Below are 115,343 nucleotides of genomic sequence, written 5' to 3' on the forward strand. Positions count from 1 at the left end.
GCGCTGGTGCGGGCGATGCTGGAGGTCGAGGTCGCCTGGGCGCGCGTGCTCGGGTCGGAGCTGGACCTGGGCGACTGGGTGCCCTCGCTCGACCCCGTCGAGGTCGAGGCGGCGGGCAACCCGGTGCTGCCGCTCGTGTCCGCGTTGCGCGCCAAGGTCTCCGAACCCGTCCACACCGGACTGACCAGTCAGGACGTGCTCGACACCGCGCTGGTGCTGCTGGCACGCGGTGCGGTGGAACGGGTGTCGGTGGACCTCGAACGGGTCGCGGGCGCGCTCGCCCGGCTCGCCGACGAGCACCGGTCCAGCGTGATGGCGGGGCGGACGCTGACCCAGCACGCGGTGCCGATCACGTTCGGGCTCAAGGCCGCGCGGTGGCTCGTCGGCGTGCTCGACGCGCTGGACGAGCTGGAGTTCGTCGCGCGGAACCTGCCGGTGCAGTGCGGGGGCGCGGCCGGAACGCTGTCGCGCGTCGAGAACCCGGTCGAGTCGGCGTCGGCGCTGGCCCGTCACCTGCGACTGGTGTGGCCGGGCCTGCCGTGGCACACCTACCGCGCACCGATCACCCGGCTCGGCGACGCGGTGGTGCGCGCGTGCGACGCGCTCGGTGTGCTGGCCGCGGACGTGCTGACGCTGGGACGGCCGGAGATCGGCGAGGTCGCCGAGGGGTTCGTGGCCGGGCGGGGCGGGTCGTCCACCATGCCGCACAAGCGGAACCCGGTGCTGTCGGTGCTCGTCAACAGCGCGGCCCTGCGGGCTCCCGGGCTGGGCGCGCAGTTGCACCTGTGCGCGGCGCGGGCGGTCGACGAGCGGCCGGACGGAGCCTGGCACGCGGAGTGGCCCGCCCTGCGGGCGTTGCTGGAGCTCGCGGTCGTGGCGGCGTCGCAGGCGGCCGAACTGGTGGAGGGGCTCGAGGTGCACGCGGATGTGATGGAGCGCCGGGCCCGCGAGGCCGCCTCGGACCTGCTGGCGGAGCGCGGCGGCGGTGACGACCCCGGCTCGTACCTCGGTGCGGCCGAGGTGTTCGTGGACGAGGCGCTGAAGCGGTGGGAGTGGCGCGATGACCGAGGCGTTTGAGGAGAAGCGGTGTCCTACGACGACGGCATGAAGGTCCGGCGTGAGGTGCTCGGCGACGCGCATGTCGACAGGGCGCGGCCGGACGCGTTCACGCAGGACTTCCAGGAGCTCATCACGAAGTACGCGTGGGGTGAGATCTGGACGCGGCCCGGGCTCGACCGGCGGACGCGCAGCGCGATCACGCTCACGGCGTTGATCGCGCTGGGGCACTGGGACGAGCTGAAGCTCCACGTCGCGGCGGCCGTGCGCAACGGACTGAGTCAGGACGAGATCGCCGAGGTGCTCCTGCAGAGCGCGATCTACTGCGGGGTTCCCGCGGCCAACCACGCGTTCTCGGTGGCGCGGCAGGTGTTGCAGGAGGGCTTGTGAACGCTTTCGCTGGAGGGACTCCCATGACGCGCACCCAGGTCGGCATCGTCGGCGCGGGCCCGGCCGGGCTGATGCTCTCGCACCTGTTGTCGCTCAACGGCATCGACAGCGTCGTCGTCGACAACAGGACGCGGCGGGAGATCGAGACCACGGTCCGCGCCGGCATCCTCGAGGCCGACAGCGCCAGACTGCTCGTCGACACCGGCGTGTCGGACCGCGTGCTGCGCGACGGCCACCCGCACGAGGGCATCGACCTGCGCTTCGGCGGAGAGAGCCACCGCGTCGACTTCCGCGCGCTGGTCGGCGAGTCGGTGTGGCTCTACCCGCAGACCGACGTGTTCGTGGACCTGGCGAACGCCCGCGAACGCGACGGCGGCGACGTCCGGTTCGGCGTCAGCGACACGTCCGTGGACGTCAACGCGCCCGCGATCCGGTTCGTGGACAGCGACGGCGTCCGGCAGGAGGTGCGCTGCGACCTGCTCGTCGGCGCGGACGGCTCCCGCTCGATCTGCCGCGCCGAAGTCCCGGAGGCCCTCCGCATGCACAGCTACCGCGAGTACCCGTTCGCCTGGTTCGGCATCATCACCGAGGCCGCGCGCAGCGCCCCCGAACTGGTCTACGCGCACTCGCCGCGCGGCTTCGCCCTGATCAGCCAGCGCACTGAGACCCACCAGCGCATGTACTTCCAGTGCGCGCCCGAGACGAACGCCGACCAGTGGACCGACGACCGCATCTGGGAGGAGCTCCAGTCGCGCGTGGCCGGCCCCGACGGCTTCACCCTGAACGAGGGCCCGATCACCGAGAAGACCGTCCTGCGCTTCCGCTCGTTCGTCGCGGAACCCATGCGCCACGGCAAGTTGCTGCTGGCGGGCGACGCCGCCCACACCGTTCCCCCGACCGGCGCGAAGGGCCTCAACCTCGCGTTGCAGGACGTCCGGGTGCTCGCCGAGGTCATCGAACGCGCGTTGGTCAAGAACGACGACGACGCGTTGGACGAGTACGGCCCCCGCGCGCTGGACCGGGTGTGGAAGGCGCAGCACTTCTCGTACTGGATGACCACGATGCTGCACGCCCTGCCGGCCGCGACGGACTTCGACGTCCGGCGGCAGCTCGGGGAGCTGCGGTCGGTGGTGGGGTCGGAGGCGGGGTCGCGGTTCCTGGCGGAGGGGTACACGGGCTGCTGGCCCGCCTAGAGGAGCTCGACCTCACCCCCGCGGTGGCCGGGCGGCACCACCGCGAGCACGTCCGCCAGCGCCGCGCCCCACAGCGACCCCGGCCGGTCGTGTCCCACCGGCGCGACCAGCCCGCCCGACCTCGTGACCGGCACCAAGCGCGTGTCCGTCCGGTGAGCGCCGACGTCCCCGAGCCAGGCCGTCACCGGTGGGCGTGCGGTGTGCCCGCCGAGGGTGTCGAGCAGCGGCCGGAGCAACGTCAGCACGGCGGCGTACGCGGCGAACGGGTTGCCGGGCAGTCCCACCACGCACCGGCCGTCGGGCAGGACGGCCAGCAGCATCGGGTGGCCGGGGCGGCAGGCGACGCCGCCGACCAGCACCTCGGCTCCCAGCTCCGCCAGCACGTGCCGCAGGTGGTCGGCGCGGCCCACCGACGTGGCACCGCACGTGACGAGAACGTCCGCCGCGTCGAACGCCAGTGCGTCGGCCAGCGCGGACGGGTCGTCGCGCAGGTGGGTGGTGCCGAGCAGCTCGGCCCCGCTGAGCAGGCCGGGGAGCATCGGGCCGATGGCGTCACGGACCCTGCCGGGGTGCGGCAGGCCGGAGTGGAGCAGCTCGTCGCCGGTGACGATCACGGCGACCCGCGGGCGGCGGTGGGTCAGGAGCGTGTCGTGGCCGGCCGCTGCGGCGAGTCCCAGGACGGCGGGGGAGACGCGAGAGCCGGCGGGGACGAGCTCGTCGCCAGCCGACCAGTCCTCGCCGCGGCGGCGGATGTGCTTGCCGGGCAGGGCGTTCGCGGTGAGTCGACCGCCGGTCGGTGAACAGGCCTCGACGGGAACCACCGCTGTTGATCCTCGAGGCACCGGCGCCCCGGTGCCCACCCCGAACGCCTTCCCGTCACCCAGCACCACCCCGGGCACCGGGTCCCCGGCCGCCACCCGCCCCACCACCGTCCACGGCCCGGCCCCGGCCACCGCGTACCCGTCCATCGCCGACAGATCACAGGTCGGCTGCGCCACCAGAGCCCGTACACCACCCGCCAAGGCGAGGCCCAGCGCGTCCGGCAGCACCACCTCCACCGCGTCCAGCGGCTTGGCCGCGTTCCGCGCTGTCTGGCGGGCCAGCTTCCAGGGCATGTTCATCGGCGCTCCCGTGGTATAGCCTACCGAATACTGTATGCAATCCTCGGGACGGGGTGAAGGGCATGCCAGTCGCGACTTACGTACGTGATCACGCCGGCAGGCTCTACCGGGTGGGGGAGACCGACGTCGAGGCGTCGGGGCGTTCGCGTCGCACGGTGCTGTGGGCCGCTTGGGCCGCGATGCTCGCGGCCGGCATCGGGCAGTACGGGTTCGGGGCGCTGATCCCGCAGTTGCAGGACCGGTGGAGCGTGCCGGAGCTGTTCTGGGCGCTGGCGTTGTGGACGGTGTGCCAGGCGGGCACGGCGTTCCCGGCGGCGTGGCTGAGAAGCCAGAACCGGCTGACGTCCGCCGGTGCGATGTGGATCGGGGCGGTGCTGTGCGGTGCCGGGCTCGTCACGCTCGGGCAGGACCAGCTCGTCGGGTACGCGGTCCTCGGCGGCGTCGGCGCGGGCCTGGTCTACGCGACGTGCCTCGGCGTGGTCGTGCGCTGGTACCCGGAACGCGTGATGCGCAAGGTGGCGTTCGTCAGCGGCGCGTTCGCGTACGGGTCGGTGCCGTTCGTGCTGGCGGCCGGCTTCCTCTTCGGCGGCGGGTTCCTCGCCTGGGCCGGGATCGCGATCGCCGTCGTCATCGCCGCGGCGGGCTCGGTGCTGAAGGATCCGCCCGAGCACTGGTGGCCGCCGCACATCCCGCCGCGCGAGTGGGCGCTCGACCGGGCTCGGGTGCCGAACCGGTCCGCGCTCAAGGAGTTCCGGACGTACGAGGCCATGCGGTGCGGCACGTTCTGGTGGCTGTACGGCGGTGTGGCGTTCGCGGCGGCGGTGTCGCTCTACGACCTGGCGTACCTGCCGCTCTTCGTCGGGGACGAGGTGCTCGGCGTCGTCGCGCTCGCCACGCTGGCCGCGGCGACGGGCACCGGGCGCGTGCTGGTCGGGTGGATCTCCGACCGGGTCGGCCGGCGCAAGGCGCTGGTCTGGACGCTGGCGACCGGTGGGCTGGCGCAGTTCGTGCTGCTGCACTCCGGCACCGTGCCCGGGCTGCTCGCCGGTGCCGCGCTCGCGGGTCTCGGCACCGGCTGCTGCTACTCGCTGCTGGTCGGCGTCACGAGGGAGTACTTCGGCGAGACGAACGGCGCGCAGAACTTCGGCGTCCTCTACACGGCCAAGGCCGCGGGCGCCCTGCTGGCGGCCGTGGTCCTCGCGTCGCAAGGGCCGTCGTTCGCGTTCACCGCGGCGGGCGTGCTCGGGCTGGCGGGCGCCGTGCTCACGAGGCACCTGTCCCAGCCGGGAAGGCCCCGGCTGTGAGCCGCGTGCCCCGGCTCACGGCAGGGTGGCACCAGACGCCCGCGGACGGCTGCTGCCTGATGGAACTGACCTCCGTGCTCGCGGGCGAGGTGTGGTCGGACCGGCCGGCCTGCGTGCACCCGCTGCTGGCGTGCGTGGCGCGGTGCGTCAACGACCAGTCCACAGAGGAGGGTCGCAGGCGGCTGCTCCCGTTCGCCACCAGGGTGATCGGAACCACGAGTGCGCCCGCGGAACGGCTGGTCGAGCACTGCGCGAACAGGGCCGGGATCGTCGCGCCGCGGTGGTGGCCGCGGAACTGGGTCGTGGCGAGGGCCGTCAGGACGATGTCCGGGGACGAGGTGTTGCGGCGCCTGCTCGACGAGTGCGTCGCGATCTGCAGGGAGGCATGCCGTGGGACGGGTGACGAGCAGGCGGCGCGTGGTGCGGCTGGTGGACGACGCGGTCACCGCGCGACCGGACACGCTGGCGGTCGAGGAACCGCTGGAGATCCGCGTGCGCGGCAAGTCCCTCGTCGTCACCATGCGCACGCCGGGTGACGACTTCGACCTCGCCGCGGGTTTCCTCGTCAGCGAGGGCGTGGTGCGCTCGCCGTCGGACATCACGTCCATCCGCTACTGCGCGGGCGCAACAGCCGATGGGAGCAACACCTACAACGTGCTCGACGTCGGCCTCGCGGACGGGGTCGCGCCGCCGGACCCGTCGATCGAGCGCAACTTCTACACCACCTCGTCCTGCGGCCTGTGCGGCAAGGCGAGTCTGGACGCCGTGCGCACCGTCGCGACCTGGCAGGTGGCGAACGACCCGCTCCGCGTCGACCCGAAGCTGATCACCGAGTTCCCGACGAAACTCCGTGCCGCGCAACGGGTCTTCGACCGCACCGGCGGCCTGCACGCCGCCGGCCTGTTCGACGGGCGGGGCAACCTGCTGTGCCTGCGCGAGGACGTCGGCCGGCACAACGCGGTCGACAAGGTCGTCGGCTGGGCCACCCGCGGTGGCCGGCTGCCGCTCACCGGCACCGTGCTGCAGGTGAGCGGGCGAGCGTCGTTCGAGCTGGTGCAGAAGGCGGTCATGGCGGGGATCCCGGTGCTCACGGCCGTGTCCGCGCCGTCGTCGCTGGCCGCCGACCTGGCGGAGGAGATGGGCGTGACGCTCGTCGGGTTCCTCAGGGGCACCTCGATGAACGTCTACACCGGCGGCCACCGCCTGGGGCTCGCGGCCGCCGCCCGCTAGTGGATGACCAGGCCGCCGACCGGGACCGCAGCGACATGCCCGGTCGGCGGCCTCCCCGCCGCGAGCGCGAGACCGACGTCGACCAGTGCCGCCCGGCGCAGGCCCGCGACGTCGGTGAGCAGTGTCCACACCGGATCGGAGGTCGCCCCGTTCGGCTCCGGCCGCGGCTCCCCGGTGATCCGCACCTGGTAGAAGACGCCGATGTTCTGGTGCGATCCCTTCTCGGGCATGTGGCGTTCGGCCGCCGGGATGAACCGGGAGTCCACGCCCAGCAGGTGCTCCACGACAGCGGCGCACCCGGTCTCCTCCGCCACCTCCCGGACCACCGCGTCGAACGGGTCCTCGCCGTGTTCCACCGCGCCGCCGGGCAACGACCAGTGGCCCTCGTCGAACGCTGACGCACAACGAACCAGCAACACGCGGTCGTTCTCGATGGCCACCGCGTAGGCCCCCAGGCGGAAGGTCGTCATGCCGGCACGTTAGCCCGTAAGGGGTCCTCCGCGAGGATGATGCCGCACGGCGGACGCGATCTTGAACGCGCCGACCTAGTGTTCTGCCCATGTTGACTGTCAGGGGGATCAGCCGGAGCTTCGGCGATCACAAGGTGCTCGACGAGGTGAGCTTCGACGTCCGGCCCGGCCGCATGACGGGCTTCCTGGGCGCCAACGGGTCGGGCAAGACCACGACCATGCGGATCGTCTTGGGGGTGCTCGCCGCGCACGGGGGCACGGTGAGCTGGAAGGGGACCGAGGTCGGGCCGGACAACCGGCCCGACTTCGGGTACATGCCGGAGGAGCGTGGCCTCTACCCGAAGATGAAGGTCCGCGACCAGATCACGTGGCTGGCGCGGTTGCACGGCGTCGACCGGGAGACCGCGCGGCGCAACACCGACGAGCTCCTGGAGGACCTGGAGCTGACCGGCCGGGCGGGGGACCGGCTGGAGGAGCTGTCGCTCGGCAACCAGCAGCGCGTGCAGATCGCGGCCGCGCTGGTGCACGAACCGGACGTGCTGATCCTCGACGAGCCGTTCTCCGGCCTCGACCCGCTCGCCGTCGAGACCGTGCTGGACGTGCTGCGCAAGCGCGCCGCCGCCGGGGTGCCGGTGCTGTTCTCGAGCCACCAGCTGGCGATCGTCGAACGGCTCTGCGACGACGTCGTGATCATCTCGAAGGGACGGATCGCGGCGAACGGGTCGCGCGAGGAGTTGCGCGCCAAGCACGCGGGCGACCGGTACGAGATCGTCGTCGAGCAGGACGCGGGCTGGGTCCGCGACGTGCCCGGCGTGACGATCCTGGAGCTCGACGGCCCGCGCGCCGTGTTCGAGGCGGCACCCCAGCAGGTGCTCAGGGCGGCGCTGGACCGCGGCGAGGTCCGCTCGTTCACGCCCGTCGTGCCCACGCTGGACGAGATCTTCAAGGAAGTGATCTGACATGGCCCGCGCGTCCTTCAGCCAGGCGACGTGGCTCGTCGCCGAACGCGAGATGAAGACCCTGGTCGGCACCAAGGGTTTCTGGATCGGCTTCCTCTTCACGATCGCCGGGTTGTTCGCGCTCACCGTGCTGCCGACGGTGTTCGGCGGCGACGACCCCGAGGTCGCCGTGGTCGGCTCGGCCTCGCAGGTCGTGCAGGGCAAGGCGCTCGACGTCCGCGAGGTCGGCAGCGTGCAGGAGGCCGCCGACCTGGTCAGGGCCGACGAGGTCGAGGCGGCGATCGTGCCGGACGGCGCCGGGATCAAGGTCCTCGCGCTCAACTCCCCGCCCAACTCCGTGATCCGCGAGCTCGTCGAGTCGCCGCCCGTGGAGCTGCTGGAGGGCTCGGTGGTGACGTCCGGGCAGCGGTCCGTCACGGTGATCGTGTTCGGGCTGGTGTTCCTCATGTTCGGCATGGGCGGCGCGGCCATCGCGCAGAGCACCGTGACCGAGAAGCAGACGCGGATCGTGGAGATCCTCGTGTCGACGGTGCCGGTGCGGGCACTGCTCGCGGGCAAGATCCTCGGGCACACGATCCTCACGCTCGGCCAGGTCGTGGTGCTGGCGCTCGTGGCGCCGATCGCGCTGCGGGTGGCGGGGCTCGGTGAGCTGCTGGGGGTGGTGGCGCCCGCGCTCGGCTGGTTCGTGCCGTTCCTGATGCTCGGGTTCGTGCTGATCTCGTCGCTGTGGGCGGTGGCCGGCGCGCTGGTCAGCCGCCAGGAGGACCTCGGCTCGACGATGGGCCTGGTCATGCTCGCGGTGATGGGCCCCTACTTCGGCGTGCAGTTCTTCTACGAGAACCCCGTCGTGCTCAAGTGGATGTCGTTCGTGCCGTTCACGGCGGGCGTCGCGATGCCCGTGCGGTTGTTCGCCGAGCAGGCCGCGGCGTGGGAGGCCCTGCTGTCGATGGGCATCCTCGCGGCCACCGTCGTGGTGATCCTGCTGGTCGCCTCGCGGCTCTACACCGGCTCGCTGCTGCAGACCGGTGCGCGGGTGAAGCTGTCGAAGGCCTGGGCACCGGCAGAATAGGCCCCATGATCGCTGATCCGATTCGCCTCGCCGTCGTCGGCCTGGGAGCCATGGGCACCCGGATGCTGGCGGCGGCGCGGTCCCATCCCGGCTACACCGTGGTCGCGGGTGTCGACGTCGCACCCCGCACGCTCGACGTCCCGGTCGTCACCTCGCTCGACGACGTGCTGTCCGATGTGGACGCCGTGTACGTCTCGACGCCACCCGCGTCGCACGCCGAGCTCGTGCTGAAGGCGTTCGCCGCCGGCAAGGCGGTGTTCTGCGAGAAGCCGCTGGCCGTCGACCTCGCCGAGGCCCGCGCACTGGCCGAGGCCGCCGAGGGCCGCCCGAACGCCGTCAACTTCGCGCTGTCGGACATGGTGGCGACGCTGGAGATCGAGCGCCTGCTGCCGTCGCTCGGCGAGGTGCGGGGCGTCGAGGTCCGGCTGCAGTTCCCGCGCTGGCCCAGGGCGTTCCAGGCGGACGCGACCTGGCTGTCCCGGTCCGAGCAGGGCGGGTTCGTGCGCGAGGTGCTGTCGCACTTCGTCTACCTGACCGACCGGGTGCTCGGGCCGCTCACCGTCGAGTCGGTGTCGGCGGACTTCCCCTCGCCCGGTGCCGCCGAGGTCGCGGCACGCGGTGTGCTGCGGGGCGGTGGCGTGCCGGTGCACGTGTCCGCGTTCTCCGGGCTGGCCGGGCCGGAGGTCTACGAGTGGACCGCCTGGGGCACCGAGCGGTCGCTGCGCCTCGACCAGTGGGCGCTGCTGTCCACTTCGGACGGCGGACCGTGGGAGCGGGTGCCGCTCGAGCAGACCGGGTCGGACTACTCGAGGCTCACGCTGTTCGCGGAAGCGGTCAGGGGCGGGCACCCGCGTGACCTCGCGGACTTCGCGAGCGGCCTGCGGGTGGCCGAGGTGGTCGAGGCGTTCCTGCGGTGATCCGCCCGCACGGATCCGGCGAGGCGCCGGATCCGTGCGGGTCGGTCCTCAGCCGAGCACCTCGCGCAGCCTGGCCGCGAACTCCTCCGGCTTGCCCGCGTACCCGAACTCGCCGCCCATGAACCCGCCGTGGTGGCTGGGGAACACCACCGCGTCCTGACCGAGCAACTGCGCCGTGTGGACGGCCGTGCGCGCGGTGAACGCGTCCCCGGTCTCCTCGCCCACGGCGATCACGATCCGGGCGGGCGCGGCGACGAGGTCCTGCACCCGCGGGTAGTAGTCGGTGATGGCGAGCGAGGCGGTGCCGAGCAACGGGTCGTCGCGCTTGCCGTCGTCCTCGGCGGGCATGCCGAACTGCGCCGGGTCCGGCAGCGGCTGCGCGAAGTACTCGTCGGTGAACTCGCCCTGGTGCGAGCTCATCTGGATGAACGCCGCCATGCCCGCGCCCTGGCCCTTGGCCTGGTAGGCCTCCATGAACGCGTCGCGCGCCCGGCGGGCGGCGGCCGCGTCGGGCAGCACGTCGATGATCGGCGGCTCGTGCGCGACGAGCGTGAGGACGTCGCCGGGGTAGGCCGCCACGAGCTCCAAGGCCGTGACCGCGCCACCACTGGACGCGAACAGGTCCACCGGTCCGCCGACGGCCTGGATCACCGCGTGCACGTCGGCGGCCTGGGTCTCCGGTGTGTTGTCGGTGCGGCCGTCCGACCGTGTGCTTCTGCCTATGCCGCGCGGATCGTAGGTGATCACCTTGCGGTCGGGGAACTGCGCGCGCAGGGCCGTGAAGCCGCTGGCGTCCATGGGCTGGCCGATCATCATCAACGGGCGGCCCTCGCCGCTCACGTCGTAGGCGATGGCGGCCTGATCGGTGTTCAGAACGTGGGATTTCATGGGTTTCTCCCCAGTCGGGTCGGGTCTGAGCAGCCTAGTCACAAACGTGAACCGCGGCGGCCCGACAAACCGGTCGACCTGCGTGTTCCTCGCTGATATCAAGGCCTGCATGACGCGAACAGCAGTGGTGACCGGCGGCGGCACGGGCATCGGCAAGGCGGTGGCGGCGCGGCTCGCCGGACAGGGTCTGGACGTGGTGATCACGGGGCGCCGGGAGGACGTCCTGAAGGCGGCGGCGCAGGAGATCGGCGCGCGGGCGGTGGCGTTCGACGCGACCGATCCGGAGGCGGTGCAGGCCGCGCTGAGCGACCTGCCGTCGCAGGTGGACGTCCTGGTGAACAACGCGGGCGGCAACGTCGCCCGGCGGCGTCCGGCGCCGGAGAGCCTCGCGGACGTGCGGGACCTCTGGGTCGCGAGCTACGAGACCAACGTCGTCAGCGCGGTGCTGGTGACGACGGCGCTGGAGCCGCGCCTGGCCGACAACGCCCGCGTGGTGACGCTCGGGTCGATCGCGGGCCGGCGGGGGTCCGGTTCCTACGGCGCGGCCAAGGCCGCGGTCGAGGCGTGGACGGCGGACCTGGCGTTCGCGCTGGGAGGCAGGGGCATCACGGTCAACGTGGTGTCGCCGGGCGTCACCGACGACACGGAGTTCTTCGGCGGCACGCTGAGCGAGGAGAGGCGCAAGGTGCTCGTCGGCACCACGGCGAACGGCCGGTCCGGCACCCCCGCGGACGTCGCCGCGACCATCGCGTTCCTGACGTCCCCGGAGGCGGGGCACATCACCGCGCAGGTCATCGGCGTGAACGGCGGAGCCGGCCTCGGACGCTGAACGCGACCACCGCCACCAGCACGACCACGAGCGCGATCCACGAGAACTCCGCGAGGTAGCGCTCGGCGGCCTCTCCGACGAAGTAGACGGCCGCCGTCGTGCCGCCGGCCCACGCGATGCCGCCCGCCGCGTTGGCCAGCAGGAACTTCCCGTAGTGCATGCCCATCGTGGCCGCGAGCGGACCGGACAGGATCCGCAGCAACGCCACGAACCGGCCGAAGAAGACCGCCCAGGCACCGTACTTCTCGAACACCGCCCGGGCACGCCCGACCTTGTCCTCGCTGAAGTGGCGGGGGAACCTCTCACCGGCCCACCCGAAGATCCGCGGCCCGAACCGCTTGCCGAGCGCGTACCCGATGCTGTCGCCGATGATCGCTCCGGCGGACGCCGCGACGCCGACCCACAGCGGCGAGACGCCGTCGTGGTGCGAGGCCATGAGCGCCGCCGCGACGAGCACGACCTCGCCCGGCAGCGGGATGCCCATGCTCTCGACGCCGACCACCAGGCCTACGACCACGTAGACCAGGAGCGGTGGAACGGTGTGGAGCCACTCGGTCAGCACACCGGTGATCTTCCTCCAGACGGACGTGGTCGGCCACACGTCGCCCGGCGGCGGGCCGGGGGCGGTGGGCCGGTCGGCGGTCCGGGAGGGCGAGCCGTGGGGCGAGTTGGTGGCGGGCCGGTGGCGGGCCGGTGGGTGGGCTGGTGGGCGATCTGGACGAGATCCGTCCACCGGCCTGCGGCACCACCGGCACTCCAGCCCGCCGGCACTCCAGCCCACGGCCCGCCGGCCTCCGGCACACCAGCGGCTGGCCCACGGCTGGCCTGCCCACGGCCCGCCGACCTCCGGGGCGCCAGCGGCCTGCCCACGGCCGGCCCACGGGCCGCCTGCTTAGGGCCCACCTGCCGACCAGCCCGCCGACCTCCGGCACACCAGAGGCCTGCCCACGGCCCGTCGGCCCACCGGCCTACGGGTCCGCAGGCCCCGCCGGCCCACCGGCTCACCCACCCACCCACCGGCCCGCAGGCCCGCCCGCCGAGACCGTCGGCCACCGGCGCGGCGGCCCTAGCCAGTCAGGATCGCGCGGGCCAGCGCCGCGGTCTCCGACGGCGTCCTGCCGACCCTGATCCCGACCGCCTCCATGGCCTGCTTCTTGGCCTCCGCCGTCCCCGACGACCCCGAGACGATGGCGCCCGCGTGCCCCATCGTCCTGCCCTCGGGCGCGGTGAAGCCGGCGACGTACCCGACGACCGGCTTGGACACGTTGTCCCGCACGAACTCCGCCGCCCGTTCCTCCGCGTCGCCGCCGATCTCGCCGATCATCACGATCAGCTCGGTCTCCGAGTCCGCCTCGAACGCGGCGATCGCGTCGATGTGCGTGGTGCCGACGATCGGGTCGCCGCCGATGCCGACGCACGTGGTGAAGCCGAAGTCCTTGAGTTCGTGCATCAGCTGGTACGTCAGCGTTCCCGACTTCGACACCAGCCCGATCGACCCCGGCTTGGTGATGTCCGCCGGGATGATCCCGGCGTTGGACTTGCCGGGGCTGATGATGCCGGGGCAGTTCGGTCCGATGATCCGGGTCGAACTGCCGGATGCGTGGGCCCAGAACCGCGCCGTGTCGTGGACCGGGACGCCTTCCGTGATCACGACGGCCAGGCCGATCGACGCGTCGATCGCCTCGATCACCGCGTCACCGGTGAAAGCGGGCGGGACGAAGAGGACCGACGTGTTCGCGCCGGTCGCCTCCACCGCCTCCGCGACGGTGCCGAACACCGGCAGCGTCACGTCGTCGAAGTCCACGGAGGTGCCGGCCTTGCGCGCGTTCACGCCGCCGACGACCTGGGTGCCGGACGCGAGCATCCGGCGGGTGTGCTTGACGCCCTCCGACCCGGTCATGCCCTGCACGACCACGCGGCTGTGCTCGTCGAGGAAGATGGCCATCAGGACTCCTTGCCGGCGAGGGCGGCGGCACGGCCCGCCGCGTCGTCCATCGTGTGCGCCACGGTGATCAGCGGGTGTCGTGCCTCGTCGAGGATGCGGTGGCCCGCCTCGGCGCTGTTGCCGTCGAGCCGGACGACCAGGGGCTTGTCGGCGCGGTCGCCCAGGATTCCCAGGGCCTGCACGATTCCGTTGGCCACCGCGTCACACGCGGTGATGCCGCCGAAGACGTTCACGAACACGCTGCGGACCGACGGGTCCGAGAGGATGACGTCGAGGCCGTCGGCCATCACCTGGGCCGAGGCGCCGCCGCCGATGTCGAGGAAGTTCGCGGGTGCCGCACCGGCGAGCGCCACGACGTCCAATGTGGACATCACCAGGCCTGCGCCGTTGCCGATGACGCCGACGGTGCCGTCGAGTTTGACGTAGTTCAGCCCCTTCTCGGCGGCCCGCACCTCCAGCGGGTCACCCGAGGCGCCGTCCGGTGGTCGAGCGTGCCGGAAGGCAGCGTTGTCGTCCAGGGTCACCTTGCCGTCCAGCGCGACGATCCGGCCGTCTGCGGTGCGCGCCAACGGGTTCACTTCGACCAGTGTCGCGTCCTCGGAGACGAACACCTTCCACAACGCGGAAGCGACCTCGTTCACCTCGGCGGCGATCTCGGGTGGGAACACCGCAGCTGCGTCGAAGGACGAAGCGGGCATCCGGGTGATGGAGTCCGCCATCTCCTCGATCTCCATGCCGCCGGTGGCCGAGGCCATGCCGATGAACGTCCTGTTGGCACGGTCGAGCAGGAACGACAGGTAGTACTCCTCGGCGATCTCGCTCGCCTCGGTGACCAGGACCTTCCGCACGGTGTGGCCCTTGATGTCCATGCCCAGAACCGCTGCGGCGGAAGCGAAAGCTTCGTCGGGTGACGAAGCGAGCTTGATGCCGCCGGCCTTGCCGCGCCCGCCGGTCTTCACCTGGGCCTTCACGACGACAGTGCCGCCGAGCCTGGCGGCGGCCTCGCGCGCGGACTCAGGAGTGTCCGCCACGAAACCGCGCGGAACGGGCACCCCGTGGCGCTCGAAGAGGTCCCGCGCCTCGTGTTCGAAAAGATCCACCGTCTACGTCCTCTCGCCGAAAACTTGCGGCCATCTATGGACATCCGGTTGGTAGCGGAGTAACGATATGCCTACCTCATACGGTATGCAATCTACAGTCGAAGCGCCAAAGGGGAGCTGATCGCCGATGACGAGTTCCGCGGAGCCGGAGTCGATTCCTGAGACCATCTCTGGTGGCCACCTGGTGGCGAAGGCGCTCAAGGCCGAGGGCGTCGACACCATCTTCACGCTGTGCGGCGGGCACATCATCGACATCTACGACGGCTGCGTGGACGAGGGCATCGCCGTCATCGACGTCCGGCACGAGCAGGTCGCGGCGCACGCGGCCGACGGGTACGCCCGCATCACCGGCAGGCCCGGCTGCGCCGTCGTCACGGCGGGTCCCGGCACCACCGACGCCGTCACCGGTGTCGCCAACGCGTTCCGCGCGGAGAGCCCGATGCTGCTCATCGGCGGCCAGGGTGCGCTGAGCCAGCACAAGATGGGCTCACTGCAGGACCTCCCGCACGTCGACATGATGACGCCGATCACGAAGTTCGCGGCGAACGTCCCGCACACCGCCCGCATCGCGGACATGGTGTCGATGGCGTTCCGCGAGGCGAACGCCGGCGCGCCCGGCCCGTCGTTCCTCGAGATCCCGCGCGACGTCCTCGACGCCAAGGTGCCCGTGTCCCAGGCACGAGTACCGGAGGCGGGCCACTACCGCGCCTCCACGCGCGCCCTCGGCGACCCGGCGGACGTCGAGAAGCTCGCCGACCTGCTGGTGAACGCCAAGAAGCCCGCGATCCTGCTGGGCAGCCAGGTCTGGACGACGCGGGCCACGGACTCGGCGATCGAGCTCGTCCGCACGCTCAACATCCCCGCCTACATGAACGGCGCGGGCCGCGGCACCCTCCCGCCCGGCGACCCCCACCACTTCCAGCTCTCGCGCCGCTACGCCTTCGACAACGCCGACGTCATCGTGATCGTCGGAACCCCGTTCGACTTCCGGATGGGCTACGGCCGCAGGCTCTCCGCGAACGCGACCGTCGTGCAGATCGACCTCGACTACCGCACCGTCGGCAAGAACCGCGACGTCGACCTCGGCATCGTCGGTGACGCCGACCTGGTCCTGTCCGCCGTCACGCAGGCCGCGTCGGGCCGCGAGGACAACGGCGCCATGGGCCGCAAGGTGTGGCTGGAGGAGCTGCAGGCGGTCGAGGAGAAGGCCCGGCAGAAGCGCCTGGAGCACCTGCGCTCCGAGGACATGCCGATCCACCCGTACCGGCTGGTCAGCGAGATCAACGACTTCCTCACCGAGGACTCCATCTACATCGGCGACGGCGGCGACGTCGTCACGTTCTCCGGCCAGGTCGTGCAGCCCAAGTCACCCGGCCACTGGATGGACCCCGGTCCACTCGGGACGCTCGGCGTCGGCATCCCGTTCGTGCTCGCGGCGAAACTCGCGAGGCCGGACAAGGAGGTCGTGGCCCTGTTCGGCGACGGCGCCTTCAGCCTCACCGGCTGGGACTTCGAGACGCTCGTGCGCTACGACCTGCCGTTCGTCGGCATCGTCGGCAACAACTCGTCGATGAACCAGATCCGCTACGGCCAGGCGGCCAAGTACGGGCTGGAGCGCGAACGCGTCGGCAACACGCTGGGCGACGTGAAGTACGACCAGTTCGCCAAGATGCTCGGCGGTTACGGCGAGGAGGTGCGCGACCCGAAGGACATCGGGCCGGCGCTGCGGCGCGCCCGCGAGTCCGGCAAGCCCTCGCTGATCAACGTGTGGATCGACCCCGACGTGTACGCGCCCGGAACCATGAACCAGACGATGTACAAGTAGGTGAGATGACATGGCCAAAGCGTTGGAGGGCGTCAAGGTCCTCGACATGACGCACGTGCAGTCCGGACCGTCGTCGACCCAGCTGCTCGCCTGGCTGGGCGCGGACGTCATCAAGCTGGAGACGCCCGGCAAGGGCGACATCACGCGCGGCCAGCTGCGCGATCTGCCCGATGTGGACAGTCTCTACTTCACGATGCTCAACTGCAACAAGCGGAGCATCACCCTCAACATGAAGGCCCCTGAAGGCAAAGAGGTCTTCGAGAAGCTCATCGCCGACGTCGACGTCCTCGTCGAGAACTTCGGCCCCGGCGTCGTCGAGCGCTTCGGCTACCCGTGGGAGAAGCTGCACGAGCTGAACCCGCGCCTGGTCTACGCGTCCATCAAGGGCTTCGGCCCCGGCCGCTACGCCGACTTCAAGGCGTACGAGGTGATCGCGCAGGCGATGGGCGGCTCGATGAGCACCACCGGGTTCGAGGACGGCCCGCCGCTCGCCACGGGCGCGCAGATCGGCGACTCGGGCACCGGCATCCACCTGGTGGCCGCGATCCTGGCCGCGCTGTACCAACGGACGAACACCGGGCGCGGGCAGCGCGTCCAGGTGGCGATGCAGGACGCCGTCCTGAACCTGTGCCGGGTGAAGCTGCGCGACCAGCAACGCCTCACCCGCGGGCCGCTGGGGGAGTACCCGAACGAGCAGTTCGGGGACGAGGTTCCCCGTTCCGGCAACGCATCCGGTGGTGGCCAGCCCGGCTGGGCGGTGCGCTGTGCCCCCGGCGGCCCCAACGACTACATCTACGTGATCATCCAGCCCGTCGGCTGGGCCCCGCTGACCGAGCTGATCGGCAGGCCGGAGCTCGCCGAGGACCCGGCCTGGGCCACGCCCGAGGTCCGGCTCTCCAAGCTGGACAAGGCGTTCGCGCTGATCGAGGAGTGGACGGAGAAGCACACCAAGTGGGAGGTGATGGACAAGCTCAACGCCCACAACATCCCGTGCGGACCCATCCTGTCCACCAAGGAGATCATCGAGGACGAGACGCTGGCGCAGCTGGGCACCGTGGTCGAGGTCGAGCACCCCGAGCGCGGCACGTTCAAGACGGTCGGCAACCCCCTGAAGCTCTCCGACTCGGTGGTCGAGGTGCAACGGCCGCCGCTGCTCGGTGAGCACAACGACGAGGTTCTCGGAGCTCTCGGCTACAGCGCGGACCGCCTGGCCGGGCTGCGCGCCGCCGGCGTCATCTAATCCTTTAGGGAGAAGAAACCCATGCCGGACAACGGCTACGACCGCGCCGCGGTCGAGAACGTGCTCGCGAAGGTGCGCGCCGAGGGGCGGTCGTCGCTCACCGCGCCGGAGGGCAAGAGGGTCTGCGACGCCTACGGGATCGCGACCCCGGCCGAGGCGCTGGCGAAGTCGTCGGAGGGCGCGGTCGCGTTCGCCGAGGAGATCGGCTACCCGGTCGTGCTCAAGATCGTCTCACCGGACATCCTGCACAAGACCGAGGCCGGTGGGGTCCTGGTTGGCCTCAGGAACGCCTCCGAGGTCGCCGAGGGCTACCGCACGATCATCCACAACGCGAAGAACCACAAGGCGGACGCCGAGATCACCGGCGTCCAGGTCCAGCAGCAGCTGCCGACCGACATCGACGTCCACGAGGTCATCGTGGGCGCCACCACCGACGAGACGTTCGGCAAGATCGTCGCGTTCGGCCTCGGTGGCGTGCTGGTCGAGGTGCTCAAGGACGTCACGTTCCGGCTGGCGCCGACCAGCGCGAACGAGGCGCTCTCGATGGTCGAAGGCATCGCGGCGGCCGAGATCCTCAAGGGCGTCCGCGGTGCGCAGGGTGTCGACGCGGGCAAGCTCGCCGACCTGATCCACCGCGTGTCGGACCTCGTCACGGACTTCCCGCAGCTCGCCGAGGTCGACCTCAACCCCGTGCTGGCGACGCCACAGGGGGCCACCGCGGTGGACGTCCGCATACTCGTGGACGAGGACGCGGCCGAGGAACCGGCCCGGTTCACGCAGGACGAGATCCTCGCCTCGATGAACCGGATCATGAAGCCGTCCGCCGTCGCCGTGATCGGTGCCTCGAACGAAGAGGGCAAGATCGGCAACTCGGTGATGAAGAACCTCGTGGGCGGCGGCTTCCAGGGCGAGATCTACCCGATCAACCCCAAGGCGGACGAGATCCTCGACCGCAAGGCGTTCGCCAGCATCGCCGACGTCCCGGGAGACGTCGACGTGGCCGTGTTCGCCATCCCCGCCAAGTTCGTGCCGGCGGCGCTGGAAGAGGTCGGCAAGAAGGGCGTCGGCGGCGCGATCATGATCCCGTCCGGCTTCGGCGAGACGGGCAACGTCGAGCTGCAGAACGAGATCGTGGCGATCGCGCGCAAGCACGGCGTCCGCATCCTCGGCCCGAACATCTACGGCTACTACTACACGCCCGAGAACCTGAGTGCGACGTTCTGCACGCCGTACGACGTCAAGGGTGGAGTCGCGCTCACGTCGCAAAGCGGCGGAATCGGCATGGCGATCCTCGGGTTCAGCCGGTCCGCGGGCATGGGTGTCTCGTCCATCGTCGGTGTGGGCAACAAGGCCGACATCGACGAGGACGACCTGCTGACGTTCTTCGAGTCCGACCCGAACACCCAGCTCGTCGCGATGCACCTGGAGGACCTGAAGGACGGCCGTTCCTTCGCGGAGACGGCGAAACGGGTCTCGGTGAAGAAACCGGTCGTGGTGCTCAAGGCGGGACGAACGGACCAGGGCGCCAAGGCCGCGAGCTCGCACACCGGCGCGCTCGCGGGCAACGACCGGGTCTACGACGACATCCTGAGGCAGAGCGGTGTGATCCGCGCTCCCGGCCTGAACGACCTGCTGGAGTACGCGCGCGGAATCCCGTTGCTGGCCACGCCGAAGGGCGAGAACGTCGTCATCATCACCGGTGCCGGCGGTTCGGGAGTGCTGCTCTCGGACGCCTGCGTGGACAACGGGTTGACGCTCATGAGCATCCCGGACGACCTGGACGCGGCGTTCCGGAAGTTCATCCCGCCCTTCGGCGCGGCGGGCAACCCGGTCGACATCACCGGCGGGGAACCGCCCTCGACGTACCGGAACACCATCGCGCTCGGTCTCGCCGACGAACGCATCCACTCGCTGATCCTGGGCTACTGGCACACCATCGTCACGCCACCGATGGTGTTCGCGGAGCTCGTGGTCGACGTCGTGGAGGAGTACCGGGCGAACGGAATCCACAAACCGGTCGTCGCCTCCCTTGCGGGCGACGTGCAGGTCGAGGAAGCGAGCGAGTACCTGTACCGGCACGGAGTGGTTGCATATCCGTACACAACGGAGAAGCCTGTCGCAGTACTGGGTGCCAAGTACCGGTGGGCCCGTGCCGCCGGGTTGCTGTAGCTGAGTCGCAGGCGGTTTCCGTGCACAGTCAACGGAAACCGCCCAGCGGCGTGCAAGGAGAAGGATGGCCCGTCCGCGACCATGACACGCCCACGGTCGCGAACCCGCCAGGGAGGTCAACGAAGACAGCCGGTCCTCTGGAGGTTGTTAACCGTGGATGATCCAAATCTGGCAGCCCGGACGGAAACCAGTTCGCCTCCTGAGAAGGAGCGCGTCTGGCCCGCGGGCAGGCTGGAAGCGATGCCCATCAGGAAACTCCCCGACGCACCACCGTCGATCCACCTGCTCGGTCCCACGGTGTTCCTGGTGGCTCTCGGCGTGGGCATGGGCGAGTCGTACATGTGGCCCCGCCTGGTCCTGGTCTTCGGGCCGGACATCAGGTGGCTCTTCCTCATCGGCGTGACGTTGCAGGCCGTCGTCATGCTCGAGATGGCGCGGTACGCGATGGCGACGGGGGAGAGCATCTTCTTCGGCGCCGCACGCGTGTTCAAACCGATCATGTGGTTCTTCTTCGTCGTGGCGGTCCTCGTCTACATCTGGCCGGGGCACCTCTCGGCCGGGGCGGCGGCACTGGAGAAGATCACCGGCATACCCTGGACGGTGTCGGCCTGCGTGGGCCTGATCCTGGTCGGGGTGCTGTTCAGCCTGGCCAAGGTCATCTACAACCTGCTCGAGAACCTGCTGTCCATCCTCATCGGACTGCTCGTCGTCAGCACCGCGGTGGTGGCGGCGATGGTCGGCACGTGGGGCGACCTGACCAGCACGGTGACCGGCATGTTCCAGTTCGGGTACTTCCCGGCGCAGGCGATGTCGCCGGAGTGGTTCCCGATCATCGTCGGCTCGATCGCGTTCGCCGGCCCGTCCGGCATGCAGCAGATGTGGTACACGCTGCACCTGCGCGACAGCGGCGCCGGCATGGGCGCGCACATCCCCAAGGTCCGCGGGCTGCGGCACGCGGGCGAAGAGGAGAAGATGCCCAGCCGGGGCTTCATGTTCGACACCGACGACAAGGCGGAGCTCGCGAAGTGGAAGGGCTGGCGGCGCTGGGTCACGTTCGACGCGCTGCTCCTCTTCTGGGGCATCACGATGCTCGTCACGGTCTCCTTCACGGTCCTCGCGCAGTCGGCCAGCCGCACGAGCCCGGACGTCAAGGCGCTCATCGAGTCCGGTGAACGCGAGGCCGCCCTGAACGCCATGTCGGACGCGTTCGCGTCGGCCGGCGGTCCGGTGCTCGGCGGGGTGTTCCTCGGGTTCATCGCGCTGATCGGCCTCAACGCCACGCTGGGCCTGTTCGACTCGTTCTCCCGCGGTCAGGCGGACATGACGTACCACTTCGTGCCCGGCGCGAAGAGGTTCCGCATGTCGCACCTCTACGCGGGATTCCTCTGGGGTGTCATCACCTTCGGCATCCTGATCCTGCTCTTCGGACCCGCCGACGGGCCGGGCGCGATCCTCGACGTGCTCGCGTTCCTGTCGACCTTCGCCATGGGCGCCTACTGCGTGGTGCTCCTGCTGGTGAACAACCGGATGCTGCCCGAACCCATCCGCCCCAAGCTGGTCACGAACCTGATCATCGGCTTCGGCGCGGTGTTCTACCTGGGCATGCTGTTCTTCAGCCTCTTCAAGTTCGGCGTGGTGGTGGGCTGATGACGCCGATCCGCGACGGACTGCGCAAGGAGGCCGTGCCCGGCGCGTTCGTCGGGCTGGCCGCGGGGCTCATCGCGGGAGGGCTGGCCGCGCTCGTCGGCCAGCCGCTCGGGTGGGCACTGGTCACGACCGTGGCGCTCGGCCTGCCGCTGGGCGCGTTCGGTGGTGTCTTCAGCCTGCTCGTGGCGGCGGGCCGGCTGCCCGCCGGGCGGTTCGCCCCGGTGGCCCTGTTCTGGCTCGTGGCGTTCCCACTGGCCAGGCTGGTCCACGAGATCACCCTGGGCCTCGCGCTCACCGGTCAGTTCCGGGTGCCCGCGGACCTCGCGGGATTCCTCGCCTACCAAGGGATCGTGAGCCTCGGCTGGGCCATCGGTTTCCTGTGGCTGCACGAACGCATCGCGCTGCGGCTGCGCGTGCGGGCCACCGCCTCCCGCTGACCTCCCCTTCCGCCGAAGGAGCCAAGGATGCTGGATCTACCCGTCTGGGTGTGGGTCGCGACGATGGGCGGGATCGCCGCCGTCATCGCCTTCGACTTCTACCTGGTCGTCCGCAAACCGCACGAGCCGTCGTTCCGCGAATCCCTGAGCTGGGTGCTGTTCTACGTCGGCCTGGCCGTCCTGTTCGGACTCGGCGTCACGGTGTTCGCCGGGCCCTCGCACGGCGGTGAGTTCTTCGCCGGCTGGATCACCGAGTACTCGCTGAGCGTCGACAACCTGTTCGTGTTCGTGATCATCATGGCCAGGTTCGCGGTGCCGCGCGAGTACCGGCAGAAGGTGCTCATCGTCGGCATCGTCCTCGCCCTGTTGCTGCGAGCGGTGTTCATCGCCGCCGGAGCGCAGGCGATCGCCAGGTTCGACTGGCTGTTCTACTTCTTCGGCGCCTTCCTCATCTTCACCGCGTGGAAGCTGCTGAAGCAGGACGAGACCGAGGAGGCCGACGTCCCGGAGAACGCCGCACTCCGTGCGGTGAAGAGGTTCCTGCCGGCGACGAACGTCTACCACGGTGCCTCGTTGACCGCGCGCGTCGGCGGCAAGCGGGTCGTGACGCCGATGCTGATCGTCATGGTCGCCGTCGGCACCACCGACCTGTTGTTCGCCGTCGACTCGATCCCGGCGATCTTCGGGCTCACCAAGGAGCCGTACCTGGTGCTGACCGCCAACGCGTTCGCGTTGATGGGCCTGCGCCAGCTCTTCTTCCTGGTGGGCGGTCTCCTCGACCGCCTGGTGCACCTGAGCAAGGGCCTCGCGGTGGTGCTCGCCTTCATCGGGTTCAAGCTCATCTTCGAGGCGATGCACCACCACGGTGTCCCGTGGGCTCCGGAGATCCCGATCGTGGTGTCCCTCGGGGTCATCGTCGCGACGCTCGCCGTCACGACGGTCTGGAGCCTGCACACCTCCAGGCGGGCCGCCGAGTCCGCGCTGGAGGACGCCGAGAGTGCGCGCAGGAGCGGAGAAGACGCTCCGGTGAAGGACTCTCAGCCGTGAATCGTGTGGCCTTCGGCGTCCCTGCCCTCGAACCCGGGGCGGAGCGTCCTGGCCACGGCCGCCTGGGCCTCGGCGTCCTTGCGCTGTTCCGTCAGCGCGGTGGACAGCCCGAGGCCCAGCGCGCGGCCGTCTGCGGAGAAACCCTCACGCGGCTGGGTCAGCGAGCGCGCGAAGTCCTTGAAGCGGGACATGGCTTTCCTTCTCTCAACCTCGATGGTGGCTCCCGACGCGCGCAGCGGCCACGCAGGCGCTGCGGCGCGGGAAGGCCAGGGCTGCGGCCGGGGTCGTCTCCACCGGCTACCCACTTCTCGGGTGCCCAGCGGGAGTCCTCTGAAGGGTCCTCGTCGACCCCGTCCCTGACGCGATTCAGCATACTGCGTTTTGTATGCAATCCGTCGCCATCGTGTCGCGGATCACCCGTAAGGTGCCAAATGACCGGATTGGGTGATCTGAGGGTGAGGGATCAGTCGCTCTCGGTGGAGCTTTCGGGCGTCTTGCGGTCGTGGTACGTCTGGCGGGTCTGCTCGGCGTGGTCGTGCATGACCTCGCCGGCCCGCTCGACGTCGCCGTCGGCGATGGCCGCGACCAGTTCGGCGTGCTCGTTCCACGAGTCGCGGCTGCGCGGGCGCGCGATCGGGGTGTAGTACCAGCGCACCCGCCGGTCGACCAGGCCGATCATCTCGGACAGGACCTTGTTGCGGCCGATCGCCGCGACGGCCGCGTGCAGGTCGGCGTTCGCCTTGACCAGGCGGTCGACGTTCGCGGACGCGAGGGCCTCCTCGCCGGCCTTCTGCAGCTTCCTGAGAAGCTTCACGTCGGCGGGGGTGGCGTGTTCCGCCGCGAGCTTGGCGGAGTAGGTCTCCAGCACGCTGCGCACGGCGAGCAGCTGGTCGGCCTCCTCCTCGGTCGGGGTGTGCACGAAGGCGCCCTGGGCGGGCCGCAGGTCGACCCAGCCGTCGGTCTGCAGGCGCTGCAACGCCTCGCGCACCGGCTGCCTGCTCACGCCGAGGTACTCGGCCAGCTCGGCCTCGACCAGGTGCTGGCCGGGGGCGAGGGTGCGGTTGACGATGAGCTCGAGCAAGGCGTCGTAGACGGCCTGTCGCAGCGGAGCGGGGCGTTCGACCCGGCGGGTCGCCGCGGCGCTGAGCGAGCCGCGGGGCGCCCGGCGGCCACTGGGTAAAGAGGTCATGTCCGGCAGAATACAGCTTTTAGTATGCAAAAAGCACTTCTACCTCACTGGGCGTGTTGTCCGTATACTGTATGCAATCTTGCCAGGGAACGTGGCAGAGCGGGGCGAGCTATGAAGATCGCTGTTCTCGGAGCCGGAGCGATCGGTGCCTACGTCGGTGCGGCGTTGCATCGTGCGGGCGTGGAAGTACATCTGATCGCGCGCGGGGCCCATCTCGCGGCCATGCGCGAGCACGGCGTGCGGGTGCTGAGCCCTCGGGGTGACTTCACCGCGCGTCCACACGTGACCTCCGATCCCGCCGAGGTGGGAGAGGTCGACTACGTCTTCCTCGGCCTGAAGGCGTACTCGTACGCGACGTCGGCGGACCTGCTGGCGCCGCTGATGGGGCCGGACACCGCCGTCATCGCGGCGCAGAACGGGATCCCGTGGTGGTACTTCCACGGCATGACGGGACATCCCCTCGAAGGACAGCGGATCGAGGCCGTGGACCCCGGCGGGTCCGTCACCGCCGTGCTGCCCGTGGAACGGGCCGTCGGCTGCGTCGTCTACTGCTCGACCGAGATCGAGTCGCCCGGCGTGATCCGGCACCTGGAGGGCACGCGGTTCTCCATCGGCGAACCCGATCGCAGCATCTCGGCGCGGTGCGTGGCGCTGAGCGAGGCGATGATCGCGGGCGGGTTGAAGTGCCCGGTGGAGAAGGACGTCCGCGAGGACATCTGGATCAAGCTCATGGGCAACGTGGCGTTCAACCCGCTGAGCGCGCTGACCCGCGCGACGATGGCGGAGATCTGCGACCACGACGACAGCCGCGACCTCGTCGCCCAGATGATGGCGGAGACCCTGACCATCGCGCGGGCGGCGGGGTGCGATCCCCGGATCTCCATCGACAAGCGCATCGACGGCGCCCGCCGCGTCGGGCACCACAAGACGTCGATGCTGCAGGACCTGGAGGCCGGCAAGAGGCTGGAGATCGACGCGATCATCGGCGCTGTGGTGGAGATCGCCGAGTTGACGCGGGTGCCGGCGCCGACGTTGCGGCACGTCTACGCGGCGATCGACCTGCTCTCGCGCACGTCGCTGGTGTCCTGAGCCGCTGTGGCGGGAGGTGTCCCGCAACGGTGAACGGGGCCGGCGATCCCCCCGCCGACCCCGTTCACCCCCCAGATCAGCTGCCGGTGGCCTTACCGGCGCCCCACAGCTGGGCCGGTCCCCACGGCTTCTGGATCTCGAAGTGGTGTGGATGGGCCACGGTGAGGCTCGTCCAGCAGTACTTGCGGGGCACATCGAGCTTGAAGTTCACCGTGGGCCCCTTCTTGCCGTCGATGCCGTCCTCGTCCCACATGAGCACCTTGAGGTTCTTGCTCTTCCAGCTGGGGTCGTCGCTCTTGATGCCCCACAGCTCCACGCAGGCCTTGCCGGCGTTCCCCCTGCCCGGCGGCTTGAATTGGCGCGAGTCCAGCGTGCAGCACATCTGGAAGTCGAAGTCGAACGGCAAGGTCGAGATCGCCTGGCCCGACACGGTGTCGGCCGGCGCCAGCGCTTCCGTGCTCGTGATCGGCACGGCCTCGACCACTGTCTCCGAGGTGTCCGCCGCCCCTGCGGAACCGGCGAAGAGCGTGGTGAACAACAGTGCGGCCGTACTGACGGCGGCAAGCGTCCTTCTCAGCATGGATTCCCCCTCCATTTGCCCCAGTTCATGGGGTGCCAAGAGAAGTAAACTGAGATGTCCAGCAGCTGTCAACTGGCGTGTAGACGAAAGCTCCATTCCCTGCACCTCAGTTCATGAGACGATCGCTAGCATGTCGCCATGGCAGAGGACGAGGGGATGCTTGCGGCGCGGGTCGACCACCTGTTCCGCACCGTGCGTGCTGACGACGGCGGTGAGTACACCTTCGAGGAGGTCGCCGAGGCGATCAGGGCCAAGGGCGGTCCGACGATCTCCGCCACCTACCTGTGGCAGCTGCGCAAGGGCGTGCGGGACAACCCGACGAAGCGTCACGTCGAGGCGTTGGCGAGCTTCTTCGGCGTGCCGCCCGCGTACTTCTTCGACGCCGATGAGGCGGCGCGCATCGACGCGGAGCTCACGTTGCTCAACGCGCTGAGGGACGCGCCCGTGCGTCAGCTCGCCCTGCGGGCCAGGGGACTGTCCGACAAGAGCCTCGCCACCATCGCCGACATGGTCGAGCGGGTGAGAGAGCTCGAAGGCCTGCCCCGGGAGGACGGCTCGAGGTGAGCGCCCGGAGGCTGCGCAGGCTCCTGCGCGGCCTGGACGTCCCGGTCCCGTTCGACGTGAGGTCGTTCGCGGACCGCATCGCCGAACGCCGAGGCCGTCCGATCCACCTCGTGCCCGTCGCCGGGCTCACCGGTGTCTGCGGTCTCTGGATCGCCACCGACGCCGCGGACATGATCTTCTTCGAGGAGGAGACCGCGCCGTTCCACCAGGAGCACATCGTGCTGCACGAGCTGGGCCACGTGCTGTGCGACCACTACCCGGCGTCGGCGACCCTCGCCGAGTTGGCGGAGCTGCTGCTGCCCAGCCTCGATCCCGCGCTCGTCCGGCGCGTGCTCGGCCGTGCCGGGTACTCCACGGAGGAGGAACGCGAAGCGGAGATGCTCGCGACCCTGATCCGCCAGCGCGTGCACACCGGAACCACGCTGGCCGACCGCCTCCGCGCCGCGTTCGACGGCTTCCATGGGTGAGCTCCTGCTGCGGTACTCGCCGCCCGCCGTCGCGTGGCTGATGGTGTTCAGCTGGCGCGACGGCCAGGACGCGATCCGGCGGCTGTTCCTCGGGCTCGCCGTGTCGCTGACGGTTCTCACCCCGGCCGGTCAGGTTGCGGTGGGGCACCTGACCGGGGCGAGCACCCTGGCCCGATTGCTCGGACACGCGGGAATGGTGCTCGTCGCGTGGTCGGCGCACGACCTCCTCGCTCACCTCAACGGCTTGCGGCGCAGCCGGTGGAGCACGTGGTGGACGGCGGGGATGTTCGGGGTGATGTGCCTGTTCTTCGCGCTGGAACCGAGCCTGCTTCCGCAGGCGCGGTGGGTCTTCGAGTACTGGGTGGCGTATCTGCTCACGCTCGCGCCCGCGTTCGGCAACGTGATCCGGCTCGGCTTGCGCTACTCCCGCACGACGTCCGACCGGACGCTGCGGCTCGGGCTGCGCCTGATCGTGACCGGCGCGGCGATGGCACTGGTGTACCTGGTGAACAGGGTCGTGCGCATCGCGTCGAGCCGCTTCGAGTTCGACTACCTGCTGGGGTGGAGCTTCTGGATGAGCGCGGTGCTGCCCAACGCCGCCCACGTCGTCGTCCTCGCCGGTGCCGCCGTCCCCGCCGTGGCGGCCTGGCTTCGGCGGTACCGGCAGTACTCCCGGCTCGAACCGCTCTGGACGGCGTTGGCCGACGCGGATCCCCGGATCGCGCTCAACCCGCACGTCGGCTGGTGGAACATGCGGATGCGCCTGTACCGGCGCGTGATCGAGATCCGCGACGGCCTGCTCGACCTCCAGCCGTGCCGCGACGCCGACGTCGCGGACGCCGCGCGGAGCAGGGCGGCGAGCCCGGCAGAGGTCGAGGCCGCGGTGGTCGCCGCCGCCATCAGGGCGCGGGGCGCGGCGCCCGCCAGGGTGGAGCCCGGTGCGGGAGCACCGGACCTGGACGCCGACACCGCGTTCCTGTGCGAGGTGTCGGACGCGTTCGCACTGCTCGACGATCGCCGCGTACCGCGCGGCCTCAGGCGTTGAGGAACTCCAGCGCCTGCTCGACGAACAGCTCGTGGTGCTGGAACAACGCGCCGTGCCCGGCGTCCGGGTAGATGCTCAACTGGGCGTTCGGCAGGTACCGCACGAGGTTGAACGAGCTGATCGTCGGGGTCATGACGTCGTTGTCCCCGTTGACGACCAGCACCGGCTGGCGGACGCTCGCGAGGCCCTCAGGCGAGCTCCTCGGCTCCCAGTTCGCCAGCGCCGTCGCCTGAGCGCCGACGGTCTCGTCGCTGACTTCGACGTCACGGTCCTGAGTCCGCTCGCTCAACCGCGCGAGGAACGCGTCGTCGGCGTGCTGGCTCGTGGCGGTGGGGGAGAAGAACAGCACGTGCTTCGGGTGCTTGCCCTCGGCGGCCGACCGCTGGAGCGCGTTCTGCAGCAACGCCAGCGCGTTGGCCGGTCCCTCGTCGCCGGCGGGTGAGGTGCCTGCGAGGATCATCCGCCGCACCAGGGCGGGCTCCCGCTGGGCGAGGACCTGGGCGATCATGCCGCCCATCGACACGCCGAGCAGGTCGACCTCGTCAAAGCCCAGCGCGCGCACGAACGCGGCGAGGTCCTCCGCCATCACCTCCACGGTGCCCGGGGTGGTGCCGCCCGAGCCGCCCACGCCGCGCAGGTCGACCAGGACGACGCGGTGCCGTTCGGCCAGGCCGTCGACCACGGCGGGGTCCCAGTCGTCGAGCGCCGCCGTGAAGTGGTGCAGCAACACCAGCGGGACCCCTCCGGTGAGGCCGACCTCGCGGTAGGCGAACGGGGTGCCGTCGACGTCCGACGGTGCGCGTGACAGCGGTGTTTGCAGACGTGGTTCCCTCGCGAATGCATACGATAACGATCGCTATGTAACGATCGTTATCGTATGATCATGGACCCAGCGGAAGTCAAGTCGGGAGTTCGGCGTGCGGTACGCGAAGGACCACAAGGAGCAGGCCAGGGCCGCGATCCTGGCCGCCGCGGCACGCCGGATGAAGGAGAAGGGCTTCCACGGCGTCGGCGTGGACGGCCTCGCCGCCGCGGCCGGGGTCACCTCCGGTGCGATCTACTCCCACTTCGGGAGCAAGGAAGCCGTTCTGGAGCAGGTGATCCGCGAGCAGGTCGGCGCGGAGTTCGGGATCCTCGACGGCGTCGAGGCGGGGGAGCGGCGGCGCCTGCTCGTCGAGTTCCTCTACTCCTACCTGGGCGACGAGCACGTCGGGGCCGTCGCCGACGGGTGCGTGATGCCGGCGCTGACCGCGGACGTCGCCAGGGCGGGCGAGCCGGTTCGCGCGGTCTACCAGCTGCGGATCTCCCGGCTGGTGGCGCTGCTCGCCCCTGCCATGCCAGGGGGCTCCGACGAGCGGAAACGCCGGGCGTGGGCCGTCGTCGCCGCCATCGTCGGAGCGGTCACGATCGCGCGGGCGCTGCCGGACGCGGCGCACAACCAGGCCGTCCGCGAGGCCACTCTCCGCTCGGTGGAAGTGATCATCACGCAGCCCTGACCCGCTGGGGCGATCTCGGGCCAATGCGCAACAGAACCGCATCTGGGGCTAGCGCATACCGAAGATTGCATACAGTATGGACAACAGGAGGTGCAGACCATGAGCAGGCGGAGGAAGACCGAGCCCTACGTGCGGCTGACCCAGCCGCTGGTCCGCGACGCCGGAGTCCTGCGGCCGGCGAGCTGGGACGAGGCGCTGGACAAGGCCGCGGAGGGCTTCCGCAGGAACGTGGCCGCCGGGGGGCCGGACGCGTTCGGCATGTTCTCCTGTGCGCGGGCCACCAACGAGATGAACTACATGGCCCAGAAGTTCACCAGGGCCGTGATCGGGACGAACAACGTCGACAGCTGCAACCGCACGTGTCATGCGCCGAGCGTGGCCGGGCTGGCCAAGGTGTTCGGCAGCGGTGGCGGCACCTCCTCCTACCAGGAGATCGAGGACGCCGATCTGATCGTCCTGTGGGGGTCGAACGCGCGGGAGGCGCACCCGATCTTCTTCCAGCACGTGCTGAAGGCCGTCAACAAGGGCGCGAAGCTATACGTGGTCGACCCGCGGCTGACGAGTACCGGCAAGTGGGCGCACCGGTGGTTGCGGCTCAACGTCGGCACGGACATCCCGCTGGCGCACGCCATCGCGCGGGAGATCATCGCGTCGAACCTGACGAACATGTCGTTCGTCGAGCGGGCGACCGAGGGCTTCAGCGAGTTCGTCAAGGCCGTCGAGCCGTGGACGTTGCCGGTGGCGGAGCTGGAGACCGGGGTTCCGGCCGAGCTGATCCGCGAGCTCGCGCACGCCTACGCCAAGGCCGACCGGGGGCAGCTGAGCTGGACGCTCGGCATCACCGAGCACCACAACGGCACCGACAACGTGCTGAGCCTCATCAACCTGGCGCTGCTCACCGGGCAGGTCGGGCGGTACGGGGCGGGGCTGAACCCGTTGCGCGGGCAGAACAACGTGCAGGGCGGCGGCGACATGGGCGCCATCCCCGACCGGCTGCCCGGGTTCCAGGACATCACCGATCCGGGCGTCGCCAAGAAGTTCAACGACGCGTGGGGCTCGAACTTCAAGGCGGCCAAGGGCTGGAACCTCACCCAGATGCTCGAGGCGATGGAACGCGGTGACATGACCACCGTGTACATCATCGGCGAGAACCCGGTGCAGTCCGAAGCCGACTGCGAGCACACGATAAAACGACTGTCCAACTTGGACCACGTCGTGGTGCAGGACATCTTCCTCACCAAGACCGCGCAGCTCGCGCACGTCGTGCTGCCCGCGGCGGCGGCCTGGTGCGAGACCGACGGCACGTTCACCAACAGCGAGCGCCGGGTCCAGCGGGTCCGCAAGGCCCTGACGCCACCGGAGGGCGCGCGGGACGACATCGAGATCATGGGCGAGATCGCGACGCGGCTCGGTGCGGACTGGCAGCACAAGACCGGTCAGGACGTGTGGGACGAGCTGCGCGCCCTGTCGCCGATCCACACCGGGATGACCTACGAGCGGCTGGAGGCGCTCGGCGGCATCCAGTGGCCGTGCCCGAGCGAGGACTCCCTCGAACCCAGCTTCCTGCACGGGCGGCTGTGGGAGGAGGACCCGGTCAAGCGCGGCATGCCCGCGACGTTCTCGCCGGTGCCGCACAGCCCGCCCGTCGACGAGCTGACGGAGGAGTTCCCGTTCCGGCTCACCACCGGGCGGCGGCTCGACTCCTACAACACCGGGGTGCAGTCCCACGGCTTCGAGTCGCCGCTGCGCGTCGGGGAGACGCTCGACCTGTGCCCGCAGGACGCCGAGGCGCTCGGGGTCGTGGCGGGCGAGGAGGTGGCGATCACCAGCCGGCGCGGGCAGATCCAGGCGCCGGTGCGGATCGACGACGGACTGACGCCGGGCCTGGTGTTCATGACGTTCCACTTCCCGGACGAGATCGACGTCAACGTGCTGACGATCGAGGCCACGTGCCCGATCGCCGGTACCGCGGAGTACAAGGCAGCGGCCATTCGCATCGACAAGCTTCCTGTGAAGGTGGGCTGAGTGGATCTCAAACTGCTCGACGTCGAGCCGTCCGAGGCCGAACGCGTCGTCGTGGACCTGTTCACGGGCATGGGACGGGACCAGCTCCTGCCCGCCCTGCACGCGGTCAACGACAGGGTCGGCTGGATCAGCCAGGGCGCGCTGAACCACATCTGCCGCGTCCTGCACGTCCCGCCGGCCGAGGCGTACGGGGTGGCGAGCTTCTACTCGCTGTTCTCGTTGTCCGAGCGGCCGGCAAAGGTCGTGCACGTGTGCGTCGACCTGGCCTGCCAGGTCAACGGCGCGAAGTCGTTGTGCGACAGGCTGACGAGCGAGCTCGGTCCGGCTGGGGCGAGGAGCGGGTGGTTGCGCAGCCCGTGCCTCGGGGTGTGCGAGAAGGCTCCGGCCGCGCTCGCGTTCCAGGCGGGGGAGGTGGCGAAGGAACAGCTCCTGGCGCCCACCACCGCCGGTGAGGTGATCGCGGTGGCGGCCGCTGGTCCCTCCCACGTGGACGGTGGGCGCGCGGAGGTGCCGCAGGCAGGTGCGGCCGGCCTGCGGCTGCTGAAACGGGTTGGCGTCGTCGACCCGGAGTCGCTCGACGACTACCGGGCGGCGGGCGGCTACGCGGCGTTGCGGACGGCCCTGCACCTGGGGCCCTCCGGGGTGATACGCGAGGTCACCGACGCGAAGCTGGTGGGCCGCGGCGGTGCGGCGTTCCCGACAGGACGCAAGTGGGACGCGACCGCCCGCCAACCCGTTCGACCGCACTACCTCGTCTGCAACGCGGACGAGAGCGAGCCCGGCACGTTCAAGGACCGGGTGCTGATGGAGGGCGACCCGTTCGCGGTGATCGAGTCGATGACGATCGCCGCCTTCGCGGCCGGGTGCTCGCGCGGGTACCTCTACCTGCGCGGCGAGTACCCGCGGGCCCTGCACCTGCTGCGCAACGCCATCGCCCGCGCTCGTGAACGGAACTTCCTCGGCGACAACATCATGGGCCACGAGGGGTTCTCGTTCGACATCGAGATCCGCCGCGGCGCGGGCGCGTACATCTGCGGCGAGGAGACGGCGATCTTCAACTCCATCGAGGGCTTCCGCGGTGAGCCGCGCTCCAAGCCGCCTTTCCCGGTGGAGTCGGGCCTCTTCGGCAAGCCGACCGTGGTCAACAACGTGGAGACGCTGGTCAACGTGCCGGTGATCCTCACGGAGGGGTGCGAGGCCTACACCCGCGTCGGCACCTCGGGCTCGACCGGGCCGAAGCTCTTCTGCCTGTCGGGCAACGTCAGTCGTCCGGGCGTGTACGAGGTGCCGTTCGGCACCACGCTCGGAGAACTCCTCGACCTGGCGGGTGGCGTGCCGCCAGGCCGGGAGCTGCGAGCGGTACTGCTCGGCGGGGCGGCAGGCGGGTTCGTCCGCCCGGACGAGCTCGACCTGCCGCTCACCCTGGAGGACGCGCGGGCGGCGGGCACCACGCTCGGTTCCGGCGTGGTGCTCGTGCTCGACGACACCGCCGACCTGGGCGCGTTCCTGTTGCGCATCGCCGCGTTCTTCCGCGACGAGTCGTGCGGGCAGTGCGTGCCGTGCCGGATCGGCACCGTGCGGCAGGAGGAGGCGATGGCCCGGTTGGTGGGCAGGCGCCCGTTGACCACCAGCGCCGAGGACCTCCAGCTGTTGAAGGAAGTCGGGCAGGTCATGCGCGACTCGTCCATCTGCGGTCTGGGTCAGACGGCCTGGAACGCCATCGAATCGGCCTTGTACCGCCTGGGCTACGCAGAGGAGGCGGCGTCATGACGATCGTCGAGATAGGCCTTCCGAAACGTCTGGTCGAGCTGACGCTGGACGGCGAGCCGGTGCGGGTGCTGGAAGGCGCCACGATCCTCGACGCCTGTACAGCGCAAGGGAAATCCATCCCGACGCTGTGCTACGGCGACACGCTGAAGCCCGCAAACGCTTGCCGCGTCTGCATGGTCGAGGTCGAGGGGTCCCGCACGCTCGTGCCGTCGTGCTCGCGCAAGGTCGAGCCGGGCATGGTCGTGAAGACGGACTCCGAGCGCACGAACCACAGCCGCAAGCTCGTACTGGAACTCCTCGGGTCCGCCACGGACCTCTCCACCACGCCGCACGTGGACGAGTGGATGTCGGCGTGCGGCGCCGACCCCTCCCGCTTCGGCCCGCCGGCACCGCCGTCGGCCGACCGGGACGACCGCCATCCCGGTGAGCACGAGGAGCCGGACGGGCAGACCGCCGCCACGGTGCGGCAACCGACCAAAGTGGACAATCCGCTGTACGTCCGCGATCTGAGCAAGTGCATCCTGTGTTACAAGTGCGTCGACGCCTGCGGCGACCAGTGGCAGAACACCTTCGCGATCTCGGTGGCCGGCCGCGGCTTCGACTCGCGGATTTCCACGGAGTTCTCCGCGCCGTTGCCCGAAAGCGCTTGCGTCTACTGCGGCAACTGCATCGAGGTCTGCCCGACGGGTGCGTTGAGCTTCAAGCGCGAGCACGACAAGCGCGAGGACGGCACCTGGGACGAAGAGGCCCAGACGCGGACCACGACCATCTGCACGTTCTGCGGTGTCGGGTGCAACCTCACCCTGCACGTGCAGGACAACGAGATCGTGAAGGTCACGTCTCCGCACGAGAGCACCGTCACGCACGGAAACCTCTGCATCAAGGGCCGTTTCGGCTGGCAGCACGTGCAGAACCGTTGATCACGCACACCGGGAGGGCGCTGGAGATGTCGTTGATCCTCAAGCCCGGCACCTCGTGGGACGACGTGTACGCGCGGTGCGTGCAGGTCGCACCCGAAGCGTTCCACGAGGACCGGCTGCTCAACCACTTCGGCGGCGGGTGGAGCCGTTCCGGCGAACCCGTGCCCGCCACCACGCCGGTCGACGGCACCACCACCGCGGGTCCGCCCTTCCTCGACTTCGACGTCGCGGGAAGGGCGGTGGTCGCGGCCGTCGACCAGCACGTCGAGTGGGGCAACGTGCCCCTGGCGGAACGCAAGGCCCGCGTGTCGGAGGCGTTGGACGCGCTCACCGAGCACCGCGACCTGCTGTCGTTGCTGCTGGTGTGGGAGATCGGCAAGCCGTGGCGGCTCGCGACGGCCGACGTCGACCGCTGCATCGAGGGCGTGCGCTGGTACGTCGAGGAGATCGACCCGATGCTGGCCGGCCGGGCGCCGCTGAGCGGCCCGGTCAGCAACATCGCCTCGTGGAACTACCCGATGAGCGTGCTGATGCACGCGATGCTGGTGCAGGCGCTGGCGGGCAACGCCGTCATCGCCAAGGCACCGACGGACGGCGGGGTGAGCTGCCTGACGCTCGCGACCGCGCTCGCCGTGCGGTCGGGCCTGCCGTTGACGCTGGTATCCGGGAGCGGGAGCGAGCTCGCGCCGGTGCTGGTCGGGTCGTCGTTCCTCGGTTGTGTGTCCTTCGTGGGCGGTCGTGACGTCGGCAGCTCCATCGCGACGCGCCTGGTCGACTCGAACCGCCGGCACGTCCTGGAGCAGGAGGGCCTGAACTGCTGGGGTGTGTGGGAGACCGACTCCTGGGACGTGCTCGGCACGCAGATCCGCAAGGCGTTCGACTACGGCAAGCAGCGCTGCACGGCCTATCCGCGGTACGTCGTGCAGCGGTCGCTGTTCGACAGGTTCCTCAGCGTCTACCTGCCCGCGGTGCGCGAGGTGACGTTCGGGCACCCGCTCGCCGTCGCCTCACCGGACGACGACCTGCCGGAGCTCGACTTCGGGCCGTTGATCAACGACGCGAAGGCCAAGGAGCTCGGCGACGTCGTGGACGAGGCGATCAGGGCCGGCGGCGTGCCGCTGTACCGGGGGACGGCCGCGTCGGGCCGGTTCCTGCCGGGCCAGCAGACCGCGGCCTACCTGGCACCGGTCGCGATCCTCGACCCGCCGCGCTCGTCCGTGCTGCACCACGCCGAGCCGTTCGGTCCGGTCGACACGATCGTCCTGGTGGACACCGAGGCCGAGCTGCTGGCCGCGATGAACGCCTCCAACGGCGCCCTGGTCGCGTCCTTGGCCTGCGACGACGAGGCCACGGCACGACGACTGAGCGCGGACCTGCAGGCGTTCAAGGTCGGGATCAACAAGCCGCGCTCGCGGGGCGACCGCGACGAGGTGTTCGGCGGTCGCGGTGCCTCGTGGCGCGGCGCGTTCGTGGGCGGCTCGCTGCTGGTCCACGCCGTCACCGAGGGCCCGCCCGGTGAACGCCCGTACGGCAACTTCCCCTCCTACTCGCTCTACCCGCCCACGTGACGTACCGGGCGGACCTGCTCCGCGTCGTGCAGAACGTGGTGGCGCCCAACGCCGCCGACGTCGACCAGCACTCCAGGTTCCCCCGCGCGGCCCTGAACGCACTGGGCGCGCGCGGGCTCCTCGGCATGACGATCTCCCGCACGGTCGGCGGGGGAGGCCAGGACGTCCGGTCGGCTGGACGGGTCGTCGAGGAGGTCGCCAGGGTCTGCGGCGCCACGGCTTCCGTGCTCCGCTCGCACTACTCCGCGGCCGCCGTGCTCGACCGCTCGGGCCCGCACCGGCTCCGCGCCGAGATCGCGGCGGGCCGGCACCTGTCGACGCTGGCCGCCTTCGGTTCGGCCGGTGAGGTGTCGGCCCACGGCGACGTGGTGCAGGTGCGGGCGCGCAAGAGCTGGGTGATCGCGGCGGGCGAGGCCGACAGCTACGTCTGGTCGTGCGGCCCGGCGCTGTGGCTCGTCCCGGCCGAGGCGCCGGGACTGCTGGTGCCGGCCGACCACGCCGGAATGGGCCTGCGGGGGACCGTCGCCACGTGCGTGGAGGCCGATCCCGTGCGGGTGCCGGCGTCGAACCGGCTGTGGGCGGAGGAACTCGCGTTCCCGTGGTTCATGGTGCTGGGAGCGGCGGTCTCGCTGGGACTGATGGAAGGGTCCCTGGCGGCCGCGATCGGCCACCTCGGCGGCGCGGACCCGCGCACCCGCCCGGACCTGGCGCGGATGCGGGTGCGCACCGACGCGGTCAGGGTCCTCTACAACGACACGCTGTCCGCCGTAACGTGGCACCCGGAACGGTCGCTCGACCGCGTCCGGCTGCTGGCGATCACGGCGACGGAGGCGGCCGTGGCGGTGACGGACCTCGCGATGAAGGTGTGCGGGGACGCGGCCTTCCGCCGGGACCTGGGCATCGAGCGCCGGTTCCGGGACGCGCGGGCGGCCGCGGCGATCGAGCCGACGGTCGACGCGCTGCTGGAGGCGGTGGAGATCTGACGGGCTACAGGCGCCCGCGGACCTCCTCCGCCTTCGGCTCGCCCAGTTCCTCGAACAACGCCACCGACTCGAGCCAGCACTTCTCCGCACCACGCCGGTCACCGAGCCCGTCCAGCGCCAGACCGAGGTTGTCGAGCGACTCCGCCTGCCCGTAGAGGTCGCCGATCGCCCGGAACGTCTCCAGTGCCCGGTCGACGTACGACACGGCCTGCGGGAAGTCGAGCAGGCCGCGGTGCACCTCACCGATGTTGTTGAGCAGGATGGCCTCGCTGTACGGGTCCTTGATCTCCTGCCGGATCTCCAGCGCCCGCAGGTACCGCGCCAGCGCCACGTCGAACCGGCCCGCGTCGGCGTGCAGGAGGCCGATGTTGTTCAGCAGCACCGCTTCCGTGTGGGTGTGGCCGAGCTCGCGGGCGATCTCGGCGGACTGCTCGTAGCACGCCAGGGCGTCGTCGACCCTGCCCTGCGCCATGTACGCGATGCCGAGGTTGTTGAGGGCCGGTTCCTGCCGCGCCTTGTCACCGAGCGCGCGGAAGATCGCGATGGCCTGCTGCGCGTGCTCGATCGCCTCGTCGTGCCGCCGGACCTCGCGCAGCGCGATGCCGAGCGTGATCAGCATCCTGCCCTCGGCCTCGCGGGCGCCGACGGATCGGGCGGCGGCCAGGGCGATCCCGTGCGTGTCGATCCAGTCCGCCCAGTGCTTGCGCAGGTTGAAGAAGTCCCACAGGCACTGGGCGAGGCTCCATGAGTGCTCCGGCAGGTCGTGCTCGGCAGCCTCGCGCACGGCGGCGACCAGGTTCGCCCGTTCGGTGTCGCACCACAGCAGAGCGGCGTCCCGGTCGGCGAACGTGCGCGGGTGCACGGACGGGTCCGGCGGCGCGATCTCCAGCTTGCGCTGGGGGTTCAGGCGTTGCGCGCTCTGCCAGGACGTGTGGACGTACCAGTCGAGCACGCGGCGGCGGGCCAGCGTGCGGGCGGGCGGCGGTTCGGCGGCCGTGACCTGCTCGACGGCGTACGCGCGCAGCAGGTCGTGCAGGCCGTAACGGCCGGGAGTGTGCTGCTGCAGCAGGTGTTCGTCGAGCAACGTCTCCAGCAGGTCGCCCGCCTCGTGCGCGGTCAGCCCGGCGAGGGCGGCGGCGGACTCGGCGGTGACGTCCTCTCCCGGGTGGAGTCCGAGGAGGCGAAACAGACGCCTCTGGTGGTCGGGCAACGCCTGGTACGAGAGGTCGAACACGCCCCGGACACCGAGACCGCCTCCCCGCTCCAGCTGCGCCACCAGGTCCCGCGTCGTCCACTGTGGACGGCGCGCGAGCCGTTTGGCGGCCAGCGCCACGGCGATCGGCAGGTGCCCGCACAGCTCCGCGATCCGTTCCGCGGCCTCGCGGTCCGCCTGCACCCGGTCCTCGCCGGCGATCCGGGAGAGCAGTGCCAGCGCCTCGCCGGGCGTGAAGACGTCGAGGAAGACGGACTTCACGCCGTCGAGCTGCAACAGGGTGCGGCGGCTGGTGATCAGCACCATGCAACCGGGGCCGCCCGGCAGCAACGGCCGCACCTGGTCCTCACCGGCGGCGTTGTCCAGCAGCACCAACGCGCGCTTGCCCGTCAGCCGGTCGCGGTAGAGCGCGGCGCGTTCCTCGAGCGACTCCGGGATCTGCGCGCCGGGCACGCCGAGCAGGCGCAGGAAGCCCTCCAGCACGGCGGACGGCTCCGCGGGCAGCTCGTCGGCGTCGAACCCGTGCAAGTCGGCCCACAGTTGCACGTCCGGGTAACGCTGAACGAGCCGGTGTGCCGCCCTGACCGCGAGCTTCGTCTTGCCGACCCCGGCCATGCCCTCGATCGCGGAGATCACGACCGTGGTCTGCGGACCCGGCTCGCACAGCCGCCGCAGCTCGGCCTCGCGGCCGGTGAACTCGGCGATGTCCATGGGCAGCTGGCGGTGCGCGTTCAAAGCCGCGGGCGAGGGCACCCGGCTTTCGAGGATCACCTGCTGCAACTGGCGCAACCGCGCGCCCGGCTCGACGCCGACCTGCTCGACCACGTGCCTGCGCGCCGTCGCGTAGGCCTCCAGCGCCTCGCCGCGACGACCGGAGCGGTCGAGCGCCACCATCAGCTGCGCCCAGAGCTCCTCGCGCAACGGGTGCAGCGCCGACTCCCGCCGCAGCCGGTCGATCACGTCGTCGAACCGGCCGAGCTCGATCGACGTCCTGGCGTACCTCTCGACGGCCGTGAGCCTGCGCTCCTGGAGCCGCGTGAACTCGGCGCGCAGCAGCGGCCCCGCGTTCAGCTCGGCGGTCGGGATGCCGTGCCACTTGGCGAGGGCCTGTCCGAAGAGGTCTGCCGCGGCTGCGGTGTCGTTGTCCGCCAGGGCGTTCTCACCGTCGCGGACGAGCTGGTCGAACGCGTCGAGGTCCAGCTCGCCGGGCTCGACCACCAGCTGGTAGCCGTGGCCGGGACGGGTGATCAAGCGGTCCCCGAGCACCTTGCGCAACCCTGCGACGTAGGTGCGCAGGTTCGACTCGGGTGACACCGGCGGTGAGTCCCAGACCGCCTCCGTCAGCTGTGCGACGCTGACCGCCTCGTTCGCGTGCAGCAACAGCATGGTGAGCACCGCGCGCTGCCTCGGTCCGCCGAGCTCGAGCAGTGTGCCCGACCGCCGTACCGCCAGCGAGCCGAGCAACAGGAACTCCACAGGTCGATCGCTCCTCGATGATCCGGTCGTTGGGTGCACGGCCATACTCGCGCACTTCTCGACGGCCTGTGCACGCCCTGGGCGAAATCTGTGCACGCCCCCTGTCATCTTTGTGTCCAGATCCGGTACCTGCGCCGCCGGGCCCGAAAGCTCCTGGGAGTGGGGGTCGGCGCAGTCGCCGGGTCCGGTTCCCCCAGAACCCGGCCGGCGTGTGAAAGTCACCGCGCACGTCGGCCACCTACCGCAAGACCGGTGGCCCGGGCGGGTCCCCCAGACTGAACCGGGCCACCACCTTGCGGCGGGGGAGGGTCAGCGCCCCCAGCGGGCGCGCAGAGTCGCGGTGAAGGCCTCGAACTCGGCCGTCATCGACATCTCGTCCGGGTGGAGCAGCCACTGCTGCTGCAACCCGTCGACCACCGCGATCGTCATGCGCACGAGCGAACCGACCGGCGCGTCCTGTGAGATCTCACCTCGTGCCTGGCCGGCGTGCACGGCATCGGTCAGCCACCGCCGCAGCCCGGAGTAGTGCTCCTGCACCCACCCGTGCGCCGGGTGGGCGGGTTCGGTCGCCTCGGCGGCCAGTCGCACGAACAACCCGACGAGGTGCGGCCGCGTCGAGTTGCGCGCCACCAGGGCACCCAGCGCGTCGAACGCCGCCCAGCCGAGCGGCGGACCGGCGCTCCCGGCGAGGAAGTCGCCGTCCTGCCGGTCGCGTTCCTCCAGCACGGCCGTCAGCAGCGCGGCCTTGCTCGGGAAGTGGTGCAGCAGACCGGACTGCGAGAGCCCGGTCCTCGCCGCCACCGCGGCGACCGACGTCCCCTTGAACCCGGTCAGCGCGAACAGCTCGGTCGCGACGGCCACAGCCTTGGCCCTGGACTCCTCACCGGACACGTCCACCCGCGACCTGGCCCGGTACCTCGGCGGGACCGACACGGCGTCACCTCACTCCTGATCAGCGGGCAGGGTAACGCGGACGTCGCCGAGCCCGCGGGCGATCAGCACCTCTCCGCCGGTCAGCGGGTGCCAGCCGTCCTGCCAGACGCGCTGGACCCGCGGGTCGCAGGGGACCTCGACGCGCGCGGTCTCGCCTGGAGCGAGGTCGGCGACGGCGAAACCGATGAGGCGGACAGGCTCGTCGCGAGGACGCAGGTAGACCTGCACGACCTCCCGTCCCGTCCGGTCACCGGTGTTCATGACCTCCGCGGACACCGAGCCGACCAGACCGTCCACAACGGACAGCTGTGCGGTCCCGTACTCCCAGGTCGTGTAGCCGAGTCCGTGCCCGAACCAGAACAGCGGGTCCGTCGCACCCCGGTAGCCGATCGCGGTGCCCTCCGAGTAGACCAGTTCGCCGTCGGACGGAACCAGGTTCAGCGCGTCGGCGTCCGCCCGCGGGAACGTCGTTACCAGCCGCCCGGCCGGTTCGACGTCGCCGAGCAGCGCGGCCGCCACGGCGTCACCGGCCTCCTGCCCCGGTAGCCCGGCCCACAGCACGGCGTCCACCTGGTCGAGCCACGGCATGAGCACCGGCGTGGCCGCGTTCACCACGACGACCGTGCGCCGGGCGGCCGCCGCCACCGCCGCGACCAGCGCGTCCTGCTCGCCGGGCAGCGCGAGCGTGGTCTTGTCGAAGCCCTCGGTCTCCTGCTCCTCGGTGAGGCCGACGACCACGACCGCCACGTCCGCCTCGCGCGCGGCCCGCACCGCGGCGCCGATCGCGTCGGCGGGGGAGCGGGGGACGGGCTGGGTGATCAGGCCGACCAGCGCGCTGGCGCCGCGGACGCGGGCCGTGATCCGGTCGCCGGGCGACAGCAGGACCTCCGCCGTCCAGTGCGGCGGCTTGAGCAGCGCCTCCTCGACGATCCCGTCGGCCCACGCCAGGAGCGTGGCGTGCTGCTTCCCGCCGACCTCGACGGTCCACTCGCCGAACCCGCGCACGCCGATCAGCATCCGCGTGGGCTCGTCCAGCACGACCTCGCCGGACACCTCGATCGACGTGGCGCCCTGCGCCCACCCGCCGTACGCGGCGAGCTCGGCGATCTCCATGTCGCGGGTCGCGAGCACCTCGCCGTCCGCGTCGAACGTCGTGGCGCGGACGGCCGTCAGCACCCCGGCGCCGGGAGCGGCGTACCGGAGCCTGACCTCCACACCGTCCACAACGGACACCGCGTTCCCGAGTCGCGAGGTCAGGCCGTCCGCGATGCTGATCACGTGCGGTGGCCGCACGCCGGCCGATCCGCCGCCCTGGGCCACCGTGTCGATCGCGTGGCGGCCGATCAGCGCAACGCTGTCGTCCCGCAACGGCAGCACACCGGAGTTCTTCAGCACGGTCATGCCGCCGGCGGCGAACCTCCGCAGCTGCTCACGGCGGAGCGTGCTGTCCGGCGCGGGCAGGTCCCGCGGCCACGCGCGCTGTTCGCCGAACGCCCCGGTCCGCGACGCCAGCAGCAGCAACCGGGCCACGTGGTCGTCGATGGTCGACTCCGCGACCTCGCCCGCCTCCACGGCCGCGACCAGCTTGTCCTCCCACGGCCCGCCGGGGCCGGGCATGGCGAGGTCGAGGCCGCCGTTCGCGCTCGCCGCCGTGGACTTCGTGGCGAACCAGTCGGACATGAGCAGGCCGTCGAAGCCCCACTCGCCCCTCAGCACGCCCTCGACGAGTTCGGCGTGCTCGGTCGCGGGGACGCCGTTGACGTTGTTGTAGGCCGCCATGATCGCCCACGGCGAGGAGTCCTCGACCACGATCTCGAACGGCAGCAGGTAGATCTCGCGCAGGGTCTTCTCGTCGAGCACCATGCTCGCGGTGCGGCGCTCGGTCTCGGACTCGTTCGCCACGTAGTGCTTCGGCGTCGCGGCGATGCCCTTGTCCTGCAGGCCGCGCACGTAGGCGGCGGCGATCGCGGCCGTGAGCAGGGGATCTTCGCTGTAGGCCTCGAACAGGCGGCCGCCCAGGGCGGTGCGGTGCAGGTTGATCGTCGGGCCGAGCACGACGTGCACCTGCTGGGCCGCCGCCTCGTCCGCGAGCACCTCGCCGACCTCGCGCGCGAGCGCCGTGTCCCAGTGCTGGGCGAGCAACGTGGCGTTCGGCAGGACGCAGGCGATCGTGCCGCCGCGCAGTTCGGCGCCGCGGACGCCGGTCGGGCCGTCGGACAGCTTCAGCGACGCCAGTCCGATCTCCGGTTCGTCGTGCAGCGCGAAGAGTGCGGAACCGGTCAGCAGCCGGACCTTGCGAGGCAGGTCCAGGCGCGCGATCGCCTTCTCGATGTCCATGCCCCGAGCACACCAGAACCACCGACCGTGTGGTCGGTCGGTATATGTGCCTGTTACCGCTCGGTTATCTCGCGGTGATGTGACGCGGCGCGGCACACCCGTGGCACGCCTCTTCCTGTGTCCACGGGGAGGGGAATGGTGATGAAGGTCGAGGTGCGGCTGCTGGGGCCGCTCGAAGTGCGCGGACCGAACGGACCGGTGCACTTCACCGGGGCGCGGCGGCGGGCCGTGTTCGCGTTGCTGGCGTTGAGGACCGGCCGTCTGGTGTCGAGATCGGCGCTGGTCGACGGCCTGTGGGGCGAGGACGTGCCGCCGACGGGCACCAAGACGCTGCAGGGGCACGTGGCGAAGGTCCGTCGGGCGCTGGAACTGGCCGGGGCCGACGGCGTGGTGCTGACGCGCGAACCCGGCTACCTGCTCGACGTGACGCAGGTCGTCGTCGACGTCGAGGAGTTCGACGAACACCTGCGCCGCGGCCGGTACGCGGAGGCGATCGCCCTGCACCGCGGTGATCCGCTGGCGGACTGCCCCGTCGAGGGCTGGGCGGACGCGGAGGTCGTGCGGCTGCGGGAGGCGCTCGCGTTCGCGGAGGAGAACCACGCGGCGGCGTTGTGCCTGGACGGCCGGTACGCCGAGGCGATCGCCCAGCTGGAACGGCTCGTCGCGCTGTACCCGCTGCGGGAGTCGTTGTGGGAGCTGCTGATGGAGGCCCAGCACCGGGCGGGCCGCGCCGGTGACGCGTTGCGGACGTATCGGCGGGTGCGCGCGCTGCTCGTCGAGGAGTTCGGGCTGGAGCCCGGTTCGGCGTTGCGGCGCAGGGAGGCGGCGGTGCTGGCCGGCTGAGGCGCTGTGGCCCGTGTCGGGGGTGCGGGCCACAGCGCCTCAGCTCGCGGACGGCGCTTCCCCCTCGGAGGCGCCGGCCTGGGGTGATCGCGGCACGCCCTGGGGGGTGCGTGCCGCGATCCGGTCTCATGGTGCCGGTCGGCGGTGGTCAGGCGGTGGTCAAGATCAGCCGGGCCGGTACGAACAGCGGTAGCCGGTGGTCACGGCGTCGCGCAGCGCGTCCGCCGTGGGCTGCTCGGTCGCCGCGATCGCGTCTATGGCACGCCGGATCGCCTTGCGCACCGCGGTTCTGGCGCGTTCGGCCGGCCCGGCGAAGTTCCGGCCGCGACCGCCCATGCCGGTCTCGCGTTCGAGGTGGCTGAGCAACGCCTCCAGTTCGGCCTCCAGACGCGGTGTCGGGTTGTCGTCGAGCTGTGCGCGCAGGTCGCGGATGCGGGTCAGGTAGGCGGCACGGGCCACCGGGTCGAGCACCGGCTGGTTGCCGCTGTCCTCACCGCCGACCAGGTCCTCGACGCGGATCTCCTTGCCGTGGTGGGACACCACCCACCACACGTTCTCCTTGCGGATCACGATCCGGCCGGCCAGCCCGTCCCGTGCTCGCGTCCACAGCGCGGCGCGTTCGTCCATGCCGATCGCCTTCGCGTCGCGGATGGCGACGTCGAACAGTTCCCGCCCGCGGTCGCCGCCGACGAGGTGGGCGAGCGTGGCACGGGCGTAGGCGGTCATCGGCAGGTTGCCGAGCCGGATGTTCGTGGTGACGGCGCGTTCCAGGTGCCCGGTCGCGAGAGCGGACTCCCCGAACGTCGTCGCGGCGATGCCCAGCAGCAGTTCGGTCGAGCCGAAGCAGACGATCGCCGTCGCCGGGACCACGGGCAGGTCCGCGAACGGTTCCAGCAACCGGTACGCCTCCCGGGCGATCTCGGCCTCACCCAGCGCCGCCGCCACGTGGACCACGCAGAACATGCACGTGATCCACGTGCTGGACAGCGGAACCGCGCTGAGTCCGTTGATCGTCAATCGATGCATCGCCGACCGGGCGCGATCCCGTTGTCCCGCTTCGAGAGCCAGCAACGCGAGTGCCGCCTCGAAGCTGAACTCCAGGTCCGGCAGGGTGGGGGGAGTGCGTGACCTGCTCGGCGAGGTCGACCAGTTCGCCGCCGCGGCCCTGCAGCCAGCGGATCGCGAACAGGTGCGTGCTGTGGAACGTCTCCGCGTCCACGTCGCCTGCTTCGAGCCCGATCCGCAGGCAGTGCAGGGACTTCTGCTCGGCCTCGGCGAACCTTCCGGCGCGGATCGTGCGCATGACGTCCATCGCGGCGTGGAAGAACAGCAGGCCCGGATGGTTCGCCGCCCGTCTCGCGAGTTCCACCTGCGACCGTTCGGCGTGCGGGTCGCCCAGGCAGAACAGGTCCATCGTGCGGCGGCACAGGCCGCTGAGCGCCAGCAGGCCGAGTCTCGCCGCCGACGCGACGGAGACCAGTTCGTCGGCGAGCGCCAGCCGCAGGGCGGTGTGCTCCGGCGACCACAGCGCGTGGTGGGCCAGCGACAACGCCTCGGCGAGAGTCCGCGGGTCGCCGGTCGCCCTGGCCATCTCGAGCGCCTCCAGCACGGGCTCGGTCTCACGTCGCTCGTAGGCGTGCTCGGCGGCGAGCCTGGTGATCAGCCTGGTGCGCAACGGTTCGGGCGGGTGCCCGTCGAGGGCTTCGCGCAGGCGCGCGATCGCGAGGGCGCGGTCCGCTCGGGCGCGGAACTTGTTGACCCACATGCCGGGCAGGCCGAGCGCGGCCTCGGGGTCGCCGTCGCGGGCGGCCTGGTCGAGGAGGTCGCGGGCCTCGGTGATCCGGCCCTCCGCGAATGCGGTGTGCGCACGCTCGACGAGACGGGCCGCGTCCTGTCCCGGCGGCGACGGGAGGACAGGTGTGGACGTGACGACGATGACGACGGGCAGGCGGTGGACGCTGCCCGCCACGACCTGCGTGAGCCGGGCCGCCTCCTCTCCCGCCAGGTCGACGTCGTCGACCACGATCAACGCGGGTGTCCCTGCCAGTGCCTCGACGACGTCCTCCGGTGCGGCGTCGAGCGTCGAGGTGTCGGCCCCCAGGCCCGCCAGCACCGCCTGCCACGGCCAGAACGCCGGGGCGTCCGCGCGGCAGCCGGCCCAGGCGACGGCGAACCCGTGCGCCCGCGCCAGTTCCGCCGCCCGGACCAGGTGCCGCGTCCGTTCGGCGCCCGGTGGCCGGGTGACCGCGAAGAGCTGCCCGGACCCCAGTTTCGCCCGCTCGAACGCCGACTCCGGCACCAGCACAGCTTCACCCTCGAATGCACTTCTCCAGCCAGGACCGGGGAAACCTAGCGGAGTCCGCCGACCGCCACGTACGCGGTCGGCACGCATTTACGGGCAAAGCTTCAGCGAGGCGGGAACCACCTACTCGCGGTCCTCCAGGTAGCGGGTGTGGTCGGCCTGGCGTTGCGCGTCGGCGGCGTGGAACCGTTCCGCTGTCCTGATCGCGTCGGCGTGCAGCAGGTCCAGCTGCCGCACCAGTTCCGCGCCCGAACCACGTGCGGCGGCGTACCACCACGGCAGGTTCAGGTAGGCCTGCACGGACAGCGGCAGGTCGGTGCCGACGAGCCTCGTGACGGCGTGCAGGGCGTCCGGGTCGGCGCGCAGCTCGCGAGGGCGGTCGAGGACGCCGTGCAGGACCTCGGCGATCTCCGCGACCTTCGGCGCGACCTCGTCCGGCACCTTCAAGCCGTGGGCCTTCCGCACCAGCGCGTCCAGTTCGGACTTGAGCGCGCCGGCCTCCTCCTCGGGGTCGGTCACCAGTGTGATGCGCTCGGGTGGGGCGAGCAGCGCGCCGACGCCGTAGAGGCCGACGACGACCACGACCCAGTGGGAACCCGCGAGCCCGGCGAAGTGCAGGCCGAGCCCGATCAGCCCACCCGTGCAGCCGGCGAGGTTCTTCCAGGAGGCCAGGTACCTACTGATAGCCACGGATCTCCTTGAAAGCGGCGGAGAGCGAGCGGCTGCGGGCGTCGAACACCTTGCCCCCGCTCATCTTCGCGACCTGCTCCATCTCGGCCGTCGCGCTCTCGCCGAACAGCACCGGGAAGATCGGGATGCCCCTGAGGTCCTGCGGCAGCGCCTGGTGGAACAGCTGGAAGTCCAGGACGTCCTCGCTACCGGTGTTCTCGCCGTCGGTCATCAGCACGATGGACGTGAACCGGTCGGGGTCGGCGTCGATCTGCTGGCGCAGCACGTCGTAACCGCCGCGCAGACTGCTGTAGATCGCCGTGCCGCCGGACGCGTCGAGGTTCGTGGCCGTGGTGCGGATCTGGTCGAGCACCGGGCGCGGGTCGTCCTGCGGCACCTCGTACTTCAGCGCCGGCTTCGCACTGCTGCTGAACGGCAGCAACGTGACCTGCTCGCGCCCGTGGAACCGGCTGAACCTCCCGGCGAGCGACTCGTCGGCCCCGGTCAGGCCGGTGAGCGCCTGGCGCAGGCCGTCGATGCGGTCGCCCTGCATCGAGCCGGACGTGTCGAGCACGTAGAGCGTGCGGGACGGGCGGCGCAGCTGGTCGAAGTACGTGGTGATCAGACCGTCCACAGCGGACTGGCTGCCGGGGAACGGCAGTTCGACGAGGTCCCTGACGGCGAACTTCGCGTCGAGCTGCACCTGGGGCGTGGCGGGGCGCCGGTGCGTGGTCTCCATGATCTTGCGCTGGACGTCCTGCGACTTCAGGTGGTCGGACAGCTTCTGGTGCGCCTCACGGGCATCCGACGTCGCCGACGTGAGCAGCGTCAGCGGGTAGTCCGCAGTCACCACCCCGTCGCTCGGGTAGACCAGCGTCAGCGGCTGGGGCGACGACAGCAGCACCGACTCGTAGTTGATCAGACCGTCCACTTCGGCACCGGGGTCCTCCCCTCTGGCCCTGCGCTGGAACGCCTCGGTCAGCCAGCCGGAAGAGCCCGCGGACAGCTTCTGCGCGGAGAAGAACTGCTTGAGCTGCGGCGCGACGGCGTTGATGCGGGCCGCGTCCAGGGCCGAGCCCTCACCGGACAGCGCGGCCGCGACGCCGACGAGTGCCGAGAACCCGGAGTTCGAGGCGGACGGGTCGGTCATGCCGTAGGTGAACTTCTGCGCGCCCGCGGCTGCGGCGATCTCCGCCCAGCCGACGCGTTTCGTGTCCCAGCCGAGTTCCTTGACCTTTTCGGCGGGCAGACCGAGCACGACGGGGGAGGACATGACCTTGGTGGGCGTGCCCAGTCGCTTCTGGGCTTCGGGCACGAGTTCGAGGTAGCGGTTGGAGGAGAACCAGACGGCGTCGAAGCCCTTCTCGGCCTCACCACTGGCGACCTTGTCGGCGCCTTCGATGGTGCCGGTGAAGCTGAACTTCACGGTGACGCCGGTGGCCTCGGCCGCTTCTTCCAGGATCGGCTGGAGGTCGGCCAGTTCGCTGCCGGCCAGGACGCGGAGGGTGCCCGGGGTGGGGTCGCCGACGGGTGTGGCGGGGTCGGGGGAGTCGGAGCATCCCGCTAGCAGCGCCAGGGCGGCGGCTGCGGGGAGGAGGCGGCGGATCATGCGGGCTCCTGGGAGGAGGCTGGAGTGGGAGGTGTGTGGGCGGCCGGTGGTGGGGCGGCGGGTGTCGGCGCAGGTGTGCGGGCAGGTGGCGGTGAGAGGTGCGGGGTCAGCGGCCACGCCTCGGCCGGTCCCCGGTCTTCCGCAGCCGGTCACTGCTGGTCCCCGGTCTCCCGCACCCGGCTGAGGTGGTCGTGCGCGCGCCTGATCTCCGCGTCCAGCGCCGACACCGTGCTCGACATCGAGTCGGCCGCCCGCGCCTTGAACGTGTCGATCGCGTCGATCGCCGCGTAGATCTGGTCGAACGAGGTCCGCACCGCCTCGATGCCGACGGCCGGCGTGGACGCGATGCGCTGGACGTCCTGGCCCTGCACCGACATCAGCGTCGCGTTGGACTTCAGGATCGAGTCGGTGAGGCCTCGGACGGCGTCCACCTGGTCGATCACCTCGCGCTGGCCCGCCAGGGCCGCTGCCACGGCCACGCCGATGCGCAGGGCGGTGACGGTGGTGCTGACGGCGCGTTCGATGCCCTTGACGAGTTCGTCGTTGTTGCGGCGCACCACGTCGAGGGCCAGGTAGCCCTGTGCGCAGACGGCGAGCTGGGTGAGGAGGTCCTGGTGTCGCCTGCGCAGGCCGAAGAGCACGTCGGCGCGGAGTGCCTGGGCGAGGGCGGGTTCGGCCAGGTCGAGGATCGCGACCTGGCGTTCCACCGCCTCGTCCATCTCGGCGGCCAGGGCGGCGTCGCGGGAGAGCCGCGTCATCAGATCCCAGAGGCGTTGCCGTTCGCCCTTGATGGCGGCGTTGTCGCGCTTGAGGGCGTCCTGGCCGGAGCGGAGTTTCAGCACGATGCGGTTGACCGGTTCGTCGGCCGCGCGGAGGCGGGCCAGCAGGCTCCTCGCCGCGTTGCCGCCGGGCAGCAGGCCGAAGAGCTTGCGGCCGGTCAGCTTGCTCAGGTCCTGCGGGTCCAGTTCGCGGACGGAGCGCCGCAGTTCGGTCAGGCTGGTCGAGACCTGGGCGCCGTGCGGTGACGAGACCGACGCCAGCGTGCGGTCGAGCAGGCGACCCGCGATCTGGGCCGCGACGCGCATCTCGGACTCGCCGAGCACCAGCGCCTCGTCCACGATGCGGCCGAAGTCGGGCGACTGCGGGTCGACGGCGGCCAGGGAGGAGACGAAGGCCTCGGCACGCGCCGACAGCTCTGCCTTGTCGGACAAGGGGATCAGGCCCGCGGCGCGGTCGGCCGGGACGGGCTCGACCGGGTCCGGTGGCGTCAGCACGAAGTCGGACATGGTCAGTACTGCTTCGCGATCGCCTCGAGCATCCGCTCCAGGGTCTCGTGCGCGGGCGGTTCGACGACGTCCACGATCGTCCGCGGCACCGCCAGGTCCTTGACCACGTCGTCGAAGTGCCGTGGATCGGCGGTGCGGAAGCCGAACGTCGCCGCGAGCCTCCCCAGTTCCGCGTCGCTCGTCAGCAGCTCCCCGACGCGGTCGCCGGCAGCGCGCAACGGCACCAGGGTGTGCTTCGACAGCACGGTCGGGGCCGGGTAGAGCAGCTTCATGTCCGGCCGGATCGACGAGTCGCCGCGCACCACGCGGTCCACGAACTGCGCCTCGTACGCCAGCACCAGCGGCGTCTTGCCCATGCCCGCGGACAGGTAGTCCTCGAACGGGCCCTCGGTGCTGCTCTGCGTGTACCCCTGGTCCAGGAACAGCCTCGACACCGCGGGCAGCACGCGGGCCTCGCCGTCGGCCGAGGTCACCACACCGCCGTTCGCGACGAACGACGTGATCGCCAGGTACATGGCCGCCGAGTTCGAGTCACGCGGATCGGTCGTGGTGACGAGCAGGTTCTTGCGCGCGGGGTAGGAGGTGTTGCCCGGCAGCTGGTCCCAGCGCGTGCCCTGCGCCACGAGCCCGAGGTAGGCCTGCACGTCGAACGTCGGGTAGCCCGGCCCGGACTTCACCACGCCGGCCTTCGTCAGCAGGTCGACGATCGGGTCGAACGTGGCGATGACCATCGGCGACGAGAACGGCGCGTACGTGCGGGCGGCCTTGCGGTCGCGCTGGATCTTCTCGGCGGCGGGTGCCGAGGAGGGGAACGCGAAGTCGTACGAGTCGAGGTCCGCGGTCGTCGCGATCTGCCGCGACCCGGCCGGGTCGACCTCGACCTCCAGGCCGTGCTTCGCGAACACGTCCTTGACCCGCTGGTCGGCGAAGAAGGCGAGCTTCTCCGAACCGATCACCCCGCGCACGGTCTGGAGCTGGGCGGTGTCGCCGCCCTGTCCCAGGACGATCGCGGTCACCACGCCCACCAGGAGCACCACCGCCAGGCCGATGCCGAGCGTTCTCTTCACTGTCCACCTCTGCCGGAAAACCCTGTCGAGGACCAGATCCTTCGTCACTTCGACGGGTTTTCCCGGTGGCCGGTGGCAAGCGGGAGGTGAACTCTCGATGAACGGGCCGATGAGTTCCGGGCAGTCCTCGGGTCGGTAGTGGAGGAGGGACGACGAGGAGGTACAGCGATGAAGTTCGTGACGATCGGGTACGGCGACCGCGAGGGTTACGACCACACGGACCAGGCCGTCCGCGACGAGGCGCACGCCCACGACGCGCGCCTGCGGGCGGACGGGGTGGAGATGGGCGTCGCGGGCCCGCCCGTGCAGGTGCGCAACCACGGCGGGAACGGGACGGAGGTGGACGAGGGGCCGTTCCTGACCTCCGCGCTGCCGGTCGCGGGGTTCGCGGTGGTCGAGGCCGAGTCGCTGGAGGAGGCCGTCCGGATGGTGGAAGGCACGCCGTGCGCGGTCGCGCACGGAGTTGTCGAGGTGTGGCCGCTGCAGTCAGCCCGTGCGGCCGATGAACTGTAGGCGTGGTTGAACGGAGTTCGCACCCCAGGAGGTGGATGATCCGGGACGTTATCTGGCGGTTGGCGATCGGGGAGGTTGTCATGAACGAGTTCACGGCCGAGTTGGAGCAGGTGTTCGGTGCGGTGCCGAGCCGGGAAACCGGTCTGCTGATCGACACGTTCGACGGTGCCGGACTCGACGACACGGACGGCGCCGTCCTCATGTGCTGCTCCGGTAGTAGTTGTCGCGTCACCGTTCCGGCGTGCGGCACCTGTCGCGTCGCCGTTCCGGCGTGACGTCTCGGCACATCGGGTTCAAGCGGCACCTGCGTGCCGAGGTGGTTCCGGGCGACGCGGTGTACGTGTTCTCCGAGGAGGACACCACCGCGTTGCGCGGCCCTCACATCGAGGCGCTCGCGCCGCTGCTCGACGGCAGCCGGGACCTCGCCGCGGTGCGCGGTGAGATCGACGCGCCACCCGAGCAGGTCGCCGGTCTGCTGACCGAGCTCGCGCAGGCGGGGCTCGTCGGCTTGCGCACCGCCGGTTCCGCGTACTGGGACGCGGTGGGCGTCGAGCCTGCGGGAACGCCCGACGTCGACGTGATCTCGCTCGGTGTCGACGCGTCGCTGCCCCCGATCGCCGAGGGCGACGGCGCGTTGACCGTCGTCCTGGTGTCGGACCACCTGGTCGACGGCCTGTCCGAAGTGGACGCGAAGATGCGCGCCGCCGGACGGCCGTGGCTGCTGGCCAAACCGTTGGGCGCCAAGGTGTCCATCGGCCCGTTCTTCACGCCGGGCGACGGTCCGTGCTACCACTGCCTTGCTCATCGTCTGTGGGCGAATCGGGCCGCCGAGGCCCATGTGCGCGATGTGCTCGGCCTGCCGGGCGCGGTGCCGCGGGCGTGCGTCGACTTCGAGCCGCTGAAGGCCGTCGCGCTCAACCTGGTGGCGCTCGAAGCGGCCAAGTGGGTCGCCGGCCACCGCTACGACGGCCAGCGCGACCTGTGGGTCTTCGACAGCCGCGACCTCACGGGCAGGCGGCACGCCGTGTCCGCCCGGCCGCAGTGCCACGCCTGCGGCGACCCGTCCTTGGTGCGCGAGAGGGCCTGGCGCCCGGTGGAGCTGTCCTCGCGCCCGGCGGTGCGGACGTCCGGCGGGCTCCGTTCCTCGACGCCTGACGAGGTGCTGGCGGCACACCGGCACCTCATCAGCCCGGTCACCGGGGTGGTCAAGGACGTCGTGCGCGACGACCGCGGCCCGGCGTTCTTCAACGCCTTCCGCTCCGGCCCGAACCTCGCGCTCGGTCACCGAGGTGCCGCCCACCTGCGTTCCGCGCTGCGTTCCCAGAACGGCGGCAAGGGCGTGACCGCGCTGGACGCCGAGGTGGGCGCGTTGTGCGAGGCACTGGAACGGCACAGCGCCCAGTCGGACGGCACCGAGGCACGCGTTCGTGGCAGCTATCGTTCGCTCGGCGCACAGGCCGTCCACCCGGACTCGGTGCACCTGTACGACCCCCGTCAGTTCGGCGGGCGTGACGCCTGGAACGCCGGGCACGGACACTTCCAGCACGTCTGCGCGCCGTTCGACGAAGACGCGGAACTCGACTGGACTCCGGTGTGGTCGCTCAGCCGTGGCGAACACCGTTTGCTGCCCACGGACATGCTCTACTTCACGGCAGACCCGGACGAGCGGCTGATGTCCGACTCGAACGGCAACGCGGCCGGGTCGTCACTGGAAGACGCCGTCCTGCAGGGGATGCTGGAGCTCGTCGAACGCGATGCCGCCGCTCTGTGGTGGTACAACAGGACTTCTCAGCCACCCGTCGACCTCGGCGGTGATCCGTGGATCGACTCGCTGCGAGCCGTGCACGGCGGGTTCGGCCGCGAGGTGTGGGCGCTCGACCTGACCTCCGACCTCGGCGTGCCCGTCGTGGTGGCGTTGTCCCGCAACCGTTCCGGCGGCGAGATCGTGATGGGTTTCGGTGCGCACCTCGACCCGGCGCTGGCGTTGCGCCGGGCGTTGACCGAGATGAACCAGATGATGCCGGCGGTGCTGGAGGGCCACACCGGGGACGATCCCGACTGGCGGCACTGGCTCACCGAGGCCACCGTGTCCGGCCGGCCGTACCTGCTGCCGTCAGGACCTCCGGTGCCGCGGTCGCACACCGCGTCCGGTGATCTGCTGGTGGACGTGCTCGACGTCCGGGCACGGCTCGAGAAGGCCGGGCTGGAGGTGCTCGTGCTCGACCAGACCCGGCCTGACATCGGGTTGCCCGTGGTGAAGGTGATCGTGCCGGGGATGCGCGGGTTCTGGGCGAGGTTCGCACCCGGACGGCTGTTCGATGTGCCGGTGCGGCTCGGCAGGCTCGCGTCCCCGACGCCCTACGAGGAGCTGAACCCGATCCCGCTGTTCCTCTGAAGCTTCCGCGCCGGACGAACCGGGTCGGGCCGGTCCTAACGGCGGCGCAGCCTCTTGTCCAGCACGGCCGGCGTCGTCGCGAACGCGTCGTTCTGCCGCACGTTCGTGCCGGGTGGGACGATCTCGTCGATCCTGTCGAGCACGTCCTCGCTCAGCCGCAACCCCGACGTGGCGAGCAGGTCGGTGAGGTGGTGCGGTTTGCTGCCGCCGAGGATCACCGACGTGACCCCGGGGTGCGAGAGCACGAACGCCGTCGCGAGCGCGGGCAGCGAGATGCCGGTCTCCGCGGCGAGCTTCGAGAACTGCTCGACGGCGGCGAGCTTCGCCTGGTTGCCCGGGTCGGACATGTCGAACATGCCGCCCCACGACGCGCGCAGGTCGCTGCCCGCGGTCGGGTCGGTCCGGCCCGAGAGCCAGCCGCCGGACAGCGGGCTCCACGTCAGCGCGCCCATCCCGTGCCGCTGGATCGTGGGCAGCACGTCGGCCTCGATCCCGCGCACCAGCAGCGAGTACTGCGGCTGCTCGGTGCGGAACCGCTGGTGGCCGCGCCGGTCCGCGACCCACTGTGCCTCGACGATCTCGCTCGCGGGGAAGGTCGACGAGCCGATCGTGCGCACCTTTCCGGCCCGCACGAGGTCGGAGAGCGCGCCCAGGGAGTCGTCGATGTCGGTGTGCTGGTCGGGGCGGTGCATCTGGTAGAGATCGATGTAATCGGTGTCGAGGCGGCGCAGGCTGTCCTCGACGGCCCGCTTGATCCACCGCGCCGACCCGCCGCCGCGGTTGGGGTCGTCGCCCATCGGGAAGTAGAACTTCGTTGCGACCACCACGTCGTCGCGACGGCCCTTGAGCGCCTTGCCGACGATCACCTCCGACTCGCCCTGCGAGTACGCGTCGGCCGTGTCGATGAAGTTGACGCCCGCGTCGAGCGCGGTGCGGATCATCTTGACCGACTCGTCGTGGTCGTCGTTGGAGTAGCTGCCGAACATCATCGCGCCGAGCGCGAACTCGCTGACCGTGATGCCGGTCGTGCCGAGAACCCTGTATTCCATGCCTTCAACGCAACCGCGCCGGACCCCTCTCGTGACAGGGCCTGCCAGTACCCCGCACGGCCGGGTGAACCGTCTTACGCTGGGGTGCGTGAACACCGAACTGCGCGAGTTCCTCCGGTCCCGCCGGGCGAGGGTGACGCCCGAGGAGGCCGGCCTGCCCGTGTTCCCGGGCAGCCGCCGCGTGCCCGGGCTGCGCCGCGAGGAGGTCGCGCAGCTCGCCGGGGTCAGCGTCGACTACTACGTGCGGCTGGAACGCGGGAAGAACGTCAACGTGTCCGAGTCCGTTCTGGACGCACTCGCCAGGGCGTTGCGGCTCAACGAGACCGAGCGCGCCCATCTGTACACAGTGGCCAAACCGACGCGCAAGAGTCAGGCGCTGCCACCACAACGCGTCCGGCCCGGCCTGCGCAGGGCGGTGGACTCAATGCCGGACGTGCCGGTGATGCTGCTGGGCCGCCGCACCGACGTCCTGGCCACGAACGCACTGGCCCGTGCGCTGTACAAGGACTTCGAGGCCGCGCCACCGCACGAACGGAACATGATCCGCTTCATCTTCCTCGACCCGGCGGCCCGAGAGCTCTACGACGACTGGGAGGGCAACGCCCGCCTCGCCGTCGCGTCCCTGCACGTCTACGCCGGACGGCACCCGCACGACCCGCGGCTCGCCGCCCTCGTCGGCGAACTCTCCGTGCGGGACAACGACTTCCGCCGGTGGTGGGCGGACAACGACGTCTACCGGCACGCTCACGGCAGCAAAAGCCTGCACCACCCGGTCGTCGGGGACATCACGCTGGCCTACGAGTCGCTGACGGTGGACGCCGACCCGGAGATGTCGCTCGCCCTGCACACGGTGGAGCCGGGCTCGCCGTCCGAGCAGAACCTGCGCCTGCTCGCGAGCTGGGCGCTAGCCGAGCAGCCAAGCGACGTCGCGCACTAGCGCGTGCCGCCAGCCCACCCGGTCGTGCCCGGACGGCGACCGGTTCGCCCGCACGGTCGCCCCCGCCTGTGCAGCGAGATCCTCGACCACCGAGCAGTGCCGGTGCATCCTCGGCTCGTGCTCGCCGACGTCGAACGCCACGCGCAGCCCCGACAGGTCCGGCCCCGCGCGCAACAGGTCCGCGGTGTCACCCCCGGCCGGGCCGTCGAGGGACAGCCCGTGCTTCGGCAGGTCGCGCCCCCACCAGAACGAACCGGACTGGCACGCCACCTTCGACACCAGCGAAGGGAACTCCAGTGCCGCGCGGAACGCGCTGAGCCCGCCCAGGCTCTGGCCCGCCACCACGAACCGCGACAGGTCGACCGCCACGCCGTTCTCCGCGAGCAACGGCAGCAGCTCGTCCCGGATGGCCCGCCACAGCTCGGGTGAGGTGTACTCGGCGCCGCGATCACGTGGCGTGGGCAGGAAGACGAGGGTGGCGGACGGCATCTCGCCCGCCTTCACCGCCGACTCGAACGCGGCGACCGCCGGGTGCACGTACATCCAGTCGTCGCCGTCGAGCAGCAGCACGACCGGCTCGCCGCCCTTGTGCACGCGAATCGTCTTGCGCCCCAACGACCCGTTCCACCGGATCCGCAACGTCGGCACGTCCAGCACCTCGTCCGGCCCGACCACGGGCCAGTGCGGCTGCGGCTCCAGGTCCGGCGTCGCGAAGATCGACCGGTTCGGCCCCGCCCCGGCGGGGTTGGACGGGTCGGCGTGCTCCTCGCCGTCGGCGTCCACGAAGTGGTAGGTCACGCGCAACCGTTCCGGCAGATCGACCTCGGCCGCCCAGACCTCACCGTCGGGCACCAGCTCCACCGGGTCCAGCACGTCCTCGAACCGCAGCGAGGCAGGGCCTCCACGCCACTCGAACCGCGTCATCGGGCCACCGCCAGCTGGTAGGAGGAGTCACGGCCGAGCAGGTCGCGGTGCGTGCCCTCGGACGTCACCGCGCCACCGTCCAGCACGATCACCCGGTCGGCCACGTCGAGCAACGCGGGGCTGCTGGTGATGACGACCGTCGTGCGGCCGCGGCGCAACTCGGTGATGTTGCGGGCGATGAGCTGCTCGGTCACGGCGTCGACGGCCGTGGTGGGGTCGTGCAGCACCAGGATCTCCGGGTTCGCCGCCAGGGCGCGCGCCAGCGACAACCGCTGCCGCTGCCCGCCGGACAGGTTCGCGCCCCGGTCGCGCACGGCGTAGTCGAGGCCCTCGGAGTGCAGGGCCACGACGTCGGTCAGCATCGCGGCGGCCACGGCCTCGTCCACCAGCGCGCTGGTGCCGGCCGGGTCCACGTTCTCGCGCAACGTCCCCGCGAACACCTCGTGGTGCGACGGGTTCACCAGCAGGTGTTCCCGCACGCTCTCGATGGTCAGCGACGCCACCTCGCGCTTGCCCACGCGCACGACGCCCGAGTACGAGTCCGGTGGCGCCTCGACGGCCAGCACCGACACCAGTTCGGCCGCCGCCTGCGGCTGGTAGGCCGCGATCGCCACGAACTCACCGGGCTCCACCGAGAACGTCAGGTCCCGCAACGATCCGAGCGACACCCCGGAGACCTCCAGCCCGCTCTCCGGGCCGGGCACCTCCACACCGGGCGTCATGCGGGGCGGTGCCGCGAGGACCAGCGCCATCCGTTCGGCCGAGGCCCGCGCGATCATCACGTACTTGGGCATCTCGCTGAACAGCTTCAGCGGCTCGATCAGGAACTGCGCGAGGCCGACCACCATGACGAGCTGGCCGATGCTGATCTCGCCCCGGAACGTCAGCAGGCCCGCCCACAGCGTCACCGCGGCCGCCAGCACCGAGTTGAGCGCCAGCGACACCCCGGCGTACACGCCGTTGACCCGCGCCACCACGATCGACTGCTTCTTCGCCTCGGTGCTCACCCGGCGGTAGGCCTGGAAAGCGGCGTAGCTGCCGCCGAACCCGTGCAACGGCCGCAGGCCCGCGATCAGGTCCGACACCTTGGCCCCGGCCCGTGCGACCTTCGCCTGCTGCACCCGGGTGTTCGCGCCGATCCGCTTCGACATCACGCTCAGGACGGTCAGGATCGCCGCCGTGCCCACGAACACGGCGACACCCAGAGGCACGCTGATCACCGCCAGCACGACACCGGTGATCACCACCGACACCAGCGAGCTGACCAGCAGCGGCACCACCTCGATGATGTCCGCCGTCTGGTCGGCGTCCTCGGTGGCGACGGTGAGCACCTCGCCGGACTTCAGGTCGACCTCGCGCGCCACCGGCTGCAGGCCGTGGTCGGCGACCGCGACGCGCCACCGGTGCGCCTCGGTCGTGTTCGCCTTCTGCAGGATCCGCATGCCGAACCGCCACGAGTACGACACCGTGGCCATCACGAGCCCGAGCGCGAGCAGCGCCAGCCCGAGCGAGCTGAGCCGCCCGCCGCGCAACGCGTACTCGACGATCACGCCGAGCAGGATCGGCACGGCGGTCTCGGCGGCCTGGTAGGACCCCATGAGCAGGGTCCCGGCCGTCATGGCCCCGCGGTTGCGGCGCAGGGCGACCCGCAGGATCTCCCTGCCGGTGCGGACTTCAGGATTCGTCAACGTGGCGCGCAATCGCTTCGGGGGTGGAGAGGGACAACAGGTCGCGGATCGTGACCACGGGACCGAACTCGCGGCGCAGCAGGCCGATCAGCCTCACCGCGAGCATCGAGTGCCCGCCCAGGTCGGTGAAACCGCTCGCCATGCCCACCTCGTCCTCGTCGAGATCGAGCGCCTCCGCGAACATCTCGCGGACGAGCGTCTCGGTCTTCGTCAACTCGCGGTCCTCGACCTTGGTCATCAGGGTGCCGAGAGGACGGGCCTCGGGCAAGGCCGCGGTGTCCGCCTTGCCGTTGACCGTGAGCGGGATCGCGTCCACCGCGGCGAAGTGCGTCGGCCGCAGGTAGTCCGGCATTCCGGCGCCGACCTCCGCCGCGATCGACGGGATGTCGGCTCCGTCGGCCAGGACCAGGTAGGCCGCGAGCCGGTAGGCGCCGTCGACCTGCGGGTCGGCCTGCGCGACGGCCGCGACGAACCGGACGTCCGGGTGGGCGGCGAACCGGGCCTCGACCTCGCCCAGCTCCACGCGATGGCCGCGGATCTTGACCTGCTTGTCCGTGCGGCCGAGGTAGAGCAGGTTGCCGTCCGGGCGCCGGATCACCAGGTCACCGGTGCGGTACATCCGCTCGCCGGGCACCCACGGGCACGCCACGAACCGTTCCGCGGATTGCCCCGGCTGCCCGAGGTAGCCGCGCGCGATGCCCACGCCCGACACGTAGAGCTCACCGGCGACGCCGTCCGGCACCTGCCGCAGCCACGGGTCGAGCACGTGGACGTCGGTGTTGTCGATCGCCACGCCGACCACCGGGTCGACGCAGTCGAACGTGCCCACGCCCAGCGTGTTGATCGTGTACTCGGTCGGCCCGTAGAGGTTGTAGCCCACCACACCGGGGGTGTCGGCGAGCAGCTGCCACAACGTCGGCGTGACGGCCTCACCGCCCAGCAGCACCAGCGCGGGCTTGTGCTCGGCGGCCAGCAGCCCTTCGGCCACCAGCTGCTGCGCGTAGGTCGGCGTCACGTTGATGACGTCGATCTCGTGCTCCAGGCAGTACTCGACGAGCCCGGTCGCGTCGCGGCGCAGCTCCTCGTCGCAGATGTGCACCTCGTGGCCGTCGGCGAGCCAGAGCAGCTCCTCCCACGACATGTCGAACGCGAACGACACGGTGTGCGCGATCCGGAACGTGCGGTGCCCGTGCTCGGCCAGCACCGGCTCGAAGATCCGCCGCTGGTGGTTGACCAGCATGTTCGTCAGGCCCGCGTACTCCGTGACGACGCCCTTGGGCTTGCCGGTCGAACCCGAGGTGTAGATCGTGTAGGCCGCGTGCCTGAGCCTGTTCGGGTCGTTCTCGGAGAAGGTGGTCACCGGTTCGGCGTCCGGCCACGGCTCGTCCAGCTTGAACGTGGTGCCCTGGATGCGCGGCGCCACCGCGCTCGTCGTGACGACCAACGCCGGCTGGGCGTCGTCGATGATCGCGGCGATCCGCTCGTCCGGGTGGTCCAGCTCCAGCGGCACGTAGGCCGCGCCACAGCGCAGGATGCCGAACAGCGCGACGACCCAGTCCAGCGAGCGGGGCACGGCGATGGCGACCGAGGTCTCGACGCCGATCCCCTTGTCCGACAACACGCCGGCGAGGTGACGGCTGCGGTCCCGGAGTTCCGCGAACGTCATCGTGCCGCCGTGCGCGACCAACGCGACCCGCTCGGGGTTGCGGTCGGCCGCCTGGTCGAACAGGTCGACCACCGTCAGGTTGCCGAAGTCGTTGGCGGGGTTGAGTTCCGGCGCCGGTCCCGACCCGATCGAGCCGAGCAGCCCGTCGGTGCCGGTCAGCTCGTCGAGCACGGCCAGGTAGGAGTCGAACACCCGCTGCGCGAACGCCGGATCGGTGACGTCCGGCCGGTACTCGACCTTGACCGTCAGCTCTTCACCTGGCGTCACGACCCAGGTGAACGGGTAGTGCGTCGAGTCCTCCGCGTCGTGGTCGACGATCCCGTTCTTCGCGTTGAACTCGGTGAACGTGTCGTCGTCCAGGAAGTTCTGCAGCACGAACAGGTTGTCGAACAACTGGTCGTGGCCGCTCGCGCGCTGGATCTCGCCGAGGCCGAAGTGCTCGTGCTCCATCGTCGCGACGCGGGACGCCTGGACGCCCGCGAGGAACTCGCCGACGGTGTTGTGCGGCTGGGCGTTCACGCGCATCGGCACGGTGTTGAGCAGGACGCCGACGATGCCCTCGGTTCCCTCCTCCTCCCGTCCGGAGACCGTCACGCCGAACACCGCGTCACCACGCCCGGTCTCGCGGCCGAGCACCAGCCCGAGAGCTCCGGTGACCACCGAGTTCACCGTCACGCCGTGCCGGCGCGCGGTCTCCCGCACCCGGTTCGACGCCTCCACCGGCAACGTCCGCACGATCTTGGTGGGCAGCGAGTCCGAAGTGGACTGGTCGCCGAGGAGCGTCGGGCCGGGAAGGTCCGCGAGGTGACCGGCCCAGAACCGGGTCGCCGCCTCGGCGTCCTTCTCGGCCAGCGCGCGGGTGTAGCTCTCGAAGCTCGGCGTGGCGGGCGCCAGGTCGACCGGCTCGCCCGCGAGCAGCGCGCGGTAGGCGTCGAACAGGTCGTCGAGCACGATCGCGCGCGACCAGCCGTCCCACAGCAGCAGGTGGCTCGTGAACAGCAGCGCGTCCCGGCCGTCCGGCAGCCGCAGGACCGTCAGCCGCACCAACGGGGGTGAGGTCAGGTCGAAGCCCGTGGCGCGGTCCTTCCCGCGCCAGGCCTCGACGGCGTCGGAGTTGAGCACGTCGACCGTGCGCACCCGCGTCGGACCGCTGATCCCCAGCACCTGCACCGGTGTGCCGTTCTCGTCGGTCTCGAAACCGGCGCCGACGACCGGGTGCTTCGCGATCACGTGGTCGAGCGCCTTGCCCAGGGCGGTGGGGTCGAGGCGCCGGTCGAACGCGAAGAAGCTCTGGGCCACGTACTGACCCGAACCGCCGGCGAGCTCCGCTTGGAAGTACAGGCCGCGCTGCAACGGCGAGACCGGAGCGGTGTGGCGCACGGTCGCCGAGGCGTCCGCGATCCGCTCCAGGGCCAGCAGCCACCGCGCCGCGATCTCGTCCGACACGTCGTCGGTCAGCCCGAACGTGGCGCGCAACGAGCCGTGGGCGTCGACCCAGCAGTTGACCTCGACCGCGTACGGGCTCGGCCGGTTCTCGGGATCGACGTGCAGCGCCTGCGACTCGCTGGCGCGGCCGAGGTAGTTGAACAGCACCTGCGGCCGGGGCAGCGCGGCCAGCACGGGCGCGGTCTGCGGGTTCAGGTGGCGCAGCCGACCGAACTCGACGTGCGCGACCTCGTCCGGTTGCCGGGAGACGACCTCGCGGGCCGCCTCGACGGGATCCGTGGCGGGGCCGAGCCTCACGGGCGCGATCGCGGTGAACCAGCCGACCGTGCGGGTGTAGTCGTGGTGCCCGGCGGCCGGCACGCGGCCGTGCCGTTCCAGGTCGACCACCAGGTCCGTCGGGGTGCCCTGGATCTCGGTGAGCGCGGTCCGCAGCGCGCCGAGCAGCAGTTCGGTCAGGCCGACGCCCAAAGCGTTCGGCGCCTTCCGCACGACGCTGCCGGTGATGTCCGCTGCCAGCGCGACGGTGATCTCGCGCCGCTCACCCAGCCGCGGTGTGAGCACGGGGGCGTCGAGCGTCTCGATCCACCGGTGCAGGTCGCCGCCGGACTGGGCGTTCAGCGCCAGCGCCGCGGCGTACGAGGCGAACGACGTCGTCACGGGCGCGAGCTCCTCGCCGCGCATCGCGACGGCGAGGTCCTCGAGCAGGATCATCCAGGACACGGCGTCCACCGCGAGGTGGTGCACGACGACGACCAGCGTGCCGCTGTTCTCCAGCCACGTGAACGCCGCCACGACACCGGCTTCGGCGTCGAGCCTGCGCGCGGCCGCCTCGGCGGCCTCCTGCGGGTCGTCCGCCGACACGACGACGTCGGCGTCCGCGGCCGGCTCGGTCCGCAGCGACCACACGCCCTGGTCGGTGTCGAGCCGCAACCGCAGCGCGGGATGCGCCGCCACGACGGCGTTCGCCGCGCGCCGGGCTTCCTCCAGGCTCGTGCACGGCAGCTGTCGCGCCTGGGCGAAGAGGTCGAGCGACCCGCCGAGCTCCCGCAGCCGCAACACGATCGGCGTCGGCACGACCGGGCCGTCGGAGATCTCCTCCACGACCGGGGCCGCCTGCCGCACGGGTTGCGCGGCGAACTTCTCCACGAGCGCTCGCGGGGTCTTGTGCAGGAACATGTCGCGCGGCGAGATCTGCAACCCGAGCGCCCGCGCCCGGTTCACCACGCCGATCGCCACGATGCTGTCGCCGCCCGCGACGAAGTAGTCGGTGTCGGCGTCCACATCGGACACCGGCAGCGCGTCGCGGAAGATCTCGACCAGCGAGTCGAGCACGGAGGAGTCCGCCTCGACGGCCGGCGCGGCCACGGGGGCCGCGTGCTCGCGGGCGCGTTCCCGCAGGGCGGCGCGGTCCAGCTTGCCGTTGACCGTGATCGGCAGCCGCTCCAGCGGGATGATCCGCTGCGGCACCATGTGCTGCGGCAGCTTGCCCGCGAGCAGCGACGCGATGTCGGCGGGTGGCGTGCCGACGACGTGCGCGACCAGGTGGTCGGCGGTGTCCGCCACGGTGACGGCGACGTCGGTGACGCCCGGGACCTCGCGGACGACGGCCTCGACCTCGCCCAGCTCGATGCGGAAGCCGCGCAGCTGCACCTGGCCGTCGGCGCGGCCGAGGAACTCGATCTCGCCGTCGAGGTTCCACCTCGCCAGGTCACCGGTGTGGTACATGCGGGAGCCGTCGCCCGCGAACGGGTCGGCGACGAAGCGGCTGGCTGAGAGTCCAGGCCGGTTCGAGTAGCCCTCCGCGAGCTGCGGCCCGGCCAGGTAGAGCGAACCGGTGACACCCGGCCCGACCGGCCGCAGCCGGTCGTCGAGCACGTAGGTCCGCTGGCCCGGCACGGGCGGGCCGATCGGGCAGGCGTCGGCACGGCCGGGCTCGTAGTCGTGGTCGTCGAGCACGTGCCACGTCGTGTACACGGTGGACTCGGTCGGGCCGTAGCAGTTCGCGATCTCCACCCGCTCGGTGCCGTACCGCTCCGCCCAGGTGCGCAACCGCTCGGGCTCCAGCGCCTCACCGCCGACGATGACCCTGCGCAGGGTCGTGATCGGCTCGCAGTGCCGGTCCGCCTCGACGATCTGGTGGAACGACGCCGGCGTCTGGAGCATGAAGGTGACACCGCGCTCGCGCACCACCTGGTGGAAGTCGACCGGCGAGCGGGTGAGCCCGCGGTCGGGCACCACGAGCTCGGCGCCGTTGGTCAGCGTGCCCCACACCTCCATGACGGCGGGGTCGAACGAGAACGAGTGGAACTGCGTGACCACGTCGTCCGGTCCGATGGCCACGTCCGGCTGGACGTTCGCCAGGAACGTCACCGCGCTGCGGTGCGACACCACGACACCCTTGGGCTTGCCGGTCGACCCCGACGTGTAGATCACGTACGCCGGGTGCCGCCAGGTCGCCGGCGTGAGCACACCGGGGCCGTCCACCTCGTCGCCGACGGCGACCACCCGCGTGCCGCCGCCGATCCGGGAGACGATCGCTGCGAAGCGGTCGCGCTGTTCGGGAGCGATGAGCAGGACCCGCGGCGCGGTGTCGGCGATCAGGTACTCGAGCCGGTCGTCCGGGTACGCCACGTCCAGCGGCACGTACGCGCCACCCGCGGACACGACCGCGACGAGCGAGACGACCTGGTCGAGCGATCGCGGCACGGCGACGGCGACGCGTTCGTCCGGCCCGACGCCCGCGTTGGCGAGCGTGCGTGCGAGCCGCGTCTTCGCCTCGGCGAGTTCGCCGTAGGACAGGCTTTCGGAGGTGCCGTCGATGCGGCACAGCGTCACTGCCCGCGACTCGAGCGCACGGCCGGCGGCGGCGTCGAACAGTTCGGCGAGCGTCGCGGCCTCGACCGCGGCGGGCTCGTCCTCCCGAGGCGTGGGGACGTCCTCGCCGGTCAGCAGCGCGGTCAGCGTGCCGGCGAACGTCTCCACGATCCGGCGGGCACCGGCGGGACGGATCACGGCGGTGTCGTGGATCAGGTTGAACCGCACCGAACCGTCGTGCCGGCGTTCGACCACCAGCGTCAGCGGGTAGTGCGGCGCGCCCTCGCCGTCGACGCGCTCGATGCCGAACGACTCGCTGCGCAACGAGGTCACGTCTGCCGAGACGTCGAACACCACGAGCGTGTCGAAGAGCGCCCCGGCGTTCGCGAGCTTGCCGATCCTGGACAGCGACACGTGCTGGTGCGGCAGGACCGCGGTCTGGTGCTCGCGCACGGCGTCGAGCAGTTCGCGCGCGGTCGTGCCGCCGGACCACCTGGCGCGCACGGGAATGGTGTTGATGAACAGGCCGACGAGCTCGTCGATGCCGGGCACGTCGGCGTCACGGCCCGACACCGTCGACCCGAACACGACGTCCTGGCGGCCCAGGATCCCGCCGAGCGTCACGGCCCACGCGCTGTGCACGGCGACGCTGAGCGACACCCCGGCGGCGCGCACCCGTTCGTCCACATCGGACGGGGCGTCGAGGTGCATGTCGGCGAACATCCTGGACGGCGTGTGGTCCGGCACGGTGATCGACGGACCGGGCAGGCCCTCCAGCTCGCGCGCCCAGACCCGGTCGCTCTCCTGGGCGTCGCTTTCGACGAGCCACCGCACGTAGTCGGAGTAGCTGCCGCGCACGTGCACCGACCCCGGTGCGTCGTACTCGGCCAGCAGCGCGCGCAGCATCGGCGGCACGGACCAGCCGTCGGCGATGATGTGGTGCACGGTCTGGATCAGCACGTACCGGCGCGGCGCGGTGAGCACCAGCGTGTAGCGCATCAGCGGACCGGTGGCGAGGTCGAAGCCGGCGACGCGGTCGCGTTCGGCGAGTTCGCTGATCTCCTCGTCGGACATGCCCTGGCCGTTCACCGTGGTGAACACCGGCCGGACACCCGACTCCAGCACCGACACGACCCGGCCGTCGGCGAGGCTCGCGAACCGCGCGGCCAGGTTCGGGAACAGCTCGAACACCCGCGTCGCGGCTTCCTCGAGCCGCCGGGCGTCGACGGCGCCGGTCAGTGTCAGCAGCTGCTGCTCGACGTACCGGTGCGCGGAGTCGTCGTCGAAGACGGAGTGGAAGTACAAACCCTCCTGCAACGGCGTGAGCGGCAGGACCTCGCGCAGCGCCGGGGAGTCCAGGGCGTCGACGTCGGCCTGGGTCAGCGGCACCAGGGGGAAGTCGCTGGGGGAGTGGCCACCGGCGGTGAGCCCGGCCAGGCCTTCGAGCGCGGCGACGAAGTACTCGCCGATCGTGGTGATGTCGGCGTCGGTGAACACGCCGGCCGGCCACGACAGGACGGTGACCAGCTCCACCTCGCCGTCGGCGCCGGGTTCGGCGGAGGCGTTGAACTCCAGGGCGCGCGGCAGCCGCATCGCCGGGTCGCGCCTCTCGCCGAGCTGGCCCGCGTTCTCCGCGAGCTGCCAGTCGCCGGTCGTGCCCCCGGCGAACCGGCCGAGGTAGTTGAACAGCACCTGCGGGCGGGACGCGTCGAAGCTCTCGTCGTGCAGGTACTTCAAGGCGCCGTACGAGACGCCGTTGCTCGGCACCCGCGCGAGGTCTTCCTTCACCCGCTTCAAAGCCGCGGCGAGGTCGTCGACGTCGACCGGGTCGACCGTCACCGGGAACAGCGTCGTGAACCAGCCGACCGTGCGCGACAGGTCCGGGTCGCGCGGCACGAACCGGCCCTCGCGGCCGTGGCCCTCCAGTTCGACGTGCGCGAACGTCTGGTCCTGCCCGTTGTCGCGCCGCCAGCGGGCGAGAGCGACCGCGAGACCGGTCAGCAGCACGTCGTTCACCTTGGCGTGGAACAGCGCGGGAACGTCACCGAGGAGCGCGGCGGTGGCCCGGGAGCCGACCGTGACGGTGCGGACCTGTTCGGACGCAACGACATCCGCCTCGGTCAACTCGCGCCGCCCGAGCAGCTGGTCCACACCCGGCAGCCGACGCTCGTAGTACGCGCGGTCGCCCTCGAACGACGCCTGCTCCAGCAACTGCGTCCAGCGCCGGAACGACGTGCCGACCGGGCGGAGCTCGACCGGGGCACCGGACGAGATCTGCTGCCAGGCCAGGGCGAGGTCGTCGAACAGGATGCGCCACGAGACGCCGTCGATCACGACGTGGTGGATCACGAGCACGAGCTGGCGGGCTTCCGAACGCCAGACAGCGCGCAGCATGACGCCCGCGTCCGGGTCCAGCCCCTCGGTCGCCGCCGCGACGCACTCCTCCAGGGAGGCGTTGCTCTCCACCCACGACGCGGACCCGTCGGAGGGGATGTCGAACGACCAGCGCTCGCCCCGGACGAGCTTGGCGCGCAGCATGTCGTGCCGCGCGACCAGCGCGTCGAGGATCCGCGTCAGGGCGTCCGAGGTCAGCTCGGCGGGGGTGTTGAGCACGACCGACTGCACGAACCCGTCGATGGCGTCCGTGGTCTCCCCGAGCCACTGCACGATCGGCAGGCCCGCCACCGGACCGGTCGGCACGTCGTCGTGGTCCACCGCCGTTGCGCCGTCACGGGAAGCGACCGCGGCGAGTGCACGCGGAGTCCGGTTCGTGAAGATCTGGGTGGCGGTGACGAACACGCCCTCGGCCCGCAGCGCGGACAGCAGCGAGATCGCGAGGATGCTGTCGCCGCCCAGTTCGAAGAAGTCCTGGTCGGCGCCCACCTGCTCGATCCGCAGCACGGACGCGACGGCGGCGCAGATCACGGCCTCGTCGTCGGTGGCGGCCTCGGTGATCGGTCCGGTCTCCACGACCGGTTCCGGCAGCGCGCGGCGGTCGAGCTTCCCGTTGGGCGTCAACGGGAACTCGCTCATCACGACGACGTGCGCGGGCACCATGTACTCGACGAGGTTCTCGGTCGCCCACTGCTTCACGGCGTCCGAGGTCAGGTCCGGGTCGGACGGCACGACGTACCCGACGAGGTGGTTGCCGCCCGCCGAGTTCTTCCGCACCACGACACAGGTGTGGCGCACCCGCGGGTGCTCGGCCAGCGCGAGCTCGACGTCCTCCAGCTCGAGCCGCATGCCGCGGATCTTGACCTGGTTGTCGACGCGGCCGAGGAAGTCGAGCGACCCGTCCGCCGCGAACCGCGCCAGGTCACCGGTCCGGTAGAGCCGGGAACCGTCGGTGGCGAACGGGTTCGCGACGAACCGCGACGCCGTCAGGCCCGGCGCGTTCACGTAACCGCGTCCCAGCAGGAACCCGCCGATGTACAGCTCGCCGCCGACACCGACCGGGCACGGCCGCAGCTGGTCGTCGAGCACGTAGAGGTCCGTGTTCGGGTTCGCCTTGCCGATCGACGTCGACAGCCGCTCGGCCTCGCCGCGGTAGATGACGTGCGAGACGCCGATCGTGGCCTCGGCCGGGCCGTAGCCGTGGTACATCGGGATGTCGAGCCGCGTGCGGAAGCGTTCGTACAGCTCGGGGGTGAGCACCTCGCCGCCGCACCACACGTGCCGCAGGCTTCCCAGTTCGCCCTCGCCCGCGATGTTCAGCAGCACGTCCAGCATCGACGACACCAGGTACACGAACGTCACGCGGTGGCGGTCGATCGTGCGCAGTAGGTGGTGCGGGTCGCGCTCGCCGCCGGAGCGCACGACGACGGTCCGGCCACCGCACACCAGCGGCAGGAAGATCTCGTTGACGGAGATGTCGAACGACAGCGGCGCCTTGAACAGCGACGCGTCGGAGTGTCCGAAGTGGAGGATCTGGTGCACCTGCCACAGCAGGCGTTCGCTGATCGCCTCGTGCCGGATCATCGCGCCCTTGGGGCGACCGGTCGAACCGGACGTGAACATCACGTACGCGAGCTGCGCGCCCCGGATCGCGACGTCGGTGGGATCACCGGAGTAGCCGGAGAAGGCCCAGTCGGAGAGATCGACCGCGACGGCTTCCGGCTCGTTCTCCTGGCCACTGCCCAGCGTCAGGACGACCTGGGCGTCGGTGATCACGGACTCGCGGCGCGAGGCCGGCCACTGCGGGTCCAGCGGCACGAACGCGGCTCCGGCCTGCAGCACCGCGAGCAGGCTCACCACCATCTCGGCCGAGCGGGGGAACGAGATGCCGACGACCTGCTCGGCGGTGACGCCGCGCTCGGCCAGGTGGCGCGCGAGCTGGTTGGAGAACGCCAGCACCTCGCCGTAGGTGAAGGCGCGGTCGTCGTCGTTGATCGCGACGGCGTCCGGGCGCTGTCGGGCCTGCTCGCGGAACAGCTCGACGATGCTCGGGCGCTCGCGCGGGAACTCGTTGTCGTTCCAGCGGGCCAGTTCCGCGAGGCGCTCCTCGACCGTCTGGGACGTCAGCGTGCCGATGGCACGGTTCGGGAACTCGGCCAGGTCGTCCAGCACCCGCTGCGCCTCGGCGAGGTCGACGCCGCCGGGAACGGGGATCGCCCATCCGCCGGGCCGTTCGGCGACAGCGGAGTTCTGGCCCTTGTCGGCCCACACGAGCACGTCGTTGAACAGCGTGGACGGGGTGAGCTCGAAGCCCTCGACCGCGAAAGAAGGGTCCGCCCAGTGGTGCAGTGCGACGGCACTCGCCACGGCGATGGTCCGCTGCGGGTACTCACCGGCCCGGCGCCGAACGGAGGCGATCCGGGCGGTCGAAAGAAGTACGTCACGGTCGGCCATCTGTTCCATCGACGACTCAGCCATCCCTTCACGATCGGTGAAGGTAGCCTAACCTAAGTATTTGCGGATCCGAATCGCCAAGCGGCCCAAAGTGCCGCGTAACGCCCGTCACGCGCGACAAGTTCTTCGTGCGTTCCCTGTTCCAGCACACGGCCCGCGTCGAGCACGGCGATGCGGTCGGCGGCGATGGCCTGGGTCAGGCGGTGCGCGACCAGCAGCGTCGTGCGGCCCCGGCAGGCGGCGAGCGCGGCGCGTTCCAGTGCCGCGGCACCCTGGCTGCCCGCCTCGGCCGTCGACTCGTCCAGCACGACGACGGGGGAGCGGCCGAGCACCAGGCGGGCCAGCGCGATCTGGGCCACCTTGGTCACGTCGAGGCGCTCGCCGCCCTCGCCGACGTCGGTCTGCAAGCCTTGTGGCAACGCGTTCACCCACGAGTCGGCGCCCACGGTCCGCAACGCGTCCATGAGCTCGTCGTCGGTCGCGTCCGGTGCCGCGAGACGCAGGTCCTCGGCCAGCGGACCGGCGAAGACGTGGGCCTCCTGGGTGAGGATGCTGACCAGCGCGCGAGCGCCCGCCTCGTCGAGCTCCGCCAGGTCGGAGGTGCCGATGTGCACGGATCCGGTCAGCGGGGTGCCGGTGCCCGCGACCAGCGCGGCCAGCGTGGTCTTGCCCGCACCCGTCGCGCCGACCAGGGCGAGCGAGGTGCCGGCGGGGATCTCGAGGTCGACGTCCCGCAGCACGTCGTGCTCGGATTCGGGGTAGCGGAAGGAAAGCCCGCGCACCGACACCGGAAGCGGCTTCGCGTCCGCGTCGACGGCCACGGCGCTGCGCACGAGCTGGTCGCCGTCGGACTCGGTGAGCACGCCGACCAGCCGGGTGAGCCCGGCGCCGGACTTCTGCGCCTCGTCGAAGAACGCCATGATCAGACCGAGCGGCACGAACAGCTTGTGGAACAGCAACGCGGCGACGGAGACCTGGCCGAGCGACGACTCCCCGTTCGTCACGAGGAAGTAGCCGACGACGATGATCAGGCCGAGGCCGATGAACTCGGCGCGGTTCTCCCGGCCGATGAACCGGCCGAAGAACCGGAAGACCTCGATGCCGATGTCGCGCACCCGCCACGATTCCGCGGTCACCTTGTCGCGGAACGCGTTCTCGAGCCGGTAGGCGCGCACGGTCGCGATGCCGTCGAGGCCGCTGATCAACGCCTGCGCGCGGTCGGCCTGCGCCTCGGACCGGGCGCGGTAGAGCGGTTGCGACCGCGGCAGGTACCACCGCAGCGCGAACCAGTAGGCGGGCAACGCGCAGGCGCCGGCGAGGCCGAGGCGCCAGTCGAGCCCGAACATGCCGATGGTCGCGATGATCACGAGCACGACCGCCGAGAAGATCGTCGGGATGGCCGTGCGGAAGCCCTTGGAGATGATCGCGACGTCGTCGCCGACGCGCGAGAGCACGTCACCGCGGCCGACCTCCTCGATCCGCGCGCTCGGCATCCCGAGCACCGCGCGGACGGCGCCTTCCCGAAGGCGCGCCAGCATTTCCGCGCCCACGCGGCCGACGAGGTAGGTCGAGACCGCGGTCATGACCGCCCCCGCCAGTGCGGAGACGACGGTCGCGACTCCGATCGACCAGAGGATCGACGCGTCGCGCCCCTGCACGATCCCGTCGACGACGGTGCCCAGCAGGAACACCGGGACGATCTGCAGCAACGCCCCCGCCACCGTCGCCACGACGGTGGCGATCGGCAGGGCGGGGGCGGTGCGGCAGTGGTCGAGCAGCCAGCGGGAGGCCTCCCGCCCGGACGCCGTGCGCAGGATCTTCGACGGCACGCCGGAGACGCTCGTGGTCACGAGGAGAGGCCTTTCGCTGGGGTTGTGCGTGGATCAGGCGCCGGACTTGGCGGCCTTCACCAGTTCGTCGATCGCGTAGGGCAGGGACGCGAGAGTGGCCTGCGAGATCGCGGCACCGACCGCGGGGCCCTCGCTGTCGAGGATGTAGTGGACCTTGCCGGCCTTGACCGCGGGCAGGTTCGCGAAGAGCTGGAAGTTCTTCAGCGAGTCCGCGTCCGCCTTGTCGGCGATCACGAAGATGCGGTCGGTGTTGATCACGTCGATGCGCTCGGGCGAGAGCTGGGCGGTGAAGCTGCCGCCGGCGAGCTCGTCGACCTTCGTGTTGCCCTTGAACCCGATGCCGGACACGAGCTGGCCGCGAACGTCGGTGGTGGTGAACGGGACGACCGCGTCCTTGTACCAGGTGACCACGGTGGCGGTCTCGTTCGCGAAGCCGGGGTTGGCCTTCTTGGCCTCGGCGAGCTTGTCGTCGAGACCCTTGATCAGCTTCGCGCCCTCGTCACCCTTGCCGACCGCCTTCGCGATCTGCAGCACGTTGTCCTGCCACTTCGCGCTGAAGGGCTCCTTCTCGGCCTTGGTGCGGCCGACCACCGGTGCGATCTTGGTCAGCTTGTCGTACCAGGCCTGGTCGGCCTCGGAGTACACCGCGACGATCAGGTCGGGGCGCAGCTGCGCGATCTTCTCGTAGTTCGGCTCGGTGTCGCCGTTCTTCATGACGACCTCGGGCGTGGTCGAGCCCCACTTGTCCTTGACCCAGGCCCACTGCGTGTTGATGTCGGGCTTGGTGCCCTCGGGGTTCGGGTACTGGTCGACCATGCCGACCGGGACGACGCCGAGCGCGAGCAGCGTCTGGTCGTCGGTGTAGCCGAGGGAGAGGACGCGCTTCGGCGCCTCCTTGATCTCCGTCGTGCCGAAGAAGTGCTCGACCGTGGTCGGGAACGTGCCACCGGAGGCGTTGTTCGTGCCGGAGTTCGTCTCAGGCGTGGAGGAACCGCACCCGGCGAGGACGCTGGCACCGACGACTGCGGCTGCTGCCACAGCGGTCAGTCGCTTCCAGGTCATGGTCGTTCTCTGGCCCATTCGGCACCTCGTTCTTCGCTGCCCACGCGGCGGGGGAAATTAGGACAGCCGAACCTTATCACCCAGTTAGGGCAGGCTAACCAAGGTCTTGGTCACTCTTCGATACCACGTGGGTCCGCCCGATCGGCACGATCAACGGCCGCTCGCTCACCGGGTCGTCGATCACCTTGGCCTGCAGGCCGAACGTCTCCAGCAACAGCTCGCTCGTGATCACTTCGCTCGGATGACCCTGCGCCACGATCGACCCGGACCTCATCACGATCAGGTTGTCGCTGTACCGCACCGCGAGGTTCAGGTCGTGCAGGACCATCACGATCGTGCAGCCGCTCTCGTGCAGGTCGTCGACGAGGTCGATCACGTCGATGGCGTGCGCGAGGTCGAGGTACGTCGTCGGCTCGTCCAGCAGCAGCAGGTCGGTGCCCTGCGCGAGCGTCATCGAGATCCACACCCGCTGCCGCTGCCCGCCCGAGAGCGAGTCGACCGGGCGGTGCGCCAGGTCCGCCACGCCGGTCATGTGCAACGCCTTCGCGACCACGTCCGCGTCATCGCTCGACCACTGCCGCACCCAGCTCTGGTGCGGGTGCCGGCCGCGCGCGACCAGGTCGGCGACCGTCAGGCCCTCCGGCGCGATCGGCGTCTGCGGCAGCAGCCCCATCCGCTTCGCCACGTCCTTGGTCCTGAGCCGCGCGATGTCGTGCCCGTCGAGCAGCACCGTGCCCTGGCGCGGTTTGAGCAGCCGGGACAGCGTGCGCAGCAACGTCGACTTGCCGCAGCCGTTGGGGCCGATGACCGTGGTGATCACCCCGGTCGGGATGGCGACGTCGAGGTTGTCGAGCACGACCCGGTCGGCGTACCCGACCGTGACACCCTCGGCCCCCAGTCGGGCGGCATCGTTGCGCAGCGCGGTCATAGGGCAACCTTACTTAACGAAGCCTGTCCTCTGTTGTGTCGATCCAGTCAAGGTGACGCAGGCGGCAGGTGACCGGAAGGGCTCTGCGGGCGGAGCAGCGACCAAGGTCGTGGCGTTGCGCGGCACCAAGCCGTCCGAACGGCCCGCCATCATCCGTGCGCTCGACGACGCCAAGGCCCGCACGTTGCCGAGGAGGCGAAAAGGCGTCTGACGCGTGAACAACGCCTCACCCGGTGGCCGATGCCGGAAGCCCGTCCTCAGGCAGCCCGCTTCACGTTCGCCCGCACCAGCAGGTAGACGAGGAACGGTCCGCCGATGATCGCCGTCACGATGCCGACGGGCAGGTCGTTGGGCAGCACCGTCCGCGCGACCAGGTCGGAGCCGATCAGCAGCAACGCGCCGAAGAGCCCGGACGCGATCAGCGGCGGCACGGGCGTGCGCATCAGCCGCATGCTGATCTGCGGCCCGACGAGTGCCACGAACGGCACCGGACCGGCGGCCGAGACCGCGACACCGGCCAGCAGCACCGCGCACAGCAGCAGGACCGCGCGCACCGCCGAGTAGCGGACGCCGAGCCCCGCGGCGACGTCGTCACCGAAGTGCATGGGCCGCAACTGGAAGGACACCACCAGCACGACGAGGACCAGCGCCGCCATGATCCACAGCGACGCCCACACCTCGGACCACGACCGCGAGTCGAGCGACCCGACGAGCCACCGCTGCGCGCGGGCGACGTCGCGGATGTCCGCCAGCACCAGCAGCCACGTCGTGACCGCCTGCATGACCGCGCTGACCGAGACGCCGATGAGGATCAGCCGGAACCCGTCGATCCCCTTCTTCCAGGCCATGAAGTACACGAGCAACCCGGTCAGCAGACCGCCGGTGAGCGCCGCGGCGGACAGCCCGATCGAGTTCGCGATCGCCGCGCCGCCGCTCGCCGTGACGACGAAGACGGCCGTGGCGCTGGCGCCGCCGGTGATGCCGAGCACGTCGGGACTGGCCAGCGGGTTGCGCGCGATCGACTGGGTCAGCGCGCCGGAGATGCCCAGGGCGACACCCGCGATGAGACCGACGAGCGCCCGGGGCATCCGCAGGTCCATGATCACGAACTCGTCGACCCGCTCGCCCTGCCCGACCAGCGTCCTGAACACCGCGGGCAGTTCGATGGTGAAGTCGCCGATCGCGATCGACACCGAGAAGACCAGGAACGTCAGCGCGGCCAGCACGACCGTGACGAGCACGATCCACGGCCGCCAGACCCAGGACCAGCCGCCGACGCGGACGCCGCGGTGCAGGTCGGGTGCTTCGAGTGCGTTGCTCATGCCTGCCTGAACTTCCCGAGCCAGACCAGCACCGCGAAGAACGGGGCGCCGATGAGGGCGATGACGATGCCCGCCTGCAGTTCCGCGGGCCGCGCGACGAGCCGGCCCGCGATGTCGCCGAGCAGCAGCACGATCGCGCCGAGCAGCCCGGCGTACGGCACCAGCCAGCGGTAGTCGGGCCCCGTGAACCACCGCGCGATGTGCGCGACCATCAGCCCGAGGAACGCGATCGGCCCGCACGCCGCCGTGGCGGCGCCCGCGAGCAGCGTGACCGCCACCACACCGATGGTCCGTCCCGCCGCGATGTTCACGCCGAGACCGCGCGCGACGTCGTCACCGAGGTTCAGCAGGTTGATCACCGGGAGGTTGAGCAGCGCCAGGACGAGCCCGACGCCGACGAAGACCGCCGCCACCCAGATCACGTCGAACCCGACGCCCTGCACCGAACCCGCGTTCCAGAACCGCAGCACGTCGAGCGCCTGGGTGCTGCCCAGCGCGACCGCCGTCGTCATGGCCGCCAGGAACAACGTGACGCCCTGCCCGGCGAGCGCGAGCGTCAGCGGGTTGCCCGCGCCGCGCCCGAGGCTCGACAGCCCGAACACCACGACCCCCGCCGCCGCGGCCCCGAGGAACGCGAACCACATGTACTGCAACGGACTCTGCAGCCCGAACAGGGACACGGCGAGCACCACCGCGAACGACGCCCCGGAGTTGACGCCGAGCAGCCCGGTGTCCGCGATGGGGTTGCGGGTGTGGCCCTGGATCAACGCCCCCGCGACACCGAGCCCGATGCCCGCGACGACCGCGAGCACCGTCCGCGGCACCCGCAGCGTCTGCACGATCAGCGTGATGTCGGTGAGCCGCTGGTCCCCGGCGGGGTCGCCGAACAACCCCTGCCACACCTCGGCAGGCGTGAGCGACCGGGCGCCGACCACCAGCGACAACACCGATGCCGCGGCCAGCAACACCAGCAGCCCCGCCAGCCAGAGGCGCCGCCGCCGGTGCGGGCCCTCCAGCGCGGGCGCGGGGTCGAGCCCGCGTTGCTCCACGACCATGCTCACGACGGGCTACGTTAGCTCCCACCGGCGCGCTGACCCAGGGCACCCTTACCTAACCCCGTGACTCGACGGCCCGCACGGTCTTCTCGAGCGCGCCGCCGAGCACCTTCCTGCCGAGCAGCCCGAGCGAGAGCCCGAGCAGCTTCCCCTTGAGGTTCTTGCCTTCCCGCACCACTTCCGCGTGCACGAGCGTCGTGCCGTCCGCGTTCTTCGTGAACGTGTAGGTGTGGCCGGACCGCCCGCCCCACACGTTGGAGTCCACGGTGGTCAGCACGATCCGCTCGGGGTTCGACCAGTCGTAGTGCAGGCGCTCCCAGATGCCGCCCGAGCCCTCGGTGACGTCGGCGAACACGTCGCCCCTGTCGTGCACCCGAAGGTCCGCGTCGGCGCTGTTCGGGAAGAGCTCGGCACGGCCGGGGCCGAAGTCGGTGAGGCCGGCGACGAACTGCTCGGGCGTCGCGGTGGTCTGCTGGGTCAGCGTGATGGTGGGCATGTCCTCGGCTCCTCGTGTTCCTGTGTTCAGGAACTACGGTGCCGGGCCCAGGGGGTCGTTCGCGCCCGTGAGTGTCCCTGGTCGCCGGCGCGGACGCACACACATGAGCGCGAGACGTTCACCTATTCCGAGCCGTGCCGTTCGCGGCTTGACTTGCCGGCATGACCATCGTTCATCCGCCGAAGCCCGGAACCGCCCTGTGGGTGTACGCGCACCCGCGCCGCGACTCGCTGAACGACCGCCTCCTGCAAGCCGGGACCAAGGCGCTGTCGCAGCGGTACGAGGTCGCGGTCTCCGACCTCTACGCCCAGGACTTCGACCCCGTGCTGTCCCGCCGCGACCTGGGGGACCTGGCGGACCGCCCCGGCAACATCGCGGAGTTGGCCGGCGAGGCCTACGCCCGCGGCCAGCTGCCCGCCGATGTTCAGGAGGAGCAGGCGAAGCTCGCGGCCGCCGAACTGCTCGTCCTGCAGTTCCCGCTGTGGTGGTACGGGCCGCCGGCGATCCTCAAGGGCTGGTTCGACCGGGTCCTCACCAGCGGGTTCGCCTACGGTGACCTGGATCCCGAACGCGGCGTGCCCCGCCGGTACGGCGACGGCGGCCTGGTCGGGCGCAAGGCGCTGGTCGTCGTCACCGCAGGCGAGGACGAGCGCTCCATCGGTCCGCGCGGCATCAGCGGCGACCTCGAGTCGTTGCTCTTCCCGATCACCCACGGCGTCCTCTGGTACTGCGGCGTCGAGGCGCTCGACCTGCACGTCGTCCACGACGCCGACTCGCTCGACGCGGAGGGCGTCGAGCAGCAGGTGGAGCGCCTGGCGGCCAGGCTCGGTGGCATCGAGGACGAACGGCCGCGGCTGTTCCGGCGCCTGCGCGACGGCGAGTACGCGGACACGCGCGCGTTGCGGGAGGACCTGGCGCCCGGCCGCACCGATCTGGGCATCCACCTGGCGTAGCCGCGTCTCGCGGAAAGGCGTCCGGTGGCAGGCGGGACGGGAGGCCCGGTCCAGCGTTCTACGAGAGCCGGTCCGCCAGCCACCGCCGCACGTCGTACCGCGCCTGCCGGGCGATCGTCGTGTCGCGGTTGGTGAAGCCGTGCCGCGACTCGGGGTACACCCGCAGGTCGACCTCGCCGCCCGCCGCGACCACCCGGGACGCCAGAGCGAGGTTGTCCTCCAGCAGGACGTCCAGCGCGCCGACGACGACCAGCAGTGGCGGCAGGCCGCGCAGGTCGCCGTACACGGGGGAGATGTCGGGGTCCGTCCGGTCCGGCGCGTCGCCCGCGTAGGCCTGGATGAAGTACTCGTCCGCGATCAGCCTGCCCGCGGGGGTGCGGCCGCTCAGGTCGTACGTGCCGAACTGGAGAACCGCGCCGGTGAACGGGTGGTCGCGCAGCCTGAGCAACGTCGTCACGGCGAGGGTCGCGCCCGCCGAGAAGCCGCCGATGGCGAGCTTCGTCGTGCCGAAGTGCTCGTGGGCGTGGGCGACCAGCCAGCGGGCCGCGGTCTCCGCGTCGTCGGGTGCGGCCGGCCAGGGGTTCTCCGGGGCGAGGCGGTAGTCGACGGCCACGACCGCGATGCCGAGCGCGTCGGCGAGCCGCTGGTCGCGCTCGTCGTCCTGCGGGGTGGAGCCGAGGTAGAAGCCCCCGCCCGGGAAGTGCAGGTACACGCCGCGGGGGTGGCCGTCCGGGCGGAAGATCCGCACGTGGGTCCGGCGGCCGTCGTGCTCGATCGGCGTGGAGTGCTCGGACGCCCTGGTCGCGGCGCGGATCTCCTGCAGTTCCGCGGGGCCCGAGGGACCGCGGCGGGTTCCCCTCCTCGCGTTCTGGGTCCTGGACTCCTCGACGTGCCGTGCGAGGTCCGGGTCGAAGAAGCTGTTCAAGTCCAGCCGCACCGGGGCATCCCCTCTGTCAGGTTCGCGATGAGTCAACCAGGGAGGAACCACGATGATCGGCATCACGGTGGTGGTGGGCTACGGAGACGCGGCGCTGGACGTCCTGAGACACGTGCCGGTCGACCGTGCCACGATCGCCGTGCTCGACCCCGATGACATTGCATTGACCGGTGCGCTCGCCAACGGTGCCACGGTCGTACGGGGTGACGGGCGGGACATGTGCGCGTTGCAGCAGGCCGGGGTGCAGTTCGCGGAGCGGGTCGTCGTGGCCGTTCCCGACGACCTGGACGGCCTGCTGATCACGATGGTCGTGCGCGGGCTCAACGCGACGGCGACCGTCGTGGCGGCGGTGCGCGACCCGGCCGACCAGGACCTGTTCACGCGGCTGGGCGCGAACGAGGTGTTCGTGCACGCCGGATCCGCGTCCTAGCTCGTGATCACTACGACCAGCGGCCCAGCACGTGCTTCAGCGCCGACTCGAGGTCCGGGTGGCGGAACGCGTGCCCGGCCCCGGTCAGCACGGCGGGCCTGACGAGCTGGCTCGCCCCAGCCAGTTCGCGGGCACCCTCCTCGCCGAGCAGGAGCTTCGGCCCGAACGACGGCACCGGCAGCAACGCCGGGCGGTGCAGCACCTTCGCGAGCGTGGTGGTGTAGGTGCTGTTGCGCACGGCCTCCGGGGCGACGGCGTTGACCGGGCCGCGCAGCGACTCGTCGTAGAGCGCGCGGTGGTAGACGTCGACCACGTCGTCCAGGCCGATCCACGACTGCCACATCCGGCCGTCGCCGAGCCTTCCGCCGAGGCCCGCGGCGAACAGCGGGTGGAACAGGCGCAGCGTGCCGCCGTCGGGTGACTGGACGATCCCCGTGCGCACGGTGACCACCCGCACGCCGGCCGCCGCGGCGGGTGCGGTGGCGGCCTCCCAGTCGGCGACCACGTCCGCGAGGAAGCCTTCGCCGCGTTCGCTTTCCTCGGTGAGCTCCTCGTCGCCGCGGTCGGCGCCGTAGAAACCGATCGCGGACGCGCTGACGAACACCGGCACGCCGGTGGCGGCGGCCAGGTCGGCGAGTGCCCTGGTCGGGCCGATCCGGGAGGAGCGGATCTCCCGGCGGTGGGCGTCGGTGAACCTGCCCGCGATCGACGCGCCCGCCAGGTGCACGACGGCGTCCACATCGGACAGCAGGTCCGGCGCGGGGCGGTCCGGGTCCCAGCGCCGCTCGTCAGGACCGGTGGGGGAGCGGCGGACCAGCTTCACGACCCGGTGGCCCGCCGTGCTGAGGAACGACCACAGGGCCGTGCCGACGAACCCGCTGGCACCTGTGACCGCGACCGTGATCGGCCGGTCGCCCGCCTTCCGCGCGGACGCCTGGGCGGCCAGGTCGGCGGCGAGCTGGCGGTGCCGGTAGGCGAACATCGACCGCAGGAACACGCCGGGGACCTGCGTGTCCACGCGGTCGGTCATCCGCGTCCCGTCGCCCTCCGCCGCGAACTCGTGGCTGTGCCGCCACTTCAGCGCCCACTTCAGAGGCGCGGAGTCCAGTTCGTCGACGAACCGGTGCGGTGGCGTGAAAGCGGTGTGCCGGGCGCCCCAGCGCAGTCCGAGCGGCAGCCCCAGCACCGCGCGCCCGCCGTCGAGGGACTCCGCCTCGCGCACGACGCCCACCGGCTGCCACGGCGGGGTGAGCCGGTGGATGGCGCCCGGCCGCGCGTGCCAGGCGAACACCTCGTCCAGGGGAGCGTCGACGACACTGGAGAAGATCAGGGACATGCCCTCACGCTAGGGGCGCGCTGGAACGTTCGCATGATGGCGCTTTTCCGCCCGGGGTACGAACCGGCTGCTCCGAATGTCGTCATAACTCCTCGTGTCATTGTGGTCTCTGAGGGTCACCGCTAGGGTTGTTGTTCTGGGAGCGCTCCCAATCCGCCGCCGCTCGATCAGCGAAGATCGGAGGCTTGTCATGCGCAGTTCCGGGTTCTCCACCAGACGGCGCGGTCTCGTCGCCGTCGTCATCGGCGCACTGGTCTGCACGTTCCTGTGGACTCCGGCCGCGTCGGCTCACGGCACGATCGTCGGTCCGGCCACCCGTGCCTACCAGTGCTGGCAGACGTGGGGCAGCCAGCACACGAATCCGGCCATGCAGCAGCAGGACCCCATGTGCTACCAGGCGTTCCAGGCCAACGCCGACACCATGTGGAACTGGATGAGCGCGTTGCGGGACGGCCTGCGCGGCAACTTCCAGGGATCCACTCCGGACGGTCAGCTGTGCAGCAACGCGCTGTCGCGCAACAACTCCCTGAACACCCCGGGCCGGTGGAAGACCACCAACCTGGGGGCGAACTTCGAGATGCACCTGTACGACCAGGCGAGTCATGGCGCGGACTACTTCCGGGTCTACGTCAGCAAGAACGGGTTCGACCCCACCACGCAGCGGCTGGGCTGGGGCAACCTCGACCTCGTCACCCAGACGGGGAGGTTCGCGCCGGCCAAGGACATCCGGTTCAACGTCCAGACGAACGGCACGTACCGCGGCCACCACGTGGTGTTCACGATCTGGCAGGCGTCCCACCTCGACCAGACCTACATGTGGTGCAGTGACGTGAACTTCGGCTAGGACGCGGACGTGGTGCGTGCTCCCGTGCGGGGCACGCACCACACCCGTCACAGGGCGCCGATCGCCTCGCAGGCCTTGCGCACGCCCTCGCCGTAGGCCGGATCGGCCTGGGTGCAGTGGTGGATGTGCCGTTCGACGGTCTCCTTGCGAGCACCCTTGATCGCCCGCGCGGTGTTGCCGAACAACGCCTGCTGCTGCTCCCCGGTCATCAGCCGGAACAGATCTCCCGGCTGCTCGTAGTAGTTCGAGTCGTCCTCGCGGAAGTCGAACCGGTCGGCGACCCCGCCCGCGGCCAGCGCCGGCTCGGCGTAGGCGGGCTGCTCGGCCCAGCGGCCGAAGTTGTTCGGCTCGATCCCCGGCACGCCGCCCTGGTTGCCGTCGACCCTCATCGCGCCGTCGCGGTGGTAGGTGTTCACGAGCCGGGCGCCGTTCGGGTGGTTCACCGGGATCTGGTGGTGGTTGACGCCCAGCCGGTACCGCGCCGCGTCGCCGTAGGAGAAGAGCCTGCCCTGCAACATCCTGTCCGGGCTGAGCGAGATGCCGGGCACGACGTTGGCCGGGGTGAACGCGGCCTGCTCCACGTCGGCGAAGTAGTTGCCGGGGTTGCGGTCCAGTCGCATCTCTCCCGCCTCGATCAGCGGGTAGTCCTCCTTGCTCCACACCTTCGTGAGGTCGAACGGGTGGAAGCGGTACGTGGCGGCGTCGGCCTCCGGCATGACCTGCACGTAGAGCTTCCACGCCGGGAAGTCGCCGCGCTCGATGGCGTCGAAGAGGTCGCGCTGGTGCGACTCGCGGTCGCGGCCGATCAGCTGACCGGCCTGCTCGTCGGTGAGGTTCTCGATCCCTTGCCGCGTGCGGAAGTGGAACTTGACCCAGTGCCGGACGCCCTCGGCGTTGATCATGCTGTAGGTGTGCGACCCGAAGCCGTGCATGTGCCGGTAGGAGCGCGGGATCCCCCTGTCGCTCATGACGATCGTCACCTGGTGCAGCGCCTCGGGCAGGTTCGTCCAGAAGCCCCAGTTGTTCTCGGGGTCGCGCAGGTTGGTCCTCGGGTCGCGCTTCACCGCGCGGGCCAGGTCGGGGAACTTCAGCGGGTCGCGGAAGAAGAAGACCGGCGTGTTGTTGCCGACGACGTCCCAGTTGCCCTCGCTGGTGTAGAAGCGGGTCGCGAAACCGCGGATGTCCCGTTCGGCGTCGGCCGCGCCGCGCTCGCCCGCCACGGTCGAGAACCGCACGAACATCTCGCACCGGTTGCCGACCTCGCTGAACAGTGCCGCACTCGTGTAGGCGGTCAGGTCGCCGGTCACGGTGAACGTGCCGAACGCGCCGGAGCCCTTCGCGTGCATCCTGCGCTCGGGGATGACCTCGCGGTCGAAGTGCGCGAGCTTCTCCAGCAACCACAGGTCCTGCAGCAGAACGGGTCCGCGCGCACCGGCGGTGAGGCTGTTCTGGTTGTCCGCCACCGGGGCGCCGGCGGCCGTGGTGAGGGGATTGGTGTTGTCTTCGAACGACATCAGGTGGACCTTCTCCGATCAGGGGATCTGGACGCCGGGCCGGCACGCGGGGCACAGACCCCGGTGCAGGACCTCGGTCTCGTCGACGCGGAACCCGTGCGCCTGCGGGAGGTGCTGCGGGGTGACGGCCGGTTCGACGTCGGCCAGCGCGCCGCACTCCCGGCACAGCACGTGGTCGTGGTCGTGGCCGCGCAGCTCGAACAGCGCCCGCGGCCCCGTCTCGATCCGGCGTACCAGCAGTGCCTCCGACAACGCCGTCAGCACGTCGTAGACGGCCTGCGTGGAGACGGAACCCAGGTCCTCGCGCACGACCCGCGCGAGGTGTTCCGCGTCCGAGTGCGGGTGCCGTTCCAGAGCGACCAGCACCGCGATCCGTTGCTTCGTCACCCTCAGCGAGGCCCCGCGCAGGGCGGCGACCGGGTCTGCTGCGACCACGTACACTCCAAGTAGTTAGGACTCCTAGCCACACTGTGGCATGCTGGGTGCCCCGAAGACAAGAACGGTTCCAGGAACGAGGTCCTCCCATGAGCGGTGCGCACGTGTCGGTCGTGTCGACGGGGGTGGTGCGGCCGTTGCCGTGGCGCGGCCGCCCGGTGGCCTCCGCGATCGCGAAGTCACCCGTGTCCGGGGCCGTCGAGGTCGGTCCGCTCGGGCTGGCGGGCGACGAGCAGGGCGACCGCGAGAACCACGGCGGGCCCGACAAGGCGGTGCTGCTCTACCCCGGCGAGCACTACGCGGCCTGGGCGGACGAGGTCGGTCCGCTCGCCACGCCCGCGTTCGGCGAGAACCTCACGACGTCCGGACTGCTGGAGAGCGACGTCGTGCTCGGATCGGTCTACTCGGTCGGATCGGTGTTGCTGCAGGTCACCCAGCCCCGCCGGCCCTGCTACAAGCTCGCGGCGCACCACGGGGTCAAGGACATGGCCGTGCGCACCCAGAACACGGGCCGCACCGGCTTCTACTGCCGGGTCCTCCGGCCGGGACGCCTCGCGGCGGGGGACGCGCTGGAGCTCACGACCAGGCCGTCGCACGGGATCACCGCGGCCGAGGTGCACCGCGTGCTCAACGTCGACCGCGACGACGAGGTCGCCGTGCGCCGGCTGCTCCGGCACGCCCGCGTGCTGCCCGAGTCGTGGGTGAAGTCGTTGCGCCGCAGGGTCGACGGCGACCTGGAGGACCAGGCCGCGCGGCTGGGAGGCTGAGCCTCAGCCGCGCCTGCGCCGGGTCGGCGCGTCGGCCGGTTCGTGTTCCGGGCAGTCCGTGCGGAGCCCGTTCAGCGGCAACGGCATGCGCAGCAGGTGGCAGTGGTGGGGTGCGTCCGGTTCGGGGTACTCGTCGCGCCCGAAGAACCGGCACGTCGTGCACATGCGCGTCACGCTCACCACGCCCGCGCGGTGCAGGTCGGCGATCGCGCGCAGCACCGTGTGCAGCGTGACCGCCTTGTCCTGCTCGGAGATCCCCGCGAGCGCCGCCGTCAGCGGATCGTCCCAGGACGACAGTCCACGTGCGACCTCCTCACCGGTGCCGGTCAGCGCCAGCGTGCGCCGGCGGCCGTCCGTCCCCGGTGAGCGGGTCACGAGTTCCTTGCGCTCCAACGCGGTCACCGCGTCGGACATCGTAGGCGTCGTCACGTCGAACTCGGCCGCGAGCGCGGCCACCTCGCCGCGCGGCTGCGACCGGCGGGACAGCGCGAGCACCACCTGCTGCTGCAACGGCGACAGCCCGTGCTCCCGCGCCGTGCGCTGGGCCAGTGAACGCATGCCGTGCCCGAGCCGCTCGAGCGCGTCGGCCAGCCGCCGGTCGAGCCCGGCCGTGCCGTCGGTGTCTGTCATGCGTTCCGCCTCGCCAGTGGGACTTTCCACGGCGATCGTACGTGCATTCCCCGTTGAGACCTGGATCACCCATCTGAATAAGTTGGTAGGAGTCCTACCTAGTTTGTGGCACGCTGTGGACATCCCCACCGCGGAACTCCGACATCGCGAAGGAAGCGACATGACGTCTCCCGAACCCGTCCCGGGCTACACCCACGACGACCCCGGCCTCGCGCCGTCGCCGGTCACGCCGGCGGACCTCGCGCTGCTGAAGGCGAGCGTCCTGTTCGGACCGGCGGACGAGGAGGCGCTGCGCCTGGCCGGTGAGGTCCTCAGTGGACAGATCGAGCAGGTGCTGGACGTCTGGTACGGGTTCGTCGGCTCCCACCCGCACCTCGTGGCCTACTTCTCCACGCCGGACGGCACGCCGATCGACGACTACCTGGCGCGGGTGCGGGCGAGGTTCGCCCGCTGGATCGCCGACACCTGCACGCGCCCGTACGACGAGCGCTGGCTCGCCTACCAGCAGGAGATCGCCCTGCGGCACACCGAGCCGAAGAAGAACCAGACCGACCACGCCGATTCGGTGCCGCACATCCCGTTGCGCCACATCATCGCGTTCATCTACCCGATCACCGCGACCATCCGGCCGTTCCTCGCCGCAGGTGGCCACGACGCCGAGCAGGTCGATGCCATGCACCAGGCCTGGTTCAAGGCCGTCACGCTGCAGGTCGCGCTCTGGTCGCAGCCCTACGCCGGCCGGGCCTGGTGAGACCGTGAGCCTCCTGCTGTCCCCGTCGAGCGGGCTGCTCACGCCCGCGATGCCCTGGGAGACCACCGAATGGTTCAACAGCGAGCCGTTGAACCTGGCCCAGCTGCACGGCCGCGTCGTGGTCCTCGAAGCGTTCCAGATGCTCTGCCCGAGCTGCGTCAGCCACGCCCTCCCACAGGCCGTGCGGCTGTCCAGGACCTTCGGTGACGAACTGGCCGTCATCGGCCTGCACACCGTGTTCGAACACCACAGGGCCATGACCCCGACGAGCCTCGAGGCGTTCCTGCACGAGTACCGCATCCCGTTCCCGGTCGGCGTCGACGCGCTGCGCAGCGCGCACCCGGCGCCGGTCACCTTCAGCCGCTACCGCATGCAGGGCACGCCCACCACGGTCCTCATCGACCGCGACGGCATGCTGCGCGGCCAGAAACTCGGCCCGGTCGACGACATGTCGCTCGCCTCGGCCGTCACCAGGTTGCTCGACGGCGCCGTCCCTCCCGCGGTCTGCGCCCTCGACGGCACCTGCACCTGATCACACCCCAACACGAAGGAGAACCACCATGTCCCGCGTCGAACTCACCAACCCCGACCAGATCACCGACGAGCGCGCCGAGACCCTCGCGCAGATCAAGGGAGCCTTCGGCGTCGTGCCGAACATGTTCAAGGCCGTCGCCCACTCGCCCGCCGCGCTGACCAGCATGTGGGCCCAGTTCGGCGCACTGGGCAAGGGCGCGCTCGGCGCCAAGCTCGGTGAGATGGTCGCCGTGGCCGTCGCCGACCGGAACCGCTGCGACTACTGCCTCTCCGCGCACACCATGCTCGGCAAGAAGGCCGGTGCCACCGCCGAGGAGATGAGCAACGCGCAGAGCGGCAGGTCCGACGACCCGCGTGCCGCCGCGGTGCTCACCCTGGCCACCGCCCTGGTCGAGAAGCGCGGCCAGATCGCCGACACCGACGTCCAGGCCGCGCGCGACGCCGGGCTGAGCCAGGAGGAGATCGTGGAGACGGTGGCGCACGTGGCCCTGAACGTGTTCACCAACTACATCAACGTCGCCCTGGACGTCCCGGTCGACTTCACCCGCGTCGCCCTGACCCGCTGACGCGACGGACGAGCCCGGCATGCTGGCGGTGCCGCGACACCGCCGCAACCGGGCTCTCGTCCGAAAGTACGAGATGCCGATCCGCTGTGGTGCAACGACTTCCAGGCGCTCCTACGGTCGTGATCATGACTACTGCAACGGGCAGGACCACGCCGCCGGGCACCGTCGTCGCGGCGTTCGTCGGATTCCTCGTGTCGTGCGTCTTCGCGGTGACGTCCGTGGGCGTCCTAGTGGGCACGCGCGACGACCTGGTCGACGCGCTGAGGTCGTCGGGGACGTCGATGACCGAGGAGCAGCTGCAGAGCGCGGCCACCGTCACCCAGGTGACCTTCGCGACCATCGCGGTGGTGATCGCGCTGGTCCAGCTGTGGCTCGCGTTCAAACTCCGGTCGGGCCGCAACTGGGCCAGGGTGCTGCTGACCGTGTTCACCGTGTTCCAGGTGGGGTCGCTGTTCGTCGGCGAGGGGTCGGCGACGCTCCCGGCGTACGGGGGCGCGGCGGTGGCGGCACTGGCGGTGATCGCGAGTTACCTGCCGGCGTCCAACGTCTACTTCGACACCGTCAAGAGGGCGGGGTAACCGGTCGGGGGAGCGGGCGCGAGAATGCCGGTATGACCGGAACACCGGCGCGGCGCAGCGTGTTCGTGGCGGAGGTCGTCGCGCTCGCGTCGGCGGTGGTCGCGGACGCCGTGCTCGCGGTCGACGGGGACGCCCCGCGAGGCGTGCTGGGGCCGTTGCTGACGATGGTCGTGCCGTACGCGGGGGAGGCCGCCGCGGTTCTCGCGGTGCTGCGGCGCAGGTTCCCCCGCAGGATCGAACTGCTGGCGGGCGCGGTGATCGCGCTCTCGCTCGCCGGGACCGCGGTCGCGGGGCTCGTGGAACGGGCTCCCGTGCGACCGCCGGTGACGGAGGTGCTGGCGGTGCTGTTGCTGGCCGCCGCCGGATGCCGCCGGCTCCCTCCTGCGCGGGCGGCGGTGCTCGCCACCGCCGCCTGCGTCACCGTCGTGCTCGCCCCGGTCGTGCGCTACGGCCTGGACTCGCTGTTCCCGGTCGCCGCCGCGCTGGCGTGGGGCGCCGCGCTGGCGCTGGGCCTGATCCTGCGCGACGCCGACGCCCGGCACCGCCGCGAGCTGGACCGCGTCCGCAACGAGGACAGGCTGCAGCTCGCCAGGGACCTCCACGACCTGGTGGCGCACCACGTCACCGGCATCGTGGTCCGGACCCGCGCGGCCCAGGCGGTGCCCTCCCAGGACCCCGCCGAGGTCTACGACGAGATCGAGCACGCGGCGGCCGAGGCGCTGACCGCGACGCGCGGACTCGTCGGCGTGCTGCGCAGCGACGCACCGCTGCCGTCGCCGAGCCTGGTGCTGGGCGACGTCGTGCGCGCGGCGGCGGGGGAGACGCCGGTGCACATCTCCGACGAGATCGAGGCCATGAGGTTGCCGCCCCAGGTCTCCGTTGCGCTGCACCGGGTTCTGATGGAGGCGCTGACCAACGCCCGGCGCCACTCCCGTGCCACGTCCACGTGGGTGGCCGTGCGTTCCGAGGAGGGAGATCTGGTGCTGGAGGTCGACAACGACGGCGTGCCGGCCGGCGCACCGGCCGAAGGCGGGCACGGCATCGCCGGCATGACCGAGCGGATCACCGCGCTGGGCGGTGAGCTCACCGCGGGCCCGCACGGCGACGGCTGGCGGGTGACCGCGCGCGTGCCGGAGGACTTCGACCCGCCGAGGGGGATCTGATGACGATCCGCGTGCTGATCGCCGACGACCAGACCCTCGTGCGCACCGGCTTCCGGCTGGTCCTCGACGCCGAGCCCGGCATCGAGGTGATCAGCGAGGCGGCCGACGGCGAGGCCGCGGTCCGCCTGGCGCGCCGGTTGCGCCCGGACGTGACGCTGATGGACATCCGGATGCCGAAGCTCGACGGGTTGCGGGCGACCGAGCTGCTGGCGGGGCCGGGCGTCGAGGACCCGTTGCGGGTGCTGGTCGTGACCACCTACGACGTCGACGAGAACGTCTACGCGGCGCTGCTCGCCGGAGCGTGCGGGTTCCTGGTCAAGGACGCGCGGCCGCGGTTGCTGGTGGAGGCGGTGCACGCGGCGGTCAGGGGAGAGGCGCTGGTCTCGCCCGCCGTCACGGTGCGGCTGCTCGCGCACTTCACCGCGGGCGGCGAGCGCGGCGCGGGCACCCCGCTGACCGGTCGCGAGCTCGACGTCGTGCTGGCGGTGGGCCGCGGCCTGACCAACGCCGAGATCGCCGAACACCTGAACATCTCGTTGTCCACGGTGAAGACGCACGTCACCAACGCCGGCGGCAAGATCGGCGCGCGCAACCGCACCGAGATCGCCATCTGGGCCTGGCGGGGCGGCCTGCTCAGGTGACGCGCCGCACGACCGTGCCCGCGACCAGGTCCCCGAGCCGCTGGTTGCGCGGCGTCACGGCGATCAGCACCGCGCCGACCAGCCCCAGCAGCAACCCGTCCACGGCCATCAGCAGCCACCGCACGAAGTAGTCGCGCAACGACGGCTCGCCGCCGCGCAGGGTCGTGATCTTCAGCCCGAGCCACCGCATCGCCGGGGTCGAGCCGCCGTGCCGGTACGGGTACCAGATCTCGAGCCACAGCACCCCGAGCAGCGACACGGCGGCCACCGCCACCAGCGGCGCGTAGGTGAAGACCTCCTTCGGTGCGCCGAGCTTGATCAGCGGCAGCGACACGAGGACACCGAGGACCAGGCCCAGCACGGCGGCGACGCACAGCAGGGCGAACTCGATGACGTGCTGCCAGTAGCGGCGCAGGACGATCGAGCGGGCATCCGCGTCAAAGGCCACCCGGCCATCTAAGAGGACGCGGCCGCCGTCGTGCCACGCGGTACGAACCTCGCCGTCGGCGACCAGCGCGGCACGACCGGCACACCGTCGATCCGCTCCAGCACCGACTCCGCCACCGACACACCGAACTGGTGCACGTCCACGCTCATCGTCGTGAGCGCGGGGGAGGCGAGCCGGCACAACGTCGAGTCGTCCCACGCCACCAGGCTGAGGTGGTCCGGCACCGCGACCCCGAGCTCCGCGGCCGCGGCGAGTCCCGCGACCGCCATCACGTCGTTGTCGTAGAGGATCGCCGTCGGCGGCTCCGGCCCGGTGAGCAGCGCGGTGGTGAGCTTCGCGCCCGCCTCCTCGGAGTAGTCGCCCTCCACGAGCACCGGCTCCACTCCCGCTCGGGCGCACCCCGCCAGCAGTGCTTCGGTGCGGGCCCGGGTGTGCAGCAACGCCGAGGGGCCGGTGACGCGCGCGATCCGGCGGTGTCCCAGGCCGAGCAGGTGCCCGAGCGCCTCGGCGACCGGGCCCGCGTGGTCCGTGCGGACCGACGGCAGCACTGGATCGTCACCGACGACCACCGCGGGCAGCGCGATCTCGGCCAGCACGGGCGGGCGCGGGTCGTCCGCGACCGGGTTCACCACCACGACGGCGTCGACCAGGCCGCGCGCCGCCCACCGGCGGTACGCGGCGATCTCGGCTCCGTGGTCCGCCACGACGTGCAGCAGGACGGACAGGTCGCGTTCCGCCAGCCGTTCCTCGATCCCCGCGATGAACTCCATGAAGAACGGCTCGACGCCGAGCAGGCGGGCCGGCCGCGCGAGCACCAGCCCGACCGCGCCGGTCGGTTCAGCGGACACGGGGCACCGCGAGGAGGTCGTTGGCACAGCGCAGGACCAGCGGTCCGGTGAAGGCCGCGGGATCGACGGCGGCGTCCGTGCGGACGTGGAACACGCGCACCTCCCCGGCGAGCATCGGCACGAGCGCGTCGTCCACGACGGCGTCCGGCGCGACCCGGTCGGCCAGCACCGCCACGTCGCGGGCGAACGAGTCCGCGCGCACCTCGACCTCGTACCCGCCGCGCACCGCCTCCGCCCGCGCGGTGAGGGGACGCGGGTCGTACGCCAGCTCGAGGTCCTCCCGGAACGGCAGGATCGCGCGGGCCTCCGCAGTGGTCGCCACGATCACCTCCGCGTCCTCGTGCGCCGTGCTCAGCAACGCCTCGTCCAGGTCCACGGCGAGGACCGAGCGGGGCGGCACCGTCCGGCGCAGTCTAGTCAGGTGCAGCGTGACGCCCCGGAACGTCTGCCGGTCCAGGGTGAGGTGCGCGTCCCACGGCTCGTCGTGGTCGTTGACGGCGATGAGCACCGTCCGGCCGTCGCGCGGCTGGAAGGTCAGCAGCCGCGGCGCGAACGCGTGCCGCAGCCCGTACCAGAGCGGCTTCAGGCGTTCCTCGCCGTCGACGGCCGCCCAGGACGTGACGGGCCAGCAGTCGTTGAGCTGCCACACGACCGCACCGGCGGTGCGCGGCCACCACGAGCGGAAGTGCTCGATGCCGAAGCCCACGGCCCGCGCCTGGTTGAGCTGCGTCGCCCAGTGCCAGTCCTCGAACCGTTCGGGGACGGGCAGGTGCGAGGCCAGTCCGCGCACGAGCTTGCCGTTGCCGTCCTCCGCCTTCTGGTGCAACAGGAAGCTCGGCGACTCCGGGGTCAGCGGCCGGTCGTGGATCCAGCGGGTGAGCGTGGACCACGACGGGGGGCCCTGGAACCCGAACTCCGAGCAGAACCGCGGCACGTGGTCGCGGTAGCGCCGGTAGTCCACCTCGTTCCAGACCTGCCAGTCGTGGCGCGTGCCGTGGTCCTCGTCGTTCGGGTGGTGCTCGCCGGGGCTGTACGGGCTGCTGGGGCAGTAGAACCGGGTCGGGTCGAGCTCGGCCACGATCGACGGCAGCAGCTCGTCGTAGTAGCCGAGGCCCCACGTGCGGCCGTCGAGCTGCTCGGGCCAGCCCCAGTCGGCGAACCCCCACATGTTCTCGTTGCCGCCGTTCCACAACGCCAGCGAGGGGTGGGACATCAGGCGCGCGACGTTCTCCCGCGCCTCGGCCTCCAGCTCGCCGCGCACCGGCTCCTCCTCCGGGTACGCGGCGCACGCGAGCGCGAAGTCCTGCCACACCAGCACACCGCGCTCGTCGCAGACGTCGTAGAAGTCGTCGGACTCGTAGATCCCGCCGCCCCACACCCGCAGCAGGTTGACGTGCGCGTCCACGGCCTGGTCGACGCGCCGCACCAGCCGCTCGCGCGTGATCCGGGTGAGGAAGTGGTCGTCGGGGATCCAGTTGGCGCCCTTGACGAACACCGGCCGGTCGTTCACGAAGACGGTGAACGGCGTGCCGTGCTCGTCCGGTGTCGTGTCGACGGTGACCGTGCGGAACCCGATCCGCTTCGCCGTGCTGTCGAGCAGCTCGGAGTCGGTGCGCAGCACGACGTCCAGGTTGTAGAGCGGCTGGTCGCCGTACCCGGCCGGCCACCACAGCTCGGCGCCGGGCACCTCGACACGGGCGATGACCGTCGTCTGCCCGGCGGGGACGGCGACGGTGCGCTTGTGCGCGCCCAGGGTGACCTGCAGCGTGAGGTCCTCGTCCTCAGCCCACTCGAGGTCGACGTGCACCTCGACCCGGCCGGTGCCGTCCGCGACCGTCACGACCGGGCGGACCCGCGCGAGACGCGCGGTGTGCCAGCGTTCGAGGCGGACCGGCCGCCAGATCCCCGCGGTCTGCAGGTCGGGTCCCCAGTCCCAGCCGAAGCTGCACGCCATCTTGCGGACCATGTTGAACGGGTGGGTGTTGACGTGCTCACGCCGGCCCAGCGCGGCCTCGACCTTCTCCGCGTGGGTCAGCGCCGAGGAGAACGACACGGTGAGGTCGTTGGCGCCGTCCCGCAGGAGTTCCCGCACGTCGAAGCGGTAGCCGCGGTGCATGTTCGCGGTGTGGCCGACCAGCGCGCCGTTCAGTTCGACGGTGGCGATCGTGTCCAGGCCGTCGAAGACGAGGTCGACCCGCTGCCCGGAGGTGACGGCGGCGGCGAGGAACGTCGTGTCGTAGCGCCAGTCCGCGCGGTGCATCCAGGTGAGCTCCTCCTCGGCGCGGTCGAGGAACGGGTCGGTGATCAGCCCGGACGCGAGCAGGTCGAGGTGCGTGCCACCGGGCACGGTCGCGGGCACCGTCCGGCCGCGGACGTTGTCCGGCACCTCGGTCGTGGTCGCGGTCAGCTGCCAGCCGTCGTGCAGGTACTGGCGGATCAAGACGAACCTCCCAGGTGGAAACGGGTGTCGGGGTTGGGCGCGGCGGCCGCGAGGCGGCGGGTGTAGGGGTCCTGCGGGCGCAGCAGGACGTCGTCGCTCGGCCCGCGTTCGACGACGCGGCCCTGGTGCATCACCAGGACTTCATCGGAGAAGTGCCGGGCGGTGGCCAGGTCGTGGGTGATGTAGAGGACGGCCAGGTCCTCCTCGCGTTGCAACCGGTCCAGCAGCTTCAGCACGCCGAGCCGGATCGAGACGTCCAACATGGACACCGGCTCGTCCGCGACGATCACCTTCGCGCCCGGCGCGAGCGCGCGGGCGATCGCGACCCGCTGCCGTTGCCCGCCGGAGAGCTCGTGCGGGCGCCTTCGTGCGAAGTCCGGACTGAGGCTCACCCGCTCCAGCAGGTGGGGCACTTCGGCCCGCGACCGCCCGTGCAGGAGCAACGGCCGGGCGAGGTGGTGTTCGACCGTGTGGAACGGGTTGAGCGACGCGAACGGGTCCTGGAAGATCATCTGGACGTGGTCGCGGTAGGCGCGGTCCGGCACGGGGGAGCCGTCCGGCCCGGTCAGCGTGATCTCCCCGGACGTCGGGCGGACCAGGCGGGCGATCATCCTCGCCACCGTCGACTTGCCCGAGCCGGACGCGCCGACCAGCGCGACCGTCCGACCGGCGGTGAGCGTGAACGAGACCCCGTCGACCGCGCGGTGCCGATGGAAGGTCTTGCAGAGGTCGCGGACTTCGAGCGCGGTCACAGCAGGGCTCCTCGCTCGCCGGTCAGACTGGGGAACGACGCCAGCAGCCGGCGCGTGTAGGGGTGCTGGGGCCGCAGGTAGATCTCCTCGGCCGTCGCGTACTCGACGACCTCGCCGTCGCGCATGACCGCGATCCTGTCGCTCAGCTCCAGCAGCAGCGGCAGGTCGTGCGTGATGAACACGACCGCGAACCGCAGTTCGTCGCGCAACCGTTTGATCTCGTTGAGGATCTCCCGCTGCACCAGCACGTCGAGCGCGGTGGTGGGCTCGTCCATGATCATGACCTGCGGTTCGAGCAGCAACGCCATCGCGATCATCACGCGCTGCCGCATGCCGCCGGACAGCTCGTGCGGGTACGAGCCGAGCCGCGCCGGGTCGACGCCGACGAGCCGGAGCACCTCCGCGCACCGGTCCTCGCGGTCCGAGGAGGACATCGACGGCCGGTGCGTGCGCAGGACGTCCTGCAGCTGCGCGCGGATCGGGGTGACCGGGTTCAGCGAGTTCATCGCGCCCTGGAACACCATCGACAACCGGACCCAGCGGAACCGGCGCAGCTCCTCCGGGTCCAGCGCCAGCACGTCGATCCCGTCGAACACCACCGATCCGGAGGTGACCTCGGCGGGCGGCCGGTGCAGGCGGTTGATCGCGTACGCGAGGGTGGTCTTGCCACAGCCGGACTCGCCCGCCAGGCCGAGGATCTCGCCACGCCGCAACGTCAGCGACACGTCCTTGACCGCGTGGACGGGTGAGGCGCCCTGGTAGACGACGTTGAGGTCGTGGACCGTGAGCACGGCGTCGCCGGATTCCACCACGGGCGTGGTGGCCACGACGTCACCGCGCCGCCGGGCCTTGTCGCGCAACGCCGGGTTGATGATCTCGTCGATGCTGAAGTTGATGAGCGCCAGCGCACCGCCGAACAACGCGATGATCAACCCCGGCGGGACGAACCACCACCACGCCTCCCGCTGCAGCGCGAACCCGTTCTGCGCGTAGTAGAGCATCGTGCCGAGCGTCGAGGAGTCGGCCGCGCCCAGCCCGAGGAACGACAGCCCCGCCTCGCTCAGGATCGCCAGCACGACCGCGAAGACGAACTGGGACGCGAGGATCGGCAGCAGGTTCGGCAGGATCTCCACGCAGATCACCCGCCAGGTCTTCTCGCCGGACACCCGCGCCGCGGCCACGTAGTCCCTGTTGCGCAACGACAACGTTTGCGCGCGCAGGACCCGGGCCGCCGCGGCCCAGCCGGTGATCGCCAGCACCAGCGAGATCGTCCACGTGCCGCGCTGGTCCGCCGGCACGAACCCGGCCACCACGATCACCAGCGGCAGGCCGGGGATCACCAGCATCACGTTGGAGAACAACGAGAACACCTCGTCGACGACCCCGCCCGCGTACGCGCCGACGATGCCGAAGACCCCGGACAGCACCGTCGCCATGACGCCGACCAGCAGACCGATCCACAACGAGCCGCGGGTGGCGTGGGTGAGCTGGGCGAGCACGTCCTGGCCGGTGATCGTGGTGCCCAGCAGGTGGTCGCCGCCGGGCGGGATGAGCCCGATGTCCCTGATCGTGGCGGGATCGCCGGTCAGCAACGGGCCGATGAGTCCGAAGAGGACGATCAGACCGGCCAGGACCAGGCCGGTGGTGAGTTTCGCGGACCTGGTCACGACACCGTGCTCCGATCCCTCGTGCGGGCGTCGATCAACCCGTAGAGCAGGTCGACCAGCAGGTTCGCGCCGAGCACCGCGATCGTGATCACCAGGAAGATCCCCTGCATGAGCGCGTAGTCGTTGTTCTGCACGGCTTGGAGGAGCTTCGAGCCGATGCCGGGGTAGGAGAACACCTGCTCGGTGACGATCGACCCCGACACCACGAACCCCAGGGAGATCGCGAACCCGGCGACCGACGGCAGCACGGCGTTGCGCGCCGCGTACCGGACCATGACCCGGCTGCCGGTCAGGCCCTTGGCCCGCGCGGTCAGCACGTAGTCCTCGGACATGGCCGACACCATCATGTTGCGCATCCCGAGCAGCCAGCCGCCCACCGACGACAGGACGATCGTCAGCGCGGGCAGCGTGCCGTGGTACAGCGCCGAGCCGAGGAACTCCGGACTCCAGCCGGGGTCCAGGACCACGTCGTACCCGCCGTTCAGCGGGAACCAGCCGAGGCCCGACGAGAGCAGCGCGACGAGGATCAGCGCCAGCCAGAAGTACGGCACCGCCGACAACATGGTGGTCGCGGGCACCAGCGAGTCGAGCCAGGTGCCGCGCTTCCAGCCGACCAGGGCACCGAGCCCGACGCCGAGCACGAACGAGATCAGCGTGGCGAGCCCGACCAGCACGACCGTCCACGGCAGCGAGTCGCCGATCACGTCCGAGACCTTCGCCGGGAACGCGCTGACCGACACCCCGAGGTCCCCGCGCGCCAGGTTGCCCAGGTACGCGAAGTACTCCCGCACGAACGACTCGCGCCCGCCCGTGCCGAGCAACGTCTCGTAGGCCTGGCGCGCGGCCGGGTCCACGGACCCGCCGCGCTGCTGGAGCTTGGCCATCAGGATGTCCACCGGGTTGCCCGGCAGCAGGCGGGGGATGACGAAGTTCAGCGTCACCGCCGCCCACAGCGCCGCCAGGTAGAAGGCGATCTTGCGCAGGTGGTAGCCCATGCTCAGGACCCGGCCGGCTTGAGCTTCGCGTACACCTGCGAGGCGTCCGGCCGCTTCCACACGGCGGGGAACGCGTAGAGGTCGTCCTTCGTCGGCCAGCCCGTGAAGGCCTTGTCGTTGTACTCGGTCGGCACGCCGCCGGTCAGCACCGGGATGTACGGCATGGACTTCTCGAGCTCGACCTGGATGGTGTCGTAGTGCTGCTGGCGCGAGGGGTCGCCGCGGTCGGTCTTCTTGAGCTCGGCCAGCGCGGCGTCCACGGTGGCGTTGCTGAACCGGGAGAAGTTCGGGTTCGCGGCCTGCCCGACGGGCGCGGTCGTCGCAGTCGAGAAGAAGTAGCTGTAGGTGTAGTACGGGTCGGGCGCCGGACCCTGCTCGACCGAGTCGATCAGCAGCTCGAACTGGCCGCGGCCGCGCGCGTCCGCCCACTCGTTCCACGACAGCTGCTGCGGGGTGATCTTGATGCCGATCTTCAGCAGCTGCTGGGCCAGCGTCTCGAGCGTGGTGATGTAGTCGGTCCAGCCGGCGACCACCTTGACGGTCAGCGCGAGCGGCTTGCCGTCCTTGGCGTAGATGCCGTCGGGACCCTTCGCGTAGCCGGCGGCGGTGAGGATCTTGTCGGACTCGGCCGTGTCGGCCTCCATCGGTGCCATGCGGTCGGTGAGCTTCGTGCTGATCAGCGACTCGTCGCGCGGCTGGAGGGTGTAACCGGGGGACATCGCGCTCGCGGTGTTCTGGAACGCCAGCGAGTTGATCTGCGTGCGGTTCATGCCGTGGTAGATCGCCTGGCGCACGGCCGGATCGGTCTGGGCGCCCTGGCAGCCGAGTTGTGCGTTGGAGCAGGTGAACAGCGCGACCTGGTTCAGCGGCAGCGTGATCACCTTGTAGCCCGGGTAGTTCTTCTCGACGTCCTCGATGTCCGGAACGGGGCCGGTCTGCCAGTCGATCGAGCCCGCCTTGAGCGCGTCCACACCGGCCTGGTTGCCGGACAGCGACAGGTACCTGACCTGCTTGAGCGCGGGCTCACCACCCCAGTACTTCGGGTTCGACTTCAGGGTGAACGACTGGGCCTTGAACTCGCCCAGCTGGAACGGGCCCGTACCGACGGGGTTCGGGTTCACCTCGGTCGCCGGTGTGGCGTAGCTCTTCCAGACGTGCTCGGGCACGATCCACAGCTGGCCGAGCACCTGTGGTCCGTCCATGTAGGACGGCTCGGGGAACTTGACCACCACGTGCGTGTCGTCGACGGCGGTGGTCGTGCCCTTGAAGCCCGTCCTGTTGACGGCCGGGGTCTTGGCCACCATGTCGAGTGTGAACTTGACGTCCTCCGCGGTGAACTTCTCGCCGTCGGACCAGGTCACGCCGTCTCTGAGCGTGATCGAGAGCTCCGTGCCGTCCGCGTTCCAGCCGAACTCGGTGCCGAGCATCGGCTTCGGCGGGACGTCCTTCGCGATGTTGAAGAAGAACAGCGGTTCGTAGATCGTGCCCGGCCCCTCGATCTGGGTGGGGGCGTAGGGGTTGAAGTTGAGCTGGTAGTCGCCGGCCTGCCCGGTGTAGACGACGAGCGTGTCGCGTGCCCGGCCCGCTCCGCCGGAGCCGGAGCAGGCGGCCGTGGCCGCGATGACCACCGCGAGACCGACAGCGCTGAGCCGCTTGTGCAGGAACATCGTTGATCCTCCCCGAGGCTGGGTGGTGCGCGGCGAGGATTCTTCAGTTACTAAACAAAGAAAGTCAACGCCTGAGGATGCTTTACTGATCCCGAACCTGTCGACGGGCAGGTTCGTCGTTCGACGGAGGAGTGCAGTGAGCGGACCGGCGCGGGTGACCCACGCCAGCACCAGGGCGGCCGTGCTGGACCTGGTCAGGGCGGCCGGCATGATCAGCCGGGTCGGCCTGGTCAACGCCACCGGGCTGACCGGCGGGACGATCTCCACGGTTGTGCGCGGCCTGATCGACGAGGGCCTCGTCGCCGAGACCGGGCACGCCGAGTCGACCGGTGGGAAGCGCCGGGTGATGCTCCAGCTCAACCACTTCGCGCGCTACGCCGTCGGCGTGCACCTCGACGACGCGCGGATCACCTACGTGCTGACGAACCTCGGCGGCGCGGTCGTCGCCCGGATCTCCCGCGCGGGTGCCGCCGCCGACGAGCCCGCGGCCGTGGTCGCGAGGGTGGCCCGCGAGGTCGACGCGCTGATCGACAGCGTCGGTGTCGAACGCGGTCGAATCCTCGGCCTGGGCCTCGTGGCGGCCCGCCCGGCGGAGCACCAGGAGTTCGGCCGCGCACTCGAGCGCGCCACGGCCCTGCCCGTGGTCCTGGACCACGACGCGACGGCGGCGGCGATCGGCGAGCACTGGTCCGGCGGCGTCGGTGCGACCTCGACGTTCGCCGCGCTGTTCATGGGCACCGGCATCGGCGCGGGCATCTTGCTCGGCGGCACCACCTACCGCGGCCCGAGCGGCCACACCGGCGAGATCGGCCACACCTGCCTCGACCTCGACGGCCCGCGGTGCTGGTGCGGAGCGCGGGGCTGCCTGGAGGTGCTGGCCGGCCCCGCCGCCGTCGTCGAACAGGCCCGCGCCGACCGTGCGCTGAGCCGTGCGGCCGGCCTGGTCGGCGGCAGGACCCGCGCGGCCACCCCGGTGGCGGCGGACTTCGCGGCCATCAGCAGGGCCGCCCGCCAGGGCAACACCCGCGCGGTGGCGCTGCTCGAACGCTCCGCCCGCTACATCGCCGCGGCGGCCAGGGGCCTCGCGAACGTGCTGGACCTGGAGGTCCTGGTCCTCACCGGCCCGAGCTTCGCGATCGCGGGCTCCGTCTACCTGCCCGTCCTGCGCGCCGAACTCGACAGCGCGTTCATCGCCCGCGACGCCCACCCGATCTCCGTGCGCCTGTCCCCGTCGGCCGCCTCGGCCCCGGCGATCGGCGCGGCCGCCATCGTGCTGCAGTCGGAACTGGTGCCGCGCCGCCAGGGCCTGCGCCTGCCCGACGACCTGGCGGCGGAGGAACCACCGGTCTTCCTCGCCCGCTGAGGAATTGCGCTCTCGCGCAATAGCTACTGGGCGTGCGCGCGAGCGTTGTTAACTGCCGCCATGGTTTCGTTCACCAAGATCGCCGGCCGCGTCTCGGCCGCCGCCGTGGTCGCGCTCTCGGCCGTCGTCGCCCACGCACCGGCCGCGAACGCCGCCGCGCAGGAGTTCATCTACTCGGGCCAGAGCTACGGCTACGCCGGGGCGACGTTCGACTGGGCCGGCCGCAGCTCGGTGCGCAACATCGACCTGCTCGTGTCCGACTGGGGCTGCGACGCCAAGCCGGTGTACGCGTACTTCCTGTTCTACAACGGCTCGCTGCACCCCGACACGACGCCGACGCGCCGGTACGACTACTCGGGCTGCGACAAGGAGGACCACACCGCGTACAACGACCTGACGTGGTCGATCAGCGGCGACTCGATCACCTACATGGGCGTCGTCGTCTGCCGTGACGCGGCGGACGGCCCGTGCAAGGTGGGCGGGCTGTCCGGGCGCAACCCCTACGCGTAGGGGTTCGTCGCACGACGGAAGGGCGGTGGCCCCCTGCCCGGGGCTGCCGCCCTTCCGGCTTGGCGGGGTGGAGGCTGGTGCGGGGTGGCCGGTGCGGGCAGCAGGTGTGGCGGGGCCGGGGTGGGGGAGGCGTCGTGGCGCGGCCTGCGGGCACGGGCACGGGCACGAGCACGGGCGGCGGGTGGGCGAGGCCGTCCGAGGCGGCACGTGTGGCGGGCCGCTGGTTGTGGCCTTGAGAGGGCCGCCGATCACGCTGCCGCGATTCTGGCGCTGCGGCGGGTCTGCTGCCGCTGCCGCTTGCTTGCCGCTGGTCCGCCACTGCCGCTGGTCCGCCACTGCCGCTGGCCTGTCGCTGCCACAGGTCTGCCGCTGCCACGCGCGTGCCGCCGCAGCGCCGGCCACGCGCTCAGCCCCAGCCCGCGGCTCCAGCCCGCAGCCCTCACCCGCAGCCCCGGCCCGCTGGCCTCCGCACCGCAGCGCCGCCGCTCCCTCCCTCCCTCCACAAAGGACCCCAGTCGAACATCCCGCCTCCGTTCGACACCCCCGTTCGACGATATTCGACACCGGTTCGACCCCTTCCTTGACGCTGGTCATGCACCGATGCAAACTCCGGAAAGCGTTTTCCAGCGACGAGGCCGGGGGTCGATGAGCGCTCTAGACGAACTGCGCCAGCTGCGCAAAGGCGGCGCTCAGGTGCGCAAAGGCGACAACCGGGCCGCGTTCTGGTTCCTGGCGCCCTGGTTCGCCGGACTGCTCCTCATCACGGTCGGCCCGGTCCTCGCGTCCTTCGCGCTGGGCTTCACCAAGTACAACCTGATCCAGCCGCCGCGGTTCATCGGCCTCGACAACTTCGCCCGCGTCCTGAGCGACGAGCGACTGCACAACGCGCTGCGGGTCACGTTCACCTACGTGCTGGTGTCCGTACCACTCCAACTGGCGTGCGCGCTGGGAGTGGCTCTGCTGCTGAACAAAGGGCTGCGCGGGCTCGCCTTCTACCGCTCGGCGTTCTACCTGCCGTCGCTGCTCGGGTCGAGCGTGGCGATCGCGGTGCTGTGGACGCAGGTCTTCGGCACCGACGGCCTGGTGAACCGGGTCCTGGGCTTCTTCGGCGTCGAGGGCCGGGGGTGGATCTCCGACCCGGACACGGCGTTGTCGACGCTGATCGTGCTGAACGTGTGGACGTTCGGCTCGCCGATGATCATCTTCCTGGCCGGGCTGCGGCAGATCCCCGAGGTCTACTACGAGGCCGCCGCGATCGACGGGGCGAGCCGGTGGGCGCGGTTCCGGTCGATCACGATGCCGCTGCTGTCGCCCATCCTGTTCTTCACCCTGGTGCTGCAGATCATCCACGCGTTCCAGTCGTTCACGCAGGCGTTCGTGGTGTCCGGCGGCACGGGTGGGCCGTCCGACTCGACCATGTTCTACACGCTCTACCTGTACCAGCAGGGTTTCAGTCGGTTCGACATGGGTTACGCGTCGGCGCTGGCGTGGTTCCTGCTGCTGATCATCGCGGCGTTCACCGCGGTCAACTTCTGGGCGGCCAGGTTCTGGGTGTTCTATGACGACTAGAAGGGTGTTCGCTCCTCTCAAGCACCTCGGCCTGGTCCTCATCGGGTTCGTGATGCTCTACCCGGTGCTGTGGATGGTCGTGAGCTCGCTGCGGCCCGGCGACGAGATCTTCCGCAGCCCCGGCCTGGTCCTCGACGGGCTGCGCACCGAGAACTACTCCGAGGGCTGGAACGCGCTGACGCCGTCGTTCGGCACGTACCTGCTGAACTCGGCGGTGCTGGTGCTGGGCTGCATCGTCGGCAACCTCGTGTCGTGCTCGATGGCGGCGTACGCGTTCGCGCGGCTGCAGTTCCGCGGCAAGCGGTGGTGGTTCGGGATCATGCTCGGCACGATCATGCTGCCGATCCACGTGATCATCGTGCCGCAGTACGTGCTGTTCTCGAACATCGGCTGGGTCAACACGTTCCTGCCGCTGATCGTGCCGAAGATCCTCGCCACCGACGCGTTCTTCGTGTTCCTGATGGTGCAGTTCATCCGCGGGCTCCCCAGGGAACTGGACGAGGCGGCGCGCATCGACGGCTGCGGGCACCCGCGCATCTTCCTGCAGATCGTCCTGCCGCTGATGACGCCCGCTCTCGCCACCACGACGATCTTCACGTTCATCTGGACCTGGAACGACTTCTTCAGCCAGCTGATCTACCTGACGGACCCGGACATGTACACGGTCCCCGTCGCCCTGCGCTCGTTCGTCGACTCGACGGTCGCCACGTCGTGGGGCTCGCAGTTCGCGATGAGCGTGGTGTCGCTCGTCCCGATCTTCCTCGCCTTCCTGATCGGTCAGCGGTACCTCGTCAAGGGGATCGCGACGACCGGGGGCAAGTAGCCGAAAGGACAGCTCATGAGCAGAGGTGTTCGCCGCGGCGCCGTGTGGGCGGTGCTGCTGTCGCTGACCGCGTCCCTGGCGGCGTGCGCGTCCGGGTCCGACGCGGGTGGCGATCTGACGTCGGAGAAGGTCACGCTGCGCTTCACCTGGTGGGGCGCCGACGACCGGCACAAGCGCACGCAGCAGGTCATCGAGATGTTCCAGCGCAAGCACCCCAACATCACCGTCAAGGGCGAGTTCAAGGAGTGGAACGGCTACTGGGACAGCCTGGCCACCACCATGGCGGCCAACGACGCGCCGGACGTCATGCAGATGGACGAGCTCTACATCGCCTCCTACGCCGAGCGCGGCGCGTTGCTCGACCTGAACGAGGCCGAGAAGCACCTGGACACCGCGAACTTCGACCAGAAGGCACTCGCCACCGGTGCGATCGGCGGCAAGCAGTACGGGCTGCCGGTCGGCCTCGGCATGTACTCGATCATGGCGAACCTCGACCTGCTCGCGAAGTACGACATCCCGGTGCCTGACGACACCAAGTGGTCGTGGGACGACCTGAAGTCCATCGGCGACCAGGTGTCGAAGGCCGGCGGCGGTCAGGTGTTCGGCGTGCAGTCGCCGGGCATCAACGACGCGGCCGGGCTGAGCATCCGGGCGCGGCAGCAGGGCAAGGCGATGTTCGACGCCGAGGCCAAGGTGGTGCTGCCCCAGGAGATCGCGCGCGACTACTGGCAGTACATCCTGGACCTGTCGAAGTCCGGTGCGGCCGCGGCGCCGTCGGTGACGATCGAGAAGGCCTCCGCCGGCCTGAACCAGTCGGCCACGGCGACCAACACCGCCGCGTTCGGCCTCTGGTGGAACACGCAGCTGACGGCGTTGACGGCGGCGAGTGGCCAGAAGCTGAAGCTGCTGCGGCTGCCCGGTGAGACGCAGGGCCCGGCACCCGGTGCTTACTACAAGCCGTCGATGTTCTGGTCGGTCTCGGCGCGCTCGAAGCACCCGGCCGAGGCGGCGGCGTTCGTCAGCTTCCTCGCCAATGACGAGGCGGCGGCGAAGGTCCTGCTCACCGAACGCGGTGTGCCCGCCAACCAGAAGATCCGCGAGGCGATCGCGGGCCAGCTCAAGGACACCGACAAGGCCGCCAAGGAGTACCTCGACACCGTCCCGGTCAGCGACCCGCCCAGGATCACCCCGAACGGCGCCAGCACGCTCGACACGATCCTCAAGCGGCACACCGAGGACGTGCTGTTCGGCCGGACGACCCCCGATGCGGCGGCGGCGTCCTTCATCGAGGAAGTCCAGTCCGAAGTGGACGCGGCCAGGTGAGGCGCGCGGCCATCGTCGGCACCGGCGCCATCGCGGCGGCCCACGCCGAGGCGCTGCGGGCGGCAGGAGATCGCGTCGAACTGGTGGCGGTGGTGGACGTGGACGCCGATCGTGCCTCGGCGTTCGCCAAGGAGTGGGGTGTGCCGCGCACGCATGCCACCTCCTCCGCCCTGCTGGCGGCGGAGGAACTGGACTTCGTGCACGTGTGCACACCGCCGCGCCACCACGTGCCGATCGCCCTCGAATGCCTGGCGGCGAACGTCCACGTGCTGGTGGAGAAGCCGCCGGCGTTGTCGTTGAGCGAGGTAGACGCGCTGATCGCGGCGGAGCGCGCGTCGGCCGGGCGGGTCGCGACGGTGTTCCAGCACCGCTTCGGGCCCGCCGCGATCCGGTTGCGGCGCCTGGTCGCCGAGGGCGTGCTCGGCCGGTCGTTCGTCGCGAAGTGCGACACGCTGTGGTACCGCGGCGACGCCTACTTCGACGTGCCGTGGCGCGGGACGTGGGAGAGCGAAGGCGGCGGCCCGACCATGGGTCACGGCATCCACCAGTTCGACCTGCTGCTGTCGGTTCTCGGGCCGTGGCAGGAGATCCGGGCCGTCGCCGTCCGGCAGGCGCGGGACGTGCAGACCGAGGACGTCTCGATGGCGCTGGTGACGTTCGCCGACGGCACGGTCGCGTCGGTCGTGAACTCCCTGCTGTCTCCTCGGGAGACCTCGGAGCTGCGGTTCGACTTCGAGCGCGCGACGGTCGAGGTCGAACACCTCTACGGCTACACGGACGCGCATTGGACGGTCACGCCCGCGCCCGGTCACGAGGACGTCGTGCCGCGGTGGCGGGAGGAGCAGTCCGGGATCGTGAGCGGCCACCGGTGCCAGGTGGCGGCGTTCCTGGACGCGCTGGACGAGGGCTCGGCACCGCCGGTCTCCCTCGAGGACACGCGGACCACGATGGAGTTCGTCGCGGCGCTCTACGCCTCCGCGTTCACCGGAACCGTCGTCAAGGCGGGTCAGATCGGCCCGGACAGCCCGTTCTACGCCTCCATGGAAGGGATCGGTGCCCCGTGGGCGAACACCCGGTGATCACGCGGCAGGACGACTCGGCGCTCTCCGTGTCGGCCGGCGACGTCGAGCTCTTCCGGTACGTCCACCGGCCGTCCACCCCCGCGTTCGAGGGCCCGAAGCCGTACCTGCACCCGGTGCGGTCGCTCGCCGGGGACGTGGTGACGGCCTTTCGCCCGCACGACCACCGCTGGCACAAGGGCGTGCAGATGACCGCGACCGACGTGTCGGGCGAGAACTTCTGGGGTGGCGTCACGTACGTGCGCGACCGGGGTTACGTGGCGCTGCCGAACGTCGGCACCATGCGGCACGAGGAGTTCGAGGTCGACGGGCCGCGGATCGGCGAGCAGCTGTCGTGGTTCACCGAGGCGGGGGAGCGCTGGGTCGGGGAGACGCGGTCGTTCACCGTGGACGTCGAGGACGAGTCCTGGACGCTGGAGTTCTCGACGACCCTGACGAACCTGCGTGCGGAGCCGTTGGTGTTCGGCAGCCCGACGACGAACGGGCGCGAGCTCGCCGGGTACACCGGGTTCTTCTGGCGCGGGCCGCGGTCGTTCACCGACGGCGTGGTGCTCGCCGCCGACGGTGGCGCCGGGCAGGAGATGATGGGCGAGGCCGCGCGGTGGCTGGCGTTCATCGGGCACCACGACGAGGTGGACCGTTCGTCGACGCTGCTGTTCGTCGACCACCCGGACAACAAGGGCACGCACTGGTTCGTGCGCAGCACGCCGTTCGCGGCGGTCAACCCCTCGTTCGCCTTCCACGAGCCGGTGGAATTGCCCGCGGGGGCGGACTTGAGCCTGCGCTACCGGCTCGTCGTCGGCAACGGCGAGTGGTCGCGCGACCGACTGGAATCCTGTGTGGAGGAACATCCGTGGTGACGCCGTTCCCCGGTGGGGTGGGCATTTCCGGCCTGCGCGTGTACGACTGGCCGTCGGTGGACGGGGCGTGTGGTGGCTCGCCGCACGTCCACCTCGCCTGTTCGGAGTGCTACTACGTGATCGGCGGGCAGGGCAGCGTCCAGACCTTGACGCCACGCGGCTTCGCCGAGACGCCGCTGCGCGAGGGCACCGTCGCCTGGTTCACACCGGGCACGGTCCACCGCCTGGTCAACGACGGCGACCTGCGGATCATCGTGATCATGCAGAACAGCGGCCTGCCCGAGGCGGGCGACGCGGTGTTCACGTTCCCGCCCGAGCTGCTGGCGGACGAGGAGAGATATCTGTCCTGTGCGCAGGCCTCGGACGAGGAATCGGCGCGCAAGCGCAGAGATCTGGCGCTCGAAGGCTTTCTCGAGTTGCGGCGTTCCGGTGATCTGCAGGCCTTCTACCGCGCCGCGGCACGGTTGAAGCGGAATTCCCTGGACGACTGGGAAAAGCGCTGGCGCAACGGCGCGCTGGCGTCGGCGGAACGCACCGGTGAGCACCTGGACCGCTTGCGGGACGGCGACATCGCGCACCTCGCCGACGCGGACGTCCACGTGACGCGGAAGGAAGGTCCGCAGCGGTTCGGCATGTGTGGCCGGCTCGACGTCTACTGATCGAATTCGAGTCGAAGAAATTCGCCGGGGCGTTGTTCGACCCGTTCGACGCTAGCGTTTCTCGTATGAAACGTTTCAATTCCCTTTCTGTGTTGCTCGCGGTGGCCCTGACCGTGAGTGGTGTTCCGGCTCTCGCGGACGAGACGCCGGAACGCGGACTCGTCAGCATCCGGTCGGAACGCGGCAACTTCGTCTCGTGGCAACTGCTCGGCTCCGACGCGGCGAACGTGGCGTTCGACGTCTACCGCGACGGCGTGCGGGTCAACCGCGCCCCGCTGACCACGGCCACGAGCTACCTCGACGGGGGCGCCCCTGCCACCGCGACCTACTCGGTGCGACCGCTGCTCGGAGGCGTGGAACCGGCGGCGGCCACGCGGTCCGTCGGCACCCTCGCGACGAGCAGGGACGTCCCCCTGCAGATCCCCGCGGGCGGCACGACCCCGTCCGGCGAGGCGTACACCTACGTGGCGAACGACGTGTCGGTCGGCGACCTCGACGGCGACGGCGAGCAGGACCTGGTGCTGAAGTGGGATCCCACCAACGCCAAGGACAACTCGCAGTCCGGCTACACCGGCAACGTCTACCTGGACGCGTACAAGCTGAACGGCACCAGGTTGTGGCGGATCGACCTCGGCCGCAACATCCGGGCGGGCGCGCACTACACGCAGTTCCAGGTGTTCGACTACGACGGCGACGGCCGCGCCGAGCTCGCCGTGAAGACCGCCGACGGCACGCGTTCGGGCACCGGCCAGGTGATCGGCAACGCGAGCGCCGACCACCGCAACAGCAGCGGTTACGTCCTGGCCGGCCCCGAGTACCTGTCGGTGTTCCGCGGCACGGACGGCGCCGTGCTCGACACGGAGAACTACGTGCCCCCGCGCGGAACCGTGTCGTCCTGGGGCGACAGCTACGGCAACCGCGTCGACAGGTTCCTCGCCGGAACGGCCTATGTGGACGGCGCCCGGCCGAGCATCGTCATGGCGCGCGGCTACTACACCCGCAGCGTGATCTCGGCGTGGGACTTCCGCGGCGGCCAGCTCACCCGCCGCTGGACGTTCGACTCGGCCACCCAGTCGAACCGCGCGGCCTGGGAGGGCAAGGGCAACCACCAGCTGTCGGTGGCCGACGTGGACGGCGACGGCCGCGACGAGATCGTCTACGGCTCCATGGCGATCGACGACAACGGCAGCGGCCTGTGGCAGAACGGCACCCGCCACGGCGACGCCCTGCACGTGGGCGACTTCATCCCGTCCCGGCCCGGCCTGGAGGTCTTCAAGCCGTCCGAGTCGACCACCGACCTGACCCACTGGATGGGCGACGCCCGCACCGGCCAGATCCTCTGGAGCGCCCCGTCCTGCGGCTGCGACAACGGCAGGGGAGTGGCCGCCGACATCTGGGCGGGCAACCCCGGCGCCGAGGCGTGGTCGTCCTCGGTCGGCGGCCTGCGCAGCGCCACCACGGGAGCCCAGGTGTCCGCGCGCAAGCCGGGGTCCACCAACTTCGTGATCTGGTGGGACGGCGACGCGCAGCGCGAGCTGCTCAACGGCACCACCATCGACAAGTACAGCCCCAACGGCGACACGCGCCTGCTCACCGGCTCGGGCGTGGCCTCGAACAACGGCACCAAGTCGACGCCCGCGTTGTCCGCGGACATCTACGGCGACTGGCGCGAAGAGGTGATCTGGCGGACGTCGGACAACCGGGCTCTGCGGATCTACTCGACCACGGAGCCGACGGAGATCCGGCGGGTGTCGTTGTTGCAGGACCGGCAGTACCGGGTGGCGGTGGCGTTCCAGAACACGGCGTACAACCAGCCGCCGCACCCGAGCTTCGCGACGCCTTAGGACGGCTGGTGGGGGAGGTGAGAGCCGGCTCGGTGGGGGAGGTGGGAGGGGCGGTGGTGTGGAGCGGCGGAGGGGCCGGCGGGAGTGGCGCGGCTCTGCCGCCGGCTTCGCCTCGCGGGCGCAGCCCACCGCTCGCTCCGCCCCGCTCGCCTGCTTCGCTCTGCCGCCCCGCCGAACTGCGCCGCCCCGCGACCTGCTCCGCCTCGCCGCCCCGACCAGCCCACCCTCCTCACCTCACAAATGCCGGCGCAGGTGCCTCAACTGAGTCTCCAGGTGGCTGGTCGGTGTCGTGTGCTTGCCGAACGGCGACACCGTGATCTCCTTGGGCGCGCGCACTTCGTGGTAGGCCGCGTACACGGTGGACGGCGGGCACGTCTCGTCCATCAACCCCACGCTGAACAACGTGGGCGCGGTGATCCGCCGCGCCAGCAACGCGCAGTCGACGTACCGCAACGTGTTCAGCGCGGTCGGCACGAGTGCGTCGTGCTGCGCCAGGAAGTCGCTGATCTCCGTGTACGGCGGGGTGCTCCCGATGCGGATCGCCCGGTGCAGGTCGCACAGGAACGGCACGTCCGAGTGGCAGACGCGAACCTGCGACGGTCGCAACGCTGCCGCTGCCAGGGCCAGGGCGCCGCCCTGGCTGCCGCCGGTCACGGCGATGCGGTCCGGGTCGGCGCCGGGCAGTGAGGCGGCGACGTCCACGGCGCGGGCGGCGTCCAGGAACAGCCGCGTGTAGTAGTAGCCCTCCGGCGAGGAGATGCCGCGCGTCATCACGCCGGGGTGTTCGGGACCGGTGCCCGCGCCCGCGTCCGCGGTGGCGCCCACGGACCAGCGGCCGCCCTGGGCCCGGCTGTCCATCACGAAGTTCGCGAAGCCCAGGCTCGGCAGCAACGTGTGCTGGGCCGGGACGCCCCGGCCGCCGCCGTAGCCGATGTAGGTCACCACCACGGGAAGCGAGTCGCCCGCGGGACGCAGGTACCAGCCGCGGACGGGGTGGCCGTGGGCGCCGGAGAACTCCACGTCGTACACCGACAGCGGCGCGTAGAGGTCCGGCTCGTGCGGGGTGAGCACGGGAGGACTCGCCGCCGCCGAGGTCTCGGCGAGGCGTGCTGCCCACCACGAGTCGAGGTCGTCCGGCTCCGGGGTGGTGACGCGGTGCAGGAGCAGGTCTTCCTCGGGCATGTCGACGACGGGCACGCGGCCTCCTCAACCGAGCAACGGGTCCCTGTGATCTTCACACGGTTCAGCGGCGCGACGGCAGGGGCACGCGCGACCAGTCGGTGTCCGAGGCCAGGTAGAAGCCCGGGTACGACGGCTGGTTGTAGGTGGTCTGCTGGCGGGCCACCTCGACGCGGTACTGGCGGTCGTGCATGAGCGTGTACATCTTGTGCTCGGTCGGCTCGGTGCTGAGGTAGAAACGCAGCGCGGTGCTGTCCTGGGTGCGCACCAGCAGTTCCTCGCGCCAGTCGCCGAGGACGTCGGCCACGAGCGCCGGGTTTCCCTTGGTGCCGTTGTTGGTACGCGTGCCGGTGGCGGCCAGAAGTGTGCCGCGCTGCCAGTCGTCGATGGTCGGGGTCGCGTCCTGGGCGCCGTTGACGACCTGCGTGGTCAGGTCGCCCGCCCAGCGGATGCTCGCGTTCGTGCCGGGGGAACGCGGCTCGAGCCGGCGGCCGTCCGCGCTCCAGGTGCCCGAGGAGTCCGAGCCGCTCGGCATCGACGCCCACGTCTCGATGCCGCGCACGTCCGGGCGGACGTCGCCGATCATGCCGCGGCCGGTGTCGAGGCCCGAGTAGGCGCCGTGGAGCACCTCGCCCGAACGCGCGTCCCGCAGCGTGTAGCCGTACGGGGCCGAGCGCGCTCCCTCGTGCACCATGTGGATCTCCAGGCCGGGACGGTCCGGGTCGACGTCCGTGACGTGCAGGGCGTCGCCGTGGCCGATCCGGGCGGTCGCACCGGGATCCGCGCTGCCCGGCGGCAGCACGCCGGTGGAGCTGTACTTCAACGAGCCGTCGTCGTCGAGGGTCGCGCCGCCGTAGACGATCTCCTGCCGACCGTCGCCGTCGACGTCGGCCACGCTCAGCGAATGCGCGCCCTGCGTGGTGAGCCGGGCGTGCGTCGGGCCCGTGCCGTCACGGCCGTGCGGGGTGTCGCGGAACGGGTTCGTCATCGGCACCCACCCGCTGTCGGCGAGCCACCTCCGCGTCAGCCTCCGGCCGTTCCAGTCGTACGCGGCGACCGTGGAGCGGGTGTAGTAGCCGCGGGCGAAGATCGCCGACGGCCGTTCGCCGTCCAGGTAGGCGACTCCGGAGAGGAACCGGTCCACGCGGTTGCCCGGCTCGATGCGGCTCATGGCGTAGTCGCCCCACATCAGCCCGTCGTCGCCACGGCCGGTTTCGTAGCGCACCGTGTGCAATTCACCTCCCGTCGCGCCGTCGAACACCGTCAGGTACTCCGGTCCGTCCACGACGAACCCGGCGAACTGGCGCAACCTGTTGTTGGCGCTGCGAGAAGGCGCGTACACGTCGATGAAGTGGTCGGCGAGCGCTTCGGCGTCCACTTCGGACAACGGGTAGGTGTACCGGGGTTCGAGGCCGAAGGCCTGTTCCAGCGTCGCGGGCCACCGGCCACCGACGACCTCGGGGTGGGTGTGCCAGCCGCGGAACACCTCGGCGAGGTGCCGGCGGTAGTCCGGAGCGCTGAGCCGGTAGTCGTCGGTGTGCGCGTAGCCGGCGCGGACGTCCTCGGGCGGCATCGTGACGTACCGGCCGCGTCCGTCCCGCGTGCCCGGCGCGGTCTTCGTCATCAGCTCGGACCGGCCGTCCCCGTCGAAGTCGTAGACCAGGAACTGGGTGTAGTGCGCGCCCGCCCTGATGTTCACGCCCAGGTCGATCCGGTGCAGGAAGGTGCCGTCGAAGCGGTAGGTGTCGAGGTGCACCGGTCCGGTGTAGCCGACCTGCGAGACGTCCTTGGAGTTGCTGGGATCCCACTTCACCACGTACTCGAACTGCCCGTCACCGTCGACGTCGCCCACGCTGACGTCGTTGGCGGAGTAGGTGTAGCTCTCACCGGCCGGGGTCACGCCGTTCGCCGGTTTGCGCAGCGGGAGGTCGTGGTGGGACGCGGCCCACGCCGTCACCGCCCTGCTGCGCCCCAGCGGCACACCGCGCACGACGGGTGCCACCTGGTACCGCGCGCCCGGCGTCGCGTCCGGATCGGTGTAGGTGGTGCTGCCGGTGACGGTCGCGACGCGCCTCCCGTCGCGGTAGACCGCGAAGCCGGGGCCCCGCAACCCGGTCGGGGTCGCGCCGGTGGCCTCGTGGCCGAGCAGCCGCCAGCTCAGGTAGGCACCAGCGGGCGTGGTGACCGCGACGAGCCCGCGGTCGAGCCGTTCGCCGTGGGACCGCGCGAGCGCGACCGGCTGCCCGGCGAGGAGTGCGGTGACCACCAACGGGACCAGAACGCTTCGTCGCAGATCCACGGGAGCTACGATGAACCGTCGGCCCCGCATCGCGCAAGACCGTGCCGCCCAATGCGGAAAGCGTTTTCCAATCGAACGTTCGACAGCGGCCGTCGAACGGGTCGAACGCGAACAAGGCCTGTCCCGCAGGACATCCCGACGTCAGCCGGTTGTCCGCACCGGACAGAGGACGGCGGTGGTCCACTCGGCGGTGTCGTCGGGTGATGGGCTGGTTAGGGTCCGGTTCTGGGAGCGCTCCCAGAACACCAGCCGAACCTTTCCCTGGAGGTCGTCGTGACCTTGCGAATGCTCCGAGCGGTGGTGACCGGTCTGCTTCTGGCGGCCTGCGTCGTGATCGCTCCCACCACGGCCAGCGCGGCCACGGCGCGCATAATGGCGCTCGGCGACTCCATCACCGGGTCACCGGGCTGCTGGCGGGCGCTGCTCGCGAAGCACCTGCAGGACACCGGGCACACCGTCGACTTCGTCGGTTCCCTGCCCGCGCCCGGCTGCGGGTTCGCCTACGACGGCGAGAACGAGGGCCACGGCGGGATCCTGGCCACGAACATCGTGCGGGACAACCAGTTGCCGGGCTGGCTGTCGTCGGCGCGGCCGGACGTCGTCCTGATGCACCTCGGCACGAACGACGTCTGGAACAACATCCCGGCGACCACGATCCTCAACGCCTACACCACGATGCTCGGCCAGATGCGGGCGAGCAACCCGGCGATCAAGCTGGTCGTCGCCCAGATCATCCCGATGACCCCCGCCAACTGCTCGGCGTGCGCGCAACGGGTCGTCGACCTGAACGCCGCCATCCCCGGCTGGGCGCGGGCGAACAGCATCACGGCGTCACCGGTCACCGTGGTCGACCAGTGGACCGGGTTCGACACCGCGGCCGACACGACCGACGGCGTGCACCCCAACAGCTCCACGGGCATCCAGAAGATCGAGAGCCGCTGGTACCCGGCCGTGGTCAGGGCACTGGGATCGCAACCGGCGGCGGTGGGCCTGCGCGTCGACGGCGCAAGGATCGTCGAGGCCAACGGCACCCCGTTCGTGATGCGCGGCGTGAACCACGCGCACGTCTGGTACCAGTCGCAGACCAGGGCGTTCGCGGACATCAAGTCCTTCGGCGCCAACACGGTCCGGGTCGTGCTGGGCAGCGGTCAGCGCTGGGGACCGACGCCGGCGTCCGAGGTGTCGAGCGTCATCTCGCTGTGCAAGCAGTCGAAGCTGATCTGCGTGCTGGAGGCGCACGACACCACCGGTTACGGTGAGCAGAGCGGCGCCGCGACCCTGGACCAGGCCGCGACGTACTGGATCAGCGTGGCGAACGCGCTGAAGGGCCAGGAGAACTACGTCGTCATCAACCTGGGCAACGAGCCGTTCGGCAACAACGCCCAGACCAGCGCCGGCTGGACCAGTGCGACCAGCAACGCGATCAGCCGCCTGCGCGGCGCGGGGCTGCAGCACCTGCTGATGGCCGACGCGCCGATGTGGGGCCAGGACTGGGGCAACATCATGCGCGACAACGCGGCGTCGGTGCTCAATGCCGATCCGCAGCACAACACCGTGTTCTCCATCCACATGTACGGCGTCTACAACACGGCGGACAAGGTCAACGCCTACTTCAACGCTTTCCGCACGGCCGGTCTGCCGCTGGTCGTGGGCGAGTTCGGGCACAACCACAGCGACGGTGACCCGGACGAGGACACGATCATGGCCCAGGCGCAGGCCCGCGGCCTCGGGTACCTGGGCTGGTCGTGGAGCGGCAACAGCAGCGACGTCGGCTACCTCGACATGGTCAACTCGTTCAACCCGGCGAGCCTGACGTCCTGGGGCGAGCGGTTCCTCAACGGCGCCAACGGCGTCCGGCAGACCTCGAAGGAGGCCACCATCTACGGCGGTGGCGACCCGGTCGACACCGAGGCGCCCTCCACCCCGGGCACGCCGACGGCCTCGGCCGTCACGTCGAGCGGTCTCTCCCTCACCTGGGCGGCCTCGACGGACAACGTCGGCGTGACCGGCTACGACGTGCTGCGCGCCGTGGGCAGCGGGTCCTTCGCGCAGGTCGGCTCCGCGGCGACGAACTCGTTCGCCGACAGCGGCCTGGCGCCGTCCACCACCTACCGGTACCAGGTGCGCGCGAAGGACGCCGCCGGCAACGTGTCGGCGACCTCCGGGATCGTGTCGGCCACGACCGGCGCGGGTGGTGGCACCGGCGCCTGCAAGGTCGGGTACTCCGCGCAGAACTGGGGCGGTGGCAACGGTTTCACGGCCAACGTCACCATCACCAACACGGGCACCAGCGCGCTCAACGGCTGGACGCTGGCCTTCAGCTACGCGAACGGCCAGCGCGTGACCCCGCCGGGGTGGGGAGCGACGTTCGCCCAGTCCGGGGCGGCCGTCACCGCGACCAACCTGAGCTGGAACGGCGGCCTCGCACCGAACGCGTCGACGAACATCGGGTTCAACGGCACGTACAGCGGCTCCAACCCGGCGCCGACCGCGTTCACCCTCAACGGGAGCACCTGCACCATCGGTTGATTTTTGAACGATTCAACAGGCTGTCCGATTGCGGACAGCCTGTTGTCGTTTGCCTTGACACACTTCGCCAGACCCCACACCCTGGGCCTCGCCGCCGCGATTGAAACGTTTCATCCAGCGACGAAGGTGGAGACGACGTGCGCAGACGCGAGTTCCTCAGGACATCGGCCGTCGGGCTGTCCGCGACGGCGCTCCCGGTCGGGGTGGCGCACGCGGAACCGCGGGAGAAGGCTGCGGGCATGCGTGTCGTCCGCACGACCGTCGAGTACGCGGAAACCCTGCTGGGCACGGACGTCGCGGCACCACGGCTCGGCTGGGTGCTGGAGGCGGGCGGCACGGGGGCGCGGCAGACCGCCTACCAGGTGGAGGTCGGCACGGCACCCGGTCGTGCGGACGTGTGGCAGTCCGGCAGGGTCGGCTCGGACCGCACGACCGGGATCGCCTTCGCCGGCAAGCGGTTGCAGCCGCGCACGCGCTACCACTGGCGCGTGCGGGTGTGGGACGGTGCCGGGCGGCCGACCGCGTGGAGCGAGACCCGCTGGTGGGAGACGGCGTTGCTCGGCACGCCGTGGCAGGCGCGCTGGATCGGTGCCGCGGACACGGCGATCGACTTCACCGGCGCGCGGTGGATCTGGTCGGCGACGACACCGGTGGAGAGCCGGTGGTTCCGCGCCTCGCTCGACCTGCCCGCGGACGCCGTGCGCGCCCGGCTCGTCGCGACCGCGGACGACGACTTCACCCTGTACGTCAACGGTTCCGAAGTCCTGCACGTCCCGGAACAGGTCGACGTCTGGAAGGTCGGCCAACGCGCGGACGTGACCCGGCTGGCGGGCAGGCGGGTCGTGCTGGCCGTCCGCGCCACCAACAGGTCGGCGGGCCCGGCCGGCCTCCTGCTGCGCCTGCTCGTGGACCTGCCCGACGGACAGCGCGAGCTCGTCACCGGTGCGGGCTGGAAGGTCGCCGACACCGAGCAGACCGGCTGGCGGACACCGGACTTCGACGACTCGGCGTGGACCCCGGCGACCGTGCTCGACCCGTACGGCCAGGGTCCGTGGGGCGCGAACGTCACGGTGAAGGAGCAGCCCGCGCCGTTGTTGCGCAGGGAGTTCGCGCTCACCAAACCGGTGAAGCGCGCCCGCCTGTACGTCAGCGGCCTCGCCTACCACGAGACCGAGATCAACGGCCGCCGCGTCGGCGACCGGGTGCTCGACCCCGGCTTCACCGACTACGACAACACCGTCCTGTACGCGACGCACGACGTCACGAGCCTGCTTCGCAGCGGCCGCAACGCGATCGGCGTGACGCTCGGCCGCGGCTTCTACGGCATGAAGACGCCGAACGTGTGGCGGTGGGAGCGCCCGCCGTGGCACGACGAGCCGAAACTGCTGGCGCAGCTGGAGATCGATCACCCGGACGGCACGCGCACGACCGTCACGTCCGACGACCGGTGGCGCCTGACCGACGGCCCCACGATTTCGAACTCGCAGTACACCGGCGAGACCTACGACGCCCGCCTCGCCCCACGCGACTGGACCAAGCCGGGCTTCGACGACGGCAAGTGGCAGCCCACGACCGTGAGGCCCGCCCCCAAGGGCACGTTGAAGGCCCAGGAACACGAACCGATCCGCGTGATCGAGTCCGTCACTCCGGCCGTGAGCGTGCTCAGGCCAGGGGTGTTCGTCGCCGACATGGGCCGCACGATGTCGGGCTGGACGCAGCTCACCGTGGACGCGCCCGCGGGCACGGTGGTGCGGCTCAAGCACGGCGAGACGCTGAACTCCGACGGCAGCGTGCGCATGGAGAACGGCCACGTCAGCGGCGGCCGCATCCAGCTCGACGAGTACGTCTGCGGCGGCGGCACGGAGACGTGGGAACCGAAGTTCTCGTACAAGGGCTTCCGGTACGTCGAGGTGACCGGGCTCAGCTCCGCTCCGAAGCTCGTCGGCCGCCTGGTGCACTCCGACGTGCCGCGGGTGAGCACGTTCCGCTGCTCCGAGCCGCTGTTCGAGCAGTACGACGCCGCGATGCGCCGCACCGTCGCCAACAACCTGCACGGCATCCCCACGGACACCCCGACCTACGAGAAGAACGGCTGGACGGGCGACGCGCAGGTCGGCGCACCCTCGATGCTGGCCGAGTTCGGCATGGCGAAGTTCTTCACGAAGTGGCTCGGCGACCTCGCGGACAGCCAGGACACCGCGGGCCAGCTCCCGGTGATCGTGCCGAGCGGCGGCTGGGGCTACCGCGAACTGGCACCCGCTCCGGAGTGGACGACCGTGTACCCGTTCGTGCTGCGGGAGATGTACCGGACCTACGGCGACGACCGACTGCCCGCGCAGCACTGGCCGGTGCTCACCCGCTACCTCGACTGGGAGATCACGAGGCTCCACGACGGCCTCGCGGTCACCGCCCTCGGCGACTTCCTGCCGCCGGACTCCGGCGGCATCCCGCCCGAGGACACCCGCCTCACCGCGACCGCGTACCTGTACCGCGCGTTGATCCACACCGCCGAGCTCGGTGACGTGATCGGCACACCCGTTCCGCGCTACCGCGAGGTCGCCGCCGGGTTGCTGACCAGGTTCAACGAGACGTTCCTCGACGGCTACTACCGCACCTCGCGCGATCCGGACTACCGGCAGACGTCCAACGCGGTGCCGCTGGCGTTCGGAATGGTTCCCGCTGGCTCGATCCAGGCCGTCGCCGACCGGTTGGCCGCCGAGGTGCGCGCCAACGGCAACCACGTCGACGTCGGCTGCCTCGGCGCGAGCGTCCTGCTGCAGGCGTTGAGCGACAACGGCCACGCCGACGTCGCGCACGCCATGGCCACCGAGCGGTCGTACCCGAGCTGGGGCCACTGGTTCGCCAACGGCGCCGAGACCATGTGGGAGATGTGGGACACCGGCACCCGTTCTCGCAACCACTACTTCAAGGGCACGCTCGTGCAGTGGCTGTACGAGCACGTCGCCGGACTGCGGCCGGGGGACGCGGGCTACCGGACGTTCACGGTCAAGCCGGTGAGCTCGGTGTCGTGGGCCAGCTTCGAGTTCGAGAGCGTGCGCGGGCGGATCAGCGTGGCGTGGACGAAGGTCGACGGCGTGCTGCGGCTGACCGTCGAGGTACCGGTGGGGTCGACCGCGGAGGTGCACGTGC

95 protein-coding genes (2 of these 95 running past the window's edge) are annotated in these 115,343 nt (G+C 70.9%); 52 read left to right on the plus strand and 43 right to left on the minus strand.

Features of this window, described 5'->3' with window-relative positions; translation table 11 throughout:
- The 3 genes in view from BMY74_RS24405 to BMY74_RS24415 are tightly spaced (at most 23 nt apart) and all read left to right on the plus strand, a layout consistent with a single transcriptional unit that may run on beyond the window.
- Positions 1-1,077, plus strand: partial view of a lyase family protein gene (locus BMY74_RS24405; RefSeq protein ID WP_245786329.1) — the 3' portion only. 51 nt of this gene lie to the left of the window's left edge; 1,077 of the gene's 1,128 nt are visible here — the last part of the coding sequence; its start codon lies off the left edge, out of view; the stop codon is at positions 1,075-1,077.
- Between the two features lie 9 nt (positions 1,078-1,086).
- Complete coding sequence (pcaC, locus tag BMY74_RS24410) at positions 1,087-1,446, plus strand: 4-carboxymuconolactone decarboxylase (RefSeq protein ID WP_256557431.1); 360 nt, start codon at positions 1,087-1,089, stop codon at positions 1,444-1,446.
- A 23-nt stretch (positions 1,447-1,469) separates the two neighbouring features.
- A complete protein-coding gene (locus BMY74_RS24415; RefSeq protein ID WP_089919913.1) occupies positions 1,470-2,639 on the plus strand; it encodes a 4-hydroxybenzoate 3-monooxygenase in 1,170 nt (389 codons plus the stop codon).
- Here the strand turns inward: BMY74_RS24415 and BMY74_RS24420 are convergent.
- Positions 2,636-3,760: a molybdopterin molybdotransferase MoeA gene (locus BMY74_RS24420; protein ID WP_089919916.1), complete on the minus strand. Its 1,125-nt coding sequence runs from the start codon at positions 3,758-3,760 to the stop codon at positions 2,636-2,638. The two genes, BMY74_RS24415 and BMY74_RS24420, sit on opposite strands and share 4 nt — an antisense overlap.
- A 62-nt stretch (positions 3,761-3,822) precedes the next feature.
- Between BMY74_RS24420 and BMY74_RS24425 the strand changes: the two genes are divergently transcribed.
- Both BMY74_RS24425 and fdhD read left to right on the plus strand, forming a co-directional pair.
- Positions 3,823-5,064, plus strand: a complete 1,242-nt coding sequence (locus BMY74_RS24425; protein WP_089920266.1) for an MFS transporter — start codon at positions 3,823-3,825, stop codon at positions 5,062-5,064.
- A 390-nt stretch (positions 5,065-5,454) separates the two neighbouring features.
- Positions 5,455-6,294, plus strand: a complete 840-nt coding sequence (gene fdhD, locus BMY74_RS24430; protein WP_089919919.1) for a formate dehydrogenase accessory sulfurtransferase FdhD — start codon at positions 5,455-5,457, stop codon at positions 6,292-6,294.
- Here fdhD and BMY74_RS24435 read toward each other — a convergent pair.
- On the minus strand, positions 6,291-6,764 hold the full coding sequence (locus BMY74_RS24435; protein WP_089919922.1) for an NUDIX hydrolase: 474 nt from the start codon (positions 6,762-6,764) through the stop codon (positions 6,291-6,293). The genes fdhD and BMY74_RS24435 overlap by 4 nt on opposite strands.
- 89 nt (positions 6,765-6,853) lie before the next feature.
- Between BMY74_RS24435 and BMY74_RS24440 the strand changes: the two genes are divergently transcribed.
- Genes BMY74_RS24440 through BMY74_RS24450 form a run of 3 tightly spaced genes read left to right on the plus strand, consistent with a single transcriptional unit; the run spans position 6,854 to position 9,709 of the window.
- Positions 6,854-7,723 (plus strand): ABC transporter ATP-binding protein, encoded by an 870-nt coding sequence (locus BMY74_RS24440; RefSeq protein ID WP_089919924.1) that lies wholly within the window; start codon positions 6,854-6,856, stop codon positions 7,721-7,723.
- 1 nt (position 7,724) lies between these two features.
- On the plus strand, positions 7,725-8,792 hold the full coding sequence (locus tag BMY74_RS24445; RefSeq protein ID WP_089919926.1) for an ABC transporter permease: 1,068 nt from the start codon (positions 7,725-7,727) through the stop codon (positions 8,790-8,792).
- 5 nt (positions 8,793-8,797) lie between these two features.
- Positions 8,798-9,709 carry a Gfo/Idh/MocA family protein gene (locus BMY74_RS24450; RefSeq protein ID WP_089919929.1) on the plus strand — a complete coding sequence of 304 codons (912 nt, stop codon included), beginning with the start codon at positions 8,798-8,800 and terminating at the stop codon, positions 9,707-9,709.
- Between the two features lie 48 nt (positions 9,710-9,757).
- Here BMY74_RS24450 and BMY74_RS24455 read toward each other — a convergent pair whose 3' ends face one another.
- Complete coding sequence (locus BMY74_RS24455; protein WP_089919931.1) at positions 9,758-10,597, minus strand: alpha/beta fold hydrolase; 840 nt, start codon at positions 10,595-10,597, stop codon at positions 9,758-9,760.
- Positions 10,598-10,706: 109 nt separating this feature from the next.
- On the opposite strand from BMY74_RS24455, the gene BMY74_RS24460 reads away from it, so the two are divergent.
- Positions 10,707-11,426: an SDR family NAD(P)-dependent oxidoreductase gene (locus BMY74_RS24460; protein WP_089919933.1), complete on the plus strand. Its 720-nt coding sequence runs from the start codon at positions 10,707-10,709 to the stop codon at positions 11,424-11,426.
- On the opposite strand, the gene BMY74_RS24465 is transcribed toward BMY74_RS24460, so the two are convergent.
- The 3 genes from BMY74_RS24465 to sucC all read right to left on the minus strand — a co-directional run bounded on the left by BMY74_RS24465 (position 11,389) and on the right by sucC (position 14,471).
- Positions 11,389-11,988, minus strand: coding sequence for a DedA family protein (locus BMY74_RS24465; RefSeq protein WP_245786330.1), 600 nt, complete (start codon positions 11,986-11,988; stop codon positions 11,389-11,391). The genes BMY74_RS24460 and BMY74_RS24465 overlap by 38 nt on opposite strands.
- Before the next feature lie 504 nt (positions 11,989-12,492).
- Positions 12,493-13,371, minus strand: coding sequence for a succinate--CoA ligase subunit alpha (gene sucD / locus BMY74_RS24470; RefSeq protein WP_089919935.1), 879 nt, complete (start codon positions 13,369-13,371; stop codon positions 12,493-12,495).
- Positions 13,371-14,471, minus strand: a complete 1,101-nt coding sequence (sucC, locus tag BMY74_RS24475) for an ADP-forming succinate--CoA ligase subunit beta (RefSeq protein ID WP_089919937.1) — start codon at positions 14,469-14,471, stop codon at positions 13,371-13,373. Before sucC ends, sucD begins: the two co-directional genes overlap by 1 nt.
- Positions 14,472-14,598: 127 nt before the next feature.
- On the opposite strand from sucC, the gene BMY74_RS24480 reads away from it, so the two are divergent.
- The 6 genes from BMY74_RS24480 to BMY74_RS24505 all read left to right on the plus strand — a co-directional run bounded on the left by BMY74_RS24480 (position 14,599) and on the right by BMY74_RS24505 (position 22,836).
- Positions 14,599-16,296, plus strand: a complete 1,698-nt coding sequence (locus BMY74_RS24480) for a thiamine pyrophosphate-binding protein (RefSeq protein ID WP_089919939.1) — start codon at positions 14,599-14,601, stop codon at positions 16,294-16,296.
- A gap of 10 nt (positions 16,297-16,306) precedes the next feature.
- Positions 16,307-17,536 carry a formyl-CoA transferase gene (gene frc / locus BMY74_RS24485; protein WP_089919942.1) on the plus strand — a complete coding sequence of 410 codons (1,230 nt, stop codon included), beginning with the start codon at positions 16,307-16,309 and terminating at the stop codon, positions 17,534-17,536.
- Between the two features lie 21 nt (positions 17,537-17,557).
- Positions 17,558-19,705, plus strand: a complete 2,148-nt coding sequence (locus BMY74_RS24490; protein WP_089919943.1) for an acetate--CoA ligase family protein — start codon at positions 17,558-17,560, stop codon at positions 19,703-19,705.
- Positions 19,706-19,945: 240 nt separating this feature from the next.
- A complete protein-coding gene (locus tag BMY74_RS24495; protein WP_245786331.1) occupies positions 19,946-21,352 on the plus strand; it encodes an Nramp family divalent metal transporter in 1,407 nt (468 codons plus the stop codon).
- Positions 21,352-21,789, plus strand: coding sequence for a hypothetical protein (locus tag BMY74_RS24500; RefSeq protein WP_089919947.1), 438 nt, complete (start codon positions 21,352-21,354; stop codon positions 21,787-21,789). Before BMY74_RS24495 ends, BMY74_RS24500 begins: the two co-directional genes overlap by 1 nt.
- Before the next feature lie 30 nt (positions 21,790-21,819).
- Positions 21,820-22,836, plus strand: coding sequence for a TerC family protein (locus tag BMY74_RS24505; RefSeq protein ID WP_218159738.1), 1,017 nt, complete (start codon positions 21,820-21,822; stop codon positions 22,834-22,836).
- Here BMY74_RS24505 and BMY74_RS24510 read toward each other — a convergent pair.
- Complete coding sequence (locus BMY74_RS24510; RefSeq protein WP_089919951.1) at positions 22,827-23,027, minus strand: hypothetical protein; 201 nt, start codon at positions 23,025-23,027, stop codon at positions 22,827-22,829. The genes BMY74_RS24505 and BMY74_RS24510 overlap by 10 nt on opposite strands.
- Before the next feature lie 272 nt (positions 23,028-23,299).
- Complete coding sequence (locus BMY74_RS24515) at positions 23,300-24,025, minus strand: GntR family transcriptional regulator (protein ID WP_089919952.1); 726 nt, start codon at positions 24,023-24,025, stop codon at positions 23,300-23,302.
- Positions 24,026-24,136: 111 nt separating this feature from the next.
- On the opposite strand from BMY74_RS24515, the gene BMY74_RS24520 reads away from it, so the two are divergent.
- The gene (locus tag BMY74_RS24520; protein ID WP_089919954.1) at positions 24,137-25,114 is read left to right on the plus strand and encodes a 2-dehydropantoate 2-reductase; all 978 of its coding nucleotides are present in this window, start codon (positions 24,137-24,139) and stop codon (positions 25,112-25,114) included.
- A gap of 76 nt (positions 25,115-25,190) precedes the next feature.
- Here BMY74_RS24520 and BMY74_RS24525 read toward each other — a convergent pair whose 3' ends face one another.
- Entirely contained in the window at positions 25,191-25,694 is a 504-nt protein-coding gene (locus tag BMY74_RS24525) for a hypothetical protein (RefSeq protein ID WP_143091692.1), read from the minus strand.
- Between the two features lie 138 nt (positions 25,695-25,832).
- Between BMY74_RS24525 and BMY74_RS24530 the strand changes: the two genes are divergently transcribed.
- Genes BMY74_RS24530 through BMY74_RS24540 form a run of 3 tightly spaced genes read left to right on the plus strand, consistent with a single transcriptional unit; the run spans position 25,833 to position 27,770 of the window.
- On the plus strand, positions 25,833-26,258 hold the full coding sequence (locus tag BMY74_RS24530; protein ID WP_089919958.1) for a helix-turn-helix domain-containing protein: 426 nt from the start codon (positions 25,833-25,835) through the stop codon (positions 26,256-26,258).
- Complete coding sequence (locus BMY74_RS24535) at positions 26,255-26,725, plus strand: hypothetical protein (protein WP_089919960.1); 471 nt, start codon at positions 26,255-26,257, stop codon at positions 26,723-26,725. The genes BMY74_RS24530 and BMY74_RS24535 overlap by 4 nt, the downstream gene beginning before the upstream one ends.
- A complete protein-coding gene (locus tag BMY74_RS24540; RefSeq protein WP_089919962.1) occupies positions 26,718-27,770 on the plus strand; it encodes an MAB_1171c family putative transporter in 1,053 nt (350 codons plus the stop codon). Before BMY74_RS24535 ends, BMY74_RS24540 begins: the two co-directional genes overlap by 8 nt.
- Here the strand turns inward: BMY74_RS24540 and BMY74_RS24545 are convergent.
- Entirely contained in the window at positions 27,760-28,500 is a 741-nt protein-coding gene (locus tag BMY74_RS24545; protein WP_218159720.1) for an alpha/beta fold hydrolase, read from the minus strand. The genes BMY74_RS24540 and BMY74_RS24545 overlap by 11 nt on opposite strands.
- Before the next feature lie 187 nt (positions 28,501-28,687).
- Here BMY74_RS24545 and BMY74_RS24550 point away from each other — a divergent pair, with 187 nt between their 5' ends.
- From BMY74_RS24550 to BMY74_RS24575, 6 genes are all read left to right on the plus strand, one after another.
- Entirely contained in the window at positions 28,688-29,266 is a 579-nt protein-coding gene (locus BMY74_RS24550; protein ID WP_089919967.1) for a TetR/AcrR family transcriptional regulator, read from the plus strand.
- Between the two features lie 99 nt (positions 29,267-29,365).
- Positions 29,366-31,291 carry a molybdopterin oxidoreductase family protein gene (locus BMY74_RS24555; protein WP_089920270.1) on the plus strand — a complete coding sequence of 642 codons (1,926 nt, stop codon included), beginning with the start codon at positions 29,366-29,368 and terminating at the stop codon, positions 31,289-31,291.
- Complete coding sequence (locus BMY74_RS24560; RefSeq protein ID WP_089919969.1) at positions 31,292-33,061, plus strand: NAD(P)H-dependent oxidoreductase subunit E; 1,770 nt, start codon at positions 31,292-31,294, stop codon at positions 33,059-33,061.
- Positions 33,058-33,981, plus strand: a complete 924-nt coding sequence (locus BMY74_RS24565) for a 2Fe-2S iron-sulfur cluster-binding protein (RefSeq protein WP_089919971.1) — start codon at positions 33,058-33,060, stop codon at positions 33,979-33,981. The genes BMY74_RS24560 and BMY74_RS24565 overlap by 4 nt, the downstream gene beginning before the upstream one ends.
- On the plus strand, positions 33,978-35,549 hold the full coding sequence (locus BMY74_RS24570; RefSeq protein ID WP_245786332.1) for an aldehyde dehydrogenase family protein: 1,572 nt from the start codon (positions 33,978-33,980) through the stop codon (positions 35,547-35,549). Before BMY74_RS24565 ends, BMY74_RS24570 begins: the two co-directional genes overlap by 4 nt.
- A complete protein-coding gene (locus BMY74_RS24575; RefSeq protein WP_089919973.1) occupies positions 35,546-36,532 on the plus strand; it encodes an acyl-CoA dehydrogenase family protein in 987 nt (328 codons plus the stop codon). Before BMY74_RS24570 ends, BMY74_RS24575 begins: the two co-directional genes overlap by 4 nt.
- Before the next feature lie 4 nt (positions 36,533-36,536).
- Here BMY74_RS24575 and BMY74_RS24580 read toward each other — a convergent pair whose 3' ends face one another.
- The 3 genes from BMY74_RS24580 to BMY74_RS24590 form a co-directional block, all read right to left on the minus strand.
- Positions 36,537-39,221: an AfsR/SARP family transcriptional regulator gene (locus tag BMY74_RS24580; RefSeq protein WP_177229902.1), complete on the minus strand. Its 2,685-nt coding sequence runs from the start codon at positions 39,219-39,221 to the stop codon at positions 36,537-36,539.
- Between the two features lie 309 nt (positions 39,222-39,530).
- Entirely contained in the window at positions 39,531-40,154 is a 624-nt protein-coding gene (locus BMY74_RS24585) for a TetR/AcrR family transcriptional regulator (protein ID WP_089919977.1), read from the minus strand.
- Positions 40,155-40,163: 9 nt separating this feature from the next.
- On the minus strand, positions 40,164-42,491 hold the full coding sequence (locus BMY74_RS24590) for a glycoside hydrolase family 3 protein (protein WP_089919979.1): 2,328 nt from the start codon (positions 42,489-42,491) through the stop codon (positions 40,164-40,166).
- A gap of 141 nt (positions 42,492-42,632) precedes the next feature.
- Here BMY74_RS24590 and BMY74_RS24595 point away from each other — a divergent pair, with 141 nt between their 5' ends.
- A complete protein-coding gene (locus BMY74_RS24595) occupies positions 42,633-43,334 on the plus strand; it encodes an AfsR/SARP family transcriptional regulator (RefSeq protein ID WP_177229903.1) in 702 nt (233 codons plus the stop codon).
- Positions 43,335-43,499: 165 nt separating this feature from the next.
- On the opposite strand, the gene BMY74_RS24600 is transcribed toward BMY74_RS24595, so the two are convergent.
- From BMY74_RS24600 to BMY74_RS24625, 6 genes are all read right to left on the minus strand, one after another.
- Positions 43,500-44,297, minus strand: coding sequence for a hypothetical protein (locus tag BMY74_RS24600; protein ID WP_143091693.1), 798 nt, complete (start codon positions 44,295-44,297; stop codon positions 43,500-43,502).
- Positions 44,260-45,639 carry a hypothetical protein gene (locus tag BMY74_RS24605; RefSeq protein WP_089919985.1) on the minus strand — a complete coding sequence of 460 codons (1,380 nt, stop codon included), beginning with the start codon at positions 45,637-45,639 and terminating at the stop codon, positions 44,260-44,262. Before BMY74_RS24605 ends, BMY74_RS24600 begins: the two co-directional genes overlap by 38 nt.
- 120 nt (positions 45,640-45,759) lie before the next feature.
- Complete coding sequence (locus BMY74_RS24610) at positions 45,760-46,326, minus strand: hypothetical protein (RefSeq protein WP_342717859.1); 567 nt, start codon at positions 46,324-46,326, stop codon at positions 45,760-45,762.
- Positions 46,313-47,914 carry a VWA domain-containing protein gene (locus BMY74_RS24615; RefSeq protein WP_245786333.1) on the minus strand — a complete coding sequence of 534 codons (1,602 nt, stop codon included), beginning with the start codon at positions 47,912-47,914 and terminating at the stop codon, positions 46,313-46,315. The genes BMY74_RS24610 and BMY74_RS24615 overlap by 14 nt, the downstream gene beginning before the upstream one ends.
- A gap of 149 nt (positions 47,915-48,063) precedes the next feature.
- Complete coding sequence (locus tag BMY74_RS24620; protein WP_089919987.1) at positions 48,064-49,200, minus strand: toxic anion resistance protein; 1,137 nt, start codon at positions 49,198-49,200, stop codon at positions 48,064-48,066.
- A gap of 2 nt (positions 49,201-49,202) precedes the next feature.
- A complete protein-coding gene (locus tag BMY74_RS24625; protein ID WP_089919989.1) occupies positions 49,203-50,267 on the minus strand; it encodes a hypothetical protein in 1,065 nt (354 codons plus the stop codon).
- A gap of 168 nt (positions 50,268-50,435) precedes the next feature.
- On the opposite strand from BMY74_RS24625, the gene BMY74_RS24630 reads away from it, so the two are divergent.
- The 3 genes from BMY74_RS24630 (at position 50,436) to BMY74_RS24640 (ending at position 53,175) form a co-directional block, all read left to right on the plus strand.
- Positions 50,436-50,780, plus strand: coding sequence for a YciI family protein (locus BMY74_RS24630; RefSeq protein WP_089919991.1), 345 nt, complete (start codon positions 50,436-50,438; stop codon positions 50,778-50,780).
- Positions 50,781-50,860: 80 nt separating this feature from the next.
- A complete protein-coding gene (locus BMY74_RS24635; protein ID WP_143091694.1) occupies positions 50,861-51,055 on the plus strand; it encodes a hypothetical protein in 195 nt (64 codons plus the stop codon).
- Positions 51,052-53,175 (plus strand): TOMM precursor leader peptide-binding protein, encoded by a 2,124-nt coding sequence (locus tag BMY74_RS24640; protein ID WP_089919995.1) that lies wholly within the window; start codon positions 51,052-51,054, stop codon positions 53,173-53,175. Before BMY74_RS24635 ends, BMY74_RS24640 begins: the two co-directional genes overlap by 4 nt.
- A 35-nt stretch (positions 53,176-53,210) precedes the next feature.
- Here the strand turns inward: BMY74_RS24640 and BMY74_RS24645 are convergent, their stop codons facing one another.
- Positions 53,211-54,224 carry an aldo/keto reductase gene (locus tag BMY74_RS24645; protein ID WP_089919997.1) on the minus strand — a complete coding sequence of 338 codons (1,014 nt, stop codon included), beginning with the start codon at positions 54,222-54,224 and terminating at the stop codon, positions 53,211-53,213.
- Between the two features lie 88 nt (positions 54,225-54,312).
- Between BMY74_RS24645 and BMY74_RS24650 the strand changes: the two genes are divergently transcribed.
- Positions 54,313-55,161 (plus strand): helix-turn-helix transcriptional regulator, encoded by an 849-nt coding sequence (locus tag BMY74_RS24650; protein ID WP_245786334.1) that lies wholly within the window; start codon positions 54,313-54,315, stop codon positions 55,159-55,161.
- On the opposite strand, the gene BMY74_RS24655 is transcribed toward BMY74_RS24650, so the two are convergent.
- The 6 genes from BMY74_RS24655 to BMY74_RS24680 all read right to left on the minus strand — a co-directional run bounded on the left by BMY74_RS24655 (position 55,129) and on the right by BMY74_RS24680 (position 72,387).
- The gene (locus BMY74_RS24655) at positions 55,129-56,085 is read right to left on the minus strand and encodes an alpha/beta hydrolase-fold protein (protein ID WP_089920000.1); all 957 of its coding nucleotides are present in this window, start codon (positions 56,083-56,085) and stop codon (positions 55,129-55,131) included. The two genes, BMY74_RS24650 and BMY74_RS24655, sit on opposite strands and share 33 nt — an antisense overlap.
- Positions 56,082-57,773, minus strand: a complete 1,692-nt coding sequence (locus tag BMY74_RS24660) for an ABC transporter ATP-binding protein (protein WP_218159721.1) — start codon at positions 57,771-57,773, stop codon at positions 56,082-56,084. Before BMY74_RS24660 ends, BMY74_RS24655 begins: the two co-directional genes overlap by 4 nt.
- Complete coding sequence (locus tag BMY74_RS24665; RefSeq protein WP_218159722.1) at positions 57,760-68,571, minus strand: non-ribosomal peptide synthetase; 10,812 nt, start codon at positions 68,569-68,571, stop codon at positions 57,760-57,762. Before BMY74_RS24665 ends, BMY74_RS24660 begins: the two co-directional genes overlap by 14 nt.
- 29 nt (positions 68,572-68,600) lie before the next feature.
- Positions 68,601-70,397 carry an ABC transporter ATP-binding protein gene (locus tag BMY74_RS24670; RefSeq protein ID WP_089920002.1) on the minus strand — a complete coding sequence of 599 codons (1,797 nt, stop codon included), beginning with the start codon at positions 70,395-70,397 and terminating at the stop codon, positions 68,601-68,603.
- Positions 70,398-70,430: 33 nt separating this feature from the next.
- Positions 70,431-71,459, minus strand: a complete 1,029-nt coding sequence (locus BMY74_RS24675) for an iron-siderophore ABC transporter substrate-binding protein (protein ID WP_218159723.1) — start codon at positions 71,457-71,459, stop codon at positions 70,431-70,433.
- A gap of 94 nt (positions 71,460-71,553) precedes the next feature.
- Positions 71,554-72,387, minus strand: a complete 834-nt coding sequence (locus BMY74_RS24680) for an ABC transporter ATP-binding protein (RefSeq protein WP_089920007.1) — start codon at positions 72,385-72,387, stop codon at positions 71,554-71,556.
- A 52-nt stretch (positions 72,388-72,439) separates the two neighbouring features.
- On the opposite strand from BMY74_RS24680, the gene BMY74_RS45200 reads away from it, so the two are divergent.
- Positions 72,440-72,598, plus strand: coding sequence for a hypothetical protein (locus BMY74_RS45200; protein ID WP_177229904.1), 159 nt, complete (start codon positions 72,440-72,442; stop codon positions 72,596-72,598).
- Between the two features lie 46 nt (positions 72,599-72,644).
- Here the strand turns inward: BMY74_RS45200 and BMY74_RS24685 are convergent, their stop codons facing one another.
- The 3 genes from BMY74_RS24685 to BMY74_RS24695 are packed head-to-tail and all read right to left on the minus strand — an operon-like array spanning position 72,645 to position 75,260.
- On the minus strand, positions 72,645-73,709 hold the full coding sequence (locus tag BMY74_RS24685) for a FecCD family ABC transporter permease (RefSeq protein WP_089920009.1): 1,065 nt from the start codon (positions 73,707-73,709) through the stop codon (positions 72,645-72,647).
- Entirely contained in the window at positions 73,706-74,764 is a 1,059-nt protein-coding gene (locus BMY74_RS24690; protein WP_089920011.1) for a FecCD family ABC transporter permease, read from the minus strand. The genes BMY74_RS24685 and BMY74_RS24690 overlap by 4 nt, the downstream gene beginning before the upstream one ends.
- A gap of 55 nt (positions 74,765-74,819) precedes the next feature.
- Entirely contained in the window at positions 74,820-75,260 is a 441-nt protein-coding gene (locus tag BMY74_RS24695; protein ID WP_089920013.1) for an SRPBCC family protein, read from the minus strand.
- A 161-nt stretch (positions 75,261-75,421) separates the two neighbouring features.
- Between BMY74_RS24695 and BMY74_RS24700 the strand changes: the two genes are divergently transcribed.
- A complete protein-coding gene (locus tag BMY74_RS24700; protein WP_089920015.1) occupies positions 75,422-76,213 on the plus strand; it encodes an NAD(P)H-dependent oxidoreductase in 792 nt (263 codons plus the stop codon).
- A gap of 58 nt (positions 76,214-76,271) precedes the next feature.
- Here BMY74_RS24700 and BMY74_RS24705 read toward each other — a convergent pair whose 3' ends face one another.
- On the minus strand, positions 76,272-77,150 hold the full coding sequence (locus tag BMY74_RS24705) for an alpha/beta hydrolase (RefSeq protein ID WP_245786335.1): 879 nt from the start codon (positions 77,148-77,150) through the stop codon (positions 76,272-76,274).
- Between the two features lie 52 nt (positions 77,151-77,202).
- Between BMY74_RS24705 and BMY74_RS24710 the strand changes: the two genes are divergently transcribed.
- The gene (locus BMY74_RS24710; protein WP_089920285.1) at positions 77,203-77,580 is read left to right on the plus strand and encodes an NAD(P)-binding protein; all 378 of its coding nucleotides are present in this window, start codon (positions 77,203-77,205) and stop codon (positions 77,578-77,580) included.
- Positions 77,581-77,590: 10 nt separating this feature from the next.
- On the opposite strand, the gene BMY74_RS24715 is transcribed toward BMY74_RS24710, so the two are convergent.
- Positions 77,591-78,916, minus strand: coding sequence for a TIGR01777 family oxidoreductase (locus BMY74_RS24715; RefSeq protein ID WP_089920017.1), 1,326 nt, complete (start codon positions 78,914-78,916; stop codon positions 77,591-77,593).
- A 190-nt stretch (positions 78,917-79,106) separates the two neighbouring features.
- Between BMY74_RS24715 and BMY74_RS24720 the strand changes: the two genes are divergently transcribed.
- On the plus strand, positions 79,107-79,760 hold the full coding sequence (locus tag BMY74_RS24720; RefSeq protein ID WP_089920019.1) for a lytic polysaccharide monooxygenase auxiliary activity family 9 protein: 654 nt from the start codon (positions 79,107-79,109) through the stop codon (positions 79,758-79,760).
- 47 nt (positions 79,761-79,807) lie between these two features.
- On the opposite strand, the gene BMY74_RS24725 is transcribed toward BMY74_RS24720, so the two are convergent.
- Together BMY74_RS24725 and BMY74_RS24730 are read right to left on the minus strand one after the other, a co-directional pair.
- Positions 79,808-81,274 (minus strand): catalase, encoded by a 1,467-nt coding sequence (locus BMY74_RS24725; protein ID WP_089920021.1) that lies wholly within the window; start codon positions 81,272-81,274, stop codon positions 79,808-79,810.
- Positions 81,275-81,292: 18 nt separating this feature from the next.
- Positions 81,293-81,709 carry a Fur family transcriptional regulator gene (locus BMY74_RS24730; protein ID WP_089920287.1) on the minus strand — a complete coding sequence of 139 codons (417 nt, stop codon included), beginning with the start codon at positions 81,707-81,709 and terminating at the stop codon, positions 81,293-81,295.
- An 89-nt stretch (positions 81,710-81,798) separates the two neighbouring features.
- On the opposite strand from BMY74_RS24730, the gene BMY74_RS24735 reads away from it, so the two are divergent.
- Entirely contained in the window at positions 81,799-82,476 is a 678-nt protein-coding gene (locus BMY74_RS24735; protein WP_089920023.1) for an MOSC domain-containing protein, read from the plus strand.
- 3 nt (positions 82,477-82,479) lie between these two features.
- Here the strand turns inward: BMY74_RS24735 and BMY74_RS24740 are convergent, their stop codons facing one another.
- The gene (locus BMY74_RS24740) at positions 82,480-83,106 is read right to left on the minus strand and encodes a MarR family winged helix-turn-helix transcriptional regulator (protein WP_089920025.1); all 627 of its coding nucleotides are present in this window, start codon (positions 83,104-83,106) and stop codon (positions 82,480-82,482) included.
- A 160-nt stretch (positions 83,107-83,266) separates the two neighbouring features.
- Here BMY74_RS24740 and BMY74_RS24745 point away from each other — a divergent pair, with 160 nt between their 5' ends.
- The 6 genes from BMY74_RS24745 to BMY74_RS24770 all read left to right on the plus strand — a co-directional run bounded on the left by BMY74_RS24745 (position 83,267) and on the right by BMY74_RS24770 (position 87,339).
- Entirely contained in the window at positions 83,267-83,857 is a 591-nt protein-coding gene (locus BMY74_RS24745; protein WP_089920027.1) for a protoglobin domain-containing protein, read from the plus strand.
- Between the two features lie 4 nt (positions 83,858-83,861).
- Entirely contained in the window at positions 83,862-84,389 is a 528-nt protein-coding gene (locus tag BMY74_RS24750; RefSeq protein WP_218159724.1) for a TlpA family protein disulfide reductase, read from the plus strand.
- A 28-nt stretch (positions 84,390-84,417) separates the two neighbouring features.
- On the plus strand, positions 84,418-84,957 hold the full coding sequence (locus BMY74_RS24755; RefSeq protein WP_089920029.1) for a carboxymuconolactone decarboxylase family protein: 540 nt from the start codon (positions 84,418-84,420) through the stop codon (positions 84,955-84,957).
- Positions 84,958-85,082: 125 nt separating this feature from the next.
- Positions 85,083-85,535, plus strand: a complete 453-nt coding sequence (locus BMY74_RS24760) for a hypothetical protein (protein WP_143091695.1) — start codon at positions 85,083-85,085, stop codon at positions 85,533-85,535.
- Between the two features lie 32 nt (positions 85,536-85,567).
- The gene (locus BMY74_RS24765; protein WP_245786336.1) at positions 85,568-86,698 is read left to right on the plus strand and encodes a sensor histidine kinase; all 1,131 of its coding nucleotides are present in this window, start codon (positions 85,568-85,570) and stop codon (positions 86,696-86,698) included.
- A complete protein-coding gene (locus tag BMY74_RS24770) occupies positions 86,698-87,339 on the plus strand; it encodes a response regulator (protein ID WP_089920033.1) in 642 nt (213 codons plus the stop codon). The genes BMY74_RS24765 and BMY74_RS24770 overlap by 1 nt, the downstream gene beginning before the upstream one ends.
- On the opposite strand, the gene BMY74_RS24775 is transcribed toward BMY74_RS24770, so the two are convergent.
- Genes BMY74_RS24775 through BMY74_RS24805 form a run of 7 tightly spaced genes read right to left on the minus strand, consistent with a single transcriptional unit; the run spans position 87,332 to position 96,156 of the window.
- A complete protein-coding gene (locus BMY74_RS24775) occupies positions 87,332-87,787 on the minus strand; it encodes an RDD family protein (RefSeq protein ID WP_177229905.1) in 456 nt (151 codons plus the stop codon). The two genes, BMY74_RS24770 and BMY74_RS24775, sit on opposite strands and share 8 nt — an antisense overlap.
- An 8-nt stretch (positions 87,788-87,795) precedes the next feature.
- Entirely contained in the window at positions 87,796-88,635 is an 840-nt protein-coding gene (locus BMY74_RS24780; protein WP_089920037.1) for a LacI family DNA-binding transcriptional regulator, read from the minus strand.
- Positions 88,625-91,075, minus strand: coding sequence for a glycoside hydrolase family 2 protein (locus tag BMY74_RS24785; RefSeq protein WP_089920039.1), 2,451 nt, complete (start codon positions 91,073-91,075; stop codon positions 88,625-88,627). Before BMY74_RS24785 ends, BMY74_RS24780 begins: the two co-directional genes overlap by 11 nt.
- On the minus strand, positions 91,072-91,827 hold the full coding sequence (locus BMY74_RS24790) for an ABC transporter ATP-binding protein (protein ID WP_089920041.1): 756 nt from the start codon (positions 91,825-91,827) through the stop codon (positions 91,072-91,074). Before BMY74_RS24790 ends, BMY74_RS24785 begins: the two co-directional genes overlap by 4 nt.
- Positions 91,824-93,494, minus strand: coding sequence for a dipeptide/oligopeptide/nickel ABC transporter permease/ATP-binding protein (locus BMY74_RS24795; protein WP_089920043.1), 1,671 nt, complete (start codon positions 93,492-93,494; stop codon positions 91,824-91,826). Before BMY74_RS24795 ends, BMY74_RS24790 begins: the two co-directional genes overlap by 4 nt.
- Positions 93,491-94,489, minus strand: coding sequence for an ABC transporter permease (locus BMY74_RS24800; RefSeq protein ID WP_089920045.1), 999 nt, complete (start codon positions 94,487-94,489; stop codon positions 93,491-93,493). The genes BMY74_RS24795 and BMY74_RS24800 overlap by 4 nt, the downstream gene beginning before the upstream one ends.
- A 2-nt stretch (positions 94,490-94,491) precedes the next feature.
- Positions 94,492-96,156 carry an ABC transporter substrate-binding protein gene (locus tag BMY74_RS24805; RefSeq protein WP_089920048.1) on the minus strand — a complete coding sequence of 555 codons (1,665 nt, stop codon included), beginning with the start codon at positions 96,154-96,156 and terminating at the stop codon, positions 94,492-94,494.
- A gap of 136 nt (positions 96,157-96,292) precedes the next feature.
- Between BMY74_RS24805 and BMY74_RS24810 the strand changes: the two genes are divergently transcribed.
- The 9 genes from BMY74_RS24810 (at position 96,293) to BMY74_RS24850 (ending at position 106,186) form a co-directional block, all read left to right on the plus strand.
- Positions 96,293-97,519, plus strand: coding sequence for an ROK family protein (locus tag BMY74_RS24810; protein ID WP_089920050.1), 1,227 nt, complete (start codon positions 96,293-96,295; stop codon positions 97,517-97,519).
- A gap of 60 nt (positions 97,520-97,579) precedes the next feature.
- Entirely contained in the window at positions 97,580-98,029 is a 450-nt protein-coding gene (locus tag BMY74_RS24815; RefSeq protein WP_089920052.1) for a hypothetical protein, read from the plus strand.
- A gap of 645 nt (positions 98,030-98,674) precedes the next feature.
- Positions 98,675-99,598 (plus strand): carbohydrate ABC transporter permease, encoded by a 924-nt coding sequence (locus tag BMY74_RS24820; RefSeq protein WP_089920054.1) that lies wholly within the window; start codon positions 98,675-98,677, stop codon positions 99,596-99,598.
- Entirely contained in the window at positions 99,588-100,421 is an 834-nt protein-coding gene (locus tag BMY74_RS24825) for a carbohydrate ABC transporter permease (RefSeq protein WP_089920056.1), read from the plus strand. The genes BMY74_RS24820 and BMY74_RS24825 overlap by 11 nt, the downstream gene beginning before the upstream one ends.
- Positions 100,422-100,436: 15 nt before the next feature.
- Complete coding sequence (locus BMY74_RS24830) at positions 100,437-101,744, plus strand: ABC transporter substrate-binding protein (RefSeq protein WP_089920058.1); 1,308 nt, start codon at positions 100,437-100,439, stop codon at positions 101,742-101,744.
- Positions 101,741-102,823 carry a Gfo/Idh/MocA family protein gene (locus BMY74_RS24835; protein ID WP_089920060.1) on the plus strand — a complete coding sequence of 361 codons (1,083 nt, stop codon included), beginning with the start codon at positions 101,741-101,743 and terminating at the stop codon, positions 102,821-102,823. The genes BMY74_RS24830 and BMY74_RS24835 overlap by 4 nt, the downstream gene beginning before the upstream one ends.
- A complete protein-coding gene (locus BMY74_RS24840; RefSeq protein WP_089920062.1) occupies positions 102,805-103,683 on the plus strand; it encodes a DUF6807 domain-containing protein in 879 nt (292 codons plus the stop codon). Before BMY74_RS24835 ends, BMY74_RS24840 begins: the two co-directional genes overlap by 19 nt.
- A complete protein-coding gene (locus BMY74_RS24845) occupies positions 103,677-104,342 on the plus strand; it encodes a cupin domain-containing protein (RefSeq protein WP_218159726.1) in 666 nt (221 codons plus the stop codon). The genes BMY74_RS24840 and BMY74_RS24845 overlap by 7 nt, the downstream gene beginning before the upstream one ends.
- Positions 104,343-104,407: 65 nt before the next feature.
- On the plus strand, positions 104,408-106,186 hold the full coding sequence (locus BMY74_RS24850; protein ID WP_089920064.1) for a rhamnogalacturonan lyase: 1,779 nt from the start codon (positions 104,408-104,410) through the stop codon (positions 106,184-106,186).
- Positions 106,187-106,420: 234 nt separating this feature from the next.
- Here the strand turns inward: BMY74_RS24850 and BMY74_RS24855 are convergent, their stop codons facing one another.
- Positions 106,421-107,383, minus strand: a complete 963-nt coding sequence (locus BMY74_RS24855; RefSeq protein ID WP_089920066.1) for an acetylxylan esterase — start codon at positions 107,381-107,383, stop codon at positions 106,421-106,423.
- 46 nt (positions 107,384-107,429) lie between these two features.
- Positions 107,430-109,664, minus strand: a complete 2,235-nt coding sequence (locus tag BMY74_RS24860; RefSeq protein ID WP_089920068.1) for a rhamnogalacturonan lyase — start codon at positions 109,662-109,664, stop codon at positions 107,430-107,432.
- Positions 109,665-109,937: 273 nt separating this feature from the next.
- Here BMY74_RS24860 and BMY74_RS24865 point away from each other — a divergent pair, with 273 nt between their 5' ends.
- Both BMY74_RS24865 and BMY74_RS24870 read left to right on the plus strand, forming a co-directional pair.
- Positions 109,938-112,193, plus strand: coding sequence for a cellulase family glycosylhydrolase (locus BMY74_RS24865; RefSeq protein ID WP_089920070.1), 2,256 nt, complete (start codon positions 109,938-109,940; stop codon positions 112,191-112,193).
- Between the two features lie 137 nt (positions 112,194-112,330).
- Positions 112,331-115,343, plus strand: the 5' portion of a protein-coding gene (locus BMY74_RS24870) for a family 78 glycoside hydrolase catalytic domain (protein ID WP_218159727.1). 89 nt of this gene lie beyond the right edge of the window; only the first 3,013 of its 3,102 coding nucleotides appear in the window; it begins with the start codon at positions 112,331-112,333; its stop codon lies beyond the right edge, outside the window.

It is taken from the genome of Lentzea albida, from assembly GCF_900111005.1.
Lineage (GTDB): Bacteria > Actinomycetota > Actinomycetes > Mycobacteriales > Pseudonocardiaceae > Lentzea > Lentzea albida.

Excerpts from the sequence above, each read along its gene's own strand:
- BMY74_RS24415 (WP_089919913.1), top strand. The coding sequence starts at position 1,470 with ATGACGCGCACCCAGGTCGGCATCGTCGGCGCGGGCCCGGCCGGGCTG.
- BMY74_RS24420 (WP_089919916.1), bottom strand. The coding sequence starts at position 3,760 with ATGAACATGCCCTGGAAGCTGGCCCGCCAGACAGCGCGGAACGCGGCC.
- BMY74_RS24425 (WP_089920266.1), top strand. The coding sequence starts at position 3,823 with ATGCCAGTCGCGACTTACGTACGTGATCACGCCGGCAGGCTCTACCGG.
- BMY74_RS24435 (WP_089919922.1), bottom strand. The coding sequence starts at position 6,764 with ATGACGACCTTCCGCCTGGGGGCCTACGCGGTGGCCATCGAGAACGAC.
- BMY74_RS24440 (WP_089919924.1), top strand. The coding sequence starts at position 6,854 with ATGTTGACTGTCAGGGGGATCAGCCGGAGCTTCGGCGATCACAAGGTG.
- BMY74_RS24445 (WP_089919926.1), top strand. The coding sequence starts at position 7,725 with ATGGCCCGCGCGTCCTTCAGCCAGGCGACGTGGCTCGTCGCCGAACGC.
- BMY74_RS24450 (WP_089919929.1), top strand. The coding sequence starts at position 8,798 with ATGATCGCTGATCCGATTCGCCTCGCCGTCGTCGGCCTGGGAGCCATG.
- BMY74_RS24455 (WP_089919931.1), bottom strand. The coding sequence starts at position 10,597 with ATGAAATCCCACGTTCTGAACACCGATCAGGCCGCCATCGCCTACGAC.
- BMY74_RS24460 (WP_089919933.1), top strand. The coding sequence starts at position 10,707 with ATGACGCGAACAGCAGTGGTGACCGGCGGCGGCACGGGCATCGGCAAG.
- sucD (WP_089919935.1), bottom strand. The coding sequence starts at position 13,371 with ATGGCCATCTTCCTCGACGAGCACAGCCGCGTGGTCGTGCAGGGCATG.
- BMY74_RS24480 (WP_089919939.1), top strand. The coding sequence starts at position 14,599 with ATGACGAGTTCCGCGGAGCCGGAGTCGATTCCTGAGACCATCTCTGGT.
- frc (WP_089919942.1), top strand. The coding sequence starts at position 16,307 with ATGGCCAAAGCGTTGGAGGGCGTCAAGGTCCTCGACATGACGCACGTG.
- BMY74_RS24490 (WP_089919943.1), top strand. The coding sequence starts at position 17,558 with ATGCCGGACAACGGCTACGACCGCGCCGCGGTCGAGAACGTGCTCGCG.
- BMY74_RS24495 (WP_245786331.1), top strand. The coding sequence starts at position 19,946 with ATGCCCATCAGGAAACTCCCCGACGCACCACCGTCGATCCACCTGCTC.
- BMY74_RS24500 (WP_089919947.1), top strand. The coding sequence starts at position 21,352 with ATGACGCCGATCCGCGACGGACTGCGCAAGGAGGCCGTGCCCGGCGCG.
- BMY74_RS24510 (WP_089919951.1), bottom strand. The coding sequence starts at position 23,027 with ATGTCCCGCTTCAAGGACTTCGCGCGCTCGCTGACCCAGCCGCGTGAG.
- BMY74_RS24515 (WP_089919952.1), bottom strand. The coding sequence starts at position 24,025 with ATGACCTCTTTACCCAGTGGCCGCCGGGCGCCCCGCGGCTCGCTCAGC.
- BMY74_RS24520 (WP_089919954.1), top strand. The coding sequence starts at position 24,137 with ATGAAGATCGCTGTTCTCGGAGCCGGAGCGATCGGTGCCTACGTCGGT.
- BMY74_RS24525 (WP_143091692.1), bottom strand. The coding sequence starts at position 25,694 with ATGCTGAGAAGGACGCTTGCCGCCGTCAGTACGGCCGCACTGTTGTTC.
- BMY74_RS24530 (WP_089919958.1), top strand. The coding sequence starts at position 25,833 with ATGGCAGAGGACGAGGGGATGCTTGCGGCGCGGGTCGACCACCTGTTC.
- BMY74_RS24540 (WP_089919962.1), top strand. The coding sequence starts at position 26,718 with ATGGGTGAGCTCCTGCTGCGGTACTCGCCGCCCGCCGTCGCGTGGCTG.
- BMY74_RS24555 (WP_089920270.1), top strand. The coding sequence starts at position 29,366 with ATGAGCAGGCGGAGGAAGACCGAGCCCTACGTGCGGCTGACCCAGCCG.
- BMY74_RS24565 (WP_089919971.1), top strand. The coding sequence starts at position 33,058 with ATGACGATCGTCGAGATAGGCCTTCCGAAACGTCTGGTCGAGCTGACG.
- BMY74_RS24590 (WP_089919979.1), bottom strand. The coding sequence starts at position 42,491 with ATGGACATCGAGAAGGCGATCGCGCGCCTGGACCTGCCTCGCAAGGTC.
- BMY74_RS24595 (WP_177229903.1), top strand. The coding sequence starts at position 42,633 with ATGAAGGTCGAGGTGCGGCTGCTGGGGCCGCTCGAAGTGCGCGGACCG.
- BMY74_RS24600 (WP_143091693.1), bottom strand. The coding sequence starts at position 44,297 with ATGTTCTGCGTGGTCCACGTGGCGGCGGCGCTGGGTGAGGCCGAGATC.
- BMY74_RS24615 (WP_245786333.1), bottom strand. The coding sequence starts at position 47,914 with ATGATCCGCCGCCTCCTCCCCGCAGCCGCCGCCCTGGCGCTGCTAGCG.
- BMY74_RS24620 (WP_089919987.1), bottom strand. The coding sequence starts at position 49,200 with ATGTCCGACTTCGTGCTGACGCCACCGGACCCGGTCGAGCCCGTCCCG.
- BMY74_RS24630 (WP_089919991.1), top strand. The coding sequence starts at position 50,436 with ATGAAGTTCGTGACGATCGGGTACGGCGACCGCGAGGGTTACGACCAC.
- BMY74_RS24635 (WP_143091694.1), top strand. The coding sequence starts at position 50,861 with ATGAACGAGTTCACGGCCGAGTTGGAGCAGGTGTTCGGTGCGGTGCCG.
- BMY74_RS24645 (WP_089919997.1), bottom strand. The coding sequence starts at position 54,224 with ATGGAATACAGGGTTCTCGGCACGACCGGCATCACGGTCAGCGAGTTC.
- BMY74_RS24655 (WP_089920000.1), bottom strand. The coding sequence starts at position 56,085 with ATGACGCGGTTCGAGTGGCGTGGAGGCCCTGCCTCGCTGCGGTTCGAG.
- BMY74_RS24665 (WP_218159722.1), bottom strand. The coding sequence starts at position 68,571 with ATGGCTGAGTCGTCGATGGAACAGATGGCCGACCGTGACGTACTTCTT.
- BMY74_RS24675 (WP_218159723.1), bottom strand. The coding sequence starts at position 71,459 with ATGACCTGGAAGCGACTGACCGCTGTGGCAGCAGCCGCAGTCGTCGGT.
- BMY74_RS24680 (WP_089920007.1), bottom strand. The coding sequence starts at position 72,387 with ATGACCGCGCTGCGCAACGATGCCGCCCGACTGGGGGCCGAGGGTGTC.
- BMY74_RS24685 (WP_089920009.1), bottom strand. The coding sequence starts at position 73,709 with ATGAGCAACGCACTCGAAGCACCCGACCTGCACCGCGGCGTCCGCGTC.
- BMY74_RS24690 (WP_089920011.1), bottom strand. The coding sequence starts at position 74,764 with ATGGTCGTGGAGCAACGCGGGCTCGACCCCGCGCCCGCGCTGGAGGGC.
- BMY74_RS24695 (WP_089920013.1), bottom strand. The coding sequence starts at position 75,260 with ATGCCCACCATCACGCTGACCCAGCAGACCACCGCGACGCCCGAGCAG.
- BMY74_RS24700 (WP_089920015.1), top strand. The coding sequence starts at position 75,422 with ATGACCATCGTTCATCCGCCGAAGCCCGGAACCGCCCTGTGGGTGTAC.
- BMY74_RS24710 (WP_089920285.1), top strand. The coding sequence starts at position 77,203 with ATGATCGGCATCACGGTGGTGGTGGGCTACGGAGACGCGGCGCTGGAC.
- BMY74_RS24715 (WP_089920017.1), bottom strand. The coding sequence starts at position 78,916 with ATGTCCCTGATCTTCTCCAGTGTCGTCGACGCTCCCCTGGACGAGGTG.
- BMY74_RS24720 (WP_089920019.1), top strand. The coding sequence starts at position 79,107 with ATGCGCAGTTCCGGGTTCTCCACCAGACGGCGCGGTCTCGTCGCCGTC.
- BMY74_RS24725 (WP_089920021.1), bottom strand. The coding sequence starts at position 81,274 with ATGTCGTTCGAAGACAACACCAATCCCCTCACCACGGCCGCCGGCGCC.
- BMY74_RS24735 (WP_089920023.1), top strand. The coding sequence starts at position 81,799 with ATGAGCGGTGCGCACGTGTCGGTCGTGTCGACGGGGGTGGTGCGGCCG.
- BMY74_RS24740 (WP_089920025.1), bottom strand. The coding sequence starts at position 83,106 with ATGACAGACACCGACGGCACGGCCGGGCTCGACCGGCGGCTGGCCGAC.
- BMY74_RS24745 (WP_089920027.1), top strand. The coding sequence starts at position 83,267 with ATGACGTCTCCCGAACCCGTCCCGGGCTACACCCACGACGACCCCGGC.
- BMY74_RS24755 (WP_089920029.1), top strand. The coding sequence starts at position 84,418 with ATGTCCCGCGTCGAACTCACCAACCCCGACCAGATCACCGACGAGCGC.
- BMY74_RS24760 (WP_143091695.1), top strand. The coding sequence starts at position 85,083 with ATGACTACTGCAACGGGCAGGACCACGCCGCCGGGCACCGTCGTCGCG.
- BMY74_RS24765 (WP_245786336.1), top strand. The coding sequence starts at position 85,568 with ATGACCGGAACACCGGCGCGGCGCAGCGTGTTCGTGGCGGAGGTCGTC.
- BMY74_RS24770 (WP_089920033.1), top strand. The coding sequence starts at position 86,698 with ATGACGATCCGCGTGCTGATCGCCGACGACCAGACCCTCGTGCGCACC.
- BMY74_RS24800 (WP_089920045.1), bottom strand. The coding sequence starts at position 94,489 with ATGGGCTACCACCTGCGCAAGATCGCCTTCTACCTGGCGGCGCTGTGG.
- BMY74_RS24805 (WP_089920048.1), bottom strand. The coding sequence starts at position 96,156 with ATGTTCCTGCACAAGCGGCTCAGCGCTGTCGGTCTCGCGGTGGTCATC.
- BMY74_RS24815 (WP_089920052.1), top strand. The coding sequence starts at position 97,580 with ATGGTTTCGTTCACCAAGATCGCCGGCCGCGTCTCGGCCGCCGCCGTG.
- BMY74_RS24820 (WP_089920054.1), top strand. The coding sequence starts at position 98,675 with ATGAGCGCTCTAGACGAACTGCGCCAGCTGCGCAAAGGCGGCGCTCAG.
- BMY74_RS24825 (WP_089920056.1), top strand. The coding sequence starts at position 99,588 with ATGACGACTAGAAGGGTGTTCGCTCCTCTCAAGCACCTCGGCCTGGTC.
- BMY74_RS24830 (WP_089920058.1), top strand. The coding sequence starts at position 100,437 with ATGAGCAGAGGTGTTCGCCGCGGCGCCGTGTGGGCGGTGCTGCTGTCG.
- BMY74_RS24850 (WP_089920064.1), top strand. The coding sequence starts at position 104,408 with ATGAAACGTTTCAATTCCCTTTCTGTGTTGCTCGCGGTGGCCCTGACC.